Below are 115,343 nucleotides of genomic sequence, written 5' to 3' on the forward strand. Positions count from 1 at the left end.
ATCGTTTCACCCAAAGGCGAGCTTAGCAAGTTGGTGGATGCCGGAGCAATGCTGGATCTGACAGACCTTATCGAACAACATGCTCCCAACCTGAAGAAGCTGTATGGTAATTACATGGATCGGTTGAAATATAGTAACGAGGATCAGGCAATTTATGTGTTGCCTTCGTATTATGCGGTGGATCAGAAGTACTTTGATGCTGGTGGAGGATTCGGCATTCAACATCGTGTACTGAAAGAGCTGGGATATCCCGAGGTACGAACACTTCAGGATTATGAAAATGTACTAAGGGCATATCGTGATAAACATCCGATGACCGATGGTCAGCCGACCATTCCGTTAACGCTGGATGCAGATAACTGGAGAATCATGATCACTGTCACGAATCCGGCTTTTCTGGCGACAGGGGCACCGGATGATGGCGAATACTACATCCATCCGGATACTCACGAAGCAAAGTTGCATTACAAACGCCCGGAGGAAAAAGAGTACTTCCGCTGGTTGAATCATATGTACAACGAAGGATTGCTTGATCAGGAAAGTTTTGTGCAAAAATCAGATCAGTATAAATCCAAGATTGCAAGTGGACGCGTGTTGGGGGTGATTGATCAGGATTGGGGCTATGCCGAAGCAGAAGATGCATTGAAATCAGCGGGTAAGGGAGAGTTAACCTATTCTCATTTCCCAGTAACATTGACTGAAGACATGAAGGATCACTCTTTTCAAGATCCCGGTTTTATGTCCGGCTGGGGGATCGGTATAACTACTGCAAATCCTGATCCGGTGCGAACGATCCAGTTTTTTGATTATCTGGCTTCTGAAGAAGGGCAGATTCTTATGAACTGGGGAATTGAAGGCAAGCACTACGAGATCAAGGACGGAAAGCGTGTTATTCCAATGGATGTACAGGATCAAAAAACAAACCATGCATCCACATTCCAGAAGGAATCCGGTATTGGACTGTACCAAAATATGTCTGGACGTTACGGAGATGGCGTGAAGGACTCTACAAATAATTATTATACGACGAACTTTCCTGAACAGATTGAAGCTGCATACACTGAAGCAGAGAGGGAGACTCTTGCGGCATACGGTGCATCCACATGGAAGGATCTGTTTCCGAGTGAAGAGGAGTTTCCTGTTAAACCTTGGGGGGCGGCATATGATATGCCTACTCCTGGAGACTCGGATTATAATGTCATTTCCCAGAAAACTCAGGATATTATTCGCAAACGGATACCTGAAGCTGTCTTAAGCTCACCTAAACAGTTTGATGTCATCTATGACGGCATGATCGACGAACTGAACCAGGCAGGGGCAGAAAAAATGGAAAAACAATATACAGAATGGATTCAAAATCGCGTTCGATTGTGGAACGTTGATTAGTGTTGTCCTACTTCCATTAGGATGTTTTGAAAATGAAATCAAACCCGAACTATCGGGTTTGACTATGACAGAAAACGTTTTAGAGAAACCGTTTTATATTTTTGTATTTAGCTATTGACAAGGTTTTTTTAAGGTATTATGATTCAACTGTGAAAGCACTTACAAAATAAATTGGAACAGTTTAATCGATCCAAATGCAGGTGAGGAATGGAATGGTTTTAAAGTGATTGATTTATGGTAAGTCAGCGTTGCATCCGCTATCAACTGGAAATTAGTAAGCGCTTATAATGTCACCGATTCTGAGAAAAACATTGGATTCACCCGGATATGGTATGAACAGGCGAGACCTGTTGTACAAATATACAGCTTCATTTTATCCAAAGGGGGATTACACATGAAGGGCAGAACACCAAAGACATTTGCAATGCTTTTGTTGGCTAGCGCTCTTGCCGTGACAGCAGGATGCGGTAATAGTGGGGGGAATGCAGCCTCAGAGAAACCGGTGGACACAGGTGACACAACAACGCCGATCACCTTTACTTTCTTTGGAGCAGATGCGAGTCCGAACTGGAACAACATGAAGGATGCTGTCGGGCAAGAAATTACGAAGGCAACAGGTGTTACGCTTGAAGCTGAGTATGACGTGAATAACGGTGGCGACCAGAAGATTCCGCTCATGACAGCCAGTGGTGATTACCCTGATATTATCTATCCAAAAGGAAACCTGTCGAAGCTGGTAGATGCGGGTGCAATGCTGGATTTAACTGACCTGATTGAGGAGCATGCTCCCAATCTGAAGAAAATCTATGGTGACCAGATGAACCGTCTGAAATATAGCACAGAAGATCAGGCCATCTACACGATCCCAACAAACATGGGCGTAGGCAACGTTGCATTTGATGCTACTGGCGGATTCGAGATTCAGCAGAAGGTGCTGAAAGAGCTGGGCTACCCTGAAGTGAAAACTCTCGAAGACTATGAAAATGTGCTGCGGACTTACTATGAGAAACATCCAACCATCGACGGACAACCGACCATTCCGCTCACGCTGAATGCCGATGACTGGAAGATTATGATTACGGTTACAAATCCGGCCTTCCAGGCAACAGGTGGACCAGACGATGGTGAATATTATATTGATCCTGAGACCTATGAAGCGAAGCTGCACTATAAACGTCCGGAGGAGAAAGAATACTTCCGCTGGCTGAACAAAATGTACAACGAAGGCCTTTTGGATAAAGATACATTCGTACAAAAGGATGATCAGTATAAGTCCAAAATCGCAAGTGGCCGCGTTCTTGGCCTGATTGACCAGGAGTGGAACTATGGCGAAGCTGAGAATGCGCTCAAATCCAAAAATAACGGCGAGAGCACGTATGCCCACTTTTCCGTCTCTCTGAACAAGGACATCGTAGATCATACCTTCCAGCCTACCGGCTTTGATGGATACGGTATCGGAATCACAACGGCTGCGAAAGATCCCGTTCGGATCATCAAGTTTATGGATTGGCTGGCTTCCGACGAAGGTCAAGTCCTCAGAAACTGGGGTGTTGAGAACCAGCACTACAAAGTGGAAAACGGGAAACGGATCGTACCGGAAGATGTTCAGGATCGCAAAATCAATGATAACTCCGCCTTCACTAAAGAGTCTGGAATTGGGATGTATAACATCTTTAGTGCCAGATACGGTGACGGTGTGAAGGACTCCACAGACAACTACTACACAACCAACTTCCCAGAGCAGATTCAAGCTGGATACACAGCGGCTGAGAAAGAAACGTTGAAAGCCTATGGCATTACCACTTGGAAAGACTTCTTCCCGTCTGAGGATGAATTGAAGCTGAAGGATTGGGGAGCAGCATATAACATGCCTGTGCCGTCCGATACGGAGTACAATGTAACATTCCAAAAAACACAGGATATCATCCGCAAACGGATTCCAGAAGCGATTCTGGCAAAGCCGGATCAATTCGACAGTGTATATGATGGACTACTCGCTGAACTGGATAAAGCAGGTGCAGTGGAGATGGAAAAACAATACACCGTATGGATCAAGGATCGTGTATCCCTCTGGACAGGTAAAGACGTGAAATAAGTTAGATACTTCAATGAATCTAGTCTGATTTCTTAAGTTACAAGTAATCATTTTTTCTTTGAAATATACGGTATGCTCAGGCTTCGGCCTGTTATACAGATAAATCTTTCACAAATAGGAGAGATAGACAATGAGAGGCAGAATGAAAGGCAGAATCACAGGTAAGACACCGAAGACGTTTGCAATGTTAATGCTTGCTAGTGCAATGTTGGTTACAGCTGGATGTGGCAATTCTGGCAGCAAGGAAACGACTGAATCTAGCGGTACCGACCCGATTACAATCTCGTTCTTCGGTGCGGACCCAAGTCCAACCTGGAACAACATGCAGGATGCCGTAGGTAAAGAGATCACGAAACAAACAGGCGTTACGATTGAAGCAGAATATGATGTCAACAATGGTGGTGACCAAAAGGTTGCATTGATGGCAGCCAGTGGCGATTATCCAGATATGATTTTCCCAAAAGGAAACTTGTCGAAGCTGGTGGATGCAGGAGCAATGCTTGACCTTACTGATCTGATTGAAGAGCACGCTCCTAATCTCAAAAAAATCTATGGTGATCAGATGAACCGTCTGAAATACAGTACCGAAGATCAGGCGATCTACACCATCCCGACCAATATGGGTGTAGACAACGTTGTATTTGATGCTACAGGCGGATTCGAAATCCAGCAAAAGGTATTGAAAGAACTCGGTTACCCTGAAGTGAAAACACTTGAAGATTACGAAAATGTACTTCGTGCGTATTATGAAAAGCATCCGACCATTGATGGTCAGCCAACCATTCCACTGACGCTGAATGCCGATGACTGGAAAATCATGATCACAGTCACGAATCCGGCTTTCCAAGCGACGGGCGCACCGGATGATGGTGAGTACTACATCGACCCAGAGACATATGAAGCGAAACTGCACTACAAACGTCCAGAGGAGAAGGAGTACTTCCGCTGGCTGAACAAAATGTACAATGAAGGTCTTCTGGACAAAGATACATTTGTACAGAAGGATGATCAGTACAAATCCAAAATTGCAAGTGGTCGCGTGCTTGGTCTGATTGATCAGGAGTGGAACTATGGAGAAGCAGAGAATGCACTGAAATCTGCAGGCAAAGATGACAGCACGTATGCTCACTTCTCCGTCTCACTGAATAAGGACATCGTAGACCATACCTTCCAGCCAACGGGCTTTGATGGTTACGGCATTGGTATTACAACTTCAGCAAAAGACCCGGTTCGCATCATCAAGTTTATGGATTGGCTTGCATCCGATGAAGGCCAAGTCCTGAGAAACTGGGGAATTGAAGGAGAGCACTACAAAGTAGAAAATGGAAAACGTGTTATTCCACAGGATATTCAGGATCGCAAAGTGAACGATAATTCCGCATTCACCAAAGAAACAGGCATCGGTATGTACAATATTTTCAGTGCCAGATATGGTGATGGCGTGAAGGATTCGACAGACAACTATTATACAACCAACTTCCCGGAGCAGATCCAGGCTGGATATACAGCAGCTGAGAAGGAAACGTTGAAAGCGTATGGCATTAACACATGGAAGGATTTCTATCCTTCTGAAGATGATCTGAAGCTGAAAGAGTGGGGTGCAGCATATAATATGCCAGTACCTTCAGGCACAGATTACAGTGTGAAATTCCAAAAAACACAGGATATCGTTCGCAAACGGATTCCTGAAGCTGTCCTGACTTCACCAGCGAACTTTGATGCAACCTATGATGCGTTCCTGGCTGAACTGGACAAAGCTGGTGCAGTGGAGATGGAGAAACAATATACGGAATGGATCAAAGACCGTGTATCTCTCTGGACAGGTAAAGATGTAAAATAAGAGGCATTACTCTCAGTTAAAGTTCATCCATATAAGAAAGGCTCTCGTTATGAGAGTCTTTTTTATGTACCATTGTATAGTCGTGTGATGGGAATCATTGACGACATTTTTGAAATCGAATATAATCCTCTTGTTGTAAGCACTTGCAAATTAGAGAGAAGAAAGATTGTATCTACTTTTCGAAACTAACCATTCGTAGTATGGATTCATTTTTACTTTTCATGCCGAAATCGAAAACGTTTTAGAAAATTAAGAATGACCGCTGGATTGATAACCACGCGTCATCAGAAACGGAGGACTTATCTATGACCATTTTTCAATTCCCGAAAGGTTTCCGTTGGGGGACTGCAACTGCTTCCTATCAGATTGAAGGGGCTGCACAAGAGGGCGGACGCGGAGTATCCATTTGGGATACTTTTGCACGCACGCCTGGAAAAGTGTTCAACGGTGATAATGGCGATGTCGCTTGTGACAGCTACCACCGCTATGAGGAAGATATTGAGCTAATGAAAAAGCTCGGAATCAACACTTACCGCTTTTCCATTGCATGGCCACGCATTATTCCAGACGGCGATGGTGAAATCAACCGTGAAGGCTTGGACTTCTACCATCGTTTTGTAGATGCTCTTCTAGATGCGGGAATAGAGCCGTTCCTTACCTTGTATCACTGGGATTTGCCTCAGACGCTGGAGGATGATGGGGGCTGGGGGAACCGCCGAACCGTGGATGCATTTGTGAAATATGCAGAAGTGATCTTCAAAGAGTTCTCAGGCAAAATCAAACTGTGGCTAACCTTTAATGAACCATGGTGTATCGCTTTCCTGTCTAATATGTTGGGCATCCATGCACCAGGTAATAAGGATCTGCAAACAGCGATTAATGTAGCTCATGGCCTTTTAGTTGCACACGGAAAAGCTGTTCAGTCCTTCCGTCGTATGGGTATCACGGGACAGATTGGAATTGCTCCTAATGTATGCTGGGCTGAACCATACAGTAAGTCTCCTGAGGATCAGGCGGCATGTGACCGTTCTATTGCACTGAACACAGACTGGTTCCTTGATCCAATCTATAAGGGTGCATACCCGCAATTTTTGGTGGACTGGTTTGCAGAGGCTGGGGCAACTGTACCAATTCAAGACGGAGATATGGAGATTATCTCACAACCGATCGACCTGTTGGGTATTAACTATTACACGATGGGGATTAACCGTTATAATCCGGAAGCTGGAGTGCTTCAGTCTGAAGAATTAAACATGGGTTTGGTTAAAACGGATATCGGTTGGCCAGTGGAATCTCGTGGCTTGTATGAATTCATGCATTACCTGCAGAAGTATGGAAATGTGGATGTTTACATTACTGAGAATGGGGCCTGCATTAATGATGATTTGGAGAATGGGAAAATTAACGATGATCGCCGCATTTCTTATTATGAGCAGCATTTAGCCCAGATTCACCGTATTATCAATGATGGTATTCATCTGAAAGGATATATGGCCTGGTCTTTAATGGATAACTTCGAATGGGCTGAAGGGTACCGCATGCGCTTTGGTTTGGTACATGTAGATTATCGTTCACTTGTAAGGACTCCCAAAGAAAGCTTCTACTGGTATCAGAACGTGATTAAGAACAATTGGCTGGAAATACGGAACTAATCGTTTTTTTAACCATATTGAGATCTTTTAATTGAGATCTCTAATATAGGCGGCTCTGTCGGACTTTTTTGACAGGCCGTTTTTTTCTTTTTTATTGCCATAAGGGATATCAAGTTCATAAACTTTTCATAAACTGTAGTCTAGGATTCTGTTATGAAACAAGTATTTTTGGGTTATAAGAAGTGAGAGAGGATTGCAGATGGATTTGTCAATATAATTTATGGAAATAAAGTGTCTAAAATGAGAATAAAATTTGAACATTTATTGACTAAAATTCATACTGATGTGGTATATTGATAACAGGGAAGAACTTACAAAAAGGGAAAAGGAAGTGTTTACTATGGCGTCGAAGACAGCTATGGTCAGCCAATTAGAGCGTAAAGATAAAAATATGCAAAGAGCAGTTTTGACAATGACTGTCATGGCATGGATTGCACTTATTACCGGAGTTGTGATGTGTCTGATTAACCTGAATGATTTTAACGATCGGAACCTGGGATTAATGGTGGGTATTGGATTTCTCGTAGGTAGCGTATTTATTTACGTTATTGCCAAAGCTATTGGTCTGGTTCATACACGACGGGAAGATGAAGGCGCAGATTGATTATAAACTTGCAGAATAACGTTCATAATAAGACTGGAAAATCCCCCCGGAATCCAGTCAATTTAAGCCCTTTGCGGATTCGTTGACATTAGTTCAACGGGACTGTGAAGGGTTTTGTTTTTGGAGTTGGAGGGTAAGGGTTACAGAGCAAAAATATCAACCGAACAAGTGATTTGTGAGAAAAAATTCACAGTTTTAGGGTGTAAAATCGACAAATTTGTTAACAAGAATAAAAAAGTTACTCGTTTCTGATATCTTTAATAGGTACAGAGTAGTATACTGATTTTTTAGTATTAGCGAATATTTAAGGAGAGGGGATCAAAATGAACAAGAAACCTAGGTCGCTAACTCGGATTATTATTCCGGTTGTCCTGACATTGGTTACAATTGCACTAATTGTTTGGCCGTTGGTGGCAGGCGGGCAGTACGTTGTTCTGGATCCGAAGGGGCCTATCGGTGCTTCGCAAAGAGACCTGATTGTTATTGTAACTGTTCTCTGCGGAATCGTTATTGTTCCTGTGTTGATTATGTCTGCTGTAATCGTTTGGCGTTACCGCGACAAGCCAGACAACAAAAATGAGTATCAACCCAACTGGGCTCATAATACGAAGGCAGAAGTAATCTGGTGGACCATTCCGATTATTATTGTTGGACTGATTGCTATTATTACAGTTCGCTATACGTATGATCTGGAGCCTTCCAAACCGATAGCGCATGAGAAAGATCCAGTTACGATTCAAGTATCTTCACTGGACTGGAAATGGTTGTTCCTCTATCCTGAACAAGGCATAGCAACGGTTAATACGCTGAATATTCCGGCAAACCGTCCTGTGAAATTTGAACTGACTGCGGATTCACCAATGAACTCGTTCTGGATTCCGCAATTGGGTGGACAAATTTACACAATGTCAGGTATGGCGATGACCTTGTATTTGGAAGCAGATCATGAAGGTAAGTACTGGGGTTCAGGAGCGAACTTCACGGGCGAACACTTCGGGGCGATGCGTTTTGATGTGAACGCCACTTCCGATGAAGAGTTTGAACAATGGGTGCAAGAAGTAAAGCAACAATCTCAGGAAATGACTCAAGAGACGTATGAAGCTCTTGCGAAGCCGGGAACAAGTAATGTCGCTTATTATTCTTCGTTCCCTGAAGGTCTTTTCCAAAAGATCGTAACAAAATATGTTGTTAAAGGCAAAAGTACCAGCGAGCAAGAGAGTTCGAGTTCAAACGAAGCTGCTGGAGAACAATCCTTATCTGTACCTAAATTAAATACAAGTACGAACTAAAGATTGGAAAGGAGGCTCCCAATGTTAGAGACGTTAAAGGAGTTCGCATCGGAATTTTTCGTCACCGGCGATCCATTGATTTATGGTGCGATGGTAGCGATCGGAATCACGACGATTGCGATTGTAGCGGTGCTGACTTATTTCAAAAAATGGGGCTGGCTCTGGCGTAACTGGTTAACTACTGTTGACCACAAAAAGATCGGTATTATGTATATTATAGCTTCCATTATCATGTTGTTCCGTGGTGGTGTGGACGCTCTAATGATGCGTCTGCAGCTGGCCATGCCTAATATGGATTTTTTAAATCCAGAACACTACAACCAAGTCTTCACAACACATGGTACGATCATGATCCTGTTCATGGCGATGCCATTTATGTTCGGTTTGTTTAACGTCATTGTGCCGTTACAGATCGGAGCAAGGGACGTTGCATTCCCGTTCCTGAACGCACTGAGCTTCTGGTTATTTTTCCTGGGCGCAATGCTGTTCAACCTGTCCTTCGTTATCGGTGGTTCACCGGATGCGGGATGGCTGAGTTATCCGCCTCTATCGGAGCTGTCACACAGTCCAGGGGTAGGACAGAACTTCTATATATGGGGTATCCAGATATCGGGTATCGGTTCCCTGGCAACCGGTATCAACTTCTTGGTTACCATCATTAAAATGCGTGCGCCAGGCATGAAATGGATGAAAATGCCGATGTTCACTTGGTCGGTATTCTCCACTTGTATCATTATCTTGTTTGCATTCCCGATCTTGACAGTGACACTTGCACTGCTCTTCCTCGACAGGTTTGCCGGGGCGCATTTCTTCACACTTGATCTGGGTGGTAACCCAATGATGTATGTCAACTTGATCTGGATGTGGGGTCACCCTGAGGTATACATTGTTATCTTGCCGGCATTCGGGGTATTCTCCGAGATCGTAAGTACGTTCTCACGGAAAAAACTGTTTGGTTACAAATCAATGGTCTTCGCGATGTTGATTATCAGCTTCCTGTCCTTCTTCACATGGGCGCATCACTTCTTCACGATGGGTTCAGGAGCAGATGTTAATGCTTTCTTCGCGGTAACAACCATGTTGATTGCCATTCCGACAGGGGTTAAAGTCTTTAACTGGCTCTTTACGATGTATCGGGGCCGAATACGCATGGCTACACCGATGTTGTGGACGATTGCCTTTATTCCATGCTTTATTGTCGGTGGGATGACGGGGGTTATGTTATCTGTAGCTCCAGCTGACTTCCAATTCCACAACAGTTACTTCCTGATTGCCCACTTCCACCAAGTATTGATCGGGGGCGTAGCCTTCGGATACTTCGCAGGTCTATACTACTGGTGGCCTAAAATGTTCGGTTTCCAATTGGAAGAAAGACTGGGCAAATGGGCATTCTGGTTCTGGAATATTGGTTTCTATGTCTGCTTCATGCCGCAGTACGCTGTCGGTCTGATGGGTATGACACGTCGTCTGAGCACTTATGGCTGGGATACTGGTTGGTGGGAACTCAACTTCGTATCCACAATCGGAGCATTCCTTATGGGTGCCGGATTCCTGTTCCAAGTTGCACAAATTGCAGACGGTATTCGCAAACACAAAGCACTCAAAGCTTCTGGCGATCCATGGGATGGTCGTACGCTTGAGTGGTCGATTCCTTCACCTGCTCCAGAATACAACTTCGCTGTTACACCTCGCGGAGATGATCTTGATGAGTGGTGGGAAGAGAAAGAACGTCGTGCGAAAGGCATCTATCCGCCTGAGCCTGTAATTGAGCCAATTCATATGCCGAAGAATTCTTCTATTCCGTTCATTATGTCTGTCTTCTGGTTCGTAGCCGGTTTTGGCTTCGTCTTCGGATGGCTGTGGATGGCAATACTTGGACTCGCTGGCGTAGGTATCTGCATGATTGCTCGTTCCTTCTCTTACGATACGGATTATTACATTCCGGTCGATGAAATCAAGCGTACCGAAGCGTCGTTAAGGGGGTCGGTATAGATGGCTCAAGTAGCCGCTAAGCACGGTGAGAATCATGCACATGGCCATGACCATGGTCATCATGATCCACAAGAAATGAAAATTCTCGGATTTTGGTTCTTCCTGATTTCCGACGTGATCCTGTTCTCCGTATTGTTCGCAACCTTTATTGTGTTGCGAGACAATACGGCGGGCGGACCAATTCTGTCTGAACTGATCAAAATGCCTGGTGTTATTGCGGAAACATTCATTTTGCTCACAAGTTCATTTACGAGTGGACTTGCAGTTCTGGCGATGAACCAAGGTAAAGTGAAACAATTGATTAACTGGCTGATCGTTACAGCCGCTCTAGGTGCAGGCTTCCTTGCTCTGGAAATTTATGAGTTTGTTGAGATGGTTCACGAAGGATTTAGCTACACGACAAGTGCAGCCTCCGGTGCATTCTTTACCCTTGTGGGTACGCACGGACTTCACGTATCGCTCGGTCTGATCTGGATGATCGGTCTGGTGTTCCAACTGAAAAAACGGGGCATTACCGATGTAACTCGTGGTAAAGTCAACGTAATCAGCTTGTACTGGCACTTCTTGGACGTTGTATGGATCTTCGTCTTGACCATCGTCTATCTGATGGGGGTGATGTAGATGGCAGAGCATAACACACATGATTCTCATGGCCATGAACAACATGGTTCACTGAAGTCCTATGTCATCGGCTTCATTCTGTCCATCGTTCTGACCATCATTCCTCTGGTAGTGGTGCTGAACGACTTACTGAACAGAACAGGAACTATGGTTGTTATTCTTGGAGCCGCGGCACTTCAATTTATGGTCCAACTCTTCTTCTTCATGCATATCCGTGAAACAGGGAAACCTCGCTGGAATGTGATGGCCCTTATTTTCGGATTGTTGATGATGATGACGATCGTTATTGGTTCGATCTGGATCATGTTGAACAACGCAGTTGCACATTAATTAATATTTTAAAGATCCTCATCGCTATGAGCTTCAAGGCGGTGGGGATCTTTTTTTGTTGTCTTGATATGTTGAATTTTTATTGAAAAAAGTTATTTTATATCACAATAAGTCGTTGATGAAATAATTCTCCATTGATACTATTGTTATGTAATCTGTAAATATATTCAATATGGCAGTTAGAACTACGCTGGCAAAATGATTAGTAGGAGATGCATCAATGAAAGCGAAGGTAATCCGTTATTACCGTTTTGGAGAACCAAGTGAAGTCCTTGAAATGAAAGAAAAAGAAGTGTTACCACCAGGTCCAGGTGAATTAGCAGTAAGGATGCGAGCTCGACCTATTAATCCCTCCGATATCCTTCCTATTCGAGGAGCATATCCACATCGTACTCGTCTGCCGGCTATCCCAGGGTTTGAAGGTATAGGCGTAGTTGAGGCAGTGGGGCCAGGTGTATCCAATCAAATGCTGGGACGACGTGTATTACCGTTAAGGGGTGAGAATACTTGGCAGGAAATCGTCAAAACGTCGGAGCGATTTGCTGTTGTTGTGCCCGAAGATATCGATGATCACTCAGCTAGTCAGATTTATATTAACCCGGTTACAGCTTGGTTGATCTGTACGGAGGTGCTTAACCTTACACATGGTCACACTCTGATTGTGAATGCAGGAGGATCTGCGATTGGGCGTATCTTCGCGCAGCTATCACAGATTTGTGGATTCCAATTGATAGCGATTACAAGAAATGATTGTCATACTGTTGATTTGTTACGTCTCGGGGCAGTTTCTGTTGTGAATACAACTAAGGAGCTACTACTGGAGAGAATCGCAGCACTAACAGAAGGATGTGGTGCTGATGCCGCTGTGGATTGCATTGGCGGGACAAATGGGGAACAGCTGGTAGATTGTCTGAAGCCGGGTGGTACGATCATCAGTGTTGGCCTGCTTTCAGGAATCACACCATTATGGCATGAAGTAACACAGGGAGCACAAATTAATGTGCGACTTTTCTGGTTAAAGCACTGGGTGGAACGTAGTTCTCAAGAACGCTGGGAACAGGTATTCCATGAGTTGATGGATCTAATTAGAAGTGGCAGACTTGTCATGGCAAACATTGGGGCGGCTTTTGAGCTAGTGAATGTACAACAGGCTATTGCAGCGGCTGAATCGGGCGTAGAGGGGAAGGTACTCCTATTATAGTAATACATAGAACTGGGTTGAATTTTTAGCAAGAAAAATGGGATATGCAACAACAGTTGATCCGTAAACAACAATCTTGAACCGCTGTATGATTAGCGACATTAAAGGAAATAGCAAATACGATCCAATGAATTTAAACATTTTATAAAATAAGGGTACACAAATGTTATTAAATGAACTAAAATGAACTTATATAAACTTTAATGAACATTGATGAACATCATCAAAGATTAGAAGACGTCAGGCGTGCACGAACTCATTTCACAAGACGAAAGGAATGGATAACAGATGGAAAACCGTTATGCAGCACACCCGAATGAGGTCAAAAAATATGATACAGCTCGTTTGCGTGAGGAATTCCTCATGGAGCAATTGTTCGCGAAGGATGAACTGGTAACAGTATACTCCCATGTGGATCGTTATATCGTAGGAACGGCTGTAACTCAAAGCAAAGATATCACCCTTGAAGTAAATCTAAAAGATATCGGAACGGACTTTTTCCTGGAGCGTCGTGAAATCGGTATCATTAACGTTGGTGGACAAGGTACCGTAACAGCGGATGGAGAAGTATATGAGATTGGAGCTAAAGAATGCCTCTACATTGGTAAAGGGGTTAAGGAAGTCGTGTTCAAGAGCAATGGCACAGAACAGGCTGCTCAGTTTTACTTCGTTTCCACGCCAGCTCATCACACCTATCCGACGGTAAAAGCAACTCAAGAGCAAGCACAGCCGAATCATCTCGGCAGCATCGAAAGTTCCAACGAACGTACGATTTATCGTTACATTCACCAAGGTGAAGGCGGAATCAAGAGTTGTCAGCTCGTCATGGGTATTACAGAATTGAACAAAGGAAACATGTGGAACACGATGCCTGCACATACGCATAACCGTCGTTCCGAAGTATACCTGTACTGGAATCTGCCCGAAGATGGCGTTGTATTCCACATGATGGGTGAACCAACTGAAACGCGTCACCTCGTTGTGCGTGATCGCCAGGCGATCATCTCTCCAAGCTGGTCGATTCATAGCGGTGTGGGTACGAGCAACTACACATTCTGCTGGGCGATGGCTGGAGAAAACCAGACGTTCGAGGATATGGACGGCGTAGCGATGAAGGATCTGAAATAAGAAGGAAATAGGAAGTGGATTAGATGAATCCATTGAAACGACATGAAAAAATAATGGAAGCTCTACTAGAGCGCCAAGAGGTCACAGTCAGTGATCTGAGCGATCTGCTGCAGGTGACAGGCAAAACAGTGCGTGAAGATCTCGACAAGCTGGAGAGCATGGGCTTGCTCGTGCGAGTACATGGCGGGGCCATGCTGGCACAGAATGACCAATATGGTATTTTGAACAGCCGAGGGGCCCTTGAGAAAAACCAGACCGAGAAAATCGAGATTGCCGAACGAGCACTTGCGTACATCAAGCCTGGAGATATTGTAGCACTGGATGGCGGAAGCACGACGCTAGAGATAGCGAAGCGATTGGATAATCAGCCGCTGACAGTGATTACAAGTGACTTGTACATCATTGCCGAGCTGACCAAAAAGGAACAGATCAGGCTGGTTGTGCCCGGTGGATCGCGTGTACGAAATATGTTGGTAGGTGAGGATACTGCCGCATTTATCTCCGGTCTGAACATTCATAAGGCTTTTATCTCAACGACCGCGCTCCATCCTGAATTTGGGTTATCCATCTATACAGGAGATCTGGTTCCGCTGAAAAAAGCAATGATTGCGGCCGCGCAGCAAGTGTTCGGTGTAGTGGATCATTACAAATTCGGGCAATTTGCTCTACGGACCTTCGCACAATGTACTGAGCTGGATTATATCATCAGTGACAACCATCTGGATGAAGAGACCGCAGGTCTGTACAAGCAGATGGGTGTCCTGGTGGATTACCAAAGTTAATGAACGGCATAGATCTTTAACGTGATGAAAAACAAATGATGTTAATTGCATATTAACGACAGGTGGAGGAATCGTTCATGAACCCTTTTGATTTAAGTGGACAAGTGGCAATGGTTACCGGTACTTCAGGAGGACTTGGACAAGGAATGGCTGTTGGGCTTGCGGAAGCAGGAGCAGATGTGGTGCTGGTGTCTTACTCCAAACCGGCAGAAACAGCAAGTGCCATTGAAGCATTGGGACGCAAAGCGCATATCATTGAAGCAGACCTAAGCAAGGAAGAGGAGTTATCAGCTGTATTTGAGAAAGCGTTGTCGTTCCAAGGCAGAATTGATATTCTCGTCAACAACGCAGGCATTATTCGCCGTACTCCAGCCGCGGATCACGCGCATCAGGACTGGCATGATGTTATCGCATTGAACTTGAACAGCGTATTTTTCCTGAGCCAGCTGGCGGGAAGACATATGATTGAACGCGGAAGCGGCAAAATCATCAATATTGCATCGATGCTATCTTACCAGGGCGGCATTAATGTCCCGGGATATACGGCTAGCAAACACGGCGTTGCCGGATTGACCAAAGCACTCGCCAATGAGTGGGCTGGCAAAGGCATTCAGATTAACGGTATTGCGCCAGGTTATATGGTGACGGATAATACAACACAGATTCGTGCGGACGAGAACCGTTATCGTGATATTACCGCGCGTATTCCAGCCGGTCGTTGGGGAACTCCAGAAGATTTGAAAGGTCCGGTTGTATTCCTGGCTTCTGCCGCATCAGATTATCTGAACGGACATGTACTGAATGTGGACGGTGGATGGATGGCACGTTAGGCAATGATCTGATCTCAAGACCCATTTTGCAGAAGGAGGCAGTGTGATGAAACTTGGCATTCTTGCACATACGTTTGGCAAACGGCCTACAGCTGAATTGGCTCAGACGATTGCGGACAACGGATTCAATGCGGTGCAGCTGGCTTTAGCCAAAGCTTTGTCCGATGTGGATTCTGCAAACGGCAAATTGAGCCCGGGATTAGCGAATGAGGTCGGCGAACAATTTGCTAGCCGTGGGGTAAAGATTGCTGTTCTCGGTTGTTATATCAATCCGATTGATCCCGATCCTGTGAGTCGTCGTGCAGATATTAATCGATTCAAAGAGCATCTGCGTTATGCTCGGGATTTTGGGTGCAGTATGGTTGCCACGGAAACCGGGGACCGACACACGTATCGGGATTCTCACCCCGATAACTACGATGAGAAATCCTGGAGTGTACTGAAAGATACACTTGAAGAAATCACAGAGGAAGCCGAAAAATGGGGCGTGCATGCTGCCATTGAACCGGTAGCCACCCATACGCTCCATACGTATGAACATATGACTCGTTTGTTTGAAGAGATTCCATCATCGAATCTGGGGATGTTGTTCGATCCGTGTAATCTAATTAAGCAGCATCATACGGCTGATCAAGGCGCGTTTTTGCGTGAAGTGATGGAAAAGTTGTATGAGCGAATCATTGTCATTCATGCGAAGGATGTAGCTTTTAATGAACAGGGAGAGAAGTATAATCCTGTTCCTGGAGCGGGCATCTTGGACTATCCGTTGTTTTTCGAATTGCTTAAGACATATAAACCACACATTGATATATCGCTGGAAGGTGTGAATGCAGAACAGGCTGTACCTGCTGCCAAACATCTGCGTGAGGTATGGAGATCAGTGAAGGTTTAATCCATTATAGCTTAATCAAGAGTTGTAGGTGTTGTTAGAGATTCGATCAGAACTTAAGCTAATGAACCGTGACTAACGATAAAGCTAGATTGATGAATGATTGAAAAACCTTTGCTACGGCAAAGGTTTTTTTAGTACATCAGATTGGATTTTTACATATTAACATTTCTTATCGGAAAAATCGGAAATAACTCTTTTCAAAAGCGACATCTTGTGAGAGAATATGAAAAACATAAGCCCCCATGACAAGACATCAAGAAACCAGAAATTGAAATTACGATGCAGAAGAATGTATATATCAAGGGAGGATTCAGAATTATGTCAAACGAACGTGAACTTTCATTTGAAACATTAGCTATTCATGCAGGTCAAGAGATTGACCCGACAACTCAGTCCAGAGCCGTGCCATTGTACCAGACCACATCTTATGGATTCCGTGATACGGAGCACGCTGCTAATCTGTTTGGTTTGAAAGAGTTTGGCAACATCTACACACGTCTGATGAATCCTACAACTGATGTGTTTGAACAGCGAATTACGGCCCTGGAAGGTGGAGCAGGCGCACTCGCGACGGCTTCCGGTCAAGCTGCCATTACGTTCTCTTTGCTGAACATTGCCGGTGCTGGGGATGAAATTGTGTCCTCGGCGAGTCTGTATGGGGGAACATACAACCTGTTCTCAACCACGTTGCCGAAGCTCGGCCTTGATGTGAAATTTGTGGATTCCAGTGATCCTGAAAACTTCCGCGCGGCGATTACGGAGAAAACAAAAGCATTATACGCTGAAACGATTGGTAACCCGAAAGGGAACGTACTGGATATTGAAGCGGTAGCAGCCATTGCCCATGAACACGGGATTCCTCTTATCGTGGATAATACGTTCCCAAGCCCGTATTTGCTTCGTCCCATTGAGCATGGAGCGGACATTGTGGTTCACTCAGCGACCAAGTTCATTGGTGGACACGGTACATCCATCGGCGGTGTTATTGTAGACAGTGGAAAATTTGACTGGAAAGCAAGCGGCAAATTCCCGGGCTTGACTGAACCAGACCCGAGTTATCATGGAGTTGTGTATACGGAAGCGGTTGGCCCGATTGCGTATATTATTAAAGCGCGTGTACAGTTGCTACGTGACTTGGGCGCGTCGATCTCTCCATTCAACTCCTGGTTACTGCTGCAAGGTTTGGAGACACTGCACCTCCGTGTGGAACGCCATAGCAGCAATGCACTGGCTGTGGCGGAGTATCTGGAGAAACATGAGGATGTTCTGTGGGTAAGCTATGCAGGACTGCCGAGTCATCCATCCTATGAGCTTGCGCAAAAGTATCTGCCAAGAGGTCAGGGTGCGATTTTGACATTCGGAATTAAAGGTGGTGTAGAGGCAGGACGTAAATTGATCGAAAATGTAAAACTGTTCTCTCACCTCGCTAACGTTGGTGATTCCAAGTCATTGATCATTCATCCGGCAAGTACAACACATGCCCAGTTGACGGAGGAAGAGCAAACTGCAGCGGGTGTTAATCCGGAATTAATCCGTTTGTCCATCGGTACGGAAAATATTCAGGATATCATCTATGACCTGGAGCAAGCCATTAAGGCAAGCCAAGGTGCAAACGTAGGTGCGTAAAAAGGTTTAAATTTAATGTGTAGTTTAATCATTGAGGTAAAGTAAAAGTTGCGAAGAAGTGAGACAACCCTCTGGTGGGTGCTCACTTCTTTTTTTATTCCATCAGCTCAAAGAGCACGATACTAATGGTAGATTGAGTAAAGCTAGAGTGCATTATGTTTTCCTTTATTGGCTTACAAGAGTCAGTTTGTCCGGCAATATACCAGGTGTGGACTCTCTCATAATAGGTGTAGTCACGATATGTGAGACCTGGTAAGGCTGTTCCGGGTTGTCGATTCGGGACAACAGCATTTCTGCCGCCTTAATCCCCATCTCGTTGCTGTAGATATGGACCGTCGTTAAAGGAGGCTCAATGATTCTTGATTCAGGTGCGTTATCGAATCCACATACCACAATATCCTGCGGAACCGTCACATCTCTTGATTTAAAGGCCTTGATTAGCTCAACCGCAATGAAGTCATTAGCGCATACATACGCCGAAGGGAATGTCTCTAGTGCAGACACCCGCTCCTTCAACCAACCAGGTTTTGAGAAGAACAGCTTATCATTATCTGTAATGCAGTGGGAGAGATCTACCTGCAGTCCTGATTCCAGCATCGCGCGGTTATATCCCATCCATCGTTCATTAAAGCTTTTACAGTGATTGTAATCCCCGGCAAAACCGATACTATTGCAGCCGCTATCTATGAGTTTTTTGGTTAAATGGTAGATACTATGTTCATTCTCCATAAGTAACAGATCGGCATGGAAATCCGGATAACAAATGTTAGCTGCACAATCGATAAAGATCGTAGGAATTCCGAGCTCTGTAATAAGGCGGGTGTATTCCAGATTAAATAACTCGATGCAAATGATGCCGTCCACTTTTGAAACATCAAAATTGTTTGGTAATGTCGGGCTATCCTGATCAACTGCACGAACGATATGGATCGAAAGATTATACCCCTCTGCACTGATTCTTTTCTCCAGTCCACTGATTAACAATGATCCAAAGTGAGACGTATTAGGAAGGTTTTCTGTTAACAGGGCGATATTGCCCGGCGTTTTGCTAAGAATCTGTTCGCTCTCCACGTAAGCGAATTGTTTGTATTTTAACTCAATCGCTTTTCTAATTACCCGATTCCGTGTCTCTTCAGGAATGTTCCCGCTATCATTAAGGGCTTTGGAAGCTGTATTTCTGGAAATGCCCAAAGCATCCGCGATATCCTGTATCGTCACTTTCTCTTTTGCCATGTTATATCTCACCTCTAATGGTCAATTCATTATCTCAAATATGTCTTAACCCAAATGTATAATATATCAGGGTAAATAGCAATCTCATTTTTACAAATGCACAAGATTAATATGTTTTTGTAAACCTAATTTTTATCGTAATTTGCAAATGGGGAAATCTCACATTTTCATGACATGAATCGAAGTTAGACGCAACATAGTATTTTAACATCTGATTCAGCAAGGTTTCTGAGCTTTTCACCTATCTTTTACACAATTATTGTTGTGCTAACATTGAGCATATGCACATTTAATTTTTACATTTTGTATTGACATATTGGATTCGATTCTGATAAATTGTAAAATATTGAATATGCAATTGTAAATGTTGTAAACCCTTACTGTAAACGATTGTGAATTACATTCATGAATGGAGGTCATGTGTTGGAGAAAACAGTGAACACGAATAAAAGGATGGCGAACGGCCTCAAGGAGAGAAGCTCTCTTTTTAACCTACTGCAGCAAATGAAAAAAAATTATTTTTTGTATGTATTGCTTGCGCCAGCGCTCATCCTGACTTTGATCTTTAAATACATTCCGATGTATGGGGCTATTATCGCATTCAAGGACTTCAGTCCGATCAAGGGCATCATGGGTAGTGAGTGGGTGGGCTTGAAGCATTTCGAGAAATTTTTAGCTTCACCCAATTTTGACGTCATATTTATGAATACGCTTAAACTCAGCTTTTTGGGGCTGATTTTCAGTTTCCCTATACCTATTCTGCTGGCTCTCATGCTAAATCAGGTGCGAAAAGCTGCTGTGAAGAAAAATATTCAATTGTTTCTATATGCACCTAATTTTATATCCGTTGTCGTTGTTGTGGGCATGTTGTTTATTTTTTTATCGCCGACAGGTCCCATTAATCAATTAACCACATGGATTACAGGTCAGCCGATTATGTTTATGTCCGAACCTGAATATTTCCGCTGGATTTACATTTTGTCCGATATCTGGACTGGAGCAGGCTGGGCTTCGATTATATACGTTGCAGCTTTGGCCAATGTCGATCCCGAGCTTCACAATGCGGCCAATCTGGATGGTGCCAATCTTCTTCAGCGCATTCGCCACATCGATCTTCCGACCATTCGTCCGATTATGGCCATCGTCTTTATCCTTGCGGCGGGCGGAATTATGTCCATCGGATTCGAGAAGGCGTACTTAATGCAAACATCTATGAATCTGCCATCCTCGGAAATTATTGCCACCTATGTATATAAGGTCGGATTGCAGTCAGGTGATTACGCCTATTCTGCGGCAGTTGGATTATTCAACTCCATCATTAATGTCATCCTGCTGATTACCGTGAATCTGATCGTGAAGAAATTAAACGAAGGCGAAGGCCTTTATTAGGAAGGAGTGTTGCGCATGACTATTAAACCGACAGGGTTGGATCGTCTGATCCTTGCACTGAATGCCATTTTTCTAACGTGTGCTGTACTGGTTGTGGTGGTTCCTCTCATTTATATCGTTATCGCTTCCTTTATGGACCCAACGGTACTGCTGAACCAAGGTTTGTCCTTTAACGTATCCGACTGGAGTCTGGACGGCTATCAGATGATTTTATCCAATCCGGCCATGATTCGAGGTTTCGCGAATGCGGTGTTATACTCCGTTTCCTTTGCCTTCATGACCGTTGCGGTCTCAATCTGTGCAGGTTATGCATTGTCTGAGGAAAGACTGGCGGGAAGAGGTTTCTTCATGGTGATATTTATCATCACGATGTTCTTTGGCGGCGGTCTCATTCCCACTTATCTGCTCGTACGCAATCTCGGGATGCTCGATACGATATGGGCGATCATTATTCCTGGAGCCGTTAACGTGTGGAACATCATTCTATCCAGAACGTTTTTCAAAGGTGTCCCAAGGGAACTCAAAGAAGCTGCGAACGTGGATGGCGCTTCGGATATGAAGATTTTCTTCCAGATTGTCATTCCGTTGTCTAAACCCATCATATTTGTCCTCGCCTTGTATGCGTTCGTCGGACAATGGAATTCATATTTCGATGCCATGATTTATCTGGATAATCCCAATCTGCACCCCTTACAGCTTGTTCTGCGTTCCATATTGATCCAGAATCAGGCTGCGCCGGGCATGATCAGTGATCAGCTTGCTATGGCAGAGCTCAAACGGCTTTCCGAGATGATTAAGTACTCTGCGATTGTTATCTCGAGTCTGCCGCTGATTATCATGTATCCGTTTTTTCAAAAGTATTTCGAGAAGGGTGTCATGGTAGGTTCACTCAAATAGTGAACAGCCTGAGATATCGCTAGTCAGATCCAATCCTATAAAGTGGAGGTCATGTCATGAAAAAAATGAAAAAGTCCAAAAGAGCCATTACAACGCTTTCCGTTTCGATGTTGTCTGCTATGCTGCTGCTCTCGGCTTGTGGTGGGAGCGGGGGAGGGGCAGCAAGTGAAGCTCAGTCTCCGGATGGGAAAGTGACATTGAATTTTATAACGCAAAGCTCGCCGCTGGCTCCGGCCGATCCCAACGAGAAGCTGATTAACAAAAGGCTTGAGGAAAAGACCAATGTGCATATCAACTGGAAGAACTATACGAGTGATGTGTTTGCCGAAAAAAGAAATCTGGCGGTAGCCAGCGGGGATTTGCCCGATGCCATTTTTGACGCGGGTTACGGGGATTATGATCTCTTGAAGCTGGCCAAAGACGGGGCTATTATTCCGCTTGAAGACTTGATCGATCAATATATGCCCAATCTGCAAAAGGTATTAAAGGAAGCTCCGGAATACAAGAGCATGATCACAGCACCGGATGGACATATTTATTCTTTTCCATGGATCGAGGAGCTCGGAAGCGGCAAACAGCGGATCCAAGCGGTGGATAATTTGCCCTGGATCAATGTGGAGTGGTTGAACAAGCTTGGACTGAAGATGCCAACGACCACGGAGGAATTGAAAAAGGTGCTGATCGCATTCAAAACGCAGGATCCGAATGGGAATGGGAAGGCAGACGAAATTCCGTTGTCGTTCATTAACAAGCCGGGCGGTGAAGATCTGACATCTCTCTTTGCGGCATTTGGACTTGGCGAGAACTGGGACCATACTGTAGTGACGAACGATGGAAAGGTAGTCTTTACCGCAGCGGATGATGGCTACAAGGAAGCCGTGAAATTCATCCATGAGCTTGTGCAGGAAGGCCTTGTTGATGTGGAAGCTTATCAGCAGGATTGGAATACGTATCTAGCCAAGGGTAAGGATCATAAGTACGGCATGTATTTCACTTGGGATAAGGCAAACATTACGGGGATGAATGACACATATGATGTTTTGCCACCGGTTGCTGGTCCGAACGGAGAGAGAAATGTGACAAGAACCAACGGAATCGGGCTCGACCGAGGACGTATGGTCATCACGAGCAGTAATAAAAATCTGGAATCTACAGCAAAGTGGGTGGACCAGCTATACGAACCGCTCCAGTCGATCCAAAATAACTGGGGAACGTACGGAGATGAAACCCAGCAAAATATTTTTGAATTCGATGAAGCCAAAGGTATGCTGAAGCATCTGCCGCTGGAAGGGGCAGCGCCTGTCGAACTGAGACAAAAAACAAGCATTGCCGGACCGCTGGCTATTCTGGATAGTTATTACGACAAGTATACAACCAAACCGGAAGATGCTGCATGGCGTATGGAGCTTCTTGATCGGGTTATGGTTCCGCATATGAAAGCAGATAACGTTTACCCAAGCGTATTCTTCTCCATCGACGAGCTTGACCGACTGTCTACCATTGAAACCGACCTGTTCGCCTATGTACTGCGCATGCGCACGGAATGGTATCAGAACGGGAAGATTGAGCAGGAGTGGAATGCCTATCTGAAAGAGCTGGATCGTCTTGGATTACAGGAATGGCTTCAAATCAAACAAGCAGGATACGACCGTAACACACAATAAACGAATCGGACACGGAGACTTTGACTTCGAGTAGCAACCTGCTTAGACATCAGAGTTTCTGGCAAACCGGTCTATGTAGAGGAGAGAATCAGCATGTCTACAATTTCAACAAACGATTACCGCAGTACCTATCATTTCTCGCCAAAAGAGAAGTGGATGAATGATCCTAACGGAATGGTTTTCTTCAAAGGTGAGTACCACCTGTTCTATCAATATCACCCGTACGGTAATACATGGGGACCCATGCATTGGGGACACGCTGTGACCAAGGACCTCTTTACCTGGGAAGAGCTGTCTGTGGCTTTGGCGCCGGATGAACATGGCATGATCTTCTCAGGCAGTGCTGTGGTAGATTGGAACAATACTTCCGGTTTCTTTGATGAGGAGCCAGGACTAGTAGCCATTTTCACTCACCACTTGGAAGTACCGAACGATCAGCCGGTTCAGCGGCAAAGCATTGCGTACAGCAAGGACAATGGCCGCACATGGGACAAATATAAGGGAAATCCGGTACTGCAGCATGAGTCATTCGTAGATTTTCGCGATCCCAAGGTGTTCTGGCATGAGCAGACGAAGGAATGGGTGATGATTATTGCCTGTGGCCAGAGCGTTTGTCTATATCGTTCTCCCAATCTGAAGGAGTGGACTCTCGGGAGTGAATTCGGTGCAGGCATCGGTTCACATGACGGTGTATGGGAGTGTCCTGACCTGTTTCCGCTAGCAGTGGATGGAAATAATCAGCATATAAAATGGGTTATGCTTGTGAGCATTGGTGCAGATCCTGCGTTTAAGGAAGGTTCGCGAACTCAATACTTTACCGGGGAGTTTGATGGTTCGACCTTTGTCCCGGATGAAGCTTCCCACACTGTGCGTTGGCTTGACTATGGACGGGACAACTACGCGGGGGTCAGTTGGTCGGACATTCCGGCAGATGACGGCAGACGGCTGTTTATGGGCTGGATGAGCAATTGGATGTATGCCAACCAAACGCCTACAGAAGGTTACCGCGGCGTCATGACTATAGCCCGTGAACTGAGTTTGGAAACGATAAATGGAAAAATAACGTTGGTTCAGCGTCCTGCCCGTGAGCTTGAACTAGCCCGGAGACCGATATTGTCTTTGCAGAACGTAACAGTCAAAGAGGCTAGGACTCACCTTACTAACCTGCAATTGGAGAGCTATGAAGTCGATGCGAAGTGGATATCCGAGCAATCCGTTCACTTTAAATTGCGAAGCAGCGCAAATCATCAAACGGTTGTTGGCATCGATGCGAGTCGGCAAGAAGTGTACGTCGATCGCGAGCGATCAGGCATCGTTGATTTTCATGAGCATTTCGGGGGACGTCATACAGCAAGCATTCAGTCAGAGAATGGAGATCATCATCTGCGTATGTATATAGATTCTTCATCAGTTGAGGTATTTGCCAATGGGGGGCAGGCCGTTATTACCGATCTGATCTATCCGGATGCGGAAGCGAAACGAATCACGGTAGATGCCGATGACGACAACGTAGTCTTCTCCTCTCTTGATATCTACGAGTTGACTCCAGCAAAAATGGCGATTAATAACAAATGAAGAGGAGGGGGTCAGGTCGATGCGTATAGGTGCAATTGAAGCAGGCGGAACTAAATTCGTATGTGGAATAGGCGATGAACAAGGAAATCTGGAGGACTGGTGTAGTTTTCCGACGGAACATCCCGAGATTACACTCGCTAAAGTTAGGGATTATTTTCGGGGTAAAGGCGTGGCTGCGATCGGCATTGGCTCCTTTGGTCCGATCGACCTGCAACCGGATAGCCCTTCTTATGGTTGTATCACGACAACTCCCAAGCCGGGATGGAACAACTGTAACGTGGTTGGCATCTTGAAGCGTGAATTCGGACTTCCTATCGGGTGGGATACGGATGTGAATGCCGCTGCACTAGGTGAAAGTACATGGGGAGCTGCTCAGGGCCTAGACAACTGCGTATATTATACGATTGGCACTGGGGTTGGCGTGGGACTCATCGCCGGAGGGAAAAGGGTACACGGATTATTGCATCCTGAAGGCGGACATATTCGGACAAGAAGGCATCCTCATGATCACTTTGTTGGCTTATGCAACTATCATGGCGATTGTCTGGAAGGACTGGCCGCAGGACCGGCCATCGAAGCACGCTGGGCAAGGCCTGGAAGTGAGCTGCCCAGCGACCACCTGGCGTGGGAGATCGAATCCTTCTACATTGCGGAGTCCATCACAACATCGATCCTGCTGCATTCGCCGCAGAAGGTCATCCTGGGGGGTGGAGTCATGCAGCAAACGCATCTGTTTCCCATGATTCGGGAACGGGTTGTCCAGAATCTCAATGGTTATGTGAATGTATCCGAACTGCTGCAAAATATCGATCAATATATTGTTCAACCAGGCTTGGGACAACAAGCAGGTTTATATGGTGCACTCGTCTTGGGTATGGAGGCGCTGGAACTCGCAACAACGGAATTATCATATTCAGATTCTGAAAAGGATGGATACCTATCCACTTCGTAGTTGGAATAGCGCACCGTTCCGATAAACACCCATTTACAAATGAACGGCACAGGCATATAATTAAGCAAAAGTTGTATTGAGTAAAAATAATTGTATAAGTGCAAAAATGATTATCATTCTCACTGAATCTTCGATCTGCTGAGAATGCAAAATCAGTTCTAAACCATGCTGCTGCGGGATTCCCGCAGCAGCATGTGCCATTTTTAGGGCAATAACAATGGATCTCATTCTCAATACAAAGGCAAAAAAGCAGCACGTTTATTCTAAAACTCAAGTGAAGGGAATGTGATTTCTATGCAAGCGATACATCAGCCTATGCAAGGAAAACAGCAAGCCAAGCAACACTCAGCCCCTACTCCAGGCCCGAACCGGAGGAAGAGACCTAACTTACGGGCAATGTTGCAGAACAAGGAGATGCAGGCAGCGTTAGGAAGTGGTGTGATGATGCTGATTGCTTGGGGGATTTCACCTTATTTTGCTACGTTATCGGTGATCCTCTACATTGCTGCATATGCCATTGGTGGCTGGACGAAAGCCAAGGAAGGCGTTGAAACTCTGGTTAAGGAGCGGGACCTGGATGTTAACCTGCTGATGATTGCCGCTTCACTTGGAGCAGCCACTATTGGCTACTGGAACGAAGGTGCGATGCTGATCTTCATTTTTGCCCTCAGTGGTGCATTGGAAAGTTATGCGACAGAGCGCAGTCACAAGGACATCTCTTCTTTGTTGGCCCTTAAGCCAGAGACGGCATTGCGGATTGAGGATGGACAGATGCATATCGTGGCTATTGAGGATCTAAAGCCGGGTGATCTGTTACTGGTGAAGCCGGGAGAGCTGATTCCTGCGGATGGCGTCGTCTATCGGGGAAGTTCCTTTATCAATCAATCGTCGATTACCGGAGAATCTATGCCCGTCGATAAAAGTGCAGGCGACGAAGTTTACGCAGGTACTGTGAACGGTGAGGGAGCATTATATGTCGAGGTCACGAAATCGGCGGAGGGATCTTTGTTTGGAAAGATCATCAAGTTAGTGGAGGAGGCACAAGCCGAGGTGCCGGACTCTCAGCGGTTTATGGAACGATTTGAAGGGATCTATGCACGTATTGTTGTAGGGGTTACCCTCGTCGTTATTGTAGGAACACCGATACTGTTGGGGTGGACGTGGAATGAAGCATTTTACAAAGCGATGGTCTTTCTTGTGGTGGCTTCGCCTTGTGCGCTCGTGTCGTCCATCATGCCTGTCATGCTGTCTGCAATGTCCAGTAGTGCCCGCCGAGGTATTCTCTTCAAGGGAGGGGCACATATGGAGAATATTGCTCAAACTAAGGTGGTTGCTTTTGACAAAACAGGTACACTCACCATGGGTACACCTCAAGTAACGGATATCCTTACCGTATCCACCGTAACTAGAGAGCAGTTATTATCTGCGGTAGCATCGATTGAAAATCTCTCCATGCATCCTCTTGCACGGGCAATTGTGGAACAGGCTAACAAGGAGAATTTGCCTATACAAGAAGCGGAGCATGTCCAGTCGATAACCGGGCACGGCATCGAGGGGATAGTAAACGGAGAGGTATGGAGGATAGGGCGACAGAATGGAATGGTAGGGATGCAAACGAGAGAAGGCGAACGGTCTGTAGCAGAATGGGAGAAGATATGTACCCAATTGGAACAGGAAGGTAAAACGATATCTGCTGTAACGATCAATGGTGAGTTTGCTGGCTTGATTGCCATGCGGGATCTGATTCGTCCACAAGCTGCCGTTGCCGTGCAAAAGCTGGAGAGTATGGGTGTCAAAGTGGCGATGTTAACCGGTGACCGTGCTCGTACAGCCTCGGTGATTGCTCGTGAAACGGGAGTTAGTCTGGTCTATGCAGACTTGCTGCCTGAAGATAAGGTCAGACAGGTGCAAGCGCTCCGTGAACAATATGGTCATGTCCTCATGGTTGGGGATGGGGTTAACGATGCGCCTGCACTTGCAGCAGCGACAGTAGGCATGGGTATGGGGTTGTCCGGAAGCGGAACAGCCATTGAGGTTGCCGATGCGGTGCTTATGAACGATAACATTGAAGAGATTGCCTGGGTGATTGGGCAGGCTCGGCGAGCACAGCGCACCGTGAAGTACAATATGGGGTTTGCCATTACGGTCATTCTAGCGTTAATTGCGGGTAATTTTTTGCAGGATGTAGCTCTGCCGCTCGGGGTGGTGGGTCATGAGGGAAGTACAATTCTTGTCATTCTGAATGGATTGAGGCTGCTGCGTTAACGATGAACACCGTGAGTGGGTTATCTTATCATCAGATATTACGTATGGCTCCCGTTTGAACCTGTGATCAGAGGGTAATAGTCGAAGAGGCGTGATAACGTATCTTAATGTATGATTAACGATTTTACTAATGATAAGGGAGTTGTGAAAAATGGGCCGTTACGTACAAGTAGAACCAAATGTAAAAGTATATGTTGAAGATATTGGTGAGGGGACTCCGGTGCTATTTTTGCACGGCTGGCCTGTCAATTATAAAATGTTTGAATACCAGTTAAATGTGCTACCGAACCATGGCATTCGTACCATTGCGATGGATTTCAGAGGTTACGGCTTATCGGATAAACCGTCTACCGGATATGATTATGACCGCATGGCGGATGATGTAAGGGCAGTTATTGATGAACTGGAGCTAACGGATGTAGTGCTTGCCGGTTTCTCCATGGGCGGTGCGATTGCGGCACATTACATGGCGCGTCATCAGGGGCACGGAGTTTCCAAGCTCGCCCTATTGTCAGCGGCAGCTCCTGTATTCACGCAGCGTGAAGGGTATCCGTACGGCTTGACGCCAGATGAGCTGAACGAACAGATTATTGAGCCGATTTTTACGGATCGACCGAAGCTGCTAGATACATTTGGCGGGATGTTTTTTGCGAAAGAGCACAGCAAGCCATTCATGGAATGGTTCCATGCGCTAGGCATGGAAGCTTCATCTTATGGTACGATCAGCAGTGCTATGGCACTGCGGGATGAGGATTTGCGCGGGGAGCTGGAAACGATTCAGGTGCCTACGGCTATTTTCCACGGTAAAAAAGATGAGATCTGCCCGTTTGAATTAGCTGAACAGATGCAAAAGGCGATCCCTTCAGCCGAAATGGTCGTGTTTGAAGAGAGTGGGCACGGTGCGTTTTACGATGAATTGGAAAAATATAATGCGGAACTGATTCGATTTATTCAATCTTGATCTTATGGATACAGACTTGCTGTCATATAAACAGAACATATGAAAATTTATTGAATAGCTTCGGAAAGTTTCAGTACGTTCATGCAATCTTCATTTGTGGCAAAATAAAGAACCCGACTTCAGCTTGCGGCTGTTGTTCGGGTTTTTCTGGTTTTTATATGAAACGTTTAATTTTGCTCTTAGCCTGTAGCGTGATAGCTTATACTCCGTTAGAATAGCTCAGTCAGACCGATCATGGTAATCAGACCAAGCAGGAAGGAGATCGTGGCTACGCGTGCGTTGCCATCGCCATGGCTTTCGGGAATAAGCTCTTTGTACACGATGAACATCATCGCACCGGCTGCAAACGCCAGACCGTATGGTACAAGGCCAGCGACTAAACTGCTGAGTGTAAATCCAATCATAGACGTTACAATCTCTACAGCTCCGGTTAGCGTGGCGATACCAAGTGCTTTGAAACGGCCGATGTTCTGATTGACGAGAAAGAGAGCGACGAGAAACCCTTCCGGTGCATTTTGCAGTCCGATGGAGAAGGCGATCAGGTTCCCCAGATTCTCATCCGTACTCGCGTAACTTACACCGACAGACAATCCTTCCGGCAAGTTATGCATTGTGATGGCGGCGATGATCATAAAGGCTTTGCCTTCGATTTTGAATGGCATTTTCTCCGGATTTTCCAGATCTACGTGAGGAATACGCATCTCCAGCACAAGCAGGACCAAGCTTCCGAGCATAATGCCAAAAGCGAGTACAAACAAATTGGACTGTCCGAGTGCTTCCGGAATGAGATTGTACACCGATGCGGAGGTCATGATACCCGCTGCATAAGCGAGCAGAATGTCACGCAACCGATGTGATATTTTACGCATAAATAGAATGGGCACGGCCCCAAGTCCAGTAGACATGGCCGAAATAATACTGCCTAGTAGAGCGTCGTTCATACTTCCTTTTTCCCTCCTGATGAAGACTTCTTCATAATCGCTGCCTAGCATTGACACCGTACATAAAAGAGATCATAATGAACTACAGATTAGAATAATTATAAATTACAATTCCGTTTCTGCATAGGTGAAAGGTTCATGTACAGGCAGTCTTGGTGGACATGAGGTGGGCTATCCGTTTTAGTGTATGCAAACGCCCGCGCTTTTGATGCCGGAGAACCTGACCTTTTTGCAGAACCTGGGGGAGGAACTATACATGTATAAATCCATTATTATCGGAACAGGCCCTGCAGGGCTGACAGCAGCAATCTATCTGGCACGTGCCAACCTGAATCCACTTGTTATCGAAGGACCTCAACCTGGGGGACAACTGACTACAACGACGGATGTGGAGAACTTCCCGGGTTTCCCTGATGGGATCATGGGGCCTGAATTGATGGATAACATGCGTAAGCAAGCGGAGCGTTTTGGTGCAGAATTCCGCACGGGTTGGGTAAACAGCGTCGACATGAGCGAACGTCCATTCAAAGTTCAAGTAGAGGGCATGGGAGAACTTGTATCCGAAACCCTGATTCTGTCCACAGGTGCATCTGCTAAATATCTGGGTATTCCTGGTGAAGAAACGAACGTAGGCCGTGGTGTCAGCACATGTGCGACATGTGACGGATTCTTCTTCCGTAACAAAGAAATCATTGTTATTGGTGGCGGCGATTCTGCACTCGAAGAAGCGAATTTCCTGTCCCGTTTTGGTACCAAAGTGACACTGGTGCACCGTCGTGAGGAACTGCGTGGTTCCAAAATCATGCAAGATCGTGCACGTAGCAACGAAAAAGTGGAGATGGCTCTCAACCGCACACCACTTGAAATTCTTGCTGGTGAGAATGGCGTTACTGGCTTGAAAGTACTCAACAACGCAACCGGCGAAGAAGAAGTGATTCCGGCAAGCGGCGTATTCGTAGCGATTGGTCACACACCTAACACAGGTTTCCTTGGTGGTCAGATTACTACGGACGAGCATGGTTACATTTTGACCACACCAGGTACTTCTGAAACAAACATCCCAGGCGTATTCGCATGTGGTGACGTTCAGGATACACGCTACAAACAAGCGATCACAGCTGCAGGTAGCGGATGTATGGCTGCTTTGGATGCAGAGAAATTCATTGAAAGTCTGGAGCACAGCGCGGTAGCGTTGTAATTCGGAACCATTGAATAATGGATATAGAATAACAAGCTGGAAGTCCAGTGTTTGAATCATGCTTCTTTAAGCTTATAAATAATTAACCATATATACTAAATATTAATTATGAGGTGAATTACACATGGAAAACGTAATTGTATACACATCCACGAACTGCCCGAACTGCAAATCCGTCAAGTCTTTCCTTGATGAAAAAGGTATTACTTACGAAGAGCGCAACATCGAAACAAACGACGAGTTCGCACAACAAGTATGGGATATGGGTGTACGTGCTGTGCCTCTAACTGTGATTGGTGAACACCGTATTCTGGGCATGAACAAAACTCAATTCGCCAAAGTTCTGGACGCTTAATTGATAACGAGCAGATCTGAACGTGGGTAAAAGGTGAAAAAAAGTAACTCTATTCCGGTTCGCGCGAACCGTTTGAATATAGAAGTGAAGAGAAAGAAAACCGTACCTGTAGAGGTGCGGTTTTCTTTATTTTTCAGATGGAGTGAAGAAAAAGGAAGACGCGTAAAGCAACGTCTAGACTTGAGGACATTGCGTATAAGCGTCTCCTTGATCAGGCTAGAAAAAAATACTCATAAATGTCTGAAATACGACATACACCAGTAAACCTGACAGCATGTACATGAAACCAGCTTTCTTTTTGCTCTGAAATAATCGAAGTATACCCAGGCTGAACAGGGGCGCAAGTACAATCAGGAACAGGAGTACGGTGACAAACATTTGCGCGTTGATATCTGATGTATCCACGTAGGTCACGAGTTTTCACTCCGTTTCATTATCGGATAACACAGCAGTCAGATCACTGCCATGACAAAAATCACATAATCTCATTATACCTCTGGATTTCTTTAACAAAAAGGGAGGAAATGGGGCGAAATCTTGTCAATTTAAAGATTATAAGCTAACTATTAAACAGAGATGCGTACATTTCCTAAAAACTGGGATACAGCGGAATAAGCCGCTCCAATTCGGGTCGAACGGCTACCGAGCGCCGCCCATTCTACTTGCAGACTCCGACGATGATAAGGCAGAGTGCGTTCCTCTACCACCTGAGTGAGTGCCGCCTCGATCCAGGGTCTGGCTTCCGAAAGAGGCCCTCCAATGATAATACGCTCTGGGTTAAAGCTATTGACGATATTGGTAATCCCAATGCCCAGCTTGCGTCCTATGGTAGTGTACAACGCTAACACCGCTTCGTGCCCATTCTGAGCGTGCTCAATCAGTTCCTTGGTCGTATATGCAGGCAGATGCTGCTGATCCGGGTTTTCATATACTTTTTCCGAGGCATATAGCTCCCAGCATCCCCGATTACCGCAAGAACATGGTAGACCCTCAGCTTCAATGGACATGTGTCCAGTCTCACCAGCGTATCCCCAAGCACCCTTATATAATTCACCATCCACCATAATGCCTGAACCAATCCCGATCCCTGCGCTAATATAGATCAGATGACGTACGCCTACACCTGCACCAAAATGCAGTTCGCCGCGAGCTCCTGCGTTGGCCTCATTATCAATCGTGACAGGAAGCTTAAAGTTCTCTTCCAACATGGCTCGTAAGGGAACCATTTCCCATCCTAAGTTGGGCGCAAACAGTACGGTGCCTTGTTCATCGACCATTCCGGGAACACCAATGCCAATGCCGATTACCCCGTGTGGGGAGGGGGGCGCCTGAATAATCAAGTGATCGGCAGCCAGTTTCAATTGTTCAAATACAGAAGCGGTATCATGCTGCTCCAGATCGACAGCGTATTCGGCAACGATGTGCCCCTCCAGATCGGTGAGCACACCTTTCAGACGAGTCACGCTCAGTTCCAGACCAACAGCATATCCAGCTGTCCCTCGAAAAAGTAACATCAAGGGTTTGCGCCCGCCACTGGATTCTCCAGGTCCGATCTCCTGAACCAGCTCTTCGCTGATCAGATCCGCCACAAGATTGGATACCGTTGCTTTGTTCAGACCTGTTACTTCAGACAATTTCGCCCGGGAAAGAGGGGCGTGACGACGAATCGTATCAAGGACGATGGACTTGTTTATTTTTTTGACCAGCATCTGGTCTCCGGTAATTTTCATATCGTTAAGGCACTCCTATTCTCTATAACCGTGATTCTAATCCTTATCCGCTAAGAAGCTATTCGACTATTATAGCGCAAACGAACAGGGAAAAAACAATTTTATTTTTACTTTGTTTAATGGATAGACAAAGTGAAAACGATATGTTAGGATAACGGTGTAAACGATTTCTTTAACTATTTCTTTTAAAACTTTTGAGGAGGCATTTATCACATGGCCTATTTTGAATCCGTTAATAAGATTGCATTCGAAGGTAAAGATTCCAAGAATCCATTTGCTTTTAAACATTATAATCCGCAAGAAGTTGTCGCTGGCAAAACGATGGAAGAGCACTTCCGTTTCGGTATGGCGTACTGGCATACATTAACAGCAGGGGGTAGCGATCCATTTGGTGCTGAGACAGCAGTGCGTTCATGGGATAGCTATTCGGGTCTGGACAAAGCGAAAGTTCGTGTAGAAGCTGCATTTGAATTTATGGAAAAAATGAACCTGCCTTACTACTGTTTCCACGATGTAGATATCGCTCCGGAAGGGGCAACGCTGCGCGAATTCTACAGCAACATCGATACCATCGTTGATTTGCTGGAAGAACACATGAAAGCAAGTGGCAAAAAACTGCTCTGGAACACGGCTAACATGTTCTCTAACCCGCGCTTTATGTTTGGTGCAGCATCGACTTGCAACGCGGATGTATATGCTCACGCAGCAGCTCAGATCAAGAAAGGTCTGGAAGTAGGTAAACGTCTGGGTGCAGAAAACTATGTATTCTGGGGTGGTCGTGAAGGTTACGACACATTGCTGAACACCGACATGCAATTGGAGCAAGACAACATTGCTCGTATGTTCCATATGGCTGTGGATTATGCAAAAGAAATTGGTTTTGACGCTCAGTTCCTGATTGAGCCTAAACCAAAAGAGCCAACGAAGCATCAATATGATTTTGACGCAGCGACTTCTATTGCGTTCTTGCAAAAATATGATCTGCAAAATCACTTCAAGCTGAACCTTGAAGCGAACCATGCAACACTGGCAGGGCATACGTTTGACCATGAGATCCGTGTAGCTCGTATTAACGGCATGCTCGGTTCCCTGGATGCGAACCAAGGCGATCTGCTGATTGGCTGGGATACGGACGAGTTCCCGGTTGATATGTACGATGCTACGCTGACCATGTATGAAGTGTTGAAAAACGGTGGTCTGGGTAAAGGTGGCGTGAACTTTGATGCGAAAGTTCGTCGTGGCTCCTTCGAGCCTGAGGATCTGTTCCTGGCTCATATTGCGGGAATGGACACGTATGCGAAAGGTCTGAAAGTAGCAGCGAAACTGATTGAAGATCGCGTATTCGATGAGTTCATCGAACAGCGTTACAGCAGCTTCAACGAAGGGATCGGTGCAGATGTCGTTGCGGGTAAAGCAACGCTTGCTTCCCTGGCTGAGTATGCTTTGAACAACGAAAACCCACGCAAAAACCAATCCGGACGTCAGGAATTGCTGAGAGCAAAACTGAACCAATACATTCTGGCTGACTAAGATCAGTCATAGAGGAAGGCATGGATGCCCTGATGTGCAGCTTGCTTCTGACTGAAATCATGGGCAAGAATAAAGCAGGAGCATATAGCTTCCTACTCGGTGCGGGTCAAGCTTGCGCCGTGGACGTTGAATAAGCGTGACATTCATACCGTCCCCGCTTTCCTCTGGGAAGGCGGGGACGGTTTGTTGTCGCTTGGAGCTCCTTTGCTGCAAAAGAGTACGGTTGTACCGTTTGAAGGCAAGGTTAAGAGCGGCATGCGGAACGGAGTGGACAGAAAGAACCCGTAGAAACGAAGTGCTCGCATTTACAACCGGATTTCACCCTTGAAGAGGGGGAAGTGAGGAAATCCGGGGGTAAGGGCGATCGAAGGGTTTTCTGCACACGGAGTGACCCACCATGCCGCACCCAAGGTTTTTCATAAACCAATGTCAAAGTGAAGACATTGGAGCCTCTTTGCTGCAAACGAGTACGGTTGTACCGTTTGAAGGCAAGGTTAAGAGCGGCATGCGGAACGGAGTGGGCAGAAAGAACCCGTAGAAACGAAGTGCTCGCATTTACAACCGGATTTCACCCTTGAAGAGGGGGAATGAGGAAATCCGGGGGTAAGGGCGATCGAAGGGTTTTCTGCACACGGAGTGACCTCACCATTGCCGCACCCAAGGTTTTTCATAAACCAATGTCAAAGTGAAGACATTGGAGCCCCTTTGCCGCAAACGAGTACGGTTGTACCGTTTGAAGGCAAGGTTAAGAGCGGCATGCGGAACGGAGTGGGCAGAAAGAACCCGTAGAAACGAAGTGCTCGCATTTACAACCGGATTTCACCCTTGAAGAGGGGGAATGAGGAAATCCGGGGGTAAGGGCGATCGAAGGGGTTTCTGCACACGGAGTGACCTCTCCATGCCGCACCCAAGGTTTCAATCCTGTATAAACGAAAGGAGTATACTTATGAGTTATGTAATCGGCGTCGATCTCGGAACAAGCGCGGTCAAAACCGTTTTGGTTAATCGCGATGGCCAAGTGGCATTTGAAGCATCGGAGGCGTATCCGCTCTACCAGCCTAAGGCTGGATATAGTGAACAAAATCCCGAGGATTGGGTGGAGCAGACGATTGTATCGCTTCGCAAGCTGCTGGAAGTATCCGGCGTACAGCCTTCCGAGATTGAGGGAATGAGCTTCTCCGGGCAGATGCACGGGCTGGTGCTGGTGGATGCCGAGGGCAAGCCGCTGCGCAATGCCATCCTGTGGAATGATACCCGAACGACTGCACAATGCCGCCGGATCGAGAATGTACTTGACAGCAGGCTGCTCAGCATTGCTCGGAACCGTGCATTGGAAGGTTTTACACTGCCTAAGATCTTGTGGGTACAGGAAAATGAACCCGAATTGCTTGAACAGGCGGCTCTGTTTCTGTTACCCAAAGACTATGTCCGTTATCGCCTGACTGGCGACTACGCCATGGATTATTCTGATGCAGCGGGTACGTTGTTGCTGGATGTAGCAGGTAAGCAGTGGAGCACGGATATTGCGACCGCATTCAATCTGCCCATCTCCATTTGCCCGCGTCTGGTGGAATCCTTTGATGAAGTCGGCACGCTCCTGCCTGAGATTGCAGAGCAAACTGGCTTGGCGCAAGCGACCAAAGTATTTGCTGGCGGCGCGGACAATGCTTGCGGTGCAATTGGCGCAGGTATTTTGAGTGAAGGACAGACGATGTGCAGCATCGGTACGTCCGGGGTTGTCCTCTCGTACGAAGAACGAAAAGACCTTGATTTCGAAGGGAAAGTGCACTTTTTTAATCACGGGGAGAAAGATGCCTTCTATATTATGGGGGTGACACTGGCAGCAGGATATAGCCTTTCCTGGTTCAAAGACACCTTTGCAGCAGACAAATCATTTGATGTGCTCCTGCAAGGGATTGACCAGATTCCGGCAGGAAGCAACGGACTGTTGTTCACGCCTTATATCGTCGGGGAGCGCACACCTCACCCGGATGCTAATATCCGCGGAAGTTTTGTTGGCATGGATGCTGGGCATAAGCTGGAGCACTTCGGACGTGCTGTCATGGAAGGTATCACTTTCTCGCTGCGCGAGTCGATTGATATTTTACGAAGCGCAGGCAAGACGGTAAACGAGGTAATCTCCATTGGCGGCGGAGCCAAAAACGAAGCTTGGCTACAGATGCAAGCCGATATTTTTAATGCAACGATTGTGAAGCTGGAGAGCGAGCAAGGTCCGGCGATGGGGGCAGCGATGCTGGCGGCTTATGGCAGCGGTTGGTTCCCGTCGATGCAGGAATGTGCGGCGGCATTTATTCGTCCAGCGAAGTCATACGTACCGAACCCGGAGACAGTGGCGGTATATGATGATTTGTTTGCCCTCTATCAAGAAGTATACGGCCAGACACGCAGCTTGAATGATCGTTTGGCAGCATACCGTTAAGGAAAACGCGGTGTTGATGATCAATTTTCAACTTCTTTGCATTCATTCCTGAAGAGACAACAGTTAAAATAAGAAGCATTCGCGGGAGCGAGTGCTTCTTATTTTTATGTCTACAAACCATAGCTGAAGAACCATATTTTACGGCTTGACCAGGCGTTTGCGGAATATTCTGTGGTTCTTTTTCAGAGAATTAATACTTGAAAATAGCTGTCTCTTCCTGATGGATGCTTTACAATAGTCTTTAACGGAAAAGCGGTGAACACCTGATGGTCCTAAGCTGCCGACTCTGAACAATTAGAAGGAAGTGAACAGATATGAACTTGACGGAGATCCTATTGGAATCAAGGCTGGTTGCTATTGTACGAGGTATAAGCCGAGAAGCGGCGGTTACGGCTGGACACGGTATGACAAACGGTGGCATTCGCCTGATGGAAGTGACACTGAATACACCGAATGCTCATCAGATTATTGCAGATTGGCGCGAACGGCATGAAGGACAAGCCTATATTGGAGCGGGTACGGTACTTAATGTGAGCATGGCGAAGGAAGCTGTAGCTGCAGGAGCACAATTTTTAGTATCCCCGAATGTCGATCTGTCTGTCATTGAATATGCTGTAGAACACGGGATAGAGATCTGGCCTGGGGCGATGACACCGACCGAGATTGTAGCTGCATATGAAGCAGGGGCGAAGGCTGTTAAGTTATTTCCAATGGCCAGTCTGGGCATTCCATACCTGCGTGAGATCAAAGCACCTCTGGATCATATTCCAATCTTAGCAACAGGTGGAGCGACATTAGAAAACATGGATTCCTATTACGCAGCGGGTGCAGCAGCAGTGGGCTTGGGTAGTGCACTTTTGCCAAAAGAGGCTCTGGCCACAGGAGATACTTCCAAGATTGCAGCTCAAGCAAAAGCATTTGTGGAAGCGGCCAAAAGGAAAATGGATAGATAAAGCAAAACATGAAAATCGGGTATATTATAAAATGAACCATGTGTTGAAACAATATTACAAAAAATAAAATTCATTTAACGTGCAGTTTATCATACGACTGTATGATGAACCTATGCGAGTAGCCGGAAAGGAGAGACGCCTTGTGAAAGCCAGAACCATGATTGGCGGTATGTTAGCGGTGGCCGCTGTAACAGTGGGAGGGTTATGGAAAGCGGCGGTGAAAAGTCAGACACCTAAAAAAATTCCCATTACCTTGACCCCACCTATGCCCTTTGAAGATATTACCTTTATGAGTGGAGGAGGTCAGGTGCAAGGTTGGTTCATTCCGGCGAAATCCGATGTTCCGAAACCCTGGCCCCTGATTATTATTGCTCACGGCTGGGGTTCTAATCGTTCCCGTGTGTTAAGGTATGCACGCCCGATATGGGAGGCAGGGTATGCTCTGCTGATGTACGATGTTCGTAGCCATGGTGCCAGTGATGCGGTTCGTGCAGCATCTGCCTATCTGTTTAGGGATGATCTGCTGGCTGCGTTGACGTATGTGTCCAACCGACCTGAGGTCAACCCGAATGCCATCGGTGTGTTGGGTCATTCCCTAGGTGGACTGGGGACCATTCTTGCGTTAACAGAAGGCATTCCGGTCTCAGCCGTTGTGACTGATTCCATGCCATCTCAGTTTCAGGTCATCGTCAGCTCGGAGCTGAGACGTCGGCGTCTGCCGCTGTTCCCGCTGGCGCAGTTGATCCCTCGAATCTGGTTCTGGCGGCTGGGTGAGTCCTTGAAGACGTATCAACAGAATGATCCGGTCATGATGCTCAATGAAAGGCGAAGAGGCATGCATTTACCCCTGTTGATGGTACATTCCAAAGGAGATAATTTTATTCCTCCAAGTGAGCTGGAATATTTCATGTCCAAAGCCGATCCACCTGTAGAGCATCTTTGGGTCAACAGTGAAGGCCATAGTTGTTCTGAGGAAGACCCTTCCTTCTGGGAAACGGTTATTCCATTCCTGAAAACACATGTTCATACCAGAATAGAGCCAACGGGTTATGATGATGAAGTGGCTAAAGTGCAGAATGTGACGGATCTACAGCATACTGCCGGTTGACCAAGAGAAGTGAGAATTAGAACAGAACAGAGAAGAGAAGCATAGTAAAGACTAAGAATAACTATGAATCTAAACATAGAAGACCAAATCTAAAGGTAAAGATCGTGAAAGAACGCCTATTGAATGGGCGTTTTTTTGTTTCGGCGTTATGTTATACAAAAATTCACAACTGTAAATTTAACGGAAAACAGCGAATAGAAAGGAAGCTTATGGTATCATAGATTAGAATGGCAATATTCATGTAAAAGTATTCAGCATATATTCTGCATGAAATTGAAGGGAGAGGTAACCATTTTGAGTTGGGATTGGAACATGAATGGAAGGCTTAAAACGTTCACAGCCAAAGCCGCAGCAACAGCAATGGCAACTCTGCTGTTTACGACACATGCACCGGGTTTCATGGGGAGTGCGTCCGCTGCTCAAGCTGGAGCTGGTTCAGTGAATGAAGCAGTTTCGGGGGGAAATGAACAACTAGACGTAACAAGCAATGACGTGCCAGAGGGTGCGAAAATTTCATCCAGGCAAGCCGCTGATCATATATTTAAGCTGTTTCCGATATTAAAAAAAGCGACTATTACTTCTGCTAATTTTGATTCACCTAACTCTTATCCAGCACCGGATTATAAGGCTTGGGATATCGGATTTCAATTTGTACAAGGCAATCACTCCATGGGATTCAGTGCTAGTGTGCACGCAGGTACAGGGGAAGTACTTGGTGTACACTTGCCATCTGAATTGGTGGAGAACCAGCTATCGGCAGACGATGTTAAATTGACTAGGGAAGAAGCTGAAAAAACAGCTTTGGAACTGCTGCATAAAGCAATTCCTGAACTCCAGGAAGATCAGTATGTGCCACTTGGAGATCAGTTTTCACTAGTTGAGCAGCCAGCACTGTTTGGTCGCAATCAATATCAATTTGCTTATCATTTAAAACATGATGGAGTCGTGTCAGATGCCGAAACTGTCTACATAAGTGTGGATGAGAGAGGTCAGGCAACATCGTATTCGAGATCCACCATCTCGGCGAAGTATCCTTCCTCCAAGCCGAAGGTGTCGGAGGAGAAAGCCAGACAGATGTTTGAAGATGCATTTGATGTAGAGCTGGCATATATCTCTAAGGAATACTTGTCTTCCAGACAGCGTCAGCAATACGTTCTTGGTTATTTGCCAAAAGAAGACAGTATGGGCCCGATTAATGCCAACACATTAGAACGAATGGATGTGCTGACAGGGAAAGCTGTGGATAAGAGCAATCAGCAGCTAAATAAAAAAGTGACTGGTAATGTGCCAGCTTTTACTGCTGCCAACGGACAGCGCTTGAATGTGCAACAGGCAGTGGACCGGGTTGCAGCGAGCTTTGACATTCCTAAGGATTACAAACTTGAGCATAGTCAGTTAACCAAAAGTTACTATGGTAATATGAACAATCAGGTATGGAGTTTGAGCTGGAGCAACCGGAATGCGAACATGTCCTATATGTTCATGCGTGATATCTCGGCTCAGGTCGATGCGGTCACCGGACAGGTCTACAGCTATAACATGATGCACCGTGTTGGACCTGAGATGGGACAGAAAGAGCCTGCCCAGAAGGAAAAGAAGCCACTTACTTCGCAACAAGCGGAGAGTCTAGCAATGAATACGATCATTGCAACTGTCCCGCATGCCAAAGAAGAGTATCAATTGGCCAGAATGACGGAATTATCCGATGCCCGTACGTTTGTATTTCAGCGATATGTGAATGGGATTCGGGTACAGGGTGACACTGCGCAGGTGCAGGTCATGAATAACGGAACGATTAACGAATTCTATACACAATTGGCGGCAACTTCTGAACAATTTCCTGCAGAGATCAAACCTGTAATTAGTTACGAAGAAGCCAAAGAGCTGTATTTGAAAAAATATACGCTAATGTTGAACTACACCCGCTATGGTGGATTCGGTCTGGGTTCTAGCGAACCTCTACCAGTTGGTGTGAATTTGGCTTACGTGCCGGTAAGCGATATAAAATCCCTCTATAACATGGATGAATTGCTGGATGCCAATACAGGTCAATGGTTCTTCATGTATGGTGGGGCCCATGCGGAAGCTCAGGTCGAACCGACAGATATAGCGGGTCACATTGCGGAATCAGCCTTGCGTAACATGATCAAACATAGTGTATTAGTGCCCGATGAGCAGGGACGTGTATTCCCGGATCAGGTCATTACCCGTGGTGATTGGTTCAATTATGTGGCAAGAGCGCTTAATCCGAACATGGACATGTACTATAACAGTAATAACAATGAGAAACTTTTTGCTGACGTGACGGTAGATAGTCCCTATTACAAAGCAGTCAAAGTTCTGATGGATCAACGCTGGCTTGGTGGAGCTGATCCTGAGAAACAGCTAAAACTTGAAGAAGAAATGACACGCGAGGAATTGGCTGTACTGCTGATGCAGATTCTACGTTATGAGAAGCTGGCTGGATTCTATATGCAGCCATCTGACTTACCTAACATCGCAGATGCCAGTGCAATCCATAACAAGGGAGCCGTTTCCTTAAGTCTGAGGCTTGGTTTATTGCCTTCGATTGAGGGGAGATTCATGCCTGCACGCAAAGTAACCGTAGCTGAAGTATCCCAAGTACTTGAACGGCTGGCGAAGCTGCAAGGCAAAACGGACACGTTTTTGAGCGGCAGTCGTCTTTATTAATTCTGATCTACGGAGTAATCCTGGCGCAATTCATAACTTGCCATTGAAAGACATAGGATGAAGAGAAGCGGGAAACAAGATGACTGCAGATGCAGTCCAAAATCAAGGGGCCTTCCGTCGAAGGTCCCTATTTGGTTTGATATGCTCTCATATGAAAAATATAGAACAGGAGAGCGAGATTTTTTATGATACAATATTGCATGAGAATGTAGCAAAGAGAGGTGGTTTCCTTTCATGGCCAAGAAAGCTAAACGAGTAATTACGATATTGCTGGCAAGTTGCCTTGTAGTTGCATGGCTTCCGCGTACAATTGATTTGGATCAATTATATGCAGCCTCGGGTACATCAGAACTATCTACTGCAACGGACCTGCACCATACTTTGTTGAATGCGATGTCACAACGAACAGAAAAATTGATGTTTACTTACAAGGGCAATGTGAAAGGACTCAAAAAACAGCTACAGACCTCAATCGACGAAGCAATGAAAAGCGATCCCTATATTCAATATACGGTGAAGAGTTATGCTTTTAATTATAAAGGTTCGAATACAACCGCTGAGGTCCATGTCAACCTCTCGTACCGGGAGACGAAAGCTCAGACCGATTACGTAAATCGGAAAGTGGATCATGTGCTGAAAGAAATCATTAAACCCGGCATGACCAGCCATGAGAAGACTAAGGTTATTCATGATTGGATTGTGCTTAATCTCTCCTATGATACTTCCTTACAAAAGTACACGGCTTATGATGGACTGGCTACAGGTAGTACCGTATGCCAAGGATACTCATTGCTAGCTTACCGAATGTTAGAGCAGGTAGGGATTGAGAATCGAATTGTGGAAGGAAAAGCAGGAGGACAGCTGCATGCCTGGAATCTGGTGAAGCTGGATGGAAAGTGGTACCACATGGACACCACATGGGATGATCCAACGCCTGACCGCAAAGGTAAGGTAAGTCATAATTATTACTTGTTAAGTGACAAAGAGATGGCACGTGACCATGTCTGGACAGGCAAAAACAAGTATCCATCGGCAGCCGCACCTTACCGTGAAGCCCTACTTCAACTGATGAAGGCAGGAGGCAACAAGCAAGAGGTGTATCAGAAACTATATCATGCACTAGAGTACTCATTGTATGATGAAAAGGATGCGATCAAGGAACGGGCGGTGCTCAAAACTAAAGTTCAGAATATACTGAAAGAAGGCGGTAATTCGCTCACGTTCAGATATAAAGGGACGGAGAACCGTTTGATCGAAGATTTGCAGGATCTGTACCAGCTTGGAATGAAATCGATCTCTTATTTTGTTTCCAAGCTGGAAGGTACAACAGATCTGCGTGTCAAAATTAATTGGACCATGTAAGAGGAATATAATAAAAATATGTTTTTAATGTAAGGAGTGCTCTGGAAGAGGGTGCTCTTTTTTTATTTTGAGATGTTCATTTAACGTTACCTTCTATACGGCGAACAGAAAAACAAGAAAATCCCCTGTTCGATAAAGAGCTGGCTCTCTGCAAAACAGGGGATGAGGATCAGTATTAAGTTTTATTACTTGTTATCGCTTGATTCCATAGGGGAAAAGTCACATTCCTGCAACGGCACAACTTTGGTCTTTTTGATCCATTTGTAACCGAGCCACAGAATCAGGAACAACGGCACGCTCAGATAGGCCACAAGGACACCGTTCCAATCGATATGTTCGCCTGTAAATGCTTGATAGTTCTGTCCCAGAATGACGATGATACATAGGACAAAAGCAAAGATTGGTCCAAACGGGAACCACCGTGCACGGTAAGGGAGATCCCTTAGATCTCGTCCTTGTGCCACATAGGCCCGGCGGAAGCGATAATGGCTGATTGCAATTCCGAGCCACGTAATAAATCCGCACATACCGGATGCATTGAGCAACCAGGTATAGACGACACCGTCGCCGAAGAGAGAAGCCAAAAATGCCAGCATGCCAACCGCGGTTGTGATGAGCAATGCATTCATTGGGATACCACGTTTATTCAGCTTGCCAAGGAAACGGGGGGCTTTGCCATCCCGGGCAAGAGCATAAAGTACCCGGCTGGAAGCGTACATGCCCGAGTTGCCGGCAGAGAGCACAGAAGTCAGAATAACGGCATTCATCACAGAAGCCGCAATGGCGAGTCCTGCTTTTTCAAACACAAGCGTAAACGGACTGATTCCGATGTTTTCCAGATCACCCTTCAGCAGATTCGGATGTGTATAAGGAATAATCAAACTGATCACGATAATCGCCAAAATGTAAAAGATCAGAATGCGCCAGAAGACTTGGCGAATCGCACGAGGTACATTTTCGCGCGGGTTCTCGCTTTCACCGGCTGCAACCCCAATCAACTCCGTTCCTTGGAAGGAGAAACCGGCTGCCATAAACACACCGAGTACAGTGAAGAATCCTCCATGAAATGGCGCATCTCCAATGGTAAAGTTGCTAAAGCCGACAGCTTCACCACCCAAAATGCCAAAGATCATAAGCACGCCGACACACAGGAAAATGACGACAGTAGCTACTTTAATAATTGCAAACCAATACTCCGATTCCCCATATCCTTTGACAGACAGGATATTCAAGGCAAAGATCAAGACTAGGAACAATAAACTCCATAACATGGATGAGCTGTCTGGAAACCAGTATTTGATCAGAACGGTAGCAGCAGCGAGTTCAGCTGCAATTGTTACCGCCCAGTTGTACCAGAAGTTCCAGCCCATGGCGAAGCCCAGAGCGGGATCTACATAACGTGCGGCATACGTATTGAAAGAACCAGAATCTGGCATAAAGGTTGCAAGCTCACCCAAGCTGGTCATCAGGAAATAAACCATAATACCAACGGCCGCATAGGCAACTAAAGCACCACCAGGGCCAGCAGTTGAGATCGCGGTACCACTTGCCAAAAACAGCCCGGTTCCAATGGAACCACCCAGGGCAATCATGGTCATATGGCGTGCACGCAAACCTTTTTTCAGGGTAGGTTCAGTTGTTCTGGTTGTTGTTTGTGATTGGTTACTGCGGTGTTGCATGGAAACACTCCTTCATTTGTAATGCTGATGCAGGCTTTTAGCTCCATAAACGAAAATAGACCACTGGCCTGAGCCAGCGGTCTTTGATATTAATGTCCGCACCATGTCCCAGATGATTAAGATAGCTCAACACAAAAGAAGTCATACCTTTTTCGGAAAAAAAGATATACCTGCTTATGTGACAGTTCTGCACCTTTCGGCTGCAGCCCCAGCTCGCTAGACTATGAAGGAACATCCAGAGAGCTTCGGCGGGTACACCTTTCGGCTGATCTCAACAGCGGCTCCTAGCGCCTCCTTCAGCGTACTGATCGCACCCGCGACCTCTACCTCACCATACAATGGATGAGGTGTATCTATTGTTTATGAAATTAGAAATTACACTTAGCGTAACGAGTAGGCTATTAATCAAACAGACACAAGTATACCCCTCATCGTTTTAGAGTGCAATAACAAAAGTTGGGAGGGTGCTACGATAGAGCAACTACTCCTGATTTTTATTCCGTCCTGCCATCTGTTGCCATACCGTTCCAGCGGCCTGTTCACCAGACTCAATGCGTTCCAGTGCCATTTTAGCTTGCAAGCTTACTTCGAATTCAGGATCTTCAGCAGCTAGGCGCAGCGCTTGCTCAGCTTCCTCGGTCCCGACTTCATACAGAAAGCGGGCAGCACGCCAACGTACGAGTTTGCTTTTGTCGGTTAACGCTTCGATCATGGCCGGTGTCGCTGCGGGGTCACCGATGTCGGATAACGTATCCCCGGCAGTACGCCGCACTGCAGGAGAACTGTCCTGAAGTGCTTCGTATAACAGCTCCATTGCTTCAGCTGTACGGATATCGCCCAGATATACAACAGCCAAGCGGCGAATTTGCATTTTGCTATCACGCAACGCTTGTGCGATCAACGGCAGCCTTTCCTCTGTCGGTTCCATACCATCCAATGCAGCATAACGAACATTCCAGTCGTCGCTGCGAAGTGCAGCTTCAAGTTCAGCTCCATCCAGCTCACGACGACGTTCAACGAATTCTTCTGTATTGGTACCATGAGCGATAGCCTGCTGGATGACTTGCTCCAATCGTTCAGGAGGATAGGCTGCTTCCAGTTCTTGCTCGACTTCACGCGCAATATCCGGTAACTCACCGTATCTTACTCCGTAATCAGTCAACTTCCGTTCTTTGATCAGCGTTGCACTGGCCACTTCGGTAACTGCTTTGACGAAACGGTCTGATAACGAGATCCGTTCTTCTTTGTTTCCAGCTTTGACTCGAATCTGCATCGGTACGCCGCGGAAGAATTGAACAAAAACTTGCGCCTCACCAAAATGTTCACCTGAAGCATCTTCTGATTCAATCCAGTCCAGCTGAATGCCTTCCTGACCTAGACGATTCTGTACTTCACCAAGAATGAAGGACCAGTCCGCATTTCCCTTACGATCCAGAGCAACAAAATCGGTCGTGTGAAATACACTTTTTACGCCTGGGATGTGAAGCATTTGACGAATAAACGCAGGGGCTGAACGCTCGTTGTCCAGTGTGTAAGTTCTGCGAATCCCGTCTTCCAGTCGTTCATCGAGATGGAGCATCATCGTATTTGGACTTGGTGTCGGTTCAATGGAAACTATATTCATGGATGTAACCTCCTATATTACCAAATGGATACGTTATGTCCCGTAAATTAAATCATGCGGGGATATATCTATTTTACATGAATTTAGGGAAACTGCGAAATGACATGACCTTAAATAACAGTCTCTCACATGGATGTGAAGAAATACGAAGATTATTAACAGTTCTTTCATTTTCAGAAACGAACATTTTTAAATGAAACCTGACACAATAGAAGAGAAGAAGCTAATGGAGGTTATACCTATGGAACCTGTCGCTGTACTAACGGATGGAGAGCGTCGTGTCAACTATGAGAAAATCAATCGATTATTTGAGGATTGGATTGCTTCTGCGCCATCAGATTCAGTTAAGGGAACAGGCAGAGGAAGAGGGGATTGGGAAGATTCCCGCTTTTGTATAGTGGATTACAGGAACGCCGAGCAGGCTATATCGGCAGCGAGTGCTATTCGTGCGTTTGTGCCGGACGTTCCCGTAGTAGTTATTACCGATTTTCAGTCATTGATCCGCAAACGTCACCTGCAACAGATTCCCGGTACAGGTCCTGTAAGATTGGTGCTCTGGAATGAGCAAGACCCCGATCAATTACTTCGTAGCCTTGAGCGGTGGCTGCTCACCTATGGGTACGAGACACCCTTAGCTATATTTCCCGTTCTACACATGAAGTAGAGCCTAAGAAGCAATGCTTGCAACCGTTGCTATGTATGCAAATCCCTGATTAACGGTCGATCTAGGCCATATATTTATAGCCTGTGCCCCATACCGTTTTGATATAACGGGGATTTTTGGGGTCAGGCTCAATTTTTTTACGCAAACTGGAAATATGTACGTCAATGGTTCGATCGAGATAAGCACGTTCCGATCCTTTGATCCGGTCCATCAGTTCATTGCGCGTAAAAACTTTACCTGGGTTACGATATAACTCCTTCATAATTTCAAACTCAATGTGGGTTACTTCAATTTCAATTCCGTTTACAAACAATGTTCTGCGATATTCGTTTACATTAATTTGTCCCGTAACCATTTCGGGCTCTTCCTCTTTTGCAGACTTGTCCTGGTATGTAATGGTAGACCGGCGAAGTAACGCTTTAATTCTAGCATCCAGTTCTTTCAAGCTGAATGGCTTGCAGAGAAAATCATCCGCTCCATTTCGCAATGCTCGCAACCTGTCATTCAGCATCGTGCTTGCAGAGATCATTAGTATAGGTACAGTTGAATTTTGACGAACAGCGTCGACAAGATCGTTTCCATCCATCTCTGGAAGCATGAGATCCGTTACGACAATGTCAGGTTGAAACTCCGAAAATAGATGAAGTGCCTCACGCGCATGATGAGCTCGCTCCGTTATGTATCCTTCCTCCTCTAGGAAAAAGGCGATCATATCCGCCAAATTTTTCTCATCTTCGATAAGAAGTACTTTAATAGACATAGCTCAACACTCCTGGTGAAAAGTAATTTGTTAAGAAAGTACAAAATGAATACAAGAAACCGATGTCAATTTTCGATGTTCAAAGTTTCTATTCACATTAAAGGAAAAATATGGATTTAATAAAAGACATTACTATTCTATTCAGTATAACAGATGCATTCTTCTTTCTCGATTCATAAAAATTTCCATATTGTTGCCTAGGTCTTATGCCTAGGCAACAATATGTTTAATCTATTTTTCTATAATAGCATATTGATACGTATTATACGTATAAGAAGTCACTGAAATCATCTTTTATATTCATAATTCATAGCCTCTGAGCGTGTCGAATGATGGGAAATTATGAAGGGAGTACAATCATTTTTATACTAAATTCATACATACAAACAAACATTCTTAAATATTAATTGGGAAAATAGAACTATATCATTTTGTTTGGAGGCGTGACCATGGACCCTGTTTTCGTTCTGACCGATAATGGAAGAAACATTAAGTTCAAAGAATTAATTCATTTCTATGATGTGAAATTAGGCGACACTTCCTTCCATACAGAAGGTCATCCGTTCGAAGAGATACGTTGTTGCGTAGTCGATTACATAGATCCAGAAGACGTGGTAGCAGCGGCTAATGCTATACGGGCTGTTGATCCTCATCTGCCTCTGTTGATTATTACAGATGTGCATTCAAGTTTACAGGACCAGCACATGATACAAATAAATGGGGTTGGAAGAATTCGTCTTTTACATTGGAATGCAAACTATCCCGATAAATTAATTACAGATATCCAAAGTTTGTTACATCCTGAGTATCCTACGAAAAGCACACATATCGCATTTGTATTGTCAGTTTACAATGAAGAGGAACGATTTGCACACGTCGAGAGCTTTTGCCGCAAGTTACAAGACTATATCTGTACACACGTTATCGAAGGATCTCTATATCTGATTGATGATGGTAGCGGAGACCGAACTTTAGAGTTGATCCAAACGTTGGAGAAAGATACGACGCTGTCCATTAACCGAATAAACCGTGATGTTAGTCCGTTACTGAATGCCAAAGAATTAGGTAGAAACACAAGAAAAGCAGGTACATACCTAGAGGGAATGAAGGAAGTTGAAGCAGATTATTTCGTTTTTGTGGACGCAGATGACTCGTTTTTTATTGAAGATATCGCTCGTATGATCAACATTGTACGACTGGGTTACTACGACATGATTACTGGAACCAAAGATACTTCAGCAGAAAACCGTCCTTGGATTCGTGTCGGACTAAGTTTTTGTAAGAGATTAATTTCTAGGCCTTTCTTACCAGAGGGCGTTATTGATTCACAGACAGGATTGAAGGTTCTAAGTGCAGTTGCAGTCAGAAGATTATTTCCGCATTTGAAGGAGAATCTTGGACTGGCTGTAGATCTTGAAATGATGTTTCTTGCAAAAAGATTGAAATTAAGAGTGCTTCAACTGCAAGTTGCATGTATTGACCGGGAAGGATCTCATATTCATATCTGGAAGGATTCCCTCCGCTTCCTCAGATCCATCGCAGACATATGGCGTTTAGATCGGCGAATCCGATGAATGGTACAAAAGCGAGATATCGCTGGCACGGACTCGTTTTCCCTTTTTTTAATGTAATGTTAAACGGATTTAATTTTTTATTCCACATTTTAGCTGGTCGCTACTTATCTTCCGAGCAATATGGGCAGGTAAATGCTTTACTGGCTTTGTTTGCATTGTTGTCAGTCGTCGGTCTATCCATTCAGCTCGTTATTGCAAAACGTTCCTATCCGAAAACGGATGAAGCTGTTCTTCCTGCACCTAGGATAATATCCCTTTTTGCACTATCGATTAGTATATTGCTCCTCATATTTCTCTCTTTAACAAATCCAATTTTCGGCACAAGTGTGTTGGCTAATCTTTGGTTAGTTATGATCGTAGGATTTCACATTATAACTAGCTATCACAGAGGAATTATGCAGGGACAGGGTTATTTACTGAAGTTGAATGTGAGCTTTTATACAGAGGTTGGAGGGAAGTTACTTTTTGTCTTTCTCTTTGTTTTATGTACAAAAGAAGGTCTGAATGTGGAACGGCTGATGTTCACTGTGATGATGGGTATGCTTTTTTCGGCTATACATGGTTATTGGACAAGCAAAGCTGGCGCGGGATTACAATCCCGCAGAGATCCAGGCTCCAAAATCTCTTGGAAGCAGGTAGGCAAAGATCTGGGACAGTCATTTGTACTGAACTGTTGTGTTTTATTTTTTTTGTCAGTGGACATGTTGATTGTCCATCATTATTTGCCTGAGCAATCAGGAGAGTATGCAGTAGCATTAAAATATGGTCAACTGATCTATTTTGCGGGGTTCAGTATCATTACAGCCCTTGTTCCACGAATCAATACAATTCGATCTGAGAATGAACATCACGTGAAGAAAACAAACAGGAAGTTAACCACGATGATCACCGGATTTACACTTTGCATTTTTTCGGGACTGATGGTGTATATCCTTTTCAACTCATGGTGGTTACCGCAAACGATTCCTTTACTGTTTGGTCCGGATTATTCCAGTGCTTCTACGATCTTGGTACCCGTAGGAACGGTATATGCGATCTTCTCCGTAGTCGTGTTCTTGGCTTATCTTCATATGCTCTCGGGAAACGCCCGTCTTATGGTATGGCTCATTGCAGGGGCGATATCCATCGTCATTGCTTTTATATTTAATCATGGTAATTTAACGCAAATCCTGATAAGCGAAATCATGGTATATAGCTTGTTAGGCGCAGGCTTATTCGTGGATTGGCTGTTCTACAAGAAGACAATCAACGTGGCCAAGCCAATAAATTAGGATTCAAAGGAGAGAAGCATGTGAAAGCAAACATCCAATTATCCGATCAGGTCGTATTATTGTTGTCCTGGCGGGACATCCTTGCTCCTCGCAGAGGCGGGGCAGAAGTGTTTACACATGAAATGCTCAAGCGGTCAACTTCGAAGCAGTTTCAATATGTCCATTTTTCTCCGATGTACCCGGGGGCTAAGCCAGCTGAGATGATTGACGGTGTGCTTTATTTAAGAGCAGGGAACATGTGGAGTGTTATTCTGCATGCAGCCCGATTCTATCGGAAACACCGAGCGAAAATAAAATATGTTGTTAATCAGTGCAATACGCATCAGTTTTTTACACGGTTCTGGGTACCACGGGCCAAAAGATTGTTTTTCATTCACCAGACGACCCGAGAGATATGGTTTCAGAACATGGGCTTACTTAAAGGGTTACCTGGGTATGTGATGGAACCGGCCTTGCTCCGCCTAGCCAAGCATGATCGTACAATTACAGTCTCTGCTTCGACTCGAAACGCTTTAATTGGACACGGCTTTCATCCGGATCGCATAGATATAATTCCCGAGGGCATCGAATTTGAACATTGGCCGCATGAACATTGGCTGCCCAAGCAAGCAGATCCGACCTTTTTGTACATTGGACGTTTTGTGAAGTATAAAGGGATTGATTATGTTGTTGAAGCCTTTGGCAAGTTGAAAAAAAAATACCCTGCAGCGACATTATGGATTGCTGGTAAGACCAACGAACAATACCTTAAAGAGGAACTGCAACCCATTATGGAGCGTTACGGGTTAAGTTTCATGAGAGGAACTGAAAAGGACGATATAAAGACGTCCAACAAACAAGCGGATGTCATTTTTCATGGCTTTGTCTCGGAGGAACGTAAGCTGGAGTTAATGAGCCGGGCACACATGCATGTTTTCCCGTCACAAAGAGAGGGATGGGGGTTGACCATTACGGAAGCAGCCGCCGTGGGAACTCCTAGCCTGGTAAGTAACTCTCCCGGGTTGGTGGATGCAGTGGATTATGGACGTAGCGGATATATGGTTGCTCACGGGGATGTAGATGCACTATGCACACAAATGATGAGTGTAATCGAAAGACCCGAGGAATATGAGAGAATTCGTAATTGTGCCTACGAGTATGCGAAGCAATTCCATTTTGATTATACAGGCCAGGCATTTGGAGAGTGGTTGGAACGGATGAGCCTGCCATCCTGAACTAAGGCAAAAATCATATATGAATTTAGAGAGGGGATTCACATGGGACCCAAAGTATCCATTGTATTTTCAACGTATAACAATTCCGAGTGCATCGAAAAGTGTCTGGAGAGTTGTCTAAAACAATCCTATGAAAATGTCGATATTATTATAGCTGATGATGGGTCCACAGACGATACAACCTTACGGATTCATAGATTAGCCTTGAATGCCCGAAAACGTATAAGGGTTTTGCATCTGCCTCATGGAGAACGTGGAATTGCAAGAGTAACCGCTATACAAGAAGCCGTGCAGGAAGGTGCAGAATATCTACTGATCATTGATTCCGATATGATTCTTGAGGAAGGCATGATTGATCATTTGATGGAAGCCGTGAAGAATACGGAAGTTGGCGCGTACGTTATTCCGGAAGAAGCCTTCACCAATTACCGAAACTTCTTTTCAAAAGTTAAAGTTTTTGAACGAAATATTATTAATAATGCTGGTGAGGATGTAGGCAAACGTTCAATTGAAGCGGCGAGATTTTGGAAAATGTCGGCATACTTATCCACAGGCGGATTCAATGCGGGACAGATATCATTTGAAGAAATCCAGCCCACACTGCGTTATCTGGAACAAGGAGGGAAGATCAAACGCGCTGTTTGTACCCGACTGTATCATGATGAGAAAAAGGTGTTATTAAGAGAGCTTTTAGCTAAGAAAGCCTATTACTTCACTGCTATGGATCGGACCTTATCCTCCGAAAGTGGAGGATTTTGGAAGGCTCTCGAACGCTGGTACTTCTTCCGTCCGGTTCTTTACCGGAAGGATAATATCAAGCGGTATGTGAGACACCCGTTGTTATTTTGCGGAATGATGTTTATGTATGGATGCCTTAGTTTACTTGGGGTTTACGGAATTATTAAGGGACGAATCACCCGTTCAACCCGCATCGTGCAAACGGAGAAAATAAAATGATGTACCAAAAGTATTCAAACGAACCAGGGTGTAACGTTCATGCTCTGTGACATCTCTATTGCTAGGTGGAATATGCAGATGATGATTGGCTAGGTACAGTCCTTCCCATGCGTCGTCTTGAAGTACGACACCTATAGGGTAAGCTTCGGACAGAGCAGGATCTGCTGCTATAATTTCACCCTTCTCGTCGAGCAAAAGATAGTTTCCATCATTATGTTTAAGAAGCGTGATTAGGAATTGTTGCAACAGTGTAGCCGAATGTTTCTCAGATATTTGCTTTTGACGATTCCGGTGAGACTGATTCAGTGCATTCTGGATGACAGTGGTGAATTGTTCTGTGTATTCGAGAGGTTTGGTCATAAAGGCAAAGATTCCAACTTCGTTGATCGCTGTTAACATGGAGGAAGTGTGTAAATGCCCGGATAAAATAATACGTACCACGGCAGGATATACACGTTTTAGCGAACGTAAAAAAGCGATTCCATCCATATCGGGCATTAGAATATCAGAGATGACAACATCGATCTCATGATTTTCTAAAATCTCAAAAGCTTCTTTCGGATTAAGTGCGGTAACGACATTCACTTGCTCTGTTTCCAGCCAACGCTTGAGGATCGTTAATACCATCTTGTTGTCGTCTACACATAAAATAGTTCTGGTTGTCATTGTTAATTGCAGCTCCAATCTAAAGAGAAGGAATGAACTTCTGTATATGAATGATACCAACATTATTGCTTTTTTGAAAGACAAGAAGTTGGGCGAAATGTTGAAGCTAAGTTTTGAGCGTATGAATTCTGCTGAAAGGTCTCTTAAAGCGAGAGGCATGAGATTGTTCTACGGTGTGCCAGAGAAAAAGTGGGGCAAGTTATCGATGAAGATTACAGATCGGCTCGAACACATAGACGGAACATATGATTTGTATATCATCGATAGCCGAGGGTTTGATGTTGTAGAACTGGAGAGGCTGTATTTTGACCATCATAGTCGAATCTTACTTCTTCATGAGGCTCAAGAAGAAGCACAATCCGTATATGAGTTTTTCGAAAGGAAAGTTACTCGTTTATTGTGTCTGAGATTACCTCTGATCGAGTTTGAATTAGAGTGTGCTGCCAAACAAATGATCGACTAATCTGACCAGGGAGAGGAGGGAGCTTCGTTGGTTAACAAACTAAATATACTGATTAAATCCGTTCTCCCTTTAGTACTTATCGTATTGCTTTTAACTATTTTCTACATCGGTGTAATTCAATATATGAACTATACCTATCGTGAACAGGCCATTCAAAGCCATAAAAAAGAACTGGAGCAAGCCGTCTCGGTAATCCGTAACCGTTTGGATTCTCAATATGAGCTGTGGCAGCAAACTTTAATCTATCTTGCCAAAACGGGGTTAACCAAAACATCGAATGGAACGCTCAAAGCTGATCCGGAAATGGCTGAACTTTTACCTGACACTTGGGCTGTATTGAACAAAAAAGGGCAGACGATTGCTTCGAATAAAAATCATATATCCGTCCCTGCCAATCTGTTGAATATAGCTCCTGATCAGACTTATCAATGGACTGAGTTTTATGCGGATGATGATGTACCGAGGCAATATTTAATTAGTCCCATCCCAACAGAATCTGCGAAAGATATGGTTGCGGTTCTTGAGATCGGACCGGATCAATTATCGGAAACTATAGGTTCGGATTTGCCATATCATATATCACTTTACAACTACGAATATAAAGTCGTGGCCTCCGATTTAAAAGGTGAGATCGGGCACCCGGTAATCAATGAAATTACTAAAAAAATGCTCGATGGTGATACTGGAACGGCGCATGCTGACGGAAAAATGACAGCTTACGGATTTAGTGATACCAAGGGAGGCGCGTTATATGTATCGGCATGGTTAGCTGAATCAGATGTTTTAAGACAGGCTAATCGGTTAAAAATGTGGAGTTTACTCTCCATTGTACCGGTCATTTTTGTCTTCGCGCTGTTAGCCGCATGGTATCGCAAGATGATCATCGCTCGTGAGACACATCATCAGCGCTCCAGAGATGTCCAGCATCAAGCTAGCTTGTTAAAGCGACAGGATGAGCTGCATGTGCCGTTCCTGCAAGAAATCAATGAGGGTATTGAAAGTATGAGTGACCGCTTGCAAGCTTTAACAGGCGGAGAGGATATCAAACTGTTAGGTTTTTACCGAGATATAGCTGATGAATGGGCTCAGGAGGAAGGTCTCCTTATGAATCCCGAGCGAGCAGAAAAAAAAGCTTTTTTTGATGAACTTAACGAGATGTTCATCCAGAATCGATTGGAACAGGAAAAGGAAATTGATGTGGTTCAGCATCAATTAAGAACGATGGGAATGAAAGTGACTTCGCATCTGCAGACAGGTATGAACAGTGAACTGGTCGATATTAATATTCTGATTCAGGATACCATTACATGGGCTAGAGCTCATATGGATCTATCCGATGTCGAAGTGTATTTTGTAGCTGAACATATTCCTGCCGTACTTCTGCATCCAATGATGTTCCGAAAGGTTATTGTTGGACTGCTGGAGAACGCAGTAAAAGCGATGAGAAAACAGAATAAGGCTCAAGAATCAGCGGGATCGAGCAGAAAAACAATTCGTTCCGGCAGAGCTTTAACTATGAAGATTCAAATTTATACGCGTCTTGAACCGCAAGGAATCAGCGTTGAGATGGAAGATGAAGGTGGCGGCCTAGATGACAAGAAGCGGTATCAATACTTTCAGGAGAATTATTCTCAAAGCACACAGGAGCATGGTCTCAGCTTGTTCCATATGGACCAATATCTTAAAAGCATTAATGGTAAATTAAAGCTTCGAAATACTGATGTGGGATTGAAGGCAACTGTTCGAGTGCCTCGATAATGGGAGTTGGTGCACATTGAATGGACAACCATCTCTTCATTGCGTGGAGGGAGAAATATGAAACAACGGATATATGCCTATCGATATGATGCAGTGTCCATTCTGTTTATGGTCATCGTCATTGGCATTTTTTTGGCCCCTATATATACGGACGGACATATTGTGTTCAGTGATCTTGCATTTGGATGGAGTTCGGAACGTTATCTAGAAGAAATTGTCGGTGTATGGAATGAACGGTGGTCTACATCCACGCTATTTAATGCACCACGATTACTCTATATTCTTCCTTTCTATATCCTATCAACTTGGTTTGATCATAGTGGAGCAGTACTGATTAAGTCCTTTATTACTTCGCTGCTACTCGTATCTGGATTGTCCATGTACCTGTTTACGAAAAGATTGGTTAGTGTGTATTATTCCAAGAATTTTACGTTCCAGCGGATTATGGCACTGACGACAGGTTCGTTATTTTACGCCATTAACCCATGGGTAATTTTTCGGATTCAACACATTTATCTATTGTGTGGATATAGTCTGTTCCCGTTAGTATTAATGTTTTTCTTTAATGCATTTGATCCTAAATTCCAAACGCAACGTATTCCCAACTATCAGATCTCCAAAGTGTATCGAAAAAATGTGATTGATCTGTTTCTATTAGCTCTGGTATTCACGGTGAGTGCAGCTGCAATCCATTATTTCTTTTTTGGAGCCATGTACCTAGCGATGTTCGCTTTTCTGCTTTTGATTAAAGTGACATGGGAGTATCGTAGAGAGGGCTGGAACGTTCTAAGGGGAATCTACCGAAGCTGGATTTTAAAAGGTCTCGTGTTTGGTCTGTTTTTCGGTATGCTTAGCTTCTATTGGTTGTCTCTGTATGGTGGGAGCATATTAATGGGAGCTCAGGCGTCTCAGCATAACATCAACGTGGTGGATACCTTGTCATTATTTAGCCAGAACAGCACGCTGTTAAATGTGCTATTGATGGTTAGCTATTGGTGGCCGATGTTCCCTTTGAGCCAATTGCCCCTCAGTTTTTATATATTTGGCGGCATTATACTCATTATCATGTTAATCGGTATCGTTATGCGATCCAAGGGGAGAACCTTAATTCTTATATTCGGAGGTATTGCGCTGATTCTCATTCTGGCCTCTACGGGAACGACGATCTCTTGGCTAGCTAACTTCTTTGTCATCGTGGTTACGAAGACTCCGATTATAGGTGCAATGTTTCGGGATCCGAATAAAATCGTAGGACTGCTTGCTCTGAATTTTGCCATCCTGCTCACATTTGGTGTGATACAAATTCAAGAATGGATCAGAGCAAAAAAGTTCGGCCGACCGTTAAAGTTTGCTGTAGTTATTGCCGTAACGGCATGTTTGTGGATCTACATCTCACCAGTACGCCATGAATTCATCGAGGGGTATTACAAACCCGTACAGGTTCCTAAAGAGTACCGTGAAATTAACAATGAATTGTCCAAAGTAAATAATTATGCGAGTAAAGCTCTGTATATTCCGGTCGCTGATCAGATGATCCAGAACTATAACGGGGTAGCAACGCCTGTATGGAATGTGGGAGACACGGCGATGGAGAAAGCTACGGGTGATGTCCATGTGTATTCTTCTTCTCAGAACACGTTATTTCACCATGAAGGGAACGCACCAAGCATCAGCTATTATATGAATTTTCTGCAGTACCTGTTGGATCAAGGACTTAGCTCTAAATTAGGAACGTTGTATGTTCCTTTTGGAATCAGTCAATTGGTGTATCATAACGAGTACTCTGGTCAGAGAGAACGCCAACAGTTTAACGAGCAGATCTTGGATTTCCAGGAAGGACTCAAACGAACGTATAAAAACTCTATTTTTTCCATGTACCATCTGGCTGATCCACTCCCATACATGTCTATTGTCTCCAACAAAATTATTACACCTTACGGGTATAGTCGTGCAGAAAGTTACAGTCACCAACCAGGATTTGATTTTAATCGATTTGGTCTACTATACAGTGCCCTGGATCCCTCGGTGAAAACGGTGCAAACTGCCAACAAGGGTGACTATATTGAATCTTCAAGTATGAAGGATCTGTGGCTGAGCCAACTCCCGGATTCATTTTACCTCAGACCCTTTGATGTCATTGAGGATGGAAATGCTTTTCTGAAATGGTCTAAATCCTATGTGTCCAATGCGGACTGGATGTGGTTTCTCTCATCTCAAGGAATCCGTAACTTTCCTTTTGATATGGAGATGGGGACGGGAGTAGCAGTTACATTTGCTAGTAACAAGCTGGATGTTTTGCCTTATCAGATGAATCAGATCGAGGGTAAGGTTGTGGCGGATTTTGATTCGTTGCTCAAAATGGAAAAGTTTTTTCAAGCAGATAATCCGGGCATGTTTGATGTGCAAGCTCACCCGGCCGCTGCTTCCAATAATATTCCTTTACTACAGGGCGAGATTATTAAGGGTGACCCGGATAATATATGGCAAGTGGCCAAATCAGGATTACTAGATGCCAAGGAAAACAACCCGTATCGATTTTCTATCGTCGCATCCGGTAGGGGCACGAATAAAATGCATGTCAAAGTGCGCTTCTATGATGAGAAAATGCAAGAATTGGGCATCAGCTATGTGGTTGCTCCCACAGAGGAATACAATTTTGATAAAGTTAACTTTTTTGGTGAATATGTCTCTCCTCCGGGAAGTGCCCACATGCGTATAGACTTGTTAAGTCAGCAACGTCCCGAGCAAAAAACATACTGGTGGATTCATGATATTTTTCTCCAAGACTTGGAGGCTTACAAGAAACCGAATACCTTTACAATGGTCAAGAAAATGGACAAAGATACGCTGGCCCATGTCTATATCAGAGTACTTAAAAGTCAGGCTGGCGGCGAGATTGAGATCGAGATGCCGGACAAGACGACTACATCAGTTCAAACACGAAGCCAGCTGATCAATCAATTTGAATGGGTCGACTTGGGGCCTCACATTTTTCCTGCTGGCGCATCAAGCGTGACGGTGACGAACAAGGATGGCTTCAATGCTATTAACATGTTTGCCGTTATACCTGAGAATCTTGTGGACACATCGATGTTTCCTATTAAACAGGCAATCAAACGAGCAAAAACATTTATGATCCTCGAGGCTGAGAATGATTTCGAAGGGAAGCCGGAGATACAATCTACAAGAACGTATCCTGAATTAAGTATGGGAAGAGGGCTCAGATATCTGGATGGAGAGCTCAGCAAAAAAATAGAAATAGTAAAGTCAGGGCAGTATGACTTGTCATTGCTGGCGGACATCCCGAAGTCAACGGATGGAGAAATAACGGTGCGTTTAGAGCATCTGCAGACCGGTCAGGTTATAGAGCGGAAATTACATTCTAAAGATATACCGGTTGAAGAGAAAATAAGTTCCGAACAAAAAGTTATTATTACCGATCCCTATCGTGAGGGGTTTAACAAAAGAATTACATCATCTGACACCGTCCTGCAGGGTTATGGACGAGCGAAAGTGAATTCAATTGCTCTTGAGTCCGGAGAATACAATCTGAGCGTTGCATTGCACAGCCAGGTTGCTTCCATGGTGGAAGTGCACGATTTTCATCCAATGCGTGGCGATGAGTATAACCTGGAGCAGGGGACAGAAGAACAGCAAGTGTCTGTAGAACAGCCATCTTCCACCTGTGCTTTTAGTGGTCTCAGCTTGGGGGAAACAACATCCGTGGTATCCCAGGGAGGTTTGGATATTAAGTACGGTAAAACTTACTCCTGCGAGTGGTATACCTATACCTCCAATCCGATTCCGGTGACTGGGGAAGAAGAGTACGTCATCTCTTTTCTTGCCAAGTCCGATGATATTCATGATCGGCATATTAAAGTGGCCTTTATGGATCGTTCCAGAAACTTGATACAGACCACCTATGTTGATGAAGTCGAAGAAAAAGATAAATTCAAATGGAATAAATATGAGCAACTCATCACGGCCCCTCAGCAGGCAACAAGCATGCAGATTCAGATCCTCGCAAGAGGTGACGGAGCCAAGGATGGATGGTTCAGAATGAAAGATCTCAACGTCATTCCTTACAATCAGTTAGTGTTACTGGATCAAGTTATGCTAGCAGAGCACACGGATACTTTCGATTTTTTTTACGCAAGTGCAACAGAAGCCAAGTTAAATTATCAGCGTACCGGATCAATGAGCCGTGAATTTTCACTGGTTAATCCTCAAAGGGAGCGGCTGCTGATCAATGAGATCGAGTCTCCAAACCCGTTGTGGGAATTTACATTGGACACAGATAAGATCCGCGCCAGGCTAGCTGTTAATGGAGTTACCTCCGGGTTTATAACGACAGGTTCCGGAGAAGGACAGATTGTTGTGATTTTAGAAAAAATGTATCGGGTCGGTATTGCTCTTCTGTTGTTAGGTACACTGGTTGGCGTGCTGTGTATCCTGCCATGGAGATGGAGGAAGAAGAAGAGCTATAAAACATACTTGTAGCCTGTGCCCCATACCGTTTTAATATGTCGTGGATTTCTTGGGTCAGGCTCTATTTTTTTTCGTAAACTTGAAATATGTACGTCGATGGTGCGGTCTAAATAAGCACGCTCGGGACCTTTAATTTTGTCCATCAGTTCATTTCGAGTGAACACTTTTTCAGGATTACGATGAAATTGTTTCATAATCTCAAATTCGATGTGAGTCACCTCAATCTCACACTCCTCAATGAAGAGGCTTCTTCTATACTCATTTACATGGACACGACCTGGGGCTACTTGACCTTCTTTGGGGATGTTTCTTTTGATGGAATAGGTAATTGAAGATCGTCTAAGTAATGCTCTGATCCGTACATCCAATTCTTTCAGACTAAAGGGTTTGCATATAAAGTCATCTGCCCCATTTTTCAAAGCCCGTAATCGATCATGGAGTAATGTACTGGCAGAGATCATGATAATCGGAATACTTGAATGCTGTCTCAGCGTTTGAATCAGCTCATGTCCATCGATCTCCGGCATCATCAGATCCGTAATTACGATGTCGGGGTCAAATTGGGTAAAGGCTTGTAAAGCCTCGCGTGCATGATGAACGCGTCCTGTTTGGTAACCTTCTTCTTCTAGGAAAAAGGCAATCATATCTGCTAGGTTTGTTTCGTCTTCAATTAGTAACACCTTAATTTTCATCAGGAACTCACCTCAACTATGCATATGTTAAAAAAATACGAAGAAAATATATCGTTTTGCAAAAAAATGATGTAAGAAGTTTAATGATTCTATCCCAGAATATAGAATGAGGAACAATGTCTAAAATCGTCGTATAATACATGGTGAAGGAAGGGCATTCTTATGCGTCTTATATTATTATCGGGTGGAGCAGGTAAACGTTTATGGCCTTTATCGAATAATAATCGACCCAAGCAATTTTTGCCTGTGCTTCAGCATGGCGATTTAAGAGAAAGCATGCTGCAGAGAGTATGGCGCCAACTGGAAGAAGCGGGGTTGGCTCAACATGCTATTTTCTCATCCAGTGGCAGTCAAAAAGAATTAATTCTTAGCCAAATCTCTACTGATATTGAAATTGTTGAAGAGCCTGAAAGAAGAGACACCTTTCCTGCGATTGCACTAGCTGCAGCACATTTGTATTCACAAGGTGTAGATAAAAATGAAATCATTACGGTTATGCCAGTTGACGGTTACGCAGATCATTCGTTTATAGAACACATTCCACGTCTTGCTACGGTTTTGGAGGATACAGGTTGTGATATTGCTTTAATTGGCGTGAAACCCAACCAGCCATCTGAAAAATATGGATATATTGTCCCTGGGAAAAATTCAGCAAGTGATCACTCATACCATGAGGTAGAATGCTTCACTGAGAAACCGGATTTGATGGAGGCGGCACAGTTAATAGAGAAGGGAGCTCTCTGGAACTGCGGCGTATTCGCCTTTCATTTAGGTTATATCATTGAGATTCTTCGGAAAAAGGGACTGCCTTACCACTATCAGCAATTACGAGATATGTACAGCACACTGCCAAAATCAAGTTTTGATATTGAGGTCGTAGAAAAGACCGATAAAAGAGCCGTTATTACATATAACGGAACGTGGAAAGACTTGGGGACCTGGGACACATTAACGGAAGAAATGGCCTCTAATATAATTGGGAAAGGTCATTTATGTAAAAACTCTACAGATTCCCATATTATTAATGAGCTTGATCTGCCAGTTAGTGTGTGGAAGGTACCTAATATTATTGTTGTATCAGGCCCCGATGGAATTCTAGTCACTGACCGGAATGAGGCTACAGGTATTAAACATATGGTTCAGCAAGTCGAGATTCCACCTAGATACGATGAAAGATTATGGGGCAAGCAGACGATACTTATGCATAAAGTAGATCCAGAAGGAATTGAAACATTGACCAAACGTGTCATTATCTCTGCTGGGAGAAATATCAGTTATCAGGAGCATCATTTGCGCAAAGAGGTATGGACGATTGTTTCCGGTTCGGGAGAAGTTTGTCTTGACGGTAAGTTCTCACCAATTCATGCTGGAGACACCATTATTGTAGAGATCGGAGTGAGACATGCGATAAGGGCATTAAAGACAGATTTGGAACTTATTGAGGTACAGGTAGGAAAGGAGATTGGCGAGATGGATACGATAAGATTCACACATGATTGGGATTTAGCGCCATCAATCCAGTGAAGAGATGACCAGAATCAAATCACTTGAGTTGTATATTGTGGATAAATTAAAAATACCTTGGCTCGGCACGCTAGTTCTCATACTCCTAGGTATTATGGGAAGTGTATTTCCTATAAACCTTTTTTACGGGGTTGATCTGTTTTTGGGGTCTTTGGCTTCATTTATTGCGCTTCGTTTGTTCGGTTGTCGGTATGGGATCAGCTCCATTGTAATCATTATTTTGGTCTACATACTATACACCGGCGATTGGGTCCAGAACCGAGATATGACCATTGTTATTTTGGAGATTGCTTGGGTAGGGTTCCTCCAACAGAAGAAAAAAAATATAAGTATACTCAAAGCGGACACGTATTTCTGGTTGATTATGATTGTTCCGGCTTTTGGATTAGGGTATTGGTTGTATGAAAAAGATGTTGTGAATATCCAGTATCTTTATCTCAGCTTTAGTGTCAATGGCATGATTAATGCACTTATAGCTGGAATTATCGTTGATTTTTGGATTACCAAATATCCGAAAAAGGGACAGGGGAAAGCAACGATCCCATTATCCAGAATTGCGTCCAAGTATGTTGTTGCTTTTGTTGTTGTAGTGTCCTTGCTGTTGATCACGGCAGATAGTCGCAGACAAATGAATCAGATCAAATCTTCTATACTGGCTCATCTTAATCGTGCTGCGTACGGAATCATGCAAGATATAGAACGAGGGACTCTGAACAAAGATAACCTGCAGAGCATGACGAAGCTTCTTTATGAATTTTACAAAGTGAATACAATTGTTATCGATGAGGATAAAAGGGTCATTTTATCTGGAGTAAATCAGTTTATCCAGGGAGAAAAAATCGATCTGGATGCTTACCACGAGGTTGAAATTGATGGGATAAGTTTGTATCAGAAGAAATTTGACAAGTTCGAAAGAGATACATTGAAAAAATGGAAAAACAATTCATATATATATGAGATAGGAATGCTTGAAGGGTCTCCGTATCACATGGCTATCGAAATGGATTCCACGCAGTACTATAGCAGTATACAAAAAGTGTATGTAGTAGCTCTTCAATCTCTATATCTCATTATCATTATATCTCTTGCTGTGGCTGCTCCATTGAGCAAAAAAGTAGTAAGTCCTATGAAAGCTCTTACTCGATTGACGGGTTCGTTACCTCGGATTTTGTTCCGTGAGCGAAAAATAAATTGGCCTTCCAGTCATGTAACTGAGGTTCAGATTTTAATTAATAATCTGAGGAAGATGGCTGATGTTCTTGTTGAACAGTTTGAACAAATTCATCAAGACAAAATAACGCTTGGAGATCGCGTGAATCAGAGAACGGCCGAGTTGCAAAATAGTGAAGAAATCAAGAAGGCCATCATTGATTCTTCGATTGATCCCATCATCTCCGTAGAATCCAGCGGTATTATTATTGAATTTAATCCGGCTGCAGAACAATTATTTGGATGGCAGCGAGAGGAAGTCGTAGGTGTAGTTCAAGCGCCAACCCTATTTAAGGGTGCTAGCTGTCAAGACATTAAGAAGATGCTGGAAGAGTACGGCTACGTCCGACGGCAACGATTCGTAGTACTAACCGATGAAATTTCGGGGCTTCATCGGGATGGGTCCACTTTTCCGATCGAATATAAAATTGTCGAAATTCAAGTGGGTAATAAAGAATCCATCTATAACCTGTTTATCCGAGATATGACTGAAAAGACGATTGCGGAAGAAGAGAAAGTGAGGCATGCCCTTGCTCTGATGGACTTAAATGGTGAATTGGTTAAAGGGAAAAGCGCCATTGAAGAACAGCGGGATATTAGGCAACACTTTATTGAATCCGTAAGAGAAGGTCTCATTATGTGTGATCCATCGGGATTAATCACGATTGTCAATTACCAGATTGAAGCCATGTTCGGATTAGGACATTATCGAGGAAGATCCATTCTGGAGTTTGCGAATGCTATTGATCAGTCTTCAAAGGACTTGAATCTCACCGAGAAAGTAAATTCCTTCTTGTCCAGAGATCTCTCATTTATTGAAACGGAGTTCACCTATGGGACAGACAGCACAGAGGGAAATGTATTCTCGCTCTATATTAAGCATGTAGAAAGTCCGCATAAATCTATAAATTACGGATTTTTACTCGTGTTTAGAGATCGGACGGAAGAAGAAAGACTGAATCGGATGAAAAATGAACTAATCAGCGTTGTCTCTCATGAAATACGGACACCGATTGCTGCCATTATGGGACATGTCGAGTTGATGCTGCTTTATGACATCCCTTTGGAAAAACGTAATCAATTTATGCAAACGATATCTGCAGAAGGCACACGTTTGACAGAGTTATTGGATGATTTTCTGGATATTCAGCGTTTGGAAGATGACCGGATGACGTACCATATGACCTATGTTCCATTGCTTGAAATCGTTGAGGGTGTCGCAAAACAGTGGGATCTGAAAGCGAAACAACGCATTTATGTGCATGCGCTTAATGGTGATTTCTTTGCTTATGCCGACCGTAATCGAATGATTCAGGTGCTCCATAACATCGTAGGAAACGCTGTAAAGTACTCACCAGATGCCGATCGCATCGACATTACGGTGTGGGAAGACGAAGAGATTCTTTGTGTGGATGTCCGAGATTATGGCATAGGTATTGCTGAGAATGTACAAAGCAATCTATTTAAAAAGTTTTATAGAGTGGATAATTCGGACCAACGACAAATTGGTGGAACAGGCTTGGGGCTGTATATTTCCAGGAAGATTGTCGAGGATCACGGGGGGACCTTAACGTTTCACTCCGTATCTAAAAAAGGCAGTACATTCACCATCCGTTTACCCAAGCACACTGAACTTATATAACATATTGCTTCGTTGATGATGTTAAGGGGGGGTGCCTATTTAGCAGATCAATTTGTTGTAAACTGTTGTTCCCGGCCAGACAACATCTGAGATTGAATAAGTGATAGCCGAGCACAGGCTGTTATTGCGTGAGGAAGGTGAGGTATATTTTTACTCAACATTTCTACATAGGTCTTTTTGATGATGAGTCGTAAACACGGATTTGCTCGTAAAATTCTCTACTGCCTGTTAATCCTCCTGCTCACAATCAATGACCTGGCTTATGTAGGAGCTCAAAGTGCTACAGGTGATGTTTTCAAGGATATACGTTTTTCTTATGCGAATTATGAAATTAATCATTTGGCTCGTGAAAAGATCATCGAAGGATATAAGGATGGTACTTTTCGACCAGACAGACTGATTAATCGTGAAGAGTTCGGAACAATGGTAGGCCGGACCTTGGGACTTTTCACAATGAAGGACAAGCAAGTTACACCACGTAGAGTATCGCCTTGGGCTCAGCCTTGGGTTACCGCTATTATGGATGCTAACATTCCTAATCTTCTACCAAATAAAAGTTGGTTTGGTGCGAAGAACAGGATAACCCGGGAAGAAGCCATCATGTGGTATGTGCGTGTGTTAGGTGTAGGAGACAAGCTGGATAGCGTTAAAGATAAGCCTGACTTTAATGACTCAGATCTTATCTCGGATGAAGCTCAGTCTTCCATCTGGCTTGCTCAAAAACTAGGTTTGATTTACGGGGACCGGGATCAAAACTTTAATCCGCAAGCTTATTTGGATCGGCAAGGTGCTGCTGTAATAACTCATCGAGTCTATCAAAATATTGAAGAGTATAAAATAGATGCGTTAAAGTTGTTGCAGCTATTTGAACAGCCGCCGATTCCACCGGATCCACCAGATCCGTCAGGCCCGGTAACACCGGATCCACCAGATCCGACAGGCCCGGTAACACCGGATCCACCAGATCCGTCAGGCCCGGTAACACCGGATCCACCAGATCCGACAGGCCCGGTAACACCGGATCCACCAGATCCGACAGGCCCGGTAACACCGGATCCACCAGATCCGACAGGCCCGGTAACACCGGATCCACCAGATCCATCAGGCCCGGTAACACCGGATCCGATCCTTGTTCCTGTATCTGTAACGTTTGCTACCTATACTATACCGTCAGCCCAAGAAGCACTTGGGTCGAATTGGAGCATGGGTTACTCTCTTCTAGATGCAAGTGGGCAATACATCCCAGAACATCTTTTGCCTGGAGATTTGAAAATCGTCTTTTCGGACGACTTCAATATTTTAGGCACGGATGGGAATATAGCTAATGTTAATAACATTCCTTCATCTGGGTCTGTAATACAGGGTTTGGTTCGAATAACTTCAGTTCAAAAAGGGATTGATTTCAATCAAAGTTTTCAACTGATTGTTAATCCAACAGGCCCGGTAACACCGGATCCGATCCTTGTTCCTGTATCTGTAACGTTTGCTACCTATACTATACCGTCAGCCCAAGAAGCACTTGGGTCGAATTGGAAAATGGGTTACTCTCTTCTAGATGCAAGTGGGCAATACATCCCAGAACATCTTTTGCCTGGAGATTTGAAAATCGTCTTTTCGGACGACTTCAACATCTTAAGTAGGGATGGGAACATCGCTAATTTTTATAATATTCCTTCATCTGGGTCTGTAATACAGGGCTTGGTTCGAATAACTTCAGTTCAAAAAGGAATTGATTTCAGTCAAACTTTTCAACTGATTGTTGACCCGGTTGGAACGGGACAGCAATATATGGGGATTTCTATTTTACTGGAGGATACGGGTGCTCAAGCAACGACCATTGCCGAGATGGATGAGATCAGAAGTATGTTCTCTTCCATTGATCCTTCGTTGAAAGTGACATGGGCGATGGATAACCGTTTTGTTTTTGGGGAGAGTCAACGTCCACAATTACAACGACTTCTACAATATGTGGATACGTATGGTGATGAAGTGGGTATAGTTTCGGGTTATCCGAATAACAACTACTCCTTAACCCAGTGGGCGGACGAAATGAATTCTTGGATGTACATGTATCGCTATAACGCGTTTAATAACTTACATCAGGGTGGCACCAACGGTGACCCCTCGGTATGGAATAGTATTCCAGAACGGTACAGACCTAAATCATTGTCCACCCTTGCCGTTAATCCGGAACAAGCGTTGTGGTTGAAACAACATTTCCAGATCGACTCTTTCATGGGATGGGCAGCAACACAATACAATGTTGACCAGCTTTCAGCGGAAGGATCACCTTTAATGCCGTATTGGTCGAATATCAATAATCCAATGGTACCTGCCCAGTCTATGGCAGACAATAGTGGTCTTATCTTCATGAATGCTATAACGATAGATCCGATCGGATCACGTTACACTTCAGGTTCATCCCGTTGGACGATTCATCCTGCTGATCCTTATGTTGTAGAATCGAGTGCTCTTCCTCAATTACGCACGACCTCCAATTACATGAGTAATCCGTATCGTGATCAGAATACGCTGAATTACTTGTCACTGGTTATAGGTGCGAATTGGGTTATGCGAACACCAAATCTCAAGGATAATTTGTCGAAGTACATTCAGCAGTTTCCACGAGAAGCGGTAACTCAAGTTGTGGGTGTTCACCAGTTAGCCGAGGTCTACAAGCAACGTTCGGGAGGAAGCAACGATCATAGCAAATTCACGTTAATGTTTCGCGGAACAGGCTACACCACTGCACTTGGGGGGAATGAGTCCCCAGCTAATCTTCGTTATCTTTGGATGGAGACCAAAACAGAAAGAATTATCCTGTCCAAAGAAGATCAGGAGACGGAGTGGAATATTATCGATTTTACGGATTATTCCCGTACCCCGGTTCCGGTGCTGCCTTACACGCAAAATGGAGCTGCAGATGATATTAGCTATGTAACAGGAAGAAATTATAAATTAAATCCTACTGCACCACTAACTCCATCCGAGTTGGATCGAGTATATAGGAGGCTGCAATCGTTGAATTTTAACGAACCGGTAGCTCAACCATAGTTCGACTACGAGATGATTCATATCCAATAGCCTTTATCTTTGGCACGTCATAGTGCGGAAAGATAAAGGCTTTTTTGTTTTTCATCATTTTGGATAAAAAAACAGGAAATTTTGCACACTGTATATAGAGCCATAATTTGCATCCAGTGTAGAAGGAGGGCAACACGTATATGTTTCGCAAACAAGAGAAAACGCTCATCATTGTCTGTCTGGTAGCTGCTGTGGTCGTGCTGTATGCCGTGGTCAAAAGTATTATTCGCATTATGAGTTATTAGCGTGGTTTAGAAATAGAATGAATTTGCTGTTGTACATAACCGTAACGACACAACGATAACGATTACGCCGAAAGAGGAGTGTACCTATGTCATCTCTGGACCCTGTACTGCTCAGCCGGATCCTGACCGGTCTGACCTTGTTTGTGCATATCATATTTGCATCTATTGGCGTAGGCGTTCCGCTTATGATTGCTCTGGCTGAATGGCGAGGACTGCGTACCAATGATATTCATTACACACTACTGGCTCGGCGGTGGGCACGAGGTTTTGTAATTACAGTGGCCGTAGGAGTAGTTACCGGCACGTCCATCGGGTTACAGCTGAGCTTACTCTGGCCCATGTTTATGCGTGTTGCCGGTCAGGCGATCGCATTGCCGCTTTTTATGGAGACATTTGCTTTTTTCGTGGAAGCCATCTTTCTCGGGATTTACTTGTACACCTGGGATCGTTTCAAAAAGAAATACACGCACATGCTGCTGCTGATTCCGGTCGCTCTCGGCTCATCAGCTTCCGCGATCTTTATTACAACCGTGAACTCTTTCATGAACCAGCCGCAAGGCTTTACCTTGATTAACGGCATCATGAAAGATATCGATCCAATTGCAGCGATGTTGAACCCAGCGACACCGACTAAAGTCTCCCATGTGCTTGCTTCGTCCTATACCTTGAGCGCTGGTGTACTTGCAGGCATTGCAGCGTTCAGTCTGCTGCGTGGACGGACTCATGTGTATTACAAAAAAGCACTCAAGCTCACCACGGTATCTGCCCTGGTGTTTGCTATTAGCACCGTCATGATCGGTGACTCATCCGGGAAATTTCTGGCGAAATATCAGCCGGAGAAGCTGGCTGCCGCGGAGTGGCATTTCAAGACCATGAAAGAAGCGCCACTGATATACGGCGGTATATTGGACGAGAACAACGAGATCAAATATGCAATAGAGATCCCTTACGCACTCAGTATTTTGGCGGGCAATCGTCCCGATACTGAAGTGAAGGGACTGGAAGAGTACCCTGCGGACCTTAGACCGCCGCTATCGATCCATTACATGTTTGACCTTAAGGTTACAACAGGCGTCATCATCTTGATGATTCCGATTCTATACGTACTGCGACGTTGGTTACCAGGACGCAAGCCTTATCCGAAATGGCTCCTCCTAGGTATTGTATTCCTTGGCCCACTGGCGATGATTGCCATTGAGCTTGGGTGGATGTTTGCCGAGGTAGGCAGACAGCCCTGGATTTTGCGCGGGTATATGAAGGTGGCCGAAGCGGCGACGACATCCACCTCGGTCGGCTGGATGCTGATTCTATTTATCTTGCTGTACCTGGTGTTGTGTTTTTCATGTATTCGGGTCATCAGCAAGCTATTTCGTAATAAGGAAGCAGAGAAGGAACTCGATTCGCTCGGACTGGAAGGAGGCATCGTGCATTGAGTTATGAAATTGCAGGCATCGCCATACTGTGGACATTTCTGTTCGGTTATCTCATCGTAGCATCGATTGATTTCGGCGCAGGTTTTTTCAGTTTTTACAGCATATTAACCGGACATGAAAACAAAATTCATAACATCATTCAGCGCTACCTCTCCCCTGTGTGGGAAGTGACGAATGTGTTTCTTATTTTCTTCGTGGTGGGGCTGGTTGGATTCTATCCCGACAGCGCGTTTTATTACGGCACGGCCCTGCTTGTCCCGGGTTCCCTGGCAATTGTGCTGCTGGCAATCCGAGGCGTGTACTACGCGTATAATACCTACGGCAACCACGGTAAAAACAATAAAATCTACCTTGCGCTTTATGGCGCAACGGGATTACTGATCCCGGCCGTGTTCTCCACCATTTTGGCGATATCCGAGGGTGGAATTATTGAGCAGGTGGACGAAAAAGTTTTTTTTCGCTGGCGTGAATTTTTGACGAATCCCTATACATGGTCTGTGGTACTGCTAGCCTTGGTCAGTGTGCTGTATATCTCCGCGATGTTTCTGTCCTATTATGCGAAGCGTGCGGGGGACGAGACAGCTTTCGGAGTGCTTCGGGAATATGCATTGCTGTGGAGCTTGCCCACCATTTTTGCAAGTTTCCTTGCTTTTCTACAGATTAACAAACAAAACCCTGCTCATTTTGAGCAAATGGTCAATATGTCTTGGATGTTTATCGCATCTTTTATTTGTTTTGTTATCGCGGTGTCGCTCATATGGAAAGAGAAATATCTAGGCTGGTGTTTTATTGCAGTGATGCTGCAGTTTGCTTTTGCCTGGTATGGATATGGTCGCTCTCATCTGCCATACATTCTGTATCCATATATCAACATCTACGACAGCTTTACCAACCGAACGATGGGGATTGCACTAATTACGGCGTTTAGTCTGGGGCTGCTGGTACTGATTCCGTCTTTGATACTCATTATGAAGCTGTTCTTGTTCGATGCCAATTATGTGCGCGGTAACACTGGGAAAAAGAAAGGATGATTTCGCCATGCTTGTGACCATTTCGAGTGTCATGTACACGATATCTGTACTTCTCACAAGGCTATTATCAGTGCTGAGATCTGCTACACTAATGGGTACCCATCCAAGCTTCCATTTGCAGCCCCTGCTGGAGGAAGGGGTAAAAGGTATACCGGGAATCACAGGGCTCAGCTTCTTTGAGACCCTTACGATCATGTATGCTCCTCCACTTATTATAGTGGCTGCGGTTGTTTTTCTATTTATATATATGGCGGTGTACAAAAATCCAAAAGATTGATCACATTAGTGCTGGTGGTACGTCTCGCCGGGAACCGGGTAATTGGACGTTAAGAACTGAGGAAGGGAGGAGGCCCCTTCATGCCTAAAATCCGTTATAACAATATCGATAATGTGAGCACAGACAAAACACTGAAGGAGTTCAAACAGTGGAGAGAACAGCGCCGACGCAAAGTAAAGGACTACACCTTTAAAGTCCCCAAACATGATCCTGAACTGGATTATTTACATGCCAATCGGGAAGAAACCACGATAACGTGGATCGGACACTCAACCTTTTTCATTCAATATTATGGGTTAAATATCGTAACTGACCCGGTGTGGGCGGAGAAAATGGGATTTCAACGCAGGCTCGGTCCCCCTGGCATCCAAATTCAGGATATTCCGCCGCTTGACGTTATACTTATCTCTCATTCACACTATGATCACCTGCATCTGGCATCACTGCGTAAGTTGGTTACAGCGAAGACACTCCTGGTTGTACCGGACGGCCTGAGACGCAAAATGGTCCGTAAAGGATTCCATCGGTGTCAAGAGATGAAATGGTGGGGGCATCTGGTACTCGGTGGAGTCAAGATAACGTTTGTACCTGCTCAGCACTGGACACGCCGTACGTTGTTTGATACAAACACGTCCCATTGGGGTGGTTACGTACTGGAACCGAACCCTGTTAAACAGGGGGCTGAAGAAAGCGCTGCGGCGCTGGAAACCTCGGACAAGTCAGCTTCTGTTACTCCGGATTTACAGCAAGCAACTCGTGAGGAAATAGCAGCAGGCGATCCACCGATCCTTTATTTTGTTGGAGATACAGGGTATTTCAAGGAGTTCAAAACGATTGGTGAACGCTTTGACATTGATGTCACTCTGATGCCGATCGGAGCCTATGAGCCAGAATGGTTCATGACATCTCAGCATGTTACGCCAGAAGAGGCTTTGCAAGGTTTCGTGGAAACGGGTTCACAGCTCATGGTGCCTATGCATTATGGGACATTCAAGCTGGCGGACGACACACCCAAGGAAGCATTGGACAGGCTGGAGGCGGAACGTAAGCGGCTGGGTATCGCTAAGGAGCGGATCCGGGTGTTAGGGCACGGTGAGACACTGCGGATCCGGCATGAAAACGATGAGTAAGAATAGAAAAATTCCATAAATCTATACACGAACAGGGCTAACAAATGCCTGGCAGATATGATAAGCTAGGGATATACGTGCATGAACAGCATATTCACCTAAACTTTAATCCGTAAAAAGCGGCTGATTTTCGAATTTGCCGCTTCTTTGTGTTATAATATGGTGCCAGAATAGGCATCGGATATTGAATCCAAGATTCTTAGCAAGTTGCTATTCATGCAGTATGCAGATTAATCTATAAAGGATGGTATGCTTAATGATCAGTACAAGCGGCATCACGCTCCGCTACGGAAAACGTGCACTTTTTGAAGATGTGAATATTAAATTCACGCCAGGCAACTGTTACGGCCTGATCGGTGCAAACGGGGCCGGCAAATCAACGTTTCTCAAAATCTTGTCCGGCGAGATTGAAGCCAACTCGGGAGAGGTGCACATCACCCCGGGCGAACGTATGGCCGTTTTGAAGCAGAACCACTTTGAATATGATGAGTACCCGGTTCTAGAAACGGTTATTATGGGTCATGCTCGTCTGTATTCCATTATGAAAGAAAAGGATGCCTTGTATGCGAAGGCTGACTTTACGGAAGAAGACGGTTTGCGTGCAGGTGAACTCGAAGGTGAGTTTGCCGAGCTGAATGGCTGGGATGCAGAGCCGGATGCAGCAGCACTCCTGATTGGTCTCGGGATCGATCGCGACATGCATGACAAAAAAATGGTAGAGCTTAGCGGTAACGAGAAAGTCCGCGTATTGCTGGCACAAGCCTTGTTTGGCCGTCCAAACAACTTGCTTCTCGATGAGCCTACCAACCACTTGGATCTTGAATCCATTCAATGGCTTGAGAACTTCTTGATGGATTATGAAGGTACCGTAATTGTGGTATCCCATGACCGTCACTTCCTGAACAAAGTATGTACGCATATCGCGGACATCGACTTTGGTAAAATCCAGCTGTACGTAGGTAACTATGACTTCTGGTACGAGTCCAGCCAATTGGCGCTTGCGTTGCAGCGGGATGCCAACAAGAAAAAAGAAGAGAAGATCAAAGAATTGCAAGCCTTTATCCAACGTTTCTCCGCGAACGCTTCGAAGTCCAAACAGGCGACTTCCCGGAAAAAACAACTCGACAAAATTACGCTGGATGACCTTCGTCCATCGAACCGTAAATATCCGTTCATCAACTTCAAGCCTGAGCGTGAAGCGGGTAAACAATTGCTGACTGTGGATCGTCTAAGCAAAGCGGTTGAAGGCGAGAGCATGCTGAACGATATCAGCTTTGTGGTGAACAAAGGTGACAAAATTGCTTTTGTTGGTCCGAACGGAAATCCTAAATCCCTGCTGTTTGATGTGTTGATGGGTGAAACCGAAGCAGATAGCGGCGAATATACTTGGGGTGTAACGACAACACAGGCGTATTTCCCGAAAGATAACTCGAAATACTTCGATGGTGTAGAGATGACTCTGGTGGATTGGCTTCGTCAATACTCCAAAGATCAGGATGAAACGTATTTGCGTGGTTTCCTGGGTCGTATGCTGTTCTCCGGGGAAGAAGCTCTGAAGAAAGCAAATGTATTGTCAGGTGGAGAAAAAGTACGCTGTATGCTCGCTAAAATGATGCAGACTGGTGCGAACGTGCTCATTCTAGATGAGCCTACGAACCACTTGGACCTCGAATCCATTACTGCACTAAACAATGGTTTGATCGATTTTGATGGAACGATGCTGTTCACATCTCATGACCATCAGTTCATCCAAACGATTGCAAACCGTATTATTGAAATTACGCCTACAGGTCTTATCGATCGTCAGATGAGTTATGATGAGTATCTGGAAAGTGAAGAGATTAAAGAGCTTCGCAAAAAGATGTATCCCGTCGAAGCTTAATAATGATGTGGAATAAGATTCAACAAAAAACCGCAAGTCCTCCCATGGAGGGCCTGCGGTTTTTTCACATTGCTGATTTTGCAGTTCTAACTGATCCGGGATCCTAGGAACCGCCTGTACGACGACGCTGGTTGTTCGGCTTTTTGTTATTCTGACTTTTCATGGCTTTTGGACCGCCTTCAAAGTAAGCACCAGACGGGTTACTGGAATTTTGCTGCTCTTTCTTTTGGGCCAGCTTTTGACGAATTGCATCTTGCAGGCTGATTTTTTTCGGCTCTTTATTTTCGCTCATTGTATATCCCTCCCGGTCTTGCAATAAAGCCGTCCAATTTGGACGGGATGTACTCATTTTATACGTTTTATAAAAGCCTCACAAGGGCAACATGATAAAATGCCGCTTTTCTCGAGTTTTATCTAAGCCAACATTGTTTCCTGTGCACTACAGCTCTGCCTTCCTAAAACTTTGTTTCGGCTTGCCTACAGCCATGCTGCTTAACAACATTGTTTCTATAGACCCACACGACCTGTATTTGGTAGTATGAGGAAACCTTATTGGACATGTGAAAAGGAGTGTCGTCCGCTTGAACGCTTACGAAGAAATACGCAAAGGAGAGCGAGGAGCCTGGATCAGCATTGTGGCATACCTCGTGTTATCTGCTTTTAAACTTATCTGTGGATATTTGTTTAATTCCAGTGCTTTGCTCGCAGACGGGATTAATAATGCTACGGATATTGTGGCATCCGTTGCAGTACTGATTGGTCTGCGCATCTCGCAAAAACCACCAGATTCGGATCATGCCTATGGCCATTTTCGGGCAGAGACCATTGCAGCATTAATTGCATCATTTATTATGGCCGTCGTAGGACTTCAGGTATTGGTCGAGGCGGTTCGTTCCTGGTATGCGGGGGATTTCGCGGCTCCAAATCTCTGGGCAGCCGGTGTAGCGGTAATTTGTGCGGTGGTCATGTTGGGCGTTTATCGTTACAACTCCCGACTAGCCAAAAAGATTAATAGCCAAGCTTTGCTTGCGGCGGCCAAAGATAATCGATCCGATGCCTGGGTAAGTATAGGTGCTGCTATTGGTATTGTCGGCTCGCAGTTCGGACTTCCATGGCTGGATAAAGTGGCTGCTATTCTTGTAGGTCTGCTGATCTGCAAAACAGCTTGGGAAATTTTTCGGGACTCAACACATCTGCTTACCGATGGATTTGATCAAAAACAACTCACTGATTTGAGATCAGCTGTTGCCCGGGTACCAGGTGTAGAAATGATCAAGGATGTCAAGGCACGAGTTCATGGCAGCCATGTTCTGGTTGATGTGGTTATAGAAGTAGATGGGGGATTAACGCTGGTGGAAGGTCATGAAATCTGTAATCAGGTTGAGGAACGACTGAAACGATCGCATAATATTATGCATGTTCATGTGCATGTCGAGCCGCGAGCTGAAGAACCACGTAAGACATAAATTAAGTCCAGAGGGAGTTTCTACATCAAACATACGAAAAGAGGACAGACGCGCAACACGGCGTACTGTCCTCTTTACTTATGTTAAGAATGATTATACCCTATTATTGGATAGCAACGTGAACCCAGGCTTTGCCTTTCCAAGTGTACACTTCAACCCATTCTCCACCGTCGAATCCATCAACAACTTCACCTGTAGTGTCAATAACCTGTGCGCCAAGAGCTCCGATTGCTTTGCCATTCGGTGCGTCGTAGAACCAAGTGCGCTCCAACAAGTTGAGCAGCATCGTTGGCTTAACGACTTCGTCACCTGGTTTTACCAGTGGCTCATCAAACTTCACGTCAGGTGTTGCAGGTGTACTTCCATCTGCATTGTAGGTGCTGCCTGTTACGGTTTCTACCTTGCCTTCTACAGTCTCAACAACGGGTTTGTTTACTTCAACAGCAGGTGTTGTTGTCGTTGCTTCTGTGCTGGATGTTGGCGTAGTCACCGTACCATTAGCTGCTTCTTCTGCTCCTGCAGCAGCAGCCATAGAACCCACCAATGTTAATGCAGCGGCAAAACTTACGATTTTTTTCATTTGTTTTTCCTCCTTGGATAATATGTAGTATTGTTGCCCTGTGTTAAAAGTAACCAAGCAGGTTACCTATGAATCACAAATTATAACAATATTTTCTTTTATCCTCCAGAGTCAACGGACGCATCTGTGGGTATATAGAAAATCCTTAAAAATCATACTTCTGTGGTATAAAACAAGGCTGGCTATATAAAAAAAGTCCTGTTTTTTCAGGACTCTTCGATGGTTTATGATGGAATAAAGCAGAAGGGAGTGTAATACATAAATATAGAAAAATAGGCATATACACCTGTATATGAACGCACAAAAGCCGACGTGCCCAGAGGCTCCATCGGCTTTCGTATGTAATTCTCAGATGATATTCATTTAGATATCAACACGTTATCGCATTCGGCTTCGTCCCGTAATAAGAGAGATGATGAAAAGGACAACAAAGATGAAGAATAGTACTTTGGCAATGGAAGCAGCTGCTTCAACAATTCCAAAAAATCCGAAGATTCCAGCAACCAGTGCAATAACCAGGAAAATGACAGACCATTTTAACATGAGAATTCATCCTTTCGTGTTATAGTTTATGGCGTGAGGTGTTCTGCCTCACTGTCTTGTGTAGTCTAACCTTAACCGAGTGTAAATGACTTGAAACATGGTGTTTTTCTCTACTTCTATACTTCACTGGATAACTATTTTCTTTTGTTTCGCCCGAGAAAGGCTCGGGTAACTATAGCAATAACAAAACCGAATGCAAACATGGAAAGAGAGGTTTTTTTATGATCTATCAAATCAGCGTAGCCCTGATTGCAGTGGCGTTTGCAGTACTCGTTTTCTTTTTGATTCGTACATTGAAATCGGCTCAGAGCTCACTGGACAATGTGTCCCAGACCCTTCAAGAAGTACAAAAGACCATTGATGAGCTCAGTTACGAAGTGAAACAGACAGTAAGGCATGCGAATGATATCACTGCGGATGTGCAGCACAAAATGAAGAAAATTGATCCAGTGATGGAATCGGTTGAGAATTTGGGAGAAGTGCTAAGTGAAGTGACCGCAGCAGCCAAGCAGGTGTCCACTACACTGATGACCCGATTTCAGACGAGACAATCCAAGGCAGCTAAAACCCCAGAGTCCAATCAGGTAACAGCTCCACCTGCAACACAAGCGGAGCGCACAGTGCAATCCTACAAAGCTACATATCAAGATAAAGCTAAGGGGGGCAAGGACTGGATGAATTATATTGATATTGCGGCTAATATCTGGCAACGGATGCGTAAATAACATGACCGTATTCTGAATTCTGGTGAAGTCTTCAGAGCGGTGATGAACTTGATGAAAGGGTGAGAATCATGATGAAACTATTGCTAGTGACGATGTTTAGCGTAATTTCTCCCTTTTCCGTTCAACCGGCAGCAACCCCTGCTGCTCACGACATGCAATGGACGGTAATGGAGGAGCAGATGCCAGTACTGAATTTGGCTACTGATCATCCCGAGACGTTCGAGCACTTTCGGACTCTGAATGGCGTTTCACTGGAGAGTGGAAAGCACGAGTTATTTAATAAAATGGGCGAGCCGATTGATATTAAAAAAGATCCTTATCTGGGATGCCCAGAATATCAGTTTCAAAATGTGCATGTTGGGGTATGTGAAGATACAGACATTATTCAATATGTACATGTCGATGGTTCACATGATTACTTGAATTTGAATGGCAAGTCTATCCCGATGCATATCGAACCTATTCACCAAGCGCTGGGCGAACCTTATTATGTTGCGGAGGATGGCGAAGTGTACATTCGTGGCACGTATGCTATCAAAGTGTATATGAGACCGGGTTCCAGTGAGATCGAAGGTGTTGATTTATTTGATGCTACAGTGACTTGAATCAAATGATTGCTACTTGCGTTTCAACGTATCACCCTAGGGTTATATACTATAGGAGCTCGATATAGAAGATTAAATCAGAGGAGAGTGGAAACGATGAATTCAACCAACGAAAAGGCTTTTGCCAAAGTGGTAGAAAACGGAGTTCAAGCAGTAGAAGCGGTGAAAGAATTGCAGGCTACTGGATACTTAGCTGATCATATCTTCGTGCTTGCCCATGAGAAGGATCGTACTGATCGCATTGCTGATACGGCAGATGCTAAAGAGATTGGCATCAAGGAGGAAGGGTTGTTTGATTCCATGGCCAATCTGTTCCGTTCACGCGGAGATGAACTTCGGGCCAAGATTGTATCGATGGGCTTTACAGAAGCTGAAGCTGATTTTTACGAGAGTGAGCTGGATAAAGGCAAAGTAATGGTGATTGCCAAAAAGATAGACTGACATTCAAAGCTTGTAATCGGGTACTACACTGAGGTTAACGCCCCCGGTGAACCCGAAAAGGCTTAATCAAAAACATAGATAAGGAATGGGGTTAACCCCATTCCTTATCTATGTTTTTGCAAGTTCTAGACTAGGTATGATGTTAGGGCTGCAACGAACGATGCAAGAACAGATCAGCAACAAATCAAGAACAAATCAACAACGATAATATATTGAAGGGGAACCACCTTTATGGTGTTATTTTCAGATAGTTCTTTTTTGGTTTTTTCATTATAGTTATACTAGTAATTGTTATGTCTACTGTCTCTCAGAATGCAAAATTTGTATAAATAAGGTTGTTCGTTGATAGATACTAATCGACAAACCCGGACGCCAAAGATAAGGAGATAGAAATGAGAATACTTATTGTTGACGACAATCCGACTAATGTTATTATCATTCGAGAAATTTTGAAGAAAGAAAATTATCGTGATATTGTGACAGCAAGTTCAGCTATAGATATGTTCGAAATATTGGGGATCGGTGAAGAGAACAGCGTACTGCGTCCCAAACCGTCGGATATTGATCTGATTCTGCTGGATATGATGATGCCTGAGATGGATGGAATTGAAGCCTGCAGTATTGTCCAAAAGTACGATAATTTGAAAGACATCCCCATCATTATGGTGACTGCCATAGGTGATTCCAAGAAGCTGGCCGAAGCACTCGATGCGGGGGCATCTGATTATGTGACGAAGCCGATTAACAAAGTGGAATTGATGGCTCGAATTCGGCTGGCATTACGTCTGAAACAGGAGAAAGACTGGCACAAGGAGCGTGACCAGCGGATTCAGGATGAGCTGAAACTTGCAGCGATGGTGCAAAGTGCTGTGCTTAGTGATCCGATCGAAGATCCATTGTTCCAAGTACATGCCATCTATAAGCCATCCTTTGAGCTGGCAGGCGATCTCTACTCCTGGTTTCCACTTGGTGAAGGACGGTACGGCGTACTACTTCTCGATATGATGGGGCATGGCATATCTTCTTCCTTATTCACGATGTTTATTGCATCCGTTCTCAAAGATACGGTAACAACGTATGTAGATCCGGAGAAAGTTATTCAGGAGCTGAATCGTCGTTTTAATCAGCTGCAACTGGGAAAACAGCTGGTGCAGTATTACTTTACGGCAATCTATTTAGTTGTGGACACACGAATGAAACGTATTGATTATGTAAACGCAGGGCATCCTCCGGCTCTATTCTTCCGTAATGATGGTAGCGTGACGTCATTTGACAGCGTATGCTGCCCTGTAGGCTTGTTCGACAAAATGGATATCGAGCCTCAGACCATTCATTACGAGGGCGATGGACACATTGCCATCTATACAGATGGTTTGCTTGAAGCCGTTCAGGGTGACCAGGAGCAGCAGATCGAGTTCTTGAAAGAACAATTAAAAGGCTCCCATGCATGGAACGAAGAAGCGATGCAAAAGTTGTTTTTTGATGACGAATTGAATCCGGAACGGGACGATGATAAATGTCTGGTGTGGATTACATTGGATAGAGGGGCGGTAACAGAATGAAAATCAGGAATAAACTGCTGATTGGTTTCACCGCCTTGATGGCAATTATGATCATCCTCACCTTTGTGAGTTATGAACGGCTGAACAGCAGTAATGAACGGATTGATCAGATTTATGAAGAACGCTATCTTAAGGTACGTTTTACATCGTCAACACGTGGGGAAGTCAATGATATTGCCAAAGTGCTGGCTAACTTGTTACTTAACCCGAACAATTCGATCAGTTCGGCTAAAACTGATGTGAACAAGATGAAGGAACAAGGTGTCCGTTATTTGGAGGAAGTAAGGAAAAGGGCAGATACCGCTTCCGAGCATCAACTCGTCGATCGTGTGAATAATGCGTGGGATGCTTATACGAGTTATGCCACAAGAATAATTAGTTTGATGGCCCAGAATCGAGTGGAGGATGCAAATAACTATCGTAATTCCACCGGGCTTGCCGTTCAGAAGGAAGCAGTGGACAGCTTGAATGCATTGTCTCGTTACCAGGATCAAGAGATTGACACCGAGATCAAAGATGCTCATGCCGCCTATACCAGGGCAGTTCAGATGACGATCATTATTATGACCACTGGATTATTACTTGCCTTGGGAATCATTCTGTGGGTGCTTCCAAGCATTACGCGTGGGTTGAATACAGTATCAATGATGATTACGAGTTTTGGCAAAGGGCGATATAAAACGATCCGCCGAATTCAAATTAAGTCGACCGATGAGATCGGTCAGATAGCTACCGTTTTCAAAGAAGTCTCTAATGATCTGGAAGAAAAGATGGAGATCGAGAAAGCATATGTGCAGGCTCAACAGGATCAGAATTGGATGAGTTCCAACATTGCAAGAGTGCCAGAACTCCTCCGGGGAATCGGCTCCATTCGTCAAATCTCTCAGATGTTTATTAGTGAATTCACACCTGTTCTAGGTGCTCAATTGGGCGTCGTATATCTGATTGATGAAGAAAAACATCCGGATGAATTGAGACGTTACGGTTCATATGCATTTGAAGAGAATGGAGAGCTTGGCAAAGAGGTGTACCGGATCGGAGAAGGACTGATTGGTCAAGCTGCACTCGATATGAATCCGATTGTGATGGACCATACACCTGATGAATATGTGAGCATCGGTTCTGCTTCAGGTTCGGGACGGGCTGCGAGCATTATGATCTATCCAGTTGTGTTTGAAGATGAATTGATCGGTGTCGTCGAGCTGGCTTCTTTCGAAGTTTTTAGTGAGATACAAAAGCAATTATTTGGTCAACTGATTTCCAATTTAGGCGTCGTTCTTAATAACGTTCGCCGGCGTCTTCGTGTGGAGGAGCTGTTGCGTGAATCCCAGGCTCTGACCGAGGAATTGCAGGTGCAATCGGAGGAATTGCAGACACAACAAGAAGAACTGCGCCGCTCCAATGAGAATCTGGAAGAACAGACCGATGCACTTAAACGTTCTGAGGAACTGCTGCAACGCCAGCAGGAGGAACTGGAGCATTTTAACACAGAGTTGATCGCTAAGACGCGGGCGCTTGAGGAACAGGTGCGCGAAGTGGAAGAGAAAAATGACGAAATCGAGAAAACAAAGACACAATTGGAACAACAAGCGATGCAATTGTCGATGACCAGCAAGTACAAGTCTGAATTCTTGGCAAATATGTCGCATGAACTGCGAACGCCTCTCAACAGTTTGCTCATATTGTCTCAGTTATTGTCGGAGAACAAGGAGGGTAACCTCAGCAGCAAACAACAAGAGTATGCTCAAACCATCTATATGTCGGGTGCAGACTTGCTGAAGATGATTGATGAAATTTTGGACCTGTCCAAAGTGGACGCGGGCAAGATGGACATCAACTATGAGACTGTTCGAATGGATGAGTTGACTCATTTTGTCACCCAGAACTTTAGCCCAATGGCTAACAAGAAGGAACTGGATCTGAATATTCGTTTTGACAGCTCACTGCCTGAATGGATCTATACGGACAGTCATCGGGTCAAGCAAATTTTACGTAATCTATTGTCGAACGCATTCAAATTCACGAATCGGGGCTCAGTGAGTCTGATTGCACGGCGTATGAAGCCAGAGGAATTGCCTGGATATCTGAATACGAATCAGGAATACCTCGGATTCAGCATCAAAGATACAGGGATTGGCATTCCGTCCGACAAAACCGATCTGATCTTTGAAGCATTCCAACAGGTAGACGGAACAACTAGTCGAAAATATGGCGGTACGGGACTCGGCTTGTCGATTAGCCGCGAACTGGCTCGGTTACTTGGCGGGGCAATACATGTGGAATCCTCAGAAGGGGTGGGAAGTACCTTCACATTATTCCTTCCAGATAACCATGAAGAAGCTGAACGTGCAGAGGAAGTAGCAGCTAGAGAAGCTGCGGTATCTTCTGAACAACAACAAGAACTTCAAGAGCAGCAACCAGTTACGAAGCTTGTTCGTCCGGCCCAACAGACCATTCTTGCACCAGACCCGGAACGAGGTCGTTTGACGGAAGTACCTTCTGCACGCAGTCCAGAGATCAGCCGGATTGAAGATGACCTTCATCTGATCCAGGAAGGTGACAAGACACTGTTGATCATTGAGGATGATGTGAAATTTGCTCAAATTCTAATGGATATGGCTAGAGGGCGAGGGTTTAAGGCGTTAGTTGCTCTTCAAGGGGATACCGGACTGGAGATGGCTCGTGAGCACTTGCCTGATGCGATCATACTAGACATCCAGCTGCCTGTTATAGATGGATGGACGATCCTGGGTGAATTGAAGAGCAGTTCAGTAACACGTCATATTCCAGTGCATGTCATCTCGGTTGTAGATGATATGAAACAAGGGTTGATGATGGGTGCCATTGCGTATCTTAAAAAGCCATCTAGCAAAGAAGCATTGGACAAAGCGTTCTCTCAAATTAAATCCTATACAGAAAATCAGTTGAAACGATTGCTCATTGTGGAAGACGATGAGATTCAGCGTAAAGCCATCATTGAGTTGATTGGTCATGATGATGTTGTTATTACAGCCGTATCTACAGGTCAGGAGGCGCTGAATGAATTGCACAGCCAGCGTTATGACTGCATGGTGCTGGACTTAATGCTGACAGATATGACTGGTTTCGAGATGCTGGACCAGATTCGTGATGATGAGTATTTGAATGATCTGCCTATTATCATTTATACGGGGAAAGAACTGGATTCAAAGGAAGAGATGAAGCTTCGAAAATATGCAGAATCGATCATTATTAAAGACGTGAAGTCACCAGAGCGTCTGCTCGACGAAACGACGCTGTTCCTGCATCGGGTAGAAGCTAACCTGCCCGAGGATAAACGCCGTATTTTGCAGAAGCTGCATAATAAAGAAACCTTGTTTGAAGGCAAAAAGATACTGCTTGTTGATGATGATATACGAAATGTGTTTGCATTATCCAGTGTGCTTGAAGGGTACCGTATGGATGTTACGTTTGCCGAGAACGGACGCGAGGCTCTGGAAGCACTAGAGAAAAATCCGGAATTCGATCTGGTGCTGATGGATATGATGATGCCAGAGATGGACGGTTACGAAGCGATGACACGGATCAGACAGAACCCGAAATTCGAGAAGTTGCCGATTATTGCGCTCACAGCCAAGGCGATGAAAGAGGATCGCGGGAAGTGTATTGAGGCCGGAGCTTCCGATTATGTAAAAAAACCGATCCAAACGGATCAATTGTTATCATTAATGCGGGTTTGGCTGTATTCGTAGGTGTGTTGTTTGGGTAATGAAGGACAATAACGAATACGCAAGTAACCAATGATGAAGTGGAGAGAAGTTATGACATCGTGGGAACCTAACGAGACGGGAGCAGATCCGATCCGTATACCGCAAGAAGAAGAGCGTGAACTGATCGAGATTCAATTGCTGCTGGAAGGAATGCATCGACTATATGGGTATGACTTCAGAAATTATGCGTTGCCATCCCTGAGACGTAGAATATGGCACTATGCACATGCGGAAGGGGTGAAGAGCATATCTGGGCTGCAGGAAAAGGTACTGCACAATCGTTCATCATTTGAACGATTTGTACAAAATCTGTCCATTCCTGTAACGGAAATGTTCCGTGACCCATCCCTTTTTCGTATGTTTCGAGAAAAGATCATTCCTATTCTGAGAACCTATCCGTATATACGGATATGGCATGCCGGCTGCTCTACGGGCGAAGAAGTGTATTCTATGGCGATTATGCTGCATGAGGAAGGGCTATATGACAAGGCCCGAATCTATGCAACGGACATGAATGACCGCTCATTACAACAAGCCAAAGAAGGCGTGTACGGTATTGAGAAAATGAAGTTATTCACGACAAACTATTTGGAAGCAGGGGGCACAAAAGCCTTCTCTGAATACTATACTGCAAAGTATAATTCGGTTATATTTCACCCGTTTCTTCAAAAAAATATTATTTTTGCTGAACATAACTTGGCAACAGACCGGTCATTTAATGAGTTTAATGTTATTTTCTGCCGCAATGTAATGATATATTTCAATGATGAACTGCGGAACCACGTGCACGGGCTGTTTCATGAGAGCTTGAGTCACTTCGGCATACTTGTTCTGGGGGCGAAAGAATCCATTCATTTTACAGAATATAGTGATGCCTATGAGCCATTAGACCGGACCGAAAAAATATACCGGAAGATTAAATAGGGGGTTAGGCTTAGTTATGGGGCTCAATGAACCAATTCACATATTGTTGGTAGATGACCGCCCTGAGAACTTGCTTGCGCTCGAAGCAGTTCTGGAATCAGAGCAGTACAAACTCGTCAAAGCAAATTCCGGAGAAGAGGCGCTCCGTTGTCTGCTAAAAGATGAATTTGCGGTCATAGTACTCGATGTGCAGATGCCTGGAATGGATGGGATTGAGACAGCCAAATTAATCAAGGCAAGAGATAAATCCAAGGATGTACCGATCATCTTCATTTCGGCGAATAGCAGAGAGGCCGAGCATCTGTTTGCGGGTTATTCAGCAGGAGCCATTGATTATATGGTTAAACCGTTTATACCCCAGATTTTGAAGTCCAAAATTGAGGGTTTTGTGGAGATGTTTATCTCGAATAAAAGACTGAAGACACAGACGATGCTGCTCCATCAGAAGACGCAGGAACTGGAAAAGATGAATCAGCAACTGATGCAGGCTAAAGAAGAAGCCGAGATCGCTGCTAACGCCAAAACCGAGTTTTTGGCCATGATGAGCCACGAAATTCGTACCCCGATGAATGGAGTCATTGGTATGGTGGATCTGTTGATGGAAACCGAGCTGAAGGAAGATCAAAAGGAGTACGTAGATATTGTTCGTCGCAGTGCTGATGCACTCGTTACGGTGATCAATGACATTCTGGACTTTACCAAGATGGAATCTGGCAAAATGGAGCTGGAAGAGCATCCTTTCGAACTCGTTTCTTGCATAAAGGAAGTACTGGGCTTGTTCGCCGCAGAAGCGGGTAAGAAAAATCTGGAGCTGGACTATTTCCTTGAAGATTGCGTACCTGAATTAATCTATGGGGATATGGCACGCCTTCGTCAAGTGTTACTTAATTTAATTGCCAACGCCGTGAAGTTTACAGACCATGGTGGTGTATATCTGATTGTATCCGTAAATGAAGAAAAGGATGGAGAGATGTCTTTGGAGTTTGCTGTCAAAGATACGGGAATAGGCATTGCTGCAGAAAAAGTGGATCGCCTATTCCAACCGTTCTCTCAGCTAGATACGTCCATGACACGAAAATATGGCGGAACGGGTCTTGGCCTTGCCATCTGTAAAACGCTGGTGGAGATGATGGGCGGGCAGATTTATCTGGACACATCGGAAAAGCGAGGAGCTACCTTTGTATTTACCATTCAGGCCAAGCGTTATATTGAGAAAGAATTGGTGCAAGGCAATGGCGAAGAGAAGTTAACGAGTGTACAAACTGAGGATAAACATCCTACGGTTCTAATCGTAGATGATCATCCCATCAATCAGAAGTTGATGGCGATTATGCTGCACAAGTTGGGGTTTCTATCGGATATTGCAGAAGATGGTCAGAAAGCACTGGACATGGTGTTGAAGAGCTCGTCATCGTATGACTTTATTTTTATGGATCTACAGATGCCAGTGATGGATGGTTTGGAATGTACAAGGCGCATACGAGAGAGCGTACCTCAGAAGCGTCAGCCTGTCATTATAGCTATGACGGCTAACGTAATGGAAGGTATACAGCAACGCTGTACGGCAGCGGGGATGGATGATTATATCAGCAAGCCTGTGAAGATGGGCAGTGTGAAACAGAAGCTTGCCCATTTCCAGAAGAAGCGTCAGGTCGTTAATCCAGGTGCTTCAGCGATGGATCAGGCCAATTGAAACGTTTACCAGTTATGTTTCCTGTTTCACTTGTGGGTAAGTTGGGTTATAAGGTAAGGAAACCATTAATCAGGAGAGAGATGTCTAATGAATACAAATAAAAATGAAAAATTCAATGCAAGAACCGAGACACATGACGGTGTAAGCACAGTGTATTTGACTGGCGAACTGGATTTGTCGGTTGCTCCTGACTTTCGTTTGGTAATGGAACCGCTCGTGGACAATAAGGAGCAAGATCTAATTATTAACATGAAAGATCTCAAGTACATTGATAGCACAGGGATTGGTATCCTGTTATCTGTTCTCAAGGCCAGACACGGAATGGAAGCTCGCTTTGAAGTACAGGAAGTTCCTGCGCAAATTCAGAAACTTTTTGATATGACGGGTATAGCCAAATTCTTTGTTACACAGAAGAATTCCCAATAGGAAAGGATCGAAAAAGGAATGAATGCAGAAGTTCAACGAATCACTCTGAATTTACCGGCCACAGCTGAATATGTGGATATTGTAAGACTTAATTTATATGGTGTTGCTTCCAAAATGGGCTTCTCTTATGAAGACATTGAGGATATGAAGGTTGCTGTGTCCGAAGCTTGTAACAACTCCGTATTGTATGCCTACTCTCATGAAGGTGGCATGGTTGAAGTCGTATTTGAAGTAGATGGCGAAACGCTTGCTATTACTGTCAGAGACGAAGGTGCCAGCTTCGAGAATGTGAACCCTGCTGTCTCACGTTCTGGACTTCATGATAAAGAACTGACAGACGCTCAGATTGGCGGACTTGGATTCTACCTGATGCAAGCCCTGATGGACGATGTCAGTGTTGAAAGTGAGACGGGCAAAGGTACGAAAGTAGTACTCGTAAAACGTCTTGCAAAAAGTGAGGAGAAAGTATGAATGAGAAAGTGACTCCACCAGAGTCCATGTCTGAAGCGATTGGTTTGATCTGGGAATACCAGCAAACACAAGACAACGAAATCGCTACTGTTCTAATCCGCAAATATGAACCAATGGTCAAGATGGCTGCAGGTAAAATTGCCCGAAATCGACCAGATCTTTACGAGGATTTGTATCAGACGGGTCAAATGGCTTTAATTCGGTTGCTGAAGCAATACGATATTAATTTAGGAATTCCATTTGAACCTTATGCTATGAAAAGTATGATCGGTCACATGAAAAATTATCTTCGGGACAAGTCATGGTACATTCAAGTACCAAGAAGAATTAAGGAAAAGGGAGCTCTAGTGCAACATGCGATAGATGAGCTGACGGTAAAGTTGGAACGTTCGCCCGGGGTTAATGAGATCGCTGAATATCTCGATCTTACACCGGAGGAAACAATTGAAGTTCTGGCTGGACGTGAGTGTTATCACTATGTTTCTCTGGACTCCCCGTTATCTCAAGATGACAGTGCAGCGACACTAGGTGAACTGATCAGTGCGGATGTGAATGATTTCGATTCGGTCGAAAAACGGATGGATTTGCAACAGGCATTAGGACAGCTCAAGGAGCAAGAGCAGAAAGTACTTATTTTGGCGTTCCAAGATGGACAGTCGCAACGAGCAATTGCCCAGAAGCTGGGCGTGTCTCAGATGAGCGTATCTCGAATACAAAAACGGGCTACGGAGAAACTGAAGCAGATTATGTCTGACGCTTCAATGTTATGATAGATCAATCCTATTGTTGCCCGAATACGGCTTAATAAGGACACGGTATTGCACGAATTGCATACGTGTCCTTTTTGAATTGACTAGAGGAAGCGGGGAAGCAAATTAACGGAATGGTTAGGGAGGGGAAGCAGGTGGAACATATCAAAATGGAAGCTCGCCGAGATCAACTATCTTGCTCTGAGGAGTGGCAATGGTGGGATTGGGTAGCTCCGGATTCGGATAGTATGGACAGTGTACTTCAAGACTTAACGGCGACATTTCCGGATATGGCGTACTGGCTTAGCAAAATTCCGGAAGTGGAATCCAATTATCTATCCGTGCGTTACATGAACGGGAATGAACCGATCATTTTTGGTTCCTTTTTGTACGCTGTGAAGAATAAACGAGAGGATACACGGATTGGGAATCAGATGTACTTTTATGTGGATAAGCACCATCTGGTTACGATTAATCTGGATGATAATACAAGGGGAATTATGAAGTCTGAGGAACGATTGCAGATGCTGCGGGCATGCACGCATGCGAGAGAAGGCATGTTTGTACTATTTCGGGCGATTCTTCATTATTTTCATGTAGGGATGGATCATTTTGAGATGAATCTGCGGGATCTGGAGCGAAGAATGGAGACCCGCAATGCACGTACTTTGATGGACCAGATTCTGGCGGCACGTTTTGAATTGCTGTACTGGAACAATCTATTTATTCCCTATACTGAATTGATGGCTGCTTGCCGAGAAGCCTATCTTCAAGAAATTACAGAAAATCGTTACTATCAGCAGCTTCAGTATCGGGTTGAACGGATGGAATGCCTTTTCCAACACTATGAGAAGGAGATTGATACCTTAATCTCAATAGACAATGCGATATCCGGTGTACGTGGTAATGAGATCATGAAAACACTGACGATAGTCACTTCCGTGTTCACGCCGGCTACGGCTGCCGGTGCAATCTGGGGAATGAACTTTGAGAATCTACCTCTCATTGACAAGACCTGGGGAGTGGTGCTGGTCATTGGTCTGATCATCTGTTGTATGGTTGGCATGTATTTATGGATGATGATGAAAGGATGGACGGGAGATTTATTGAAGGTAAGGTCTGCCCAGTCTTCAGCTCCAGCAAACCGGGACAGAGAAAAGAGTGAACCGCGATGATGTTATAAACCGCGGTTCACTTCTTAGTTTTTGTAATCCTCAATATAACCCAGCAGATCAGCGATATATTGGCCTACGATGGGCATGTTGACGAATTGGCTAAGAATAAAAGCAAGCAAACCGAGCACAACAAATGTACCAACAGTTAATCCGAGTCCACGAGCCATACCTGCCGTAAAATTAGTAATTATTCGTTTTTTGGGGTTACTGTAATTTTCAATGATATCTTTGATCTGTGCTCTTTCGAGACTGTCAGCGATCTGATCGAGACGTGTATTTAGCCGTTTGACTTCATGCCGTAATTCAAAGGGATGCTCACTTGTATCATACTGCTGTGCAGGGGGCCCACCTGCTAATGGGGAATTCCCATTCATTGTGACTTTACTCATTTTAAGATTCCTCCGTTCGCTTTGGATAAAAAATAGCCAGCTGATTGCAGCTGGCTATTTTTTGCTCAATCCAGCCATCTTACAGGCTGGTTGAGTTCAGTTCTTTACGTGCATCTTCCTTCGCTTCAGCGGAAGCGGCAGCCACTTCTTCTGATGCACGGGTTGCTTCTTCAGCAACATCTGCAGATGCCTTTCTTACAGAATCCATAACGTCATTACGGCCTTGATTCACAGTTCTCGCCAGATCCGAAGTTTTGGATGATACGGTTCTAGCCAGTTCAGAAGCTTTGTCTCCCACAACCGTAGCTACTTCTTTCGTGCGATCCGTCATCATGCCTACCTTTTCAGAAAGGTCGCCGCGCAGTTCTCGTCCTGGTTTAGGTGCGAAAAGTAGAGCCGCGGCAGCACCCAACAAACCTCCGATGAACAAACCTTTGGCAAAAGTCGAACCACTTTGTACAGGATATTGCTCTTCTACTTTATTCATTATCAATCACTCCTTCTCTAGTTTAAGACACAAATACGAAACAACGAACACCGTCTAACCCGACTCAGGCAGCCTGTCTTAGCAGTCTGGACACAAGCCCCAGCAAGAAAACAAAGAGGGCTGTACCAATAATGGCGGGGATGACAGCGAAGTTACCGATAACTGGTCCCCAGTTACCAAGCAAAAGTGCTCCCAACCAGGCTCCGGCAAATCCGGCAATCATTGCGCCAACTACGCCACCCGGCATGTTATGACCGGCAAGTGCATCCCCGATCAAACCAATTATGACCGCCATGACAATGCTTATAATAATGCCCCACATAACAACCGCCTCCTTTACAACTTGATGCAGGATGTTGTCTGTTCGCGTTTGCTTACTTCGTATATAAACGCCGTGCAACAAGGTGAAACAACTAACTACAAGACGAATAAACTGGAACAAGAAGATCAAGGACACTAACGGAAATGTTTCATTCCTTGAATCCAACATAGAATCCAGACGAATCCAGAGGAAAATCCCGCCAGTACGTCAGTAGGGTAATGAACTCCTAACATGATTCGGCTTAGACCAATCAGCAGAATAAATAGAATACTGCAAGAGACAGGAATCCATCGTCCCAAGATGCCTCGCTTCTTCCATTCCATGGTCCAAATGACAAAAAGCATGCCGTAAAATCCCATTGAAATCATAGCATGGCCACTGGGGAAACTATATCCGTGCACAACAAGAAGGTGATCCAATTCAGGTCTGCTTCGTCTGAAAATTTCTTTTAGCAAAGTGTTCAATATCCACATCATCGCAAAGCTTATGCAGATGACATATCCATATAGAGTGGTCGTGGGACGACGCTGTACGAAGCATAACAATGCCATTCCTATTGCGACGAACGCGGAAATTTTGAATGAGCCTAGCGCTGTGATGAAGGAAGTGTATGGCAGCAGAGATTGACGAGATTGTGAGTGGAGGTAGAACATGTCTTGTATGTGACGATCCAGCTGAATCAATCGATCCAGACCTAGCCAAGCTCCCAAACCAGCCAATAACAAAACAATGAAAGCACTTAACGATGAGGCTACCAGAATGTATTTCAAGAGTATGACGATATGTGATTGTTTAAGTGAGAGATGTTGGGAATGGCGAAGCATAAGAAATGTCTCCTTCAATAAAGCGTAGTCCTCCAATGAGGCTGATAAAACTATACCCGAAACAGCTGTCGAAAAAACTGTAAAATGGTCGATTTTGTACTATACTAATGAGGATATCCCATGCTGCGCCGTGAAGCAAAGCAGAGATGAATTGGGTTTTACGAGTAGTTCAACTTATAGACATGAATTTTGGCAATACGAAGGAGAGAAAACTTGGATGGAGAGTGCCCTGTTAGTTAAAGAATACCGTGCAGGCGTGTTGGAATGCGCTCATTACGGACACATATGTATTACAGATGAACATGGCCAGGTTGTATATTCGGTCGGTGATCCTCAATTTAGAGCTTTTACACGTTCATCTGCCAAACCGTTTCAGGCGATCCCTGGTATTCGAGCTGGAATCGACCAGCATTATAGCCTGGAGGCACAGGAGATTGCCATTATGGCATCCTCTCATCGATCAGAACCGGAGCATATTCGAGTGCTGGAGCATTTAGCCGATAAAATCGGGCTGGGTGAGGATTGCCTGATTTGTGCACCAAGCTACCCGCTTAACGAAGAAAGCCGAAATAATTGGCTTCGAGCACAAGGAGAGAAACGGAGAATATTGCATAACTGTTCCGGTAAACATCTCGGGATTCTGGGTTATAGTCAGATGAAAAATCTTGATTTGGACAGTTATGCCCAGCCGGATCATCCAGTGCAGCGGGAAATTCTCACAACACTGGCTGGTCTAGCAGACATTGAAGAGAAAGAGATTCAACTTGGAGTAGATGGATGCGGCTTTCCGGTATTTTCACTACCACTGTCTGCACTGTCGAATGCATATCTCAAGCTTGCATGTCCCGATCTGATTGCTGATGAAGCTACACGTATTGCTGTACAGACCATCACTTCTGCGATGAATCAGCACCCTCTGATGGTTGGCGGTACACATCGAGTGGACTCGGTACTTCTGGAAGACGATAATATTGTTGCCAAGGGTGGATTCAAGGGTGTATTTGGATTTGCACTGAAAAAAGAAAGACTCGGCATCACATTTAAAGTGCTGGATGGATCTGAGGAAGAGTGGGCCTCCATTGTACAATCCATATTGAAGCAATTGAACTATTCTAATTCCAAAACAATAGAACGCTTGGCTGAAGTGTTTCCTGCCGATATTCGTAATGATGCGGGGACCCTCGTGGGGAGAATGGATAGTGAATTTGTACTCCACTCATAAAAGGATAGCATGTAACCTTTAGAAGGAACGTGATTAGAATGACGGGACCCCGGGTAAAGATCACATACCAACGGGTATTGACCTATACAATTCTGAACACGCATGGATTACTGTCATAGCGCAGTTCCAATCCTCTGGAGGTGGATGAATATGATTAAAGTAGTGACATCGGAAGAAAGGCACACGTCGGATCGAGGTTGGATACACAGTGAATTCAGCTTTTCCTTTGCCGATTATGATGACCCAAGCAATGCACATTTTGGTTGTCTGTTAGCTCATAATGACAACATACTGATGCCGCAGGAAGGCTTTAAGAAACATCCACATCATGATCTAGAAATTGTCAGCTATGTGATATCAGGTACGCTTAAGCATACAGACAGTATGGGCACAGAACAGCTTCTGGAAGCAGGCACGGTTCAAGTGATGAGTGCAGGTACAGGTGTGGAGCACTCTGAAACCAATCCTGCCACTGATGAATCGGTGCGTTTCCTGCAAATGTGGTTTCTGCCTTCGCAGCGAAAGCTGGAGCCCTCTTATGCTTATCGTAAAATAGAGGAGTCAGCACATCTGAATCGACTCTGCCCGATCGTGTCTGGTACGTCAGACCAACCGGGTGGGATGACAAAAGAAGATTCGCTCCCTATTGCCCAGGACGTAACCTGTTATCTGTCTAAGTTAGAGTCTGGCAAGAAATTAATGTACCCGCAACACGAGGAGCGGCGTACGCACCTGTTTCTCATCAACGGGCATCTCGAAATTCAGTGTTCCGATGGGAATTTTAATCTCAAGCCGGGAGATGCAGCTCGAATCCGCAAAAGCTGTGATCTGCAAATGACAAGTGCAGGCAGTGAGCCTGCCGAATTTGTGCTTGTTGATCTGCCTTGATTGATGTCTAAAAGACAGGGTATGAACTAGCCTGAATAAAGCGAAATAAACTATCGAAAAGTAAAGAACCTGAATTACATCTGTTCTCCGATGTAATTCAGGTTCTTTTGTTGTGTTTTTCTGCCAGTTGTGGAGGCAGGGGATAAAGAAAGCTGCTTATTTTCGCAGATTACCAAGTTCGGAAGCAACAGCTTCCACCTCGGAAATGCTCAGATGTTCTTTGCTCATAACCATCTCGTACAGATCGAAGAGATCTTCGTATTTTTCAAGCGGGAACGCTGAAGCCTGCATAGCTGCACCACTGGCCATCCGCAGCTTGGTCTTGATTGCTTCAATCATATATTCCATATTTTCTGCTGTTGCTTTCGTCAAATCCATCGTTCACTTCATCCTTTCCCTCTCGGAAACTCCTGCTATTGTAGCATGACTTGAAGGGGACAAGCCAATGATTTTGCCGGGGAGCGGAGCATCGGTTACAATGTGAGAATAAAGTAAACTAGTAAAGGGAACAGGTTGTACTAGAATGGCCCAAGAATATTGTTATACCATTGGAGGGACTCAAGCTTGGCCTTATACAAACGAGAACTGGTTCGGCAACAGAACCGTGGAAGGCGTAAAGCCGTACCTGGAGACCATCTTGCTCCGTTTTTCAAGGATATCTCCCAGCTCAATTCTCTGGATCAAATTACGTTTCTCTGTATCGGTACAGATCGTTCCACCGGAGATGCCCTCGGACCGATGACTGGAACTCTGCTAGAGGAGCGTGGTATACCTCATGTGATCGGCACATTGGCGGCTCCTTGTGATGCAGATACACTCGAAAAAAGGCTGGGGGATATTCCGGCACACCATACGATTATTGCAATTGATGCATGCTTAGGCCCGAAAGATGCTACCGGAACCTACTATGTATCTGGAACGGCCCTGCGTCCGGCTCAATCGGTTGGTGGTAATCTGCCAGAGGTTGGAGAATACAGTGTAGCCGCAGTGGTCAATGCTAATGGACCGAGGCCGTATTCGATTTTACAGATGACTTCATTGTACCTGATTATGGGGATGTCACGATCGATCGCCGATGCGATCTCAGAGGCTTGGGAGTCGGAAACGTTTCATTTATGAGCTGAATGCTTAATAATATAGAACCGAAAAATTTAATTCGCGCAGAAAGAGGGATGAATATGGAAAAAGTTATGTGTGATGGGACGACGATATGTTATGCCGAGCAAGGTAACGGAGAAGCTTTGGTATTGCTTCATGGATACTGCGGCAGCTCATCTTATTGGGATGAAGTCGTGCCGGAGCTGGCCCGTAACTATCGTTGTATCGTACCTGATCTGCGTGGACACGGTAAAACGGATGCACCGACAGGTAGTTACACCATCGAACAAATGGGCAATGATGTGTTGCAACTGCTAGATGAGCTAGGTGTGGAAAAAGCAACAATTCTTGGACATTCCATGGGTGGATACATCGCACTTTCGATTGCGCAACATCACCCTGAACGTTTGAATGCGTTTGGCTTGATCCATTCAACAGCATTCCCGGATGGTGACGAAGCGAAGGAGAAACGTTTGCGGGCGGTATCTACAATTCAGACAGAAGGTATCGTGAATTTTGTGGACGGGTTGGTCCCAGGTTTGTTTGCACCAGATCATGTGGAATCCTTATCCGCTCAAGTGAATCGTGTGAAGGAGATTGGCTATCAGACTGCACCTCAAGGTGCAATAGGTGCTGCACTGGCTATGCGCGAGCGTCCGGATCGCCGAGATGTGCTGTCTGCTACACCACTGCCGGTACTGCTTGTTGCAGGGGAGAAGGACGGAGTCGTTCCTCCAGAACGAACGTTTACTAGCGATAAGCCGCATATAGTTCAGGCCACAATTGCTGGTGCGGGACATATGAGCATGTATGAAGCGCCGGAAGAATTGATTCAGGTGATTAAACAATTCATGGCAGGTTTATCTGACTAACTGCGTGAAATTATGCAAATGTTTAGAGGGAAATAGGAACCGTATAACGCGGTATGTTAGTTGAAAATGAGCAGGTGTCCGATGAAGTGCCTCGGACAAACTTTGTAATATAAGCCCTTGTTTGTCCATATGGACAGACAGGGGTTTTATTTGTTTTTGTCTGGTCTGAGAAACAGCGGAAGAAGCCAGACTTTCGCTTTTTTTTACGGCATGAATTAAAATAATGTATATGGGAACAGATACAGAACGTGATCGATGAGAGAGAAGTGAGGGGGACACGGATGTTCAGGAAGGATTATTTGGTTCGCATGATGGAGGAAATGACAGAGGCCATTGGCAAGGCGTTTACGCTTAGGCAGCAACGAAAACATACAGAAGCCTTGTCAGAACTGGATGAGATGATGCGCAGACAATTCGGCATGAATTTGTCCTTGCTGAATTCCCTGCCTGCAGAGGATGTTATCGACATGTTTCGTTTTCGTGGCGTTATTGAGGTGGACAATCTGCAGCAAGCAGCGAGACTTATCGAGGAAGAGGCCTATATTTATCAGGAGAAGGCCAGAGTAGAGGGGATAGATGACCAGGAGAAAATGGATGCACAGGATGCGGCACTTGTTCGTTTGATGCGAGCATTACATTTTTACCTGTACGCCCTGAATCATGGTGCTAATCGCGAACTGTTGCAAGCGCCCGAACGTGTAGAAGGCGTCATTGAGCAAATTCAGGGATATGAGCTTCCTGCTCGTACGGAAAAACAGCTTGCGCTGTATCGGGAACAACAGGGGCGATATGATGCGGCAGAAAATGGTTGGTACAGATTATTGCATCTTGGCGTGGACTATCCGGTACAGTACGAGGAGGATGTACGAGCCTTTTATCAGAGGTTGATCAATCTTACCGACGAACAGCTTGAACGCGGCGGTTTGCCTCGAGACGAGGTCGAAGAAGCTATTGCACAGATCAAAGCGAGAGAGACACAGCGTTAAACACAAAACAACTCAAAACAACTCAAAACAACTCAAAAAAGCGACAAAACCTTTAACTTAGCCTATAACTGAGCTCATAAATAACCTATGACTTAACATATGATGAGCAGTCCGTTCACTTGGAGACGGAAAAAAATTATGGTATGGTAACGGTTGACCAAACCAAACCGAAAGTGAGATGTACCCCGTGGATTCGTTGCGAAAGCTTATACAAGATGTTTTTGAACAGAACTCGCTGATCACGGCGACCTGGAGTCAGCTGCGCAGACGGGACAATGTCTCGTTTACCAAAGTGCAGGTGAAGCCGGTTACGCTGAAGAATCAGCTTCATTATCAATTTGCTTTTCATTATGCCAATAAAGTGCTGCATGAGAATTTGACCCCGGCTGAAGCAGAGGAGCGTATGACTTTGCTATGTGAAGAGACGTTTCGCCAGGGACTACTCTGTACAGCAGAGGCGGATTATCAAATTTTGATCAGTAAAAAATATAAAGTATCGATTCTGACCAAATCTCCGTCCAAAACGGCAGTGGATCTGTCACATAATCGCAAAAAGCAGTATGTACTTGAGGAGGGCATTCCGGTATCTTTCCTTGTTGAACTTGGAATTATGAATGAGGAAGGACGGGTGCTTGCACGCAAGTACGATAAATTCAGACAGATTAACCGTTTTCTTGAGATGGTACAGGATGTTATTCCACATTTACCGGAAGGACGCCCGCTGACAATCGTGGATTTTGGCTGCGGCAAGTCTTATCTAACCTTTGCGTTGTATCATTATTTGTCGGTTCAGCAACGGCGTTCAATCCACATCATCGGTCTTGATCTGAAGGCAGATGTGATTGAACACTGTAATGATCTGGCCAGACGCCTTCATTATGGGGATCTGAAATTCCTCGTTGGTGACATTGCGGATTATGATGAGCTGAGTGAAGTGGATATGGTGGTTACCCTCCACGCTTGTGATACGGCTACAGATGCTGCACTGGAAAAAGCGGTACGCTGGGGAGCGTCCGTCATTCTCTCAGTACCTTGCTGTCAGCATGAGCTGTACGACCAGGTCGAATCCTCGGTGATGAATCCGCTCTTGTCTCATGGGATTTTGAAGGAGCGTTTCTCAGCACTGGCTACGGATGCGATTCGCGCCAAACTGCTCGATCTGATGGGATACAAGACACAATTACTCGAATTCATCGATCTGGAGAATACACCGAAAAATATTCTGATTCGTGCCGTTCGCGGTCAGGCGGGGCAAATGAAGGAAATGTGGAGCGAATACACTGCGTTCCGTGATTTCATCCATGCTGACCCTTACCTGGAGCGTGCCTGTGCGGATTTGCTTCCGGTTGAAGGTAGCAAGTCTTCCGGAAAAGTGGACAAGTCCAATTTAGAACGGTCTACGAAGTGTAATCTTCATTGATGTTCTGCTGGACTAGAATGGATGAGGATAAGGTATAGATGTAGTCTGCAAGTGGAGGAATAAGGGCATGCTGAAATCAGGGGCGCTCTACTTCAAGTGCAGATTGAGATTTGAAAGTTATGGATCATTGGATAAATGAACGTCGTTAACAACGGAATGATGATTCACCTAATGAATAAAGACAGAATGACCCCGGGTCGGGGAGCATTCTGTCTTTTTGTTGTTTTCTCAAAGGAGAGGAGGGGTTGTAGAGTGGTAGACGAATGTATGGGTACGGGTAAGGAGACAGGTAAGGAGGCATGGAAGTATGAGGGGCGATTATGTCCAAAACATATTGTTCATCATTCAGCATCGAGGAAATCATGTGAATCTGTGGAATATGGGTGCTATGTAGAAGATAAACACCATACATATAACGATATAGCCAGTCCACGCTGTTTATCTCTCCCAGAGCATGTGTCATCTGCTTCGAGCTATTGTATTGGGATGGAAGGGAAGGGGAAAGGAAAGGGAAAGGTAGAGCAAACCGGGTTAATTAAGGCACAATGGACCACAATTTTCGGTATATGTTCGGTAGCGATCCTACTGGCGGGATGTTTGCGGAGAGGGCTATTTTATTCGACTGACTTGTCACCCGTCATTTTGATGACAGGGATTATCGTTGCCACTATGTTTATGATGTCCTTCAGGAGTAAATCAGGAACAGAACCTGTAGCACTACGGCAGTCAGATCCAACGTGGCTCGGAGTTCCTATATCTGCACATATCGTGTTCCCTCTCTCGATCATGATGTGTTACGCGGTACATGCTTGGGTAGGCTCGGTGAGCACACAAGGCAGCATCCATGAAATGTTGCGCTGGAGCTTGATTGCCATGTTTGCTCTGCTCGCCACTCAGTTGGCCAAGAGCAAAGGTGGTGTGAGCTGGCTTGCCTTGGGCTGGCAGCTGGCAGGCGGCGTGTTTGTGTTCAGCGGTATCATGGCCGTATGCGGTGTGCTGCCGCTGCCCTATGGGGTCATGCGCACAGCAGACCCCGAGATTAGTTCAGCCGGGGCAAGGCTCGGCGGACTTCTGCAGTACCCCAATGCGTACGGTGCCGTCGTTGGCATGTACGCATTGGAGCGGCTGACAGCCGCTGCAGGAGTACTGGCTGCCGGGCGAGCCGTCCCGGCAAGCCGTGTCTTTGCGGCGGTGCTGCCGCTCATGCCCGCGCAAGCCGCGCTCCTGCTGAGCGAGTCGCGCGGCGCCCTTCTGGCGGCCGGCTGTGCCGCGGCCGCCGCCTTCGCCTTGCAGCGACGCGGTGCCCGCCTGCCGCTGCTGCTAGCCTTGGCCGCGCCCTTGGCGTGCGCGGCCTGGCTGTACCGCCAGCTGGCTGCTGCCCAGCTGGCGCCTGCACCCGTGCCCGGCCTGTTGGCCCTGGCCGGGGCATGGGCAGCTGCGCTGCTCGGCACGCTGCTGCTGTGCCGTCTCTGGCACAGCGGCGCCCGAGCTGGCCGCGCCTCTGCCTTGGCGGCCACTGTGCTGGCGTGCATTGCCGCCGCACTTATGGCCGCCGCCTCCACCGCCGAACGTTTCGCGGCGGGGGGCGGCACAGGGACATCCCGCCTGCACATGTGGCGGGATGCCCTGAAATTATGGACCGAGGCCGCTTGGCTTGGCCACGGTGGAGATACATGGCGCAGCATGTTCCGCGCCATCCAGTCCTCGCCGTATGTCGGCGGCGAGGTCCATAGCGGACCGCTCGATCTGGCCCTGGATACGGGCCTGCTCGGCATTGCACTGATTGCAGGGTGGGTGATCTTCACCCTGCGCAGCATCCGCCGCTTCGCACCGCGGTTGCTGCCGCCAGTGCTTGTCTTGGTCCTGCATGGCACCGTGGACTTCGACTGGAGCTATACGCTGAGCTGGATGTTGTTCATCTGGCTGGCAGCATGGGCGGTTGCGTTGAGGACAGAAGCGGAGACAGTGTCGTCCCATCCGTTGATTCATCGCCATGATGCGAGTGGGAGGTGCCCACCTCGTCATAACTCGTATCCTTTTTCTTCATCCCTAGCCATGATCCTATCAGGGCCGGCTCAAGTCTGCACCGACTACATCCATGACATCCACATGACCTTTTCCCGTTTTATATCAGGCCATATCAAACGATATACAATCGCATTGCTGTTTGCATGCTGGTTGGGAGGAACAATATGGATTACAGCGCTTCATGCATGGGCAGATATTCTGTATCGTCAAGCCTTGGTGGAACCGAAAAGCAATATACGTCAGGAGCATGTTAAGCTAGCATATCGCTTGAATCCAACACGGCCTGAGTTAGCCCTTGCGCTTGCGCATACGCTGCCTCAACCAGAAGCCAAATCTATTTTACTGAACAGCTTGGCTCATTCGGTGAGCGAACCCGAACTGTATTTGGAATTTGGGCGGATCGCAGCTCAATCGGGGGAAGGATTTCAAGCAGGGAAATATTTCATGACAGCCATTTCCTTGAATCGATATGATTATGGAACGCAGTGGACGGCATTGTACTGGATGGAACAGGCAGTGAAACGCGAGATGAAGGAAGGAAAGGTCCGGCAAGCACAACAGACTGCAATTGTCGGAACTAACATCTATGAGCAATATAGAATTCTGGCAGCAGAAGTTATTGCGGAACGTATGCGTAATGATCGTCGTTTTCTGTTACACAATGCAGCCTCGTTAACTGGTGAGAACTTGCGAAAGGTAGCTACAGGTGCCTTGTAGTTCAGTTGACATTGCACGCCCGCAGATCTATGTAAGAGCTAGGGCAGGAGGGCCATCGCCTGCCTTGACTCTTTGAACTTCTCGGCTTATCAAGTATGCTGAGATAGACTCGTTTTGCCTGTCTCTAGTGTCTCTTCTGAGTATTCTTTTACAGACGGTAACCACCGAAGGCGTGCTTGAAAGCTTCCTTCAATGGCTCAACCTCGACGTTCCACAGAGCTGCAATTTCTTTACTGACTTCCGTGTTCCACCACTCGCACAATTTTTTGCGGTCATTGCGATGTTCTCCAATCCAGAGCAGGTTTGCGATCACTTTGGTGTAGTAGCATTCCTCTGCCTGCTTCATGAGTTCTGGAGAGATGTACAGTTTCAGCCTTTTGGCTGTACGATATAGTTCTTTGCTACAGGCGCGGCGAATTCCACGAGCGGAAGGCAGGTTTTGACCAGATTGCTTATGTTTGACCGGGGGAGATCCAGGCACGGATTTAAATGACACGTTCTCACACTCCTCTCCCCATACCATATGCGGATCAGCCTTGGCGGGATACTGTTCCGTTCCCATAAGTAGCCACGTTCCGGGGCCTGTGATAAAATAAGAGCAACATCCATTGTATTGCAGAGCAACGTCATTCAGGAAAAAGGAAGAGGGTTGAGATGGACGTTATTCATAACATTGTCAGCCAATTATTCGACTGGATTCAAAGCCTTGGATATTTCGGCATTATGTTGGGTCTAATGATGGAGGTTATTCCTAGCGAGATTGTGCTGGCATATGGTGGTTTTCTCGTTTCTCAGCATCACATTAATTTCTTCGGTGCAATGGTATTCGGTACCATTGGCGGGGTATTGGCTCAGCTGTTTATTTACTGGATCGGCCGTTATGGCGGCAGACCTGTACTTGAACGCTACGGCAAATACATATTGATTCAGAAAAAACACATTGATCATTCCGAAGAATGGTTCCGCAAATATGGTACAGGTGTTATTTTCACAGCGCGGTTTGTCCCGGTTGTAAGACATGCCATTTCGATTCCTGCCGGCATCACCAAAATGCATACAGGAAAATTCATTCTGCTCACTACACTCGCTGTTATACCTTGGACTGCATTGTTTATATATTTAGGGATGATTCTCGGAGATCAGTGGGAGCATGTAGACGAGAAAGCGGCACCGTATATTATGCCGATTTTGCTTGTTGCACTTGCTCTAATGATTATTTATGTATTGATTAAATGGATGAATGTACGAAAAAAGAGAGGAAGTGTGAAGTAATGTCCAAACCTAACTTGTCTCACAAATTCGGTAAAGGTCTACCGCCGAAGGAATTTATCGCTAGCATGACCAAAAATCAAAGTGAATTCCAAACTAACTATGACAACTTTGTCTGGTCCAGTGAAGAGGATCGTGAATTTTTCGAAAGTCTGAACCATCGTGACGACCTTCGCGTGCTGATCTTGGCAGCAGATTGGTGCGGTGACGTTGTCCGGAATATTCCGGTCGTATTTCAAGCACTGGAGATTTCTGGTATCCCAACCGAAGTGCTCATTATGGAGAATCACCCGGAAGTGATGGATGAATTCCTGACGATGGGCGGTCGTTCGGTTCCAATCGTGATCTTTGCAGACACAGGAGGACATGTACTTGGTCAATGGGGGCCGCGCCCACAGCATGTGCAAGAAGTTATGGTTGAATTCAAACGACTGAATCCAGACCGTGAAGCTGCAGACTATCAGGACAATATGGCTGAAGCACGCAAAGAAATTTTGAAACGTTACGGGGAAGGAACGGAGTCCCATGCAGTGATTATTCGTGAGCTGCGTGAACTGATTTCGGGTTTTTAATTCATATGCTGAACATTCGTACATTTACACTCGGACCATTGCAAACGAATGCTTACCTGTTACAGGGTGAAGATCCGGGCAAAGCTGTCATTGTTGATCCAGGTATGAATCCCGGCCCGTTACTGAAGGCAATTCAGGATTTGGAGATCGAGGCTATTCTTTTGACCCATGCTCATTTTGATCATATCGGCGGTGTAGAGGAGATTCGCAAGCTGAAGGACTGTCCTGTTTACTTGCATGACCTTGAAAGTGAATGGCTGACTACAGCCAAGCTGAACGGATCATTAAACTGGCCACAGGTCACACCTCCTATTACCGCGAATCCAGCCGAGTTTGCATTGGAAGAAGGTCAGAAGCTGCAACTGATTGGTCATACATTCCAGGTGTATCATACCCCAGGACACTCTCCGGGGAGTGTAAGTCTGCTTTGTGAAAATGATCTATTTGCTGGGGATGTGCTATTCCGGATGGGCGTGGGTAGAACTGACCTGACGGGTGGGCGAGAACGTGATCTGATTGATTCTATTCAGAACAAACTCTATCGTTTTCCTGATGATGTTAAGGTATATCCAGGTCATGGTCCCAAAACAACGATAGGTTATGAGAAGCAGAATAATCCTTACGTTCCTGCAAGATAATTCGACAAGATAAGTGAATTAAGTCTGGACAAGCATCCCTTTTTTTATTAGAATAGCAATTAGTTATTACAAGCGTTAAGGCATCACTTAACTAAAGCGTTAAACTGAAATACCCTAACTTGCGAAGCACGCAGACTGTGGTCTATACCCGGTTTGCGTTCTTTTTTTTGTCTTGGTGCCGAAGTGTAGAGAAAAAGGAACATATAGAAATGAAGAAAGTAATAGAAAGAAGAGAAGTTACAGCATGTATATGATGAATAAGATTGCAGAAGTAGGACGATTTGAAGTGAACGAGAGTGAGGGAAATAGATGTGGAGAAAATAAGAATTACCTCGCAGAGTCAGCCGCTGGAGTACACATGTCTTGATGATCGCCAGTTGGTATTAGATTCTGTCATGCATTCCGTTATCACGGAACGTGCTTACTCGAAAGTATACATACCTAATATTAGCCTTAATACTACCTTTACGAATGCAGACTCACACTTTTCAATCTTAGCAAGTACGAATGAAGATCATTCAGATGTGGTTAAGCTGAACAGAGAACATATGAACGGCAACGTTAGGACTCGACAAAATATTTGGAATAGCCATGTGTTTAGGAACGGAGCTAACAAGCAACGGTGGTTCGACAAACTGCAAGATTACCGAAATGGCGTCTGATTGCCCGGGAAATTGTCGGTTCTATTTTTATTTTAGAAAAAAAAATTATCTCGTATTGAACGAATTGACGGAGTTTATCGTATTACGTTTAGATTAAACAAGAAAATGGTGATCATCATGTTGAGAGCAGCTGAATTGGAGGAAGTGCGTAGAGCAGCAGAGGGCGATGACAGTGCACTCGCTGCACTATTACAGCGCCATTACTCGTTTGTTTACAAATACCTCATGAAAGTTACGATGGACCCCAACCTGGCTGAAGAGATTGTCCAGGATACGATGGTTCGCTGTATGGAAAACATTCGGCGATATGATGGTAGTTCAGCATTTTCATCATGGATGATCACCATCGCAACCCGAATCTACATTGATCGAACCAGACGAAGGAAGAGAGAACAGAGCTGGCTTGATCTCATTCGCCATCAGGCAATCCGTCGCTTTCGCTGGCAACTCGAAAGTCGAAATGAGGAATGGACGGATGTGATGGATGCGATGACAAGATTAACCTCAGAGCATCGCATTACTGTATTGCTGAAGCATTATTATGGCTATAGTTACGAAGAGATTGGAGAGATGCTGGGTATTCCTGCTGGGACAGCAAAGTCTCGCACAGCTTATGGTCTCCGTCAACTTAGAAAGGAGCTGGAATAGAATGAGCAGATCGAATGAGACATCGGAGCAGGAAGTTGTAAGCCGATTACAACAGTCTATGAAAGCGCTGGATGATGTCTGTGAACCTGCGGAGATTCCTTCGCTGGCATCCCTCGAATCCCGCGTCAGGGAACATAGACGTATAAAGCGTAGAGCTCATCTCGTCGAAATGTTGTGTTTCTGGCTCGTTGCTTTACTTGTGATTGCATTAGGAACGTTGCTATTTGTATCTTCTCCTGTCGTGTTCTTGGGAATTCAGGTCTTAGGCACAGTCCTTGCCGTCATCGCGGCTACGTTATGGTTTATCCGGCAACGGAGGGAGATGGCACATCATGAATAAATTACATTACTCGTTAGAAGAGATTCCCCCGGTCATACTATTGCTTCTTGCGTTATTACTTTTAATTCAAGGCACGTGGATGTTTCGTGATGCTCGCAAAAGAAGTCGGTTCCCTTGGTTATGGGGGTTGTGGGGGATAACCAGTATTCCGGGCCCTCTTTTGATTTACTGGCTGATTGTAATTCGTACAGACCGAAAACGACGTAGAAACAAGTACACCTAACATTGATTTAGTAAGCAATTAGAGATACTTTTTGAAAAAATAAAAAAGATTTTGCACAAATATGTTGTTTAAATCTAGTATTCCTAGACATCGTTATTCTTTTCTAGTAGACTATACAAATAAATAATAATGATAGACTACCAGGAGGTTAGACGATGCTGCGATTAGGAGAAAAAGTTGTCATCGTCGCGGATACGTTCGAGCAGAATCTTCCTGTGGGGGAATATGGATACATCATCGCTTATGACCGGAATCCGGACAATGCGTTCGATTACGTGCTTCGAGTGCCGCTGGTTAATCGGAACTTTTTTGTTCCATCCGGCGACGTCGATCTGGAAGAGGTTCTGCTGAAGCAGGAAGCTGAGCGGGTCGAGCGAGAAGCGTTGATAGATTACGCCCTTGCGACACATAATGAGAGATTGTTTCATCAATTGATGAACGGTGAACCTCAAACTGTGGAAGAAGAAGAAGAGACCGCGACTGATGTGATGTCCCAGGCGGATTTTATAAAGCAGGTTAATCTGCGTGCATGGATTTAAGCATTTGAATTTCAGGAGTCGGCTGATGCCGGCTCCTTTTTTGCTTTTTGGTGTGTGGAGAGTGACACATGAACTGCTCTGGCTACAGTGTTTTTGCTTTTACATAAAACGGAGATGCCATTTGCATTGAATTGTCGAACTATCTCACCTATAATTAGAAAAGTTATCTTGGGACTTTAGCCCATTAAACGATCGCTTCGTTTGTAGGGGTTGTCCAAGCAAAGAACGAATGAAGGAGGCATCCGATAATGAGTATTTCGAGCAATGATGTTCAGCATGTAGCCAAGTTGGCTCGTCTTAATCTGACTGCTGAAGAAGAACAGACGCTGACAGGTCAGCTGAATGCGATCTTAAAATATGCAGAGAAGTTGAACGAACTGAATACAGACAACATTGAGCCTACGACTCACGTTCTGCATGTCAGCAACGTGATGCGTGAAGATGAAACGAAGGAAAGCCTGTCCATCGAACAGGTCATGCACAATGCACCAGAAGAAGAAGGCGGGCAGTTTAAAGTACCTGCTGTCATGGAATAACAGATAAATTGGAAGGAGGACAAGCACTGTGAGTTTATTTGAACAATCCTTGCCTGAGTTACATAACAAGCTGCACACCAAAGAGTTGTCGGTTAGCGATCTGGTAGATCAGGCTTATAAAAATATTAGTGCGCATGATGACAAGGTGAAGGCTTATTTGACACTGGACGAGGAGAATGCACGCGCACGCGCTCGTCAGCTAGATGAACGTCTTGTCAATGGTGAGGAGAAAGGTTTGCTATTTGGCTTACCTGTCGGTATTAAAGACAATATCGTAACAAACGGACTGCGCACCACATGCGCAAGCCAGTTCCTTCGTAATTTCGACCCGGTGTATGATGCAACAGTTGTCGAAAAACTGAAAGCAGCAGATACAGTAACCCTCGGTAAGTTGAATATGGATGAATTTGCCATGGGTGGTTCCAACGAAAATTCCAGTTTCTCACCAGTGCATAATCCTTGGGCACTTGATCATGTTCCAGGTGGCTCATCAGGGGGTTCTGCTGCAGCAGTTGCAGCGGGAGAAGCATACTTTACACTTGGATCAGACACGGGTGGTTCTATCCGTCAGCCGGCTTCCTACTGTGGTGTTGTAGGATTGAAGCCAACGTACGGGCTGGTATCCCGCTTTGGTCTGGTGGCCTTTGCGTCATCACTCGACCAGATTGGACCTTTGACCAAAAATGTAGAAGATTCTGCTTATGTATTGCAAGCCATTGCCGGATATGATGCGAAAGATTCGACATCTGCAAATGTAGATATTCCGGATTATTTGAGCGGACTGACGGGTGATGTGAAAGGATTGCGCATCGCTGTGCCGAAAGAATATATCGGTGAAGGCGTTGATCCACAGGTCAAAGAGACTGTTCTTGCTGCGCTCAAAGTGCTTGAAGGGCTTGGGGCTACTTGGGAAGAGGTATCTTTGCCGCATACCGAATATGCAGTAGCTACGTATTATCTGCTCGCTTCTTCTGAAGCTTCCTCCAACTTGGCTCGTTTTGACGGTGTACGCTACGGTGTACGTGCAGACAATCCTGAGAATCTACTGGATCTGTACCATCAGTCCAGAAGCCAGGGGTTTGGTCCAGAAGTGAAACGTCGTATTATGCTCGGAACCTATGCACTCAGCTCCGGGTATTATGATGCGTATTACTTGAAAGCTCAAAAAGTACGCACACTGATCAAACAGGACTTTGATGATGTATTTGCCAAGTATGATGTCATTATTGGTCCTACTGCACCTACAACGGCATTTAAGTTGGGGTCTCAAGTAGACAATCCACTTACGATGTATCTGAACGACATTCTGACGATTCCAGTCAACTTGGCGGGCGTCCCAGCGATCAGCATTCCTTGCGGATTTGCAGACGGTTTGCCTGTTGGATTACAGATTATCGGTAAAGCATTTGATGAAACGACCGTACTGCGCGTAGCGCATGCGTATGAACAAAATACAGCATTCCACAAGCAGCGTCCGCAGCTGTAGACTGCCCGGAACGGAGGTAAATCGAAATGTCCGCATCTAAATATGAAACGGTCGTTGGACTTGAAGTCCACGTGGAGTTACATACGAACTCCAAAATTTTCTGTGGCTGCTCCACTGAATTTGGAGCTCCGCCAAATACACACACCTGTCCGGTCTGTCTCGGACACCCGGGCGTATTGCCTGTGCTGAATCGTCAGGCTGTTGACTATGCAATGAAAGCTGCTATGGCTCTTAACTGTACAATCGCCGATGTCAGCAAGTTTGATCGTAAAAACTATTTCTACCCGGATTCACCTAAAGCGTATCAGATTTCACAGTTTGATCAGCCGATTGGTGAGAATGGCTGGATTGATATCGAAGTGAATGGTGAGACCAAACGAATTGGTATCACGCGTTTGCATCTGGAAGAGGATGCAGGAAAGCTCACACATGTGGACGGTGGTTATGCCTCCCTTGTGGACTTTAACCGTGTCGGAACCCCGCTCGTAGAGATTGTATCCGAGCCGGAAATTTCTTCTCCAGAAGAAGCACGTGCATATTTGGAAAAACTTCGTGCCATTATGCAGTATTGTGAAGTATCGGATGTGAAGATGGAAGAGGGTTCACTTCGTTGTGATGCCAACATCAGCTTGCGTCCACATGGTCAGGAGAAGCTCGGCACCCGGGCGGAACTGAAAAATATGAACTCCTTCCGTGGTGTACAACGCGGCTTGGAATATGAACAATATCGTCAGGCTGAAATTCTGGATGAAGGCGGCGAAGTCGTTCAAGAGACACGTCGATGGGATGAAGCTCAGGGCAAAACGTTGTCGATGCGTGGCAAAGAACAAGCGCATGACTATCGGTATTTCCCAGATCCAGATCTCGTAAAACTGCATATTGATGCTGAATGGAAAGAACGTATCAGAGCTTCCATTCCTGAATTGCCGGATCAACGTAAAGCTCGGTATACTGCGGATTATGGTCTGCCGAGTTACGATGCTGAGGTAATCACTTCCTCCAAAGCCATTGCAGATCTGTTTGAGGACAGTCTTCAATATACACAGGATGCCAAATCCGTCTCCAATTGGATTATGGGGGACCTACTAGGTTATCTCAACACGAATAACCTTGAAGTGACACAGGTTCCTCTGACAGGTCAAGGACTTGGCGAAATGATTGGATTGCTGGAGAAGGGAACCATTAACAGCAAAATCGCCAAAACCGTATTCAAAGAAATGCTGGAGAGCGGCAAGCTTCCTCAGCAGATCGTTGAAGAAAAGGGACTGGTTCAAATCAGTGACGAAGGAGCTATCCTCGCTATCGTAGAACAGGTCGTTGCGAATAATCCGCAATCGGTTGAGGATTATAAGGCTGGTAAACAAAAAGCGATCGGCTTCCTTGTGGGTCAAGTTATGAAAGAAAGTAAAGGTAAGGCCAACCCGGCCCTCGCGAACCAACTACTTTCAGATGTATTGAACCGCTAATCCCTCCGGTGTGGTCGGACAAATAGAGGCTCGTCCCTGTGACAGCCTCTTTTTGTTATAAACATTATGGCGTAATCTGTTATTTGGAAATAACATTTCCAGTTCATTAAGCCAAATCCGAAGGAGCTACGAAACAATGAAGATTCAATTATTGTCGCTACGTGATGAAGATATGTTAGCCCAGCTGTGGAGGCTGCAACATATGGCTTATCGGCTGGAAGCAAAGATCATCGGATTTCAAGACATTCCGCCTTTATTTGATACGATGGAGACGCTACAGAATTGTGAAGAGACGTTTTACGGATGCATAGACGAGGGGGATGGTGAACTCCTTGGTGCAGTGGCTGTAAAAGAGGAAGAGCAGAATACACTAACCATCACACGAATGATGGTACATCCGAATCATTTTCGCAAAGGAATTGCAACAGCGCTAATGCAGCAAGTATTTAAAGAGCATCCGGACCTGCCCCGTTATATCGTTTCTACAGGAACGCTTAACACAGCTGCGGTGAAATTATATATGGGTTTTGGATTTAAACCCGTGGAAGCAGTAGAGATTGCACCTGGAGTGGAATTAACAACATTTCATAAGAATATGCTTTAAGCATGTGAACAACTTAGAGGGGGAACAATGACGTTGAGCAATCCTTGGTTTATTGACGAGTGGCATATTTTGCTTCGTTTATTGCTGGCTATGCTGCTAGGTGGACTTGTTGGTCTGGAACGTGAGCGATCTAATCATGCTGCTGGACTTCGAACGCATATTCTTGTATGCCTTGGCGCATCACTGATTATGATGTTATCTATTTATGGTTTTAAAGATTTTGCACATGAATTAAATGTACGGATTGACCCGGCACGTCTGGCCACAGCTGTGATTACTGGCGTCGGATTTTTGGGCGCGGGAACGATACTTTTTACGGGAAAGTCCATCACAGGGCTTACAACTGCAGCTTCAATCTGGGTTGTTGCTGCTATAGGTCTTGCCGCGGGTGCTGGTTTCTTTTTTGCCTCCATCGTCTCCACCGTACTCGTACTCTTGAATCTTTGGGTGTTTAACAAATTAGAGCTGAGATATCTGCGTGGTAACAAGCTGCATGTGATTACTCTTCACACGTTGTCTGAGCCTGGGACGTTAGAAAGAGTATCGTCATTTATGGAGCAGGAGAAGGTTAGAATACGCAAAATTACAGTGAATGAGCAGGATTTGGCTTTTGCAGAAGTGGCATCCGTCGAGAGAAAAATAGAGATTGTACTCCACGTTCAGGTACCACATGATTTTAGAACGATCGAGATTGTCTCCAAATTAAGAGAATGGGAACACATGACAAAAGTATCGATCGAGTAAGAAAGTCTTAACCCTCCGAGCACAGAAATGGCGGAGGTTTTTTTATATCCAATTTTCTTCCAGTTACTCTTTAGGAGCTTTAGGGTAGTATCTAACCAAATGCATAATGAGTTACGGCTTATTTCCCAACGAAAGGAGTACGTTATGAAGAAAGGTCTTACAGACAATGCAGGAGCGGGGAAGGCGACCAATCCCAAGAAGGTAAGAAACAAAACACACAAGTTTATTGCGGTTCTTCTGAGTGCCGTTATTCCAGGTTTGGGACACATTTATTTGCGGCTTTATATGCGAGGATTGACATTTATACTGCTGGTATTACTTGATTTGTCTGCTCTGTTATACTTCTCATCTATCGGTATACAGATCAATGTGCCTCTACTTATATTGCTGGCTTTCTGTATTCCAGTAATTTATTTTTATAACGTATATGATGTGTTGCAGTCGGCTGACTGGGTTATGATGCGTAGGCGGAGGGTTGTCACTCAGAGCAATATGGACAAGCAGTCCGTTGAACGTACTGAAGGAGAGCGCATGATGGTATGGGAGCGAGGTATTTCATTTGGGCTTCTGTTAATCGTGGGAGGTTCACTGATGGTGCTATTCTTTCGCAAACCACGTTGGTTTCAAGAAATTATCGCCATATACGGCGGATATTCATTTGCTGTTCTGTTGGTTGTAGGTGGCCTGACACTATTTGGACGAGAGTTCTGGGTTATGTTGCGCAGGAAGAAATCATAGAAACAAATGCAAGGAGGGAAAAGAATGAACCGTAAAATCCGGGTTGGACGTTATACGGCTTCCGCCTTAATTACGGCAGTTGGTGTACTTCTCATTTTGGATAAACGGTGGGGTACAGACTACCTTTACGAAGTGGTGGATTGGTGGCCATTTATACTTGTAGCTCTCGGCGTGGAGTGGATTGCATTGTTCCTGTTGATGCGCGGGGGAGGCAAGCCAAGTACAGATCGTTCAACTCAGGCGGATGAGCGTCCAAGAACACGTTTTAGACCGGACGCCAAAGGCATTCTGGCTTCTTTACTTTTGGCGGCTTCTGTGTTTATTTTGACGGAACAAGATCACTACATGCATCTATGGAACAGAGTAAGTCTTAATCTGGGCGCTGCTTCAATGGATTATAGTCAGGCGGCTGGATATATGGAGGAGAAGGATATCATTACAGTTCCTGTCCATATGAATACTTCGGATATCGTGGTTGAAGGGGTGAACGGTGATATTTCGCTGCAGCGCGGAGATACCGATGATATTGAGGTGAAAACCGTTGTTTGGGTAGATCAAACATCTGAAGTCCAGGCCAAGGCAGTAGCTTCGGCTTCATTTGTAGAGGCAGAAGGAGATAAGGTCATTCATATCAAAGCAACAGGTAAAGCGTATGGTGAAAACGAAAAAACACAGCCACGTATGAATATGACGATTACAGTACCGGATGACCGCCGATTCAATCTGGATATTCGTACATCCAATGGCGCGATATTGTTAAATCGTCCTGAAGCCATCAGTACGATTCTTGCCGAGACGGGAAACGGGCGAATCCGTATTACGAATGCGGTTGGAGATATATCGGGGAAAACATTAAATGGTGATGTGATTGTAGCAAATGCTATAGGCAATGTGGATATGGATAGTAACCGTGGAGATATGAAAGCACGAGGGGTCTCGGGGGATGTGGATTTGACTACACAAGTGGGAAATGTCAGTATCACGGATTCTTTGGGTGAGTTCATCGCCGAGACGCGGAACGGGAATATTACGCTAGACGGAGCCAATCTCGCGGTGAAAGCTCAGTCTCTTAATGGCAGCATTAGCATTGTATCCACCAAAGTCGGGGGAGATTGGGAAGTATACAGTGCGGTTGGTGCGATTAATGTGATGATTCCTGAACGCGGTGATTATAGTTTGATCGGTTCCAGCAGTTACGGTGATTTGCAAACGGATCTTCCATTCAACGTAAAAAACAAAACGATAGAAGGTCAGCTTGGAGAAGGAGAGTACAGGATCAAAATTGAAGGGAATAGTGATTTGACCGTTCAGCGTAATCCTGAAGTGGCTGTACCCGAAGCCTCATCTACCGAATCTGACGAAACGAATTCCCAACAAGATTCCACGGAAGTTCCTGCTTCGCCGCGTTGACAATAAACTTGCAATCGCCGTACAATAAAAGTACACTGACAAGGTTACATGACGTGAGAGAGCTTTTGTTGTTGTGTACAGTCAGCAAATAACACTCTGTGCAGAGTGATCGAATCACTTTTTTAACAGAGAATGAAAGGTAAGGCGGTGGGCATTATGGCAACACGTGTCCAACATGCGTTGGAGCAGCTCAAAACGACTGGTGTCCGTATTACACCCCAACGTCATGCCATATTAAACTATTTGATGGAATCGATGGGGCATCCGACAGCCGATGAGATTTACCGGGCGCTTGAACCTCAATTCCCGAGTATGAGCGTGGCGACAGTATATAACAATCTGAAAATGTTTCTGGAAGCAGGAATGGTCCGGGAGCTGACCTACGGAGATAATTCAAGCCGCTTTGATGCCAATGTGACAGATCATTATCATGTCATATGTGACCGATGCGGGAAGATCGAAGATTTCAGTTATCCTTCATTGAAGAGTGTAGAGCTCCAGGCAGAGTCCAGTACGGGATTCGAAGTACATGGTCATCGATTGGAAGTATATGGTGTATGCAAGAGTTGCAGGAATGAATAGAGATGATTTACAATACTAACGTGTGGAATTCAGTATGGGTTCTTCACGTTTTTTATTTATACAAGGCATTTGCAGCGGACAGCAAGTAGATTGACCATTCACTCTAGCAGATGTATATGATCATCAAGGGATATAACGGAGGTAGTCGTTTGGGTAGAAAAAGTAAATATACACGTCGTAAACGACGTTCATTTTGGCCAGGGCTGATCGCAGCCTGTCTTGTAGCTGGGGGTGCCTATTGGCTTGTTACCAATGTATGGTTGAATAAGGTTTATGAGGAACCGGATTGGTTGGGAAAGAATCAACCTATATTTGTAGATGGACTTCTTATGGAAGAGGAAGCCTATGGAACAGGGGCGCAGCTTAAATTGCCTGTAAAGGTATTGCAAGAAACAATCGATCCCGGCATACGTTACGAACCTGAATCAGGTGACATCATTATTGCTTCTCCGCAGCGGGTGCTGCATATGAAAGAGGGGAGTAAGAAGGCAGAACTGAATCATAAAGATTATCCCCTGAAAGTGAAGCCGGAGGTAAAGGCTAATGAAGCATACATTCCTCTTCAACCACTGAAAGAAGTATACGGTCTGACGGTGCAAGAAGACTCCACGACGGGAGCAGTTATCCTGATGCGGGGTGGAGATACGATACAATATGCAGCAATTGATACCTTATCATCTAAGGAAGATGCAACAGTACCCCTATACAAGCGTGGGGAGAAGTCATCGCCGATCCTCGCAGATATGCAGCACGACACGAGAGTGCGTGTGTGGCAGACGGGAGAAGAACAGAGTTTTGTGCAGATGGATAACGGTTATGCTGGTTATGTAGATAACGAGTATATGGTTTTGGGTGAGAAAAAGAAGCTGGCCACACCAAAGTTCACACTCACTGCAGCGGAGAAAAAGTGGAAAAACAAGCCCGTAAATCTAGTCTGGGAAGCTGTCTATAATCGTCAACCCGACATAGGCTCAATTGGGAAGATGCCAGGAGTCAACGTGGTCAGCCCGACATGGTTCCATATTACAGATGGCAAAGGGACAGTGAAAAGTAAAGGTGATCATTCCTACGTCAACTGGGCTCATCGCTCTGGGATGGAAGTCTGGGGGTTGATGGATAACAGTTTTGATCCGGATATTACGAAGGAAGCACTCTCTACCTATGCCAATCGTACACATATCATCGAGCAGATGCTGGATTACGCCAAAACGTTCCGTCTGGATGGCATCAATATTGATTTTGAAAATGTTTATACGGATGATGGGGCAAACGTTACACAGTTTGTGCGCGAAATGAGGGCGATGGCTCGCATTCACGGACTGATGTTATCCGTGGATGTTACGCCAAAATCCAATAGCGAAATGTGGTCTAAGTTTTTGGATCGTCGTGGTTTAGGCGCATACGCGGATTATATTGTAGTCATGGCATATGATGAACACTGGGCAGCTAGTCCCAAAGCAGGCTCGGTAGCTTCACTTCCATGGACCGAAACTTCGGTGCGCCGCATACTTGAAGAAGATGAAGTACCTTCGGACAAGCTGATCATGGCAGTTCCTTTATACACCCGGATATGGACTGAAGAAGCGAATGAACAGGGGGAGATCAAAGTTTCTTCCAAAGCGGTAGGTATGAATACCGTACAGGAATTGATCAAAGAGAAAAAACTCAAACCTGTTCTGGATCAAGCAAGCGGACAAAATTACGTGGAGTATAAAGAAGACGGCGCAGTTAAAAAAATCTGGATT

The 115,343-nt window shown here is 45.1% G+C and carries 101 protein-coding genes and 1 riboswitch (2 of these 102 cut by a window edge); of the genes, 82 read left to right on the top strand and 19 right to left on the bottom strand.

Annotation, left to right across the window (positions count from 1 at the left end; genetic code table 11):
• From PQG66_RS21365 to PQG66_RS21435, 15 genes are all read left to right on the top strand, one after another.
• Window positions 1–1,386, top strand: the 3' portion of a protein-coding gene (locus PQG66_RS21365) for an ABC transporter substrate-binding protein (RefSeq protein WP_272039841.1). 294 nt of this gene lie to the left of the window's left edge; only the last 1,386 of its 1,680 coding nucleotides appear in the window; the start codon falls outside the window, past its left edge; its stop codon occupies window positions 1,384–1,386.
• Between the two features lie 394 nt (window positions 1,387–1,780).
• Window positions 1,781–3,481 carry an ABC transporter substrate-binding protein gene (locus PQG66_RS21370; RefSeq protein WP_272039842.1) on the top strand — a complete coding sequence of 567 codons (1,701 nt, stop codon included), beginning with the start codon at window positions 1,781–1,783 and terminating at the stop codon, window positions 3,479–3,481.
• 130 nt (window positions 3,482–3,611) lie between these two features.
• Window positions 3,612–5,321 carry an ABC transporter substrate-binding protein gene (locus PQG66_RS21375; protein WP_272039843.1) on the top strand — a complete coding sequence of 570 codons (1,710 nt, stop codon included), beginning with the start codon at window positions 3,612–3,614 and terminating at the stop codon, window positions 5,319–5,321.
• 305 nt (window positions 5,322–5,626) lie between these two features.
• Window positions 5,627–6,973 carry a GH1 family beta-glucosidase gene (locus PQG66_RS21380; RefSeq protein WP_272039844.1) on the top strand — a complete coding sequence of 449 codons (1,347 nt, stop codon included), beginning with the start codon at window positions 5,627–5,629 and terminating at the stop codon, window positions 6,971–6,973.
• Window positions 6,974–7,313: 340 nt separating this feature from the next.
• Window positions 7,314–7,577 (top strand): hypothetical protein, encoded by a 264-nt coding sequence (locus PQG66_RS21385; RefSeq protein WP_272039845.1) that lies wholly within the window; start codon window positions 7,314–7,316, stop codon window positions 7,575–7,577.
• Window positions 7,578–7,900: 323 nt separating this feature from the next.
• Entirely contained in the window at window positions 7,901–8,866 is a 966-nt protein-coding gene (cyoA, locus tag PQG66_RS21390; protein WP_272039846.1) for a ubiquinol oxidase subunit II, read from the top strand.
• A gap of 21 nt (window positions 8,867–8,887) precedes the next feature.
• Entirely contained in the window at window positions 8,888–10,858 is a 1,971-nt protein-coding gene (locus tag PQG66_RS21395) for a cbb3-type cytochrome c oxidase subunit I (RefSeq protein WP_272039847.1), read from the top strand.
• A complete protein-coding gene (gene cyoC / locus PQG66_RS21400) occupies window positions 10,859–11,479 on the top strand; it encodes a cytochrome o ubiquinol oxidase subunit III (protein ID WP_272039848.1) in 621 nt (206 codons plus the stop codon).
• The gene (cyoD, locus tag PQG66_RS21405) at window positions 11,480–11,809 is read left to right on the top strand and encodes a cytochrome o ubiquinol oxidase subunit IV (RefSeq protein ID WP_272039849.1); all 330 of its coding nucleotides are present in this window, start codon (window positions 11,480–11,482) and stop codon (window positions 11,807–11,809) included.
• Between the two features lie 220 nt (window positions 11,810–12,029).
• Complete coding sequence (locus PQG66_RS21410; protein WP_272039850.1) at window positions 12,030–13,010, top strand: zinc-dependent alcohol dehydrogenase family protein; 981 nt, start codon at window positions 12,030–12,032, stop codon at window positions 13,008–13,010.
• A 288-nt stretch (window positions 13,011–13,298) separates the two neighbouring features.
• Window positions 13,299–14,138 (top strand): 5-dehydro-4-deoxy-D-glucuronate isomerase, encoded by an 840-nt coding sequence (gene kduI, locus PQG66_RS21415; RefSeq protein WP_272039851.1) that lies wholly within the window; start codon window positions 13,299–13,301, stop codon window positions 14,136–14,138.
• Window positions 14,139–14,161: 23 nt separating this feature from the next.
• Window positions 14,162–14,920 carry a DeoR/GlpR family DNA-binding transcription regulator gene (locus PQG66_RS21420; protein WP_272039852.1) on the top strand — a complete coding sequence of 253 codons (759 nt, stop codon included), beginning with the start codon at window positions 14,162–14,164 and terminating at the stop codon, window positions 14,918–14,920.
• Between the two features lie 77 nt (window positions 14,921–14,997).
• Complete coding sequence (kduD, locus tag PQG66_RS21425) at window positions 14,998–15,750, top strand: 2-dehydro-3-deoxy-D-gluconate 5-dehydrogenase KduD (protein ID WP_272039853.1); 753 nt, start codon at window positions 14,998–15,000, stop codon at window positions 15,748–15,750.
• Between the two features lie 46 nt (window positions 15,751–15,796).
• On the top strand, window positions 15,797–16,642 hold the full coding sequence (locus tag PQG66_RS21430; RefSeq protein WP_272039854.1) for a sugar phosphate isomerase/epimerase family protein: 846 nt from the start codon (window positions 15,797–15,799) through the stop codon (window positions 16,640–16,642).
• A gap of 318 nt (window positions 16,643–16,960) precedes the next feature.
• Window positions 16,961–18,268 carry a homocysteine synthase gene (locus tag PQG66_RS21435; protein WP_272039855.1) on the top strand — a complete coding sequence of 436 codons (1,308 nt, stop codon included), beginning with the start codon at window positions 16,961–16,963 and terminating at the stop codon, window positions 18,266–18,268.
• Between the two features lie 165 nt (window positions 18,269–18,433).
• On the opposite strand, the gene PQG66_RS21440 is transcribed toward PQG66_RS21435, so the two are convergent.
• Window positions 18,434–19,501, bottom strand: a complete 1,068-nt coding sequence (locus PQG66_RS21440) for a LacI family DNA-binding transcriptional regulator (protein ID WP_272039856.1) — start codon at window positions 19,499–19,501, stop codon at window positions 18,434–18,436.
• A gap of 453 nt (window positions 19,502–19,954) precedes the next feature.
• Here PQG66_RS21440 and PQG66_RS21445 point away from each other — a divergent pair, with 453 nt between their 5' ends.
• The 5 genes from PQG66_RS21445 (at window position 19,955) to PQG66_RS21465 (ending at window position 25,978) form a co-directional block, all read left to right on the top strand.
• Window positions 19,955–20,890 carry an ABC transporter permease gene (locus PQG66_RS21445; protein ID WP_272039955.1) on the top strand — a complete coding sequence of 312 codons (936 nt, stop codon included), beginning with the start codon at window positions 19,955–19,957 and terminating at the stop codon, window positions 20,888–20,890.
• A 15-nt stretch (window positions 20,891–20,905) separates the two neighbouring features.
• Window positions 20,906–21,787 carry a carbohydrate ABC transporter permease gene (locus PQG66_RS21450; RefSeq protein ID WP_272039857.1) on the top strand — a complete coding sequence of 294 codons (882 nt, stop codon included), beginning with the start codon at window positions 20,906–20,908 and terminating at the stop codon, window positions 21,785–21,787.
• A gap of 56 nt (window positions 21,788–21,843) precedes the next feature.
• On the top strand, window positions 21,844–23,451 hold the full coding sequence (locus tag PQG66_RS21455) for an ABC transporter substrate-binding protein (RefSeq protein WP_272039858.1): 1,608 nt from the start codon (window positions 21,844–21,846) through the stop codon (window positions 23,449–23,451).
• Window positions 23,452–23,544: 93 nt separating this feature from the next.
• A complete protein-coding gene (locus PQG66_RS21460) occupies window positions 23,545–25,026 on the top strand; it encodes a glycoside hydrolase family 32 protein (protein WP_272039859.1) in 1,482 nt (493 codons plus the stop codon).
• A 19-nt stretch (window positions 25,027–25,045) separates the two neighbouring features.
• Window positions 25,046–25,978, top strand: a complete 933-nt coding sequence (locus PQG66_RS21465; protein WP_272039860.1) for an ROK family protein — start codon at window positions 25,046–25,048, stop codon at window positions 25,976–25,978.
• Window positions 25,979–26,038: 60 nt separating this feature from the next.
• On the opposite strand, the gene PQG66_RS21470 is transcribed toward PQG66_RS21465, so the two are convergent.
• On the bottom strand, window positions 26,039–26,206 hold the full coding sequence (locus tag PQG66_RS21470; RefSeq protein WP_272039861.1) for a hypothetical protein: 168 nt from the start codon (window positions 26,204–26,206) through the stop codon (window positions 26,039–26,041).
• Between the two features lie 66 nt (window positions 26,207–26,272).
• Here PQG66_RS21470 and PQG66_RS21475 point away from each other — a divergent pair, with 66 nt between their 5' ends.
• Both PQG66_RS21475 and PQG66_RS21480 read left to right on the top strand, forming a co-directional pair.
• Window positions 26,273–28,243 carry a heavy metal translocating P-type ATPase gene (locus PQG66_RS21475; protein ID WP_442955153.1) on the top strand — a complete coding sequence of 657 codons (1,971 nt, stop codon included), beginning with the start codon at window positions 26,273–26,275 and terminating at the stop codon, window positions 28,241–28,243.
• Between the two features lie 151 nt (window positions 28,244–28,394).
• Window positions 28,395–29,204 carry an alpha/beta fold hydrolase gene (locus tag PQG66_RS21480; protein WP_272039863.1) on the top strand — a complete coding sequence of 270 codons (810 nt, stop codon included), beginning with the start codon at window positions 28,395–28,397 and terminating at the stop codon, window positions 29,202–29,204.
• Between the two features lie 209 nt (window positions 29,205–29,413).
• Here PQG66_RS21480 and PQG66_RS21485 read toward each other — a convergent pair whose 3' ends face one another.
• Entirely contained in the window at window positions 29,414–30,145 is a 732-nt protein-coding gene (locus tag PQG66_RS21485) for a ZIP family metal transporter (protein WP_272039864.1), read from the bottom strand.
• Between the two features lie 256 nt (window positions 30,146–30,401).
• Here PQG66_RS21485 and trxB point away from each other — a divergent pair, with 256 nt between their 5' ends.
• Complete coding sequence (gene trxB / locus PQG66_RS21490; protein WP_272039865.1) at window positions 30,402–31,343, top strand: thioredoxin-disulfide reductase; 942 nt, start codon at window positions 30,402–30,404, stop codon at window positions 31,341–31,343.
• 124 nt (window positions 31,344–31,467) lie between these two features.
• Complete coding sequence (locus PQG66_RS21495) at window positions 31,468–31,698, top strand: glutaredoxin family protein (RefSeq protein WP_272039866.1); 231 nt, start codon at window positions 31,468–31,470, stop codon at window positions 31,696–31,698.
• Between the two features lie 216 nt (window positions 31,699–31,914).
• Here the strand turns inward: PQG66_RS21495 and PQG66_RS21500 are convergent, their stop codons facing one another.
• Both PQG66_RS21500 and PQG66_RS21505 read right to left on the bottom strand, forming a co-directional pair.
• Window positions 31,915–32,112, bottom strand: coding sequence for a hypothetical protein (locus tag PQG66_RS21500; RefSeq protein WP_272039867.1), 198 nt, complete (start codon window positions 32,110–32,112; stop codon window positions 31,915–31,917).
• A gap of 152 nt (window positions 32,113–32,264) precedes the next feature.
• The gene (locus PQG66_RS21505) at window positions 32,265–33,428 is read right to left on the bottom strand and encodes an ROK family transcriptional regulator (protein ID WP_272039868.1); all 1,164 of its coding nucleotides are present in this window, start codon (window positions 33,426–33,428) and stop codon (window positions 32,265–32,267) included.
• 213 nt (window positions 33,429–33,641) lie between these two features.
• Between PQG66_RS21505 and xylA the strand changes: the two genes are divergently transcribed.
• From xylA to PQG66_RS21540, 7 genes are all read left to right on the top strand, one after another.
• Window positions 33,642–34,958 carry a xylose isomerase gene (gene xylA, locus PQG66_RS21510; RefSeq protein WP_272039869.1) on the top strand — a complete coding sequence of 439 codons (1,317 nt, stop codon included), beginning with the start codon at window positions 33,642–33,644 and terminating at the stop codon, window positions 34,956–34,958.
• A gap of 99 nt (window positions 34,959–35,057) precedes the next feature.
• Complete coding sequence (locus tag PQG66_RS21515; protein ID WP_272039870.1) at window positions 35,058–35,246, top strand: hypothetical protein; 189 nt, start codon at window positions 35,058–35,060, stop codon at window positions 35,244–35,246.
• 658 nt (window positions 35,247–35,904) lie between these two features.
• Window positions 35,905–37,398, top strand: coding sequence for a xylulokinase (gene xylB / locus PQG66_RS21520; RefSeq protein ID WP_272039871.1), 1,494 nt, complete (start codon window positions 35,905–35,907; stop codon window positions 37,396–37,398).
• A gap of 314 nt (window positions 37,399–37,712) precedes the next feature.
• The gene (locus PQG66_RS21525; protein ID WP_272039872.1) at window positions 37,713–38,351 is read left to right on the top strand and encodes a bifunctional 4-hydroxy-2-oxoglutarate aldolase/2-dehydro-3-deoxy-phosphogluconate aldolase; all 639 of its coding nucleotides are present in this window, start codon (window positions 37,713–37,715) and stop codon (window positions 38,349–38,351) included.
• Window positions 38,352–38,493: 142 nt separating this feature from the next.
• Window positions 38,494–39,459, top strand: a complete 966-nt coding sequence (locus PQG66_RS21530; protein ID WP_272039873.1) for an alpha/beta hydrolase — start codon at window positions 38,494–38,496, stop codon at window positions 39,457–39,459.
• Between the two features lie 312 nt (window positions 39,460–39,771).
• Window positions 39,772–42,150 carry a YcdB/YcdC domain-containing protein gene (locus PQG66_RS21535; protein WP_272039874.1) on the top strand — a complete coding sequence of 793 codons (2,379 nt, stop codon included), beginning with the start codon at window positions 39,772–39,774 and terminating at the stop codon, window positions 42,148–42,150.
• Window positions 42,151–42,384: 234 nt separating this feature from the next.
• Window positions 42,385–43,512 carry a transglutaminase domain-containing protein gene (locus PQG66_RS21540; protein WP_272039875.1) on the top strand — a complete coding sequence of 376 codons (1,128 nt, stop codon included), beginning with the start codon at window positions 42,385–42,387 and terminating at the stop codon, window positions 43,510–43,512.
• Between the two features lie 185 nt (window positions 43,513–43,697).
• Here PQG66_RS21540 and PQG66_RS21545 read toward each other — a convergent pair whose 3' ends face one another.
• Both PQG66_RS21545 and PQG66_RS21550 read right to left on the bottom strand, forming a co-directional pair.
• Window positions 43,698–45,191 carry an amino acid permease gene (locus PQG66_RS21545; protein ID WP_272039876.1) on the bottom strand — a complete coding sequence of 498 codons (1,494 nt, stop codon included), beginning with the start codon at window positions 45,189–45,191 and terminating at the stop codon, window positions 43,698–43,700.
• A 114-nt stretch (window positions 45,192–45,305) separates the two neighbouring features.
• Window positions 45,306–45,525: riboswitch (Lysine riboswitch) on the bottom strand.
• Between the two features lie 147 nt (window positions 45,526–45,672).
• Entirely contained in the window at window positions 45,673–46,815 is a 1,143-nt protein-coding gene (locus PQG66_RS21550) for a virulence factor (protein ID WP_272039877.1), read from the bottom strand.
• A gap of 241 nt (window positions 46,816–47,056) precedes the next feature.
• Here PQG66_RS21550 and PQG66_RS21555 point away from each other — a divergent pair, with 241 nt between their 5' ends.
• On the top strand, window positions 47,057–47,479 hold the full coding sequence (locus PQG66_RS21555) for a hypothetical protein (RefSeq protein ID WP_272039878.1): 423 nt from the start codon (window positions 47,057–47,059) through the stop codon (window positions 47,477–47,479).
• Window positions 47,480–47,540: 61 nt separating this feature from the next.
• On the opposite strand, the gene PQG66_RS21560 is transcribed toward PQG66_RS21555, so the two are convergent.
• Entirely contained in the window at window positions 47,541–48,239 is a 699-nt protein-coding gene (locus PQG66_RS21560) for a response regulator transcription factor (RefSeq protein WP_272039879.1), read from the bottom strand.
• A 449-nt stretch (window positions 48,240–48,688) separates the two neighbouring features.
• Between PQG66_RS21560 and PQG66_RS21565 the strand changes: the two genes are divergently transcribed.
• Genes PQG66_RS21565 through PQG66_RS21580 form a run of 4 tightly spaced genes read left to right on the top strand, consistent with a single transcriptional unit; the run spans window position 48,689 to window position 53,255 of the window.
• On the top strand, window positions 48,689–49,813 hold the full coding sequence (locus PQG66_RS21565; RefSeq protein ID WP_272039880.1) for a glycosyltransferase family 2 protein: 1,125 nt from the start codon (window positions 48,689–48,691) through the stop codon (window positions 49,811–49,813).
• Window positions 49,786–51,084 (top strand): lipopolysaccharide biosynthesis protein, encoded by a 1,299-nt coding sequence (locus PQG66_RS21570; RefSeq protein WP_272039881.1) that lies wholly within the window; start codon window positions 49,786–49,788, stop codon window positions 51,082–51,084. Before PQG66_RS21565 ends, PQG66_RS21570 begins: the two co-directional genes overlap by 28 nt.
• Before the next feature lie 20 nt (window positions 51,085–51,104).
• On the top strand, window positions 51,105–52,298 hold the full coding sequence (locus PQG66_RS21575; RefSeq protein ID WP_272039882.1) for a glycosyltransferase family 4 protein: 1,194 nt from the start codon (window positions 51,105–51,107) through the stop codon (window positions 52,296–52,298).
• Window positions 52,299–52,340: 42 nt separating this feature from the next.
• Window positions 52,341–53,255: a glycosyltransferase family 2 protein gene (locus tag PQG66_RS21580; protein WP_272039883.1), complete on the top strand. Its 915-nt coding sequence runs from the start codon at window positions 52,341–52,343 to the stop codon at window positions 53,253–53,255.
• Here PQG66_RS21580 and PQG66_RS21585 read toward each other — a convergent pair.
• Window positions 53,220–53,921 carry a response regulator gene (locus PQG66_RS21585; RefSeq protein WP_272039884.1) on the bottom strand — a complete coding sequence of 234 codons (702 nt, stop codon included), beginning with the start codon at window positions 53,919–53,921 and terminating at the stop codon, window positions 53,220–53,222. The genes PQG66_RS21580 and PQG66_RS21585 overlap by 36 nt on opposite strands.
• Window positions 53,922–53,967: 46 nt before the next feature.
• On the opposite strand from PQG66_RS21585, the gene PQG66_RS21590 reads away from it, so the two are divergent.
• Genes PQG66_RS21590 through PQG66_RS21600 form a run of 3 tightly spaced genes read left to right on the top strand, consistent with a single transcriptional unit; the run spans window position 53,968 to window position 60,642 of the window.
• Window positions 53,968–54,384, top strand: a complete 417-nt coding sequence (locus PQG66_RS21590) for a hypothetical protein (RefSeq protein WP_272039885.1) — start codon at window positions 53,968–53,970, stop codon at window positions 54,382–54,384.
• A 27-nt stretch (window positions 54,385–54,411) separates the two neighbouring features.
• Entirely contained in the window at window positions 54,412–56,142 is a 1,731-nt protein-coding gene (locus PQG66_RS21595) for an ATP-binding protein (protein ID WP_272039886.1), read from the top strand.
• Window positions 56,143–56,199: 57 nt separating this feature from the next.
• Entirely contained in the window at window positions 56,200–60,642 is a 4,443-nt protein-coding gene (locus PQG66_RS21600; RefSeq protein ID WP_272039888.1) for a hypothetical protein, read from the top strand.
• Here PQG66_RS21600 and PQG66_RS21605 read toward each other — a convergent pair.
• The gene (locus PQG66_RS21605) at window positions 60,624–61,322 is read right to left on the bottom strand and encodes a response regulator transcription factor (RefSeq protein WP_272039889.1); all 699 of its coding nucleotides are present in this window, start codon (window positions 61,320–61,322) and stop codon (window positions 60,624–60,626) included. The genes PQG66_RS21600 and PQG66_RS21605 overlap by 19 nt on opposite strands.
• Window positions 61,323–61,484: 162 nt before the next feature.
• Here PQG66_RS21605 and PQG66_RS21610 point away from each other — a divergent pair, with 162 nt between their 5' ends.
• The 8 genes from PQG66_RS21610 to PQG66_RS21645 all read left to right on the top strand — a co-directional run bounded on the left by PQG66_RS21610 (window position 61,485) and on the right by PQG66_RS21645 (window position 74,779).
• A complete protein-coding gene (locus tag PQG66_RS21610; protein WP_272039890.1) occupies window positions 61,485–62,846 on the top strand; it encodes a sugar phosphate nucleotidyltransferase in 1,362 nt (453 codons plus the stop codon).
• Between the two features lie 4 nt (window positions 62,847–62,850).
• Window positions 62,851–65,697, top strand: coding sequence for a PAS domain-containing sensor histidine kinase (locus PQG66_RS21615; RefSeq protein WP_272039892.1), 2,847 nt, complete (start codon window positions 62,851–62,853; stop codon window positions 65,695–65,697).
• 180 nt (window positions 65,698–65,877) lie between these two features.
• Window positions 65,878–68,751, top strand: a complete 2,874-nt coding sequence (locus PQG66_RS21620; RefSeq protein WP_272039893.1) for an S-layer homology domain-containing protein — start codon at window positions 65,878–65,880, stop codon at window positions 68,749–68,751.
• A gap of 361 nt (window positions 68,752–69,112) precedes the next feature.
• The gene (locus tag PQG66_RS21625; RefSeq protein ID WP_272039894.1) at window positions 69,113–70,459 is read left to right on the top strand and encodes a cytochrome ubiquinol oxidase subunit I; all 1,347 of its coding nucleotides are present in this window, start codon (window positions 69,113–69,115) and stop codon (window positions 70,457–70,459) included.
• Window positions 70,456–71,490: a cytochrome d ubiquinol oxidase subunit II gene (locus PQG66_RS21630; RefSeq protein ID WP_272039895.1), complete on the top strand. Its 1,035-nt coding sequence runs from the start codon at window positions 70,456–70,458 to the stop codon at window positions 71,488–71,490. The genes PQG66_RS21625 and PQG66_RS21630 overlap by 4 nt, the downstream gene beginning before the upstream one ends.
• A 7-nt stretch (window positions 71,491–71,497) precedes the next feature.
• Window positions 71,498–71,767, top strand: a complete 270-nt coding sequence (gene cydS, locus PQG66_RS21635; RefSeq protein ID WP_272039897.1) for a cytochrome bd oxidase small subunit CydS — start codon at window positions 71,498–71,500, stop codon at window positions 71,765–71,767.
• 80 nt (window positions 71,768–71,847) lie between these two features.
• Window positions 71,848–72,897 (top strand): MBL fold metallo-hydrolase, encoded by a 1,050-nt coding sequence (locus tag PQG66_RS21640; RefSeq protein ID WP_272039898.1) that lies wholly within the window; start codon window positions 71,848–71,850, stop codon window positions 72,895–72,897.
• 256 nt (window positions 72,898–73,153) lie between these two features.
• On the top strand, window positions 73,154–74,779 hold the full coding sequence (locus PQG66_RS21645) for an ABC-F family ATP-binding cassette domain-containing protein (RefSeq protein ID WP_272039899.1): 1,626 nt from the start codon (window positions 73,154–73,156) through the stop codon (window positions 74,777–74,779).
• A gap of 103 nt (window positions 74,780–74,882) precedes the next feature.
• Here the strand turns inward: PQG66_RS21645 and PQG66_RS21650 are convergent, their stop codons facing one another.
• The gene (locus PQG66_RS21650; RefSeq protein WP_272039900.1) at window positions 74,883–75,071 is read right to left on the bottom strand and encodes a hypothetical protein; all 189 of its coding nucleotides are present in this window, start codon (window positions 75,069–75,071) and stop codon (window positions 74,883–74,885) included.
• A 289-nt stretch (window positions 75,072–75,360) separates the two neighbouring features.
• Here PQG66_RS21650 and PQG66_RS21655 point away from each other — a divergent pair, with 289 nt between their 5' ends.
• On the top strand, window positions 75,361–76,245 hold the full coding sequence (locus PQG66_RS21655; protein ID WP_272039901.1) for a cation diffusion facilitator family transporter: 885 nt from the start codon (window positions 75,361–75,363) through the stop codon (window positions 76,243–76,245).
• Window positions 76,246–76,348: 103 nt separating this feature from the next.
• Here the strand turns inward: PQG66_RS21655 and PQG66_RS21660 are convergent, their stop codons facing one another.
• Together PQG66_RS21660 and PQG66_RS21665 are read right to left on the bottom strand one after the other, a co-directional pair.
• Window positions 76,349–76,825 carry a hypothetical protein gene (locus PQG66_RS21660; RefSeq protein ID WP_272039902.1) on the bottom strand — a complete coding sequence of 159 codons (477 nt, stop codon included), beginning with the start codon at window positions 76,823–76,825 and terminating at the stop codon, window positions 76,349–76,351.
• A 378-nt stretch (window positions 76,826–77,203) separates the two neighbouring features.
• Window positions 77,204–77,368, bottom strand: a complete 165-nt coding sequence (locus tag PQG66_RS21665) for a DUF1328 domain-containing protein (RefSeq protein WP_272039903.1) — start codon at window positions 77,366–77,368, stop codon at window positions 77,204–77,206.
• Window positions 77,369–77,589: 221 nt separating this feature from the next.
• Between PQG66_RS21665 and PQG66_RS21670 the strand changes: the two genes are divergently transcribed.
• From PQG66_RS21670 to PQG66_RS21720, 11 genes are all read left to right on the top strand, one after another.
• The gene (locus PQG66_RS21670) at window positions 77,590–78,093 is read left to right on the top strand and encodes a DUF948 domain-containing protein (RefSeq protein WP_272039904.1); all 504 of its coding nucleotides are present in this window, start codon (window positions 77,590–77,592) and stop codon (window positions 78,091–78,093) included.
• A 68-nt stretch (window positions 78,094–78,161) separates the two neighbouring features.
• A complete protein-coding gene (locus tag PQG66_RS21675; RefSeq protein ID WP_272039905.1) occupies window positions 78,162–78,698 on the top strand; it encodes a hypothetical protein in 537 nt (178 codons plus the stop codon).
• 96 nt (window positions 78,699–78,794) lie between these two features.
• Entirely contained in the window at window positions 78,795–79,139 is a 345-nt protein-coding gene (locus tag PQG66_RS21680) for a general stress protein (protein ID WP_272039906.1), read from the top strand.
• Window positions 79,140–79,531: 392 nt separating this feature from the next.
• Entirely contained in the window at window positions 79,532–80,701 is a 1,170-nt protein-coding gene (locus PQG66_RS21685) for a PP2C family protein-serine/threonine phosphatase (protein ID WP_272039907.1), read from the top strand.
• The gene (locus PQG66_RS21690) at window positions 80,698–84,432 is read left to right on the top strand and encodes a response regulator (protein WP_272039908.1); all 3,735 of its coding nucleotides are present in this window, start codon (window positions 80,698–80,700) and stop codon (window positions 84,430–84,432) included. The genes PQG66_RS21685 and PQG66_RS21690 overlap by 4 nt, the downstream gene beginning before the upstream one ends.
• A gap of 69 nt (window positions 84,433–84,501) precedes the next feature.
• Entirely contained in the window at window positions 84,502–85,374 is an 873-nt protein-coding gene (locus PQG66_RS21695; RefSeq protein WP_272039909.1) for a CheR family methyltransferase, read from the top strand.
• A 16-nt stretch (window positions 85,375–85,390) separates the two neighbouring features.
• Entirely contained in the window at window positions 85,391–87,067 is a 1,677-nt protein-coding gene (locus PQG66_RS21700) for a response regulator (RefSeq protein ID WP_272039910.1), read from the top strand.
• A gap of 87 nt (window positions 87,068–87,154) precedes the next feature.
• Window positions 87,155–87,493, top strand: a complete 339-nt coding sequence (locus PQG66_RS21705) for an STAS domain-containing protein (protein WP_251511831.1) — start codon at window positions 87,155–87,157, stop codon at window positions 87,491–87,493.
• Window positions 87,494–87,511: 18 nt separating this feature from the next.
• Window positions 87,512–87,964, top strand: coding sequence for an anti-sigma B factor RsbW (gene rsbW, locus PQG66_RS21710; RefSeq protein ID WP_272039911.1), 453 nt, complete (start codon window positions 87,512–87,514; stop codon window positions 87,962–87,964).
• The gene (locus PQG66_RS21715) at window positions 87,961–88,734 is read left to right on the top strand and encodes a sigma-70 family RNA polymerase sigma factor (RefSeq protein ID WP_272039912.1); all 774 of its coding nucleotides are present in this window, start codon (window positions 87,961–87,963) and stop codon (window positions 88,732–88,734) included. Before rsbW ends, PQG66_RS21715 begins: the two co-directional genes overlap by 4 nt.
• A 149-nt stretch (window positions 88,735–88,883) precedes the next feature.
• Window positions 88,884–89,888, top strand: coding sequence for a magnesium transporter CorA family protein (locus PQG66_RS21720; RefSeq protein WP_442955155.1), 1,005 nt, complete (start codon window positions 88,884–88,886; stop codon window positions 89,886–89,888).
• A 23-nt stretch (window positions 89,889–89,911) separates the two neighbouring features.
• Here PQG66_RS21720 and PQG66_RS21725 read toward each other — a convergent pair whose 3' ends face one another.
• From PQG66_RS21725 to PQG66_RS21740, 4 genes are all read right to left on the bottom strand, one after another.
• On the bottom strand, window positions 89,912–90,277 hold the full coding sequence (locus PQG66_RS21725; RefSeq protein ID WP_272039914.1) for a DUF5665 domain-containing protein: 366 nt from the start codon (window positions 90,275–90,277) through the stop codon (window positions 89,912–89,914).
• Window positions 90,278–90,356: 79 nt separating this feature from the next.
• Complete coding sequence (locus tag PQG66_RS21730) at window positions 90,357–90,764, bottom strand: YtxH domain-containing protein (RefSeq protein WP_272039915.1); 408 nt, start codon at window positions 90,762–90,764, stop codon at window positions 90,357–90,359.
• Between the two features lie 64 nt (window positions 90,765–90,828).
• Window positions 90,829–91,086 carry a GlsB/YeaQ/YmgE family stress response membrane protein gene (locus PQG66_RS21735; protein WP_272039916.1) on the bottom strand — a complete coding sequence of 86 codons (258 nt, stop codon included), beginning with the start codon at window positions 91,084–91,086 and terminating at the stop codon, window positions 90,829–90,831.
• A gap of 134 nt (window positions 91,087–91,220) precedes the next feature.
• Window positions 91,221–91,910 carry a phosphatase PAP2 family protein gene (locus tag PQG66_RS21740; RefSeq protein ID WP_272039917.1) on the bottom strand — a complete coding sequence of 230 codons (690 nt, stop codon included), beginning with the start codon at window positions 91,908–91,910 and terminating at the stop codon, window positions 91,221–91,223.
• 217 nt (window positions 91,911–92,127) lie between these two features.
• Between PQG66_RS21740 and PQG66_RS21745 the strand changes: the two genes are divergently transcribed.
• Together PQG66_RS21745 and PQG66_RS21750 are read left to right on the top strand one after the other, a co-directional pair.
• Window positions 92,128–93,132 (top strand): asparaginase, encoded by a 1,005-nt coding sequence (locus PQG66_RS21745; RefSeq protein ID WP_272039918.1) that lies wholly within the window; start codon window positions 92,128–92,130, stop codon window positions 93,130–93,132.
• A 150-nt stretch (window positions 93,133–93,282) separates the two neighbouring features.
• A complete protein-coding gene (locus PQG66_RS21750; protein ID WP_272039919.1) occupies window positions 93,283–94,020 on the top strand; it encodes a pirin family protein in 738 nt (245 codons plus the stop codon).
• 156 nt (window positions 94,021–94,176) lie between these two features.
• Here the strand turns inward: PQG66_RS21750 and PQG66_RS21755 are convergent, their stop codons facing one another.
• On the bottom strand, window positions 94,177–94,398 hold the full coding sequence (locus PQG66_RS21755; RefSeq protein ID WP_272039920.1) for a DUF1128 domain-containing protein: 222 nt from the start codon (window positions 94,396–94,398) through the stop codon (window positions 94,177–94,179).
• A 186-nt stretch (window positions 94,399–94,584) separates the two neighbouring features.
• Between PQG66_RS21755 and yyaC the strand changes: the two genes are divergently transcribed.
• The 5 genes from yyaC (at window position 94,585) to PQG66_RS21780 (ending at window position 101,141) form a co-directional block, all read left to right on the top strand.
• Window positions 94,585–95,139 (top strand): spore protease YyaC, encoded by a 555-nt coding sequence (yyaC, locus tag PQG66_RS21760; protein WP_272039921.1) that lies wholly within the window; start codon window positions 94,585–94,587, stop codon window positions 95,137–95,139.
• 59 nt (window positions 95,140–95,198) lie between these two features.
• Complete coding sequence (locus tag PQG66_RS21765) at window positions 95,199–95,990, top strand: alpha/beta fold hydrolase (RefSeq protein ID WP_272039922.1); 792 nt, start codon at window positions 95,199–95,201, stop codon at window positions 95,988–95,990.
• A gap of 281 nt (window positions 95,991–96,271) precedes the next feature.
• Window positions 96,272–96,976 carry a DUF6483 family protein gene (locus PQG66_RS21770; RefSeq protein WP_272039923.1) on the top strand — a complete coding sequence of 235 codons (705 nt, stop codon included), beginning with the start codon at window positions 96,272–96,274 and terminating at the stop codon, window positions 96,974–96,976.
• A 178-nt stretch (window positions 96,977–97,154) separates the two neighbouring features.
• Complete coding sequence (locus tag PQG66_RS21775; protein ID WP_272039924.1) at window positions 97,155–98,396, top strand: class I SAM-dependent methyltransferase; 1,242 nt, start codon at window positions 97,155–97,157, stop codon at window positions 98,394–98,396.
• Window positions 98,397–98,567: 171 nt separating this feature from the next.
• Window positions 98,568–101,141: an O-antigen ligase family protein gene (locus PQG66_RS21780; protein ID WP_272039925.1), complete on the top strand. Its 2,574-nt coding sequence runs from the start codon at window positions 98,568–98,570 to the stop codon at window positions 101,139–101,141.
• A gap of 148 nt (window positions 101,142–101,289) precedes the next feature.
• Here PQG66_RS21780 and PQG66_RS21785 read toward each other — a convergent pair whose 3' ends face one another.
• On the bottom strand, window positions 101,290–101,637 hold the full coding sequence (locus tag PQG66_RS21785) for a dehydrogenase (protein ID WP_272039926.1): 348 nt from the start codon (window positions 101,635–101,637) through the stop codon (window positions 101,290–101,292).
• A 158-nt stretch (window positions 101,638–101,795) separates the two neighbouring features.
• Here PQG66_RS21785 and PQG66_RS21790 point away from each other — a divergent pair, with 158 nt between their 5' ends.
• From PQG66_RS21790 to PQG66_RS21865, 16 genes are all read left to right on the top strand, one after another.
• The gene (locus PQG66_RS21790) at window positions 101,796–102,413 is read left to right on the top strand and encodes a DedA family protein (protein WP_272039927.1); all 618 of its coding nucleotides are present in this window, start codon (window positions 101,796–101,798) and stop codon (window positions 102,411–102,413) included.
• Complete coding sequence (locus tag PQG66_RS21795; RefSeq protein WP_272039929.1) at window positions 102,413–102,982, top strand: thioredoxin family protein; 570 nt, start codon at window positions 102,413–102,415, stop codon at window positions 102,980–102,982. Before PQG66_RS21790 ends, PQG66_RS21795 begins: the two co-directional genes overlap by 1 nt.
• Before the next feature lie 5 nt (window positions 102,983–102,987).
• On the top strand, window positions 102,988–103,620 hold the full coding sequence (locus PQG66_RS21800; RefSeq protein ID WP_272039930.1) for an MBL fold metallo-hydrolase: 633 nt from the start codon (window positions 102,988–102,990) through the stop codon (window positions 103,618–103,620).
• A 767-nt stretch (window positions 103,621–104,387) separates the two neighbouring features.
• Window positions 104,388–104,930 carry an RNA polymerase sigma factor SigY gene (gene sigY, locus PQG66_RS21805; RefSeq protein ID WP_272039931.1) on the top strand — a complete coding sequence of 181 codons (543 nt, stop codon included), beginning with the start codon at window positions 104,388–104,390 and terminating at the stop codon, window positions 104,928–104,930.
• Window position 104,931: 1 nt separating this feature from the next.
• Window positions 104,932–105,270 carry a YxlC family protein gene (locus PQG66_RS21810; RefSeq protein WP_272039932.1) on the top strand — a complete coding sequence of 113 codons (339 nt, stop codon included), beginning with the start codon at window positions 104,932–104,934 and terminating at the stop codon, window positions 105,268–105,270.
• Window positions 105,263–105,493 (top strand): sigmaY antisigma factor component, encoded by a 231-nt coding sequence (locus tag PQG66_RS21815; RefSeq protein WP_272039933.1) that lies wholly within the window; start codon window positions 105,263–105,265, stop codon window positions 105,491–105,493. The genes PQG66_RS21810 and PQG66_RS21815 overlap by 8 nt, the downstream gene beginning before the upstream one ends.
• Window positions 105,494–105,648: 155 nt before the next feature.
• Window positions 105,649–106,032: an ATPase gene (locus tag PQG66_RS21820; RefSeq protein WP_272039934.1), complete on the top strand. Its 384-nt coding sequence runs from the start codon at window positions 105,649–105,651 to the stop codon at window positions 106,030–106,032.
• Window positions 106,033–106,280: 248 nt separating this feature from the next.
• Entirely contained in the window at window positions 106,281–106,568 is a 288-nt protein-coding gene (gatC, locus tag PQG66_RS21825) for an Asp-tRNA(Asn)/Glu-tRNA(Gln) amidotransferase subunit GatC (RefSeq protein ID WP_272039935.1), read from the top strand.
• Between the two features lie 28 nt (window positions 106,569–106,596).
• The gene (gene gatA / locus PQG66_RS21830; protein ID WP_272039936.1) at window positions 106,597–108,054 is read left to right on the top strand and encodes an Asp-tRNA(Asn)/Glu-tRNA(Gln) amidotransferase subunit GatA; all 1,458 of its coding nucleotides are present in this window, start codon (window positions 106,597–106,599) and stop codon (window positions 108,052–108,054) included.
• Between the two features lie 26 nt (window positions 108,055–108,080).
• A complete protein-coding gene (gatB, locus tag PQG66_RS21835) occupies window positions 108,081–109,520 on the top strand; it encodes an Asp-tRNA(Asn)/Glu-tRNA(Gln) amidotransferase subunit GatB (RefSeq protein WP_272039938.1) in 1,440 nt (479 codons plus the stop codon).
• Between the two features lie 136 nt (window positions 109,521–109,656).
• On the top strand, window positions 109,657–110,124 hold the full coding sequence (locus PQG66_RS21840) for a GNAT family N-acetyltransferase (protein ID WP_272039939.1): 468 nt from the start codon (window positions 109,657–109,659) through the stop codon (window positions 110,122–110,124).
• Window positions 110,125–110,157: 33 nt separating this feature from the next.
• Complete coding sequence (locus PQG66_RS21845; RefSeq protein WP_272039940.1) at window positions 110,158–110,868, top strand: MgtC/SapB family protein; 711 nt, start codon at window positions 110,158–110,160, stop codon at window positions 110,866–110,868.
• A 144-nt stretch (window positions 110,869–111,012) separates the two neighbouring features.
• Window positions 111,013–111,606: a hypothetical protein gene (locus tag PQG66_RS21850; RefSeq protein ID WP_272039941.1), complete on the top strand. Its 594-nt coding sequence runs from the start codon at window positions 111,013–111,015 to the stop codon at window positions 111,604–111,606.
• A 24-nt stretch (window positions 111,607–111,630) separates the two neighbouring features.
• Window positions 111,631–113,016: a DUF4097 family beta strand repeat-containing protein gene (locus tag PQG66_RS21855; RefSeq protein ID WP_272039942.1), complete on the top strand. Its 1,386-nt coding sequence runs from the start codon at window positions 111,631–111,633 to the stop codon at window positions 113,014–113,016.
• 156 nt (window positions 113,017–113,172) lie between these two features.
• Window positions 113,173–113,598 carry a peroxide-responsive transcriptional repressor PerR gene (gene perR / locus PQG66_RS21860; RefSeq protein ID WP_272039943.1) on the top strand — a complete coding sequence of 142 codons (426 nt, stop codon included), beginning with the start codon at window positions 113,173–113,175 and terminating at the stop codon, window positions 113,596–113,598.
• 116 nt (window positions 113,599–113,714) lie between these two features.
• Window positions 113,715–115,343, top strand: the 5' portion of a protein-coding gene (locus PQG66_RS21865) for a glycosyl hydrolase family 18 protein (protein ID WP_442955156.1). 135 nt of this gene lie beyond the right edge of the window; 1,629 of the gene's 1,764 nt are visible here — the first part of the coding sequence; its start codon is at window positions 113,715–113,717; its stop codon lies beyond the right edge, outside the window.

It is taken from the genome of Paenibacillus sp. JJ-100 (assembly GCF_948329825.1).
Taxonomy (GTDB): domain Bacteria; phylum Bacillota; class Bacilli; order Paenibacillales; family Paenibacillaceae; genus Paenibacillus.

What these genes read in the sequence shown, in the direction of transcription:
- PQG66_RS21850 (WP_272039941.1), top strand. Translation starts at nt 111,013, where the DNA reads ATGAAGAAAGGTCTTACAGACAATGCAGGAGCGGGGAAGGCGACCAAT.
- PQG66_RS21685 (WP_272039907.1), top strand. Translation starts at nt 79,532, where the DNA reads ATGAGAATACTTATTGTTGACGACAATCCGACTAATGTTATTATCATT.
- PQG66_RS21780 (WP_272039925.1), top strand. Translation starts at nt 98,568, where the DNA reads ATGAATAAAGACAGAATGACCCCGGGTCGGGGAGCATTCTGTCTTTTT.
- xylB (WP_272039871.1), top strand. Translation starts at nt 35,905, where the DNA reads ATGAGTTATGTAATCGGCGTCGATCTCGGAACAAGCGCGGTCAAAACC.
- PQG66_RS21550 (WP_272039877.1), bottom strand. Translation starts at nt 46,815, where the DNA reads ATGAATATAGTTTCCATTGAACCGACACCAAGTCCAAATACGATGATG.
- PQG66_RS21440 (WP_272039856.1), bottom strand. Translation starts at nt 19,501, where the DNA reads ATGGCAAAAGAGAAAGTGACGATACAGGATATCGCGGATGCTTTGGGC.
- PQG66_RS21675 (WP_272039905.1), top strand. Translation starts at nt 78,162, where the DNA reads ATGATGAAACTATTGCTAGTGACGATGTTTAGCGTAATTTCTCCCTTT.
- PQG66_RS21770 (WP_272039923.1), top strand. Translation starts at nt 96,272, where the DNA reads ATGTTCAGGAAGGATTATTTGGTTCGCATGATGGAGGAAATGACAGAG.
- PQG66_RS21545 (WP_272039876.1), bottom strand. Translation starts at nt 45,191, where the DNA reads ATGCAACACCGCAGTAACCAATCACAAACAACAACCAGAACAACTGAA.
- PQG66_RS21620 (WP_272039893.1), top strand. Translation starts at nt 65,878, where the DNA reads ATGATGAGTCGTAAACACGGATTTGCTCGTAAAATTCTCTACTGCCTG.
- PQG66_RS21525 (WP_272039872.1), top strand. Translation starts at nt 37,713, where the DNA reads ATGAACTTGACGGAGATCCTATTGGAATCAAGGCTGGTTGCTATTGTA.
- PQG66_RS21610 (WP_272039890.1), top strand. Translation starts at nt 61,485, where the DNA reads ATGCGTCTTATATTATTATCGGGTGGAGCAGGTAAACGTTTATGGCCT.
- PQG66_RS21580 (WP_272039883.1), top strand. Translation starts at nt 52,341, where the DNA reads ATGGGACCCAAAGTATCCATTGTATTTTCAACGTATAACAATTCCGAG.
- PQG66_RS21740 (WP_272039917.1), bottom strand. Translation starts at nt 91,910, where the DNA reads ATGCTTCGCCATTCCCAACATCTCTCACTTAAACAATCACATATCGTC.
- PQG66_RS21665 (WP_272039903.1), bottom strand. Translation starts at nt 77,368, where the DNA reads ATGTTAAAATGGTCTGTCATTTTCCTGGTTATTGCACTGGTTGCTGGA.
- PQG66_RS21480 (WP_272039863.1), top strand. Translation starts at nt 28,395, where the DNA reads ATGGGCCGTTACGTACAAGTAGAACCAAATGTAAAAGTATATGTTGAA.
- PQG66_RS21445 (WP_272039955.1), top strand. Translation starts at nt 19,955, where the DNA reads ATGGCGAACGGCCTCAAGGAGAGAAGCTCTCTTTTTAACCTACTGCAG.
- rsbW (WP_272039911.1), top strand. Translation starts at nt 87,512, where the DNA reads ATGAATGCAGAAGTTCAACGAATCACTCTGAATTTACCGGCCACAGCT.
- PQG66_RS21470 (WP_272039861.1), bottom strand. Translation starts at nt 26,206, where the DNA reads ATGAGATCCATTGTTATTGCCCTAAAAATGGCACATGCTGCTGCGGGA.
- PQG66_RS21810 (WP_272039932.1), top strand. Translation starts at nt 104,932, where the DNA reads ATGAGCAGATCGAATGAGACATCGGAGCAGGAAGTTGTAAGCCGATTA.
- PQG66_RS21475 (WP_442955153.1), top strand. Translation starts at nt 26,273, where the DNA reads ATGCAAGCGATACATCAGCCTATGCAAGGAAAACAGCAAGCCAAGCAA.
- PQG66_RS21570 (WP_272039881.1), top strand. Translation starts at nt 49,786, where the DNA reads ATGGCGTTTAGATCGGCGAATCCGATGAATGGTACAAAAGCGAGATAT.
- cydS (WP_272039897.1), top strand. Translation starts at nt 71,498, where the DNA reads ATGCTTGTGACCATTTCGAGTGTCATGTACACGATATCTGTACTTCTC.
- PQG66_RS21410 (WP_272039850.1), top strand. Translation starts at nt 12,030, where the DNA reads ATGAAAGCGAAGGTAATCCGTTATTACCGTTTTGGAGAACCAAGTGAA.
- PQG66_RS21650 (WP_272039900.1), bottom strand. Translation starts at nt 75,071, where the DNA reads ATGAGCGAAAATAAAGAGCCGAAAAAAATCAGCCTGCAAGATGCAATT.
- PQG66_RS21820 (WP_272039934.1), top strand. Translation starts at nt 105,649, where the DNA reads ATGCTGCGATTAGGAGAAAAAGTTGTCATCGTCGCGGATACGTTCGAG.
- PQG66_RS21705 (WP_251511831.1), top strand. Translation starts at nt 87,155, where the DNA reads ATGAATACAAATAAAAATGAAAAATTCAATGCAAGAACCGAGACACAT.
- PQG66_RS21485 (WP_272039864.1), bottom strand. Translation starts at nt 30,145, where the DNA reads ATGAACGACGCTCTACTAGGCAGTATTATTTCGGCCATGTCTACTGGA.
- trxB (WP_272039865.1), top strand. Translation starts at nt 30,402, where the DNA reads ATGTATAAATCCATTATTATCGGAACAGGCCCTGCAGGGCTGACAGCA.
- PQG66_RS21765 (WP_272039922.1), top strand. Translation starts at nt 95,199, where the DNA reads ATGGAAAAAGTTATGTGTGATGGGACGACGATATGTTATGCCGAGCAA.
- PQG66_RS21800 (WP_272039930.1), top strand. Translation starts at nt 102,988, where the DNA reads ATGCTGAACATTCGTACATTTACACTCGGACCATTGCAAACGAATGCT.
- PQG66_RS21725 (WP_272039914.1), bottom strand. Translation starts at nt 90,277, where the DNA reads ATGAGTAAAGTCACAATGAATGGGAATTCCCCATTAGCAGGTGGGCCC.
- PQG66_RS21750 (WP_272039919.1), top strand. Translation starts at nt 93,283, where the DNA reads ATGATTAAAGTAGTGACATCGGAAGAAAGGCACACGTCGGATCGAGGT.
- PQG66_RS21590 (WP_272039885.1), top strand. Translation starts at nt 53,968, where the DNA reads ATGAATGATACCAACATTATTGCTTTTTTGAAAGACAAGAAGTTGGGC.
- PQG66_RS21640 (WP_272039898.1), top strand. Translation starts at nt 71,848, where the DNA reads ATGCCTAAAATCCGTTATAACAATATCGATAATGTGAGCACAGACAAA.
- PQG66_RS21540 (WP_272039875.1), top strand. Translation starts at nt 42,385, where the DNA reads ATGGCCAAGAAAGCTAAACGAGTAATTACGATATTGCTGGCAAGTTGC.
- PQG66_RS21560 (WP_272039879.1), bottom strand. Translation starts at nt 48,239, where the DNA reads ATGTCTATTAAAGTACTTCTTATCGAAGATGAGAAAAATTTGGCGGAT.
- PQG66_RS21775 (WP_272039924.1), top strand. Translation starts at nt 97,155, where the DNA reads ATGTACCCCGTGGATTCGTTGCGAAAGCTTATACAAGATGTTTTTGAA.
- PQG66_RS21660 (WP_272039902.1), bottom strand. Translation starts at nt 76,825, where the DNA reads ATGAAAAAAATCGTAAGTTTTGCCGCTGCATTAACATTGGTGGGTTCT.
- PQG66_RS21375 (WP_272039843.1), top strand. Translation starts at nt 3,612, where the DNA reads ATGAGAGGCAGAATGAAAGGCAGAATCACAGGTAAGACACCGAAGACG.
- PQG66_RS21460 (WP_272039859.1), top strand. Translation starts at nt 23,545, where the DNA reads ATGTCTACAATTTCAACAAACGATTACCGCAGTACCTATCATTTCTCG.
- PQG66_RS21855 (WP_272039942.1), top strand. Translation starts at nt 111,631, where the DNA reads ATGAACCGTAAAATCCGGGTTGGACGTTATACGGCTTCCGCCTTAATT.
- PQG66_RS21385 (WP_272039845.1), top strand. Translation starts at nt 7,314, where the DNA reads ATGGCGTCGAAGACAGCTATGGTCAGCCAATTAGAGCGTAAAGATAAA.
- kduI (WP_272039851.1), top strand. Translation starts at nt 13,299, where the DNA reads ATGGAAAACCGTTATGCAGCACACCCGAATGAGGTCAAAAAATATGAT.
- PQG66_RS21625 (WP_272039894.1), top strand. Translation starts at nt 69,113, where the DNA reads ATGTCATCTCTGGACCCTGTACTGCTCAGCCGGATCCTGACCGGTCTG.
- PQG66_RS21735 (WP_272039916.1), bottom strand. Translation starts at nt 91,086, where the DNA reads ATGTGGGGCATTATTATAAGCATTGTCATGGCGGTCATAATTGGTTTG.
- PQG66_RS21840 (WP_272039939.1), top strand. Translation starts at nt 109,657, where the DNA reads ATGAAGATTCAATTATTGTCGCTACGTGATGAAGATATGTTAGCCCAG.
- sigY (WP_272039931.1), top strand. Translation starts at nt 104,388, where the DNA reads ATGGTGATCATCATGTTGAGAGCAGCTGAATTGGAGGAAGTGCGTAGA.
- PQG66_RS21795 (WP_272039929.1), top strand. Translation starts at nt 102,413, where the DNA reads ATGTCCAAACCTAACTTGTCTCACAAATTCGGTAAAGGTCTACCGCCG.
- PQG66_RS21435 (WP_272039855.1), top strand. Translation starts at nt 16,961, where the DNA reads ATGTCAAACGAACGTGAACTTTCATTTGAAACATTAGCTATTCATGCA.
- PQG66_RS21555 (WP_272039878.1), top strand. Translation starts at nt 47,057, where the DNA reads ATGGAACCTGTCGCTGTACTAACGGATGGAGAGCGTCGTGTCAACTAT.
- cyoC (WP_272039848.1), top strand. Translation starts at nt 10,859, where the DNA reads ATGGCTCAAGTAGCCGCTAAGCACGGTGAGAATCATGCACATGGCCAT.
- PQG66_RS21565 (WP_272039880.1), top strand. Translation starts at nt 48,689, where the DNA reads ATGGACCCTGTTTTCGTTCTGACCGATAATGGAAGAAACATTAAGTTC.
- PQG66_RS21695 (WP_272039909.1), top strand. Translation starts at nt 84,502, where the DNA reads ATGACATCGTGGGAACCTAACGAGACGGGAGCAGATCCGATCCGTATA.
- PQG66_RS21465 (WP_272039860.1), top strand. Translation starts at nt 25,046, where the DNA reads ATGCGTATAGGTGCAATTGAAGCAGGCGGAACTAAATTCGTATGTGGA.
- PQG66_RS21495 (WP_272039866.1), top strand. Translation starts at nt 31,468, where the DNA reads ATGGAAAACGTAATTGTATACACATCCACGAACTGCCCGAACTGCAAA.
- PQG66_RS21720 (WP_442955155.1), top strand. Translation starts at nt 88,884, where the DNA reads ATGGAAGCTCGCCGAGATCAACTATCTTGCTCTGAGGAGTGGCAATGG.
- PQG66_RS21370 (WP_272039842.1), top strand. Translation starts at nt 1,781, where the DNA reads ATGAAGGGCAGAACACCAAAGACATTTGCAATGCTTTTGTTGGCTAGC.
- PQG66_RS21605 (WP_272039889.1), bottom strand. Translation starts at nt 61,322, where the DNA reads ATGAAAATTAAGGTGTTACTAATTGAAGACGAAACAAACCTAGCAGAT.
- PQG66_RS21700 (WP_272039910.1), top strand. Translation starts at nt 85,391, where the DNA reads ATGGGGCTCAATGAACCAATTCACATATTGTTGGTAGATGACCGCCCT.
- PQG66_RS21455 (WP_272039858.1), top strand. Translation starts at nt 21,844, where the DNA reads ATGAAAAAAATGAAAAAGTCCAAAAGAGCCATTACAACGCTTTCCGTT.
- PQG66_RS21535 (WP_272039874.1), top strand. Translation starts at nt 39,772, where the DNA reads ATGAATGGAAGGCTTAAAACGTTCACAGCCAAAGCCGCAGCAACAGCA.
- PQG66_RS21670 (WP_272039904.1), top strand. Translation starts at nt 77,590, where the DNA reads ATGATCTATCAAATCAGCGTAGCCCTGATTGCAGTGGCGTTTGCAGTA.
- PQG66_RS21690 (WP_272039908.1), top strand. Translation starts at nt 80,698, where the DNA reads ATGAAAATCAGGAATAAACTGCTGATTGGTTTCACCGCCTTGATGGCA.
- PQG66_RS21380 (WP_272039844.1), top strand. Translation starts at nt 5,627, where the DNA reads ATGACCATTTTTCAATTCCCGAAAGGTTTCCGTTGGGGGACTGCAACT.
- PQG66_RS21450 (WP_272039857.1), top strand. Translation starts at nt 20,906, where the DNA reads ATGACTATTAAACCGACAGGGTTGGATCGTCTGATCCTTGCACTGAAT.
- PQG66_RS21680 (WP_272039906.1), top strand. Translation starts at nt 78,795, where the DNA reads ATGAATTCAACCAACGAAAAGGCTTTTGCCAAAGTGGTAGAAAACGGA.
- PQG66_RS21420 (WP_272039852.1), top strand. Translation starts at nt 14,162, where the DNA reads ATGAATCCATTGAAACGACATGAAAAAATAATGGAAGCTCTACTAGAG.
- PQG66_RS21715 (WP_272039912.1), top strand. Translation starts at nt 87,961, where the DNA reads ATGAATGAGAAAGTGACTCCACCAGAGTCCATGTCTGAAGCGATTGGT.
- gatB (WP_272039938.1), top strand. Translation starts at nt 108,081, where the DNA reads ATGTCCGCATCTAAATATGAAACGGTCGTTGGACTTGAAGTCCACGTG.
- kduD (WP_272039853.1), top strand. Translation starts at nt 14,998, where the DNA reads ATGAACCCTTTTGATTTAAGTGGACAAGTGGCAATGGTTACCGGTACT.
- cyoD (WP_272039849.1), top strand. Translation starts at nt 11,480, where the DNA reads ATGGCAGAGCATAACACACATGATTCTCATGGCCATGAACAACATGGT.
- cyoA (WP_272039846.1), top strand. Translation starts at nt 7,901, where the DNA reads ATGAACAAGAAACCTAGGTCGCTAACTCGGATTATTATTCCGGTTGTC.
- PQG66_RS21585 (WP_272039884.1), bottom strand. Translation starts at nt 53,921, where the DNA reads ATGACAACCAGAACTATTTTATGTGTAGACGACAACAAGATGGTATTA.
- xylA (WP_272039869.1), top strand. Translation starts at nt 33,642, where the DNA reads ATGGCCTATTTTGAATCCGTTAATAAGATTGCATTCGAAGGTAAAGAT.
- PQG66_RS21600 (WP_272039888.1), top strand. Translation starts at nt 56,200, where the DNA reads ATGAAACAACGGATATATGCCTATCGATATGATGCAGTGTCCATTCTG.
- PQG66_RS21430 (WP_272039854.1), top strand. Translation starts at nt 15,797, where the DNA reads ATGAAACTTGGCATTCTTGCACATACGTTTGGCAAACGGCCTACAGCT.
- PQG66_RS21755 (WP_272039920.1), bottom strand. Translation starts at nt 94,398, where the DNA reads ATGGATTTGACGAAAGCAACAGCAGAAAATATGGAATATATGATTGAA.
- PQG66_RS21615 (WP_272039892.1), top strand. Translation starts at nt 62,851, where the DNA reads ATGACCAGAATCAAATCACTTGAGTTGTATATTGTGGATAAATTAAAA.
- PQG66_RS21395 (WP_272039847.1), top strand. Translation starts at nt 8,888, where the DNA reads ATGTTAGAGACGTTAAAGGAGTTCGCATCGGAATTTTTCGTCACCGGC.
- PQG66_RS21730 (WP_272039915.1), bottom strand. Translation starts at nt 90,764, where the DNA reads ATGAATAAAGTAGAAGAGCAATATCCTGTACAAAGTGGTTCGACTTTT.
- gatC (WP_272039935.1), top strand. Translation starts at nt 106,281, where the DNA reads ATGAGTATTTCGAGCAATGATGTTCAGCATGTAGCCAAGTTGGCTCGT.
- perR (WP_272039943.1), top strand. Translation starts at nt 113,173, where the DNA reads ATGGCAACACGTGTCCAACATGCGTTGGAGCAGCTCAAAACGACTGGT.
- PQG66_RS21745 (WP_272039918.1), top strand. Translation starts at nt 92,128, where the DNA reads ATGGAGAGTGCCCTGTTAGTTAAAGAATACCGTGCAGGCGTGTTGGAA.
- PQG66_RS21505 (WP_272039868.1), bottom strand. Translation starts at nt 33,428, where the DNA reads ATGAAAATTACCGGAGACCAGATGCTGGTCAAAAAAATAAACAAGTCC.
- PQG66_RS21645 (WP_272039899.1), top strand. Translation starts at nt 73,154, where the DNA reads ATGATCAGTACAAGCGGCATCACGCTCCGCTACGGAAAACGTGCACTT.
- PQG66_RS21815 (WP_272039933.1), top strand. Translation starts at nt 105,263, where the DNA reads ATGAATAAATTACATTACTCGTTAGAAGAGATTCCCCCGGTCATACTA.
- PQG66_RS21790 (WP_272039927.1), top strand. Translation starts at nt 101,796, where the DNA reads ATGGACGTTATTCATAACATTGTCAGCCAATTATTCGACTGGATTCAA.